Source organism: Bradyrhizobium sp. BWA-3-5, from assembly GCF_032917985.1.
Classification (GTDB): Bacteria; Pseudomonadota; Alphaproteobacteria; order Rhizobiales; family Xanthobacteraceae; genus Bradyrhizobium.
In genome coordinates this window covers 851939-963481 of sequence record NZ_CP136626.1, presented here as the reverse complement: position 1 = coordinate 963481, position 111543 = coordinate 851939, and the positions used below count along the sequence as shown (strand labels likewise).

Below are 111543 nucleotides of genomic sequence, written 5' to 3'. Positions count from 1 at the left end.
TGAACGGCTTGACCTGGACGATGCCGGGCTGCGTCCGCATCGCCTCCGCCGCCGCGTTCACGTCGCGGTCGAGATCGCGCCCGGCCGAGGGGCGCACCTGAACGGTGATTTCGCTCGCCACCTCCGACTGCCATTCCGCGGCCGATGCGCTGACCAGAAATACCGTGCCTGTCGTGATGGAGGCGAGAAACGTCATGATGGCGACGACGGCGACCAGCGCGCGGCCCGAGATCGAGGCGCGCGGCACGATCGGCGACATGTTGCGCGCGCGCGCCGGCACCTGCGGGCGTTCGTTGCCGAGGTCGACCAGCGGTCCGTGCTCGTCACCAACCCTACTCATAGATGTGCAACCGTCCCTGGTGCAGCACCATGCGCCGCGCCTCGTACTGGTCCATCAGCGTGATGTCGTGGGTCGCGATGATGACGGCAGTGCCGAGCCGGTTCAATTCGATGAACAGCCGCAACAGGCGGCGGCCGAGCGTCGGATCGACGCTGCCGGTCGGCTCGTCCGCCAGCAGCAATTGCGGCCGCGAGATCACCGCGCGCGCGATCGCCGCGCGCTGCTTCTCACCGCCCGACAGAATCGGCGGCAGCGCATCCATGCGCTCGCCGAGCCCGACCCATTTCAACAGGTCGATCACCTCGCGACGATAGCTGGATTCCTCGCGACCCATCACGCGGAACGGCAGCGCCACGTTCTCATAAGTCGTCATGTGATCGAGCAGGCGGAAATCCTGCAGCACGATGCCGATCTTCTGGCGCATGTCGGCGATCTGGTCCTTGCCGGCCAGCGAGACATCCTGGCCGAAAATATTGACGAGACCGCGGGTCGGCCGCAGCGACAGGAACAACAGCCGCAGCAGCGAGGTCTTGCCCGCGCCCGAGGGGCCGGTGAGGAACTGGAAGGAATGGGCCGGAATCATGAAGGAGAGGTCGCGCAAAATCTCCGGGCCAAGCCCGTACCGCAAACCGACATTTTCGAACCGAACCAAAGCTCAGCTCCGCTCGACATGAGCCGCGACCCGAAATCCCGGCCTTGAACCTGAACCGGGGGACGAGCCCGCACCAGGGGCCCTGGCCCCGCTGGTTTGGGTACGAACCGGACAAAACGGTTGTGCGACCGTTATGGTTTCCGATTCGTTAACGGTCGCTATGTAGCATCCGGACGACGACACTGGTGAGCTCGGCTCCATGCATATCATTTGCCCCCATTGTACAACATCTTACGCCATCAATCCGGGTACCTTGGGCACCACCGGACGCACCGTCCGCTGCTCCCGCTGCAAGGAAACCTGGTTGGCCCGGCCCGAGGATGCGATCGAACTGGCCGCCGCCGCGCCGGCAGCCATGCCGAGCCAGGCGCCATCGAGCCCGCCGGCCGCCAATGATGCCGCCGCCGAATGGGAGGCGATGGCGCACGCCGAAGAGGGGCAGGATACCCCGGTCGTCGACAGCCCCTCGATTTCGGCCGGCTGGCCGGCCGAGGGCGAGGCTTCGCAAGGCGGTGCCGATAGCGGCTGGCCGGCGGCCGCCCGGCAGGCGGCTGAGGATCATGAGGAGATCCCGATCACCACGCACCGCCAGCGGCTGGCTCGTCTGTTCCGGCTGCCTTCCCTGCCCCGCATTCCCTTCATGCCGTCCATTGGCCTGCCGACCGCCTGCGCCGCCATGGGCGCGCTGATCCTGGCGCTGACGATCTGGCGAGCCGACGTCGTGCGGCTGCTACCGCAGACCGCGACCTTCTACAAGATGGTCGGGCTGGAAGTGAATCTGCGCGGGCTGGCGTTCAAGGACATCAAGATCACCAACGAGACCGTGGACGGCAAGCCGGTGCTGGTCATCGAAGGCGTGATCGTCGGCGAGACCAAGAAACCGGTCGAATTGCCGCGCCTGCGCTTCTCCGTCCGCGACGCGCAGGGCGCGGAGATCTACGCCTGGAATGCGGTGCTCGAGCAGCCGGCGCTCAAGCCCGGCGAGCGCGTTTATTTCAAGTCACGCCTGGCCTCGCCGCCGCCCGAAGGCCGCAATATTGACGTACGTTTTTTTAACAAGCGGGACCTAGCCGGCCACGCTTGAGCCGGCCTGTCCCACCAGGGCTCACGAGATACGACTTCATGCCACGCGTGCTGATCGCCGACGACGAAGATTCCATGCGCACGCTGGTCGCACGCGCCATCGCGATGGACGGCCACGAGACCGTCACCGCCGAGGACGGTGCCGAAGCGCTCGATATCCTGACCCGCGACCAGGGCGCGTTCGATCTTCTGCTGACCGATATCCAGATGCCTGTGATGGACGGCATCGCGCTGGCGCTGACGGCGGCGCGCGATTTTCCCACCCTGAAGATTCTCTTGATGACCGGCTTTGCCGATCAGCGCGAACGCGCCTCGGGCCTCAACGCCATCGTGCACGACGTGGTGACGAAACCGTTTTCGGTGCACGACATCCGCACGGCCGTCGCGGACGCGCTGGCGGCAAGAAAGGCGGGGTAGCTGCGGCATCAATGGTTGTCGTCCCCCGCGAAGGCGGGGATCCAGTACGCCGCGGATTCTCGGTTCAAGCACTGACGTCGCTGGAATACTGGATCCGCCTTCGCGGATGATGACAGCGGAATGTAGAAGGCGACGGCCCTAATAATCCTTCAGCAGCCGCTCGATGTAGTCGAGCTCGATCTGCGGGCGGGATGGATCGGCGAGGCGGCGACGCAGTTCCTCGAGGATGCGACGCACCCGCTGGACGTCGATCTCGCCGGGGATCTTCACCGTGTAATCATCGGTGAATTCATTATGGCGCATCGGCCGTCCGAGCGGGTCGGTCGAGTTGGCCGCGCCCTGCTGACGGCCCCTCGGATTGCCGGGGCCGTCACCCGGCTGGTCGCCATCGCCCTGCTGCATCGCTTCGGCGAGGTTCTGAGCACCCTTGCGCAGCGCCTCCAGCGCCCGCCCCTGCGAATCGACGGCACCATCGGCATTGCCTTCGCCGAGCCGTCCGGTGGCGTCGCCCATCGCCGAATCGGCCTGATCGAGCCCATCCTCGCCATCGCCCTGCTCGCCGCCCTGGCCCTGTTGGCCCTGACCCTGCTGGCCTTGTTGTCCCTGCTGGTCGCCGCGCTGGCCCTGCTGGCCGCGCTGTCCCGGGCCCATGCCGCGCTTGGCGAGTTCTTCCTGCAATTTCTTCAGCCGGTCGCGCAGGCCCTGCTGGTCCTGCTGCAGGTCGCCCATGCTCTGATCACCCTGCTTGCCGCGCGAGCGGTCGCGGCGCTGGTCCTGACCCTGCTTGTAGGTCTTGTCGCGGAGCTGCTGCTGCTTGCGGATCATGTCGCCGAGCTCGTTGAGCGCCTGCTCCATGTCGTTGTCGCCCTGCCCAGGCTGCGCCATTTGCAGGTTTTCCAGCATCTGCTGCAGCTGTTCCAGGAGCTGCCTCGCAGCCTCCTTGTCGCCCGAGCGCGACATCCGCTCCAGCCGGTCGAGCATGCTCTTGAGATCCTGCTGGCTCAGCATCTTCGTATTGGGATCGAGCGGACGGTCGCGTTGCTGTGGATTGTTGCGGAACTGCTCGGCGAGTTGACGCAGGAAATTATCCAGCGCGGCGCGCAGATTGTCGGTGAGCTTCTTGATCTCCTCGTCGCTGGCGCCGCGCTCCAGCGCCTGCTTGAGCGCCTCCTGCGCCGCGCGCAACGCCTTGTCGACATCGGTGATGTTGCCGTCCTCGATGGTGACGGCGAGCGCCCACAGGCTGGCGACGACCTCGCGCAGCGCATCGTCGGTGCGCGCCGCTTCGAGCTGCCGCGATACGCTGTAGAGGCCGAGATAGTGGCCGGCCTCCGGCGTGAACAGCTCGGGTGCGATCATCAGCGCATCGAGCGCGGTATTGACCTGCGCATTCTGGTTGGCGTCGAGCGCCAGGATGCGGCGCTGCTCGATCAGCGCGCGGGCGAGCGGCTTGGTGAACAGCCGCTCCGGCAGCCGCATGTTGTGCGGCTCGCTCCTGCCCTCATTGCCGGCCTCGTCCTTGGCCGTCAGCGTCAGCGTGACGTCGGCGCCGGCATAGGGGTCCTCGCTGAGGTCCTTCACCGTCTGACCGACGCCATTGCGGGTGCGCGCATTGGGCAGCACCAGCGGAAACTGCGGCGGCTCGAACAGCGGCCGTGGCGCGGTCTTGTCGCCGTCCTTGCTGGCTTCCTTACTGACGTCCTTGTTGCCTTCCTTGGCCGCGTCCGGCGCGCGGGCGGCAAATTGCGCGCGTGCTTCGGTGACGCCGTAATCGTCCTCGAGCTTGTAGGACATCTGCAGCGAGCCACGGGCCTGCCGTTCCGGATCCTTCGCCAGCGAGATGGTGGGCGCCCGGTCGGGCGTCGCGGCGAAACGCCACAGCGGCTGGCCGGAGGGCGCGCGGACATGCGCGGTGCCGTCGGCTGTGATCTTGAAATGCCGCTCATTGGTGCCCTTCGGCGCCTGCTCGCTCGGCGCGATCTCGGTCACCCCGCCACCGACCACGACGTCGATGGTGCCGCCGCTGGAGCGCACCAGGAGCGTGCTGCCCGCGGGAACCGACAATGGCCCGCTCTCGGGCGAGGCCGCGTCCTTGTTGGCAGCGGAAAGAATGATCGGCGGCTTGCCGGTGTAGTTCGGCGGCGTCACCCACGCATCGACCCGGACATTGGCCGGCGCCAGCACGCCGTTCCAGTCGAACGCCGCGGCAATGCGCAGCGCGCGCTCATCGCCGGCGGCGACATAGGCGGCGACCAGCATCACCACGACCAGCGCGCGCAGCGCCCAGGGATCGTGGATCGCAAGCCGCGGCGACGGCAGGCCGGCGCGAATGCGCTTGATCGAGGCCAGCGTGCGCTCGCGCTGCTCGCGCCACAGCGCCTGCGCGATCGGGTCCTTGGATTGCAGCGTATCTGTTAGCGCGGTGGCCGGGCGATGGCGGATGCCGGTGCCGCGATCGAGCCGGCTCAAACTCTCTTCACGCGTCGGCCAGCGGAAACGCAAGAGCGGCAATGCGGCGGCAAGCGCCAGCACGACGAAGAGGCCGGTACCGGTGGCACGCGCAACGAATGGCAGCGCCAGCCACAGGCCGGCCCAGGACACCACCAGAAACAGTCCGACGACGCTCAAGAGCCGGGCGAACCCCGGCCAGGCGCGCTCCCACGCGATCGCATACTCGGCCCGTTGCAGGGCCTGCGTCAGCTGCAGCCGCGCGATCGTATCCGGCTCGCGCGCGGATTTGGCGGGATCATGGGAAGCGCCGTTCAACAATCTCTCCGGGTTGCCCACAAATCAGCCTAGCACAACGGCGGCAATGAGGCACCCGTTCCCGGAGTAACCCACACCCGGAAATACGCATAACACGAAGGCGTGACTATACTGCCTTGAGCCCGTAATTTCCGCGCGAAACCGTAAAAATACGAGGGGCGCGGACTGCTTCCGCCTTCGCCAAGGCCCTGGCGGACGAGTCGCTTCGCTCGCAATGGAAATTCGGGGAGACACCATGGAAATCGGATTCATCGGGCTGGGGAACATGGGCTTCCCGATGGCGCGCCGGCTGGTCGAGGCCGGGCATCAGCTCACCGTGTTCGACACGCGGAAGGAAGCCGTCGACAAGCTGATTGCGCTTGGTGCGCAGGGCGCATCCTCGCCAAAGGATGTCGCCGATCGCTGCGAGAGCGTGCTGGCGAGCCTGCCGTCGCTGCAGGCCTCGCTCGAGGTTGCGACCGGTTCAGGCGGCGTGATCGAGGGCAGGCGCGTCAAGCGGTTCATCGATCTCTCCACCGTCGGCTCGCAGATGGCCGCGAAGATTCACGGCCTGCTGGCCAAGAAAAACATCGTGCAGATCGACTGCCCGGTCAGCGGCGGCGTCGGCGGCGCGGAAAAGGGCACGCTCGCGGTGATGGTCTCCGGCCCGCGCGCCGATTACGAGACGGTCAAGCCGGCGCTCGGCGTGATCGGAAAACTGTTCTTCATCGGCGAAAAGCCCGGCGCGGCACAGACGATGAAGCTGGCCAACAATTTCCTCTCGGCGACCGCGATGGTCGCAACGTCGGAAGCCGTGGTGATGGGCGTCAAGGCCGGGCTGGATCCATCCGTGATGATCGACGTCATCAATGCCGGCTCTGGGCTCAATACCGCGAGCCGCGACAAGTTTCCGCGTTCGGTGCTGCCGCGCAGCTTCGATTACGGCTTCGCCACCGGATTGATGGTGAAGGACGTAAGACTGGCGCTGGAGGAGATGAAATCGCTGGGGCTGTCGATGGAGGTTGCCGAAGCGGTCGGCCGGCTCTGGGAGGTCATCATCCGCGACGAGGGCGCGGAGTCGGACTTTACGGCGGCGATCAAGCCGATCGAGAAGGCTGCAGGCGTCGTGGTCGGCGGCGCGAGGGCCGGCGTGACGGGGAAGTAGCGCAGTTCCAGGTTGGCAAGCGCGACCGAGTGGCGCTAGGTTTGCAACATATTTGAGTGCAAAGCTGGCCGTTGATTCGATTGATCAGTGGGACGCGCATGCCGTCTCGTTGCGTGAGTTCGAAGTTTTGGCGAAGGTGGCTGCGATCCGCCTGTGTTTCCGCTTACGTCGGCGTCACCGCTCTGGCGGCGCTGATCGCGGCGGGACACGATGCCGCCGCCAGAAGTGGCCGGAGCGAACGCCCGGTCGAGACCGTTCAGTCGCGCAGCGCCGGCGAGCCGGTCATGGCGATTGTCTCGCTCCACAACCAGCGAATCACCGTTTACGACGCCAAGGGGTGGATCCTGCGGGCGCCGGTATCGAGCGGCACCAAGGGACGCGAGACGCCCGCGGGCATCTTCAGCATCATCCAGAAGGTGGAGGAGCATTACTCCAATCTCTATGACGATGCCTTCATGCCGCACATGCAGCGGATCACCTGGTCGGGCATCGCCCTTCATGGCGGGGTCCTGCCAGGACATCCGGCGTCGCACGGCTGCGTGCGCCTGCCCTACGACTTCGCCGAGCGCCTGTTCGGCGAGACCAAGATCGGCATGCGGGTGATCGTGGCGCCCACCGACGTGGCGCCGGTCGAGATCGCTCATCCGCTTCTGTTCCAGCCAAAACCCGGCGCTGTTGCCCTCGTCGCGGCCCGCGCGGCCGAGGCGCAAGAGGCGGCGAAGAAAGCGGCCAATGTGAAGCTCGCCGTGGCGACGGCGTCGCGGGACGTCACGGCGGCCGCGGCGCCGGTGCGCACGGTAGAAAATCTGAAGATCAAGGCCGCGGCGCAATTGGCCGCCGCCGAGGCCGCGCTCGGCTCTGCCAAGTCCGCGGAGGAAAAGGAGCAGGCCGAAAGCGCCAAGGTGCAGGCCTCCGTGAAGCTCGCGGAGTTGCAGACGCAGTGGGAGGCCGCCAAAGCCGATCTGCAACAGAAGCAGGACGCTGTCGCGTCGGCACGTGAAGCCGCCGCAGCAGCGGAGGCTGCGCGATACCTGGCCGCCGAGGCCGCCCGCAAGATCGCGCGCGAACTGCAGCCGATGTCGGTGCTGATCAGCCGCAAGACTCAGAAGCTTTATGTCCGGCAAGCGTTCGAGGCGGTCTTTGAAAGTCCCGTCACGATCGCCGATCCCGATCGTCCCATCGGAACGCATGTCTTTACCGCCGCAGAGCGCACCTCCGACGACCACTTGCGCTGGAACGTGGTGTCGTTATTAGGCAGCAAGCATACGGAGACGGTCGCGGCGCACGAGCGGGCGCGGGCAAGCAGCCGCGACGTTGAGCCAACACTGACGGATTTGAACGCTGCAAAGAGCGCGCTCGATCGCATCACCATTCCGCAGGACGCACTGGATCGCATCACGGCCATCGCGCCGCGATCTTCCTTGATCGTCACAGACGAACCGTTGAGCGCTGAAACCGGCAAAGGGACCGAATTCGTGGTGCTGCTCAGCGGCGAGCCGCAGGGCGGCATCAAGAAGCGGCGACGCAGTACGGGGAACCAGTTCCGGTACAATTATCCCCACGGCGTTCCGTTCTGGCGTTCACCGTTCGGAAGCCCGTTCTCGAGCTGGTAACCGCGTTTGGCGCGGTTAGCTGTCATCATCCGCGAAAGCGGGTGATCCAATATTTCAGAGACAGCCGTGATTGAATCGAGATGCTGCGGCGTACTGGGTCCCCGCCTTCGCGGGGACGACCACCGTTGGTGCAGATGCGTGGCCTTGCAGAATCACAACCACGGCGCAAGCCGATCCATCGCGATCAGTTCGTCGACCTCGATGCGCGGGCGAACCACGGCGTACTGGTCGTCCTTGACGAGCACTTCCGGCACAAGCGGCCTCGTGTTGTAGAAGCCGGACTGCACCGCGCCGTAAGCGCCTGATGTCATGATGGCGAGGAGATCGCCGGACTTCGGCTCGGGAAAGTTACGGTCGAGCGCGAGATAGTCGCCGGTCTCGCAGACAGGACCGACCACGTCGGCGGTGATCGTTCGCGTCCCCTTGGCCGACTCGCGCACGGGCAGGATATCGTGGTGCGCCTCATAGAGCGTCGGGCGGATCAGATCGTTCATCGCGGCGTCGATGATGACGAAGTTCTTGGCCTCGCCCGGCTTCACATAGATGACGCGGGAAACCAGGATGCCGGCGTTGCCGACGATCATGCGGCCCGGCTCGAACATCAGCGTGCAGCCGAGATTGTGCGTCACGCGCTTGACCATCGCCGCATAGGCCGACGGCAGCGGCGGCGCTTCGCGGTCGGCGTGATAGGGAATGCCGAGCCCGCCGCCGAAATCGATATGTTCGATGGTGTGGCCGTCGGCGCGCAGCGTCTGCACGAAATCGGCCAGAATCCGGAATGCGGTCTCCATCTTAGAGAGATCGGTGATTTGGCTGCCGATATGCATGTCGGTGCCGGTCACCACGATGCCCGGCAGTTTTGCGGCGCGGGCATAGACCTCGCGAGCACGCGCGATCGGAATACCGAACTTGTTCTCGGTCTTGCCGGTGGCGATCTTGGCATGGGTGCCGGCGTCGACGTCCGGATTGACGCGCAGCGAAATCCGCGCGGTTCTGCCGGTCTCGACCGCGAGCCTCGACAGCAATTCCAGCTCGGGCTCGGATTCGACGTTGATGCAGAGAATGTCGGCGGCGAGCGCCGCGCGCAGCTCCGTCTCGGTCTTGCCGACGCCGGAAAACAGGATCTTGCTCGGCGGAATACCCGCCGCCAGCGCGCGCTTCAGCTCACCGCCGGACACCACGTCCGCCCCGGCGCCGAGCTTGGCCAGCGTGCGCAGCACCGACTGGTTGGAATTCGCCTTCATGGCGTAGCAGACCAGCGTCCTCTCGCCGGCAAAGGCTTCGGAGAAGACGCGGTAGTGACGCTCGAGCGTCGCGGTTGAATAGCAATAGAACGGCGTGCCGACGGCTTCGGCCAATTCGGACAAGTTGACGGCCTCGGCGTGCAGCACGCCGTTGCGATAGTCGAAGTGATTCATGGCGCGCTCATAGCGTTTTCAGGCGAAGCATGTCCTCGGACTTGATCCGGGGATGGATACCGGTTCGCGTCAAGAAAACGCGTCAAAACAAGACTCTAGTCCAGCAGCGGATCGAGCACGAATTTCTTCTTGTTGCCCTTGGGCGCGGACGGACCTGCGTCGGTGCCGTAGGTCGGATTGAAGACGCCGGGCTGCGCTGCGCGCTCACCCTCGGTATCCGACGTGACCCCGGCCTGCGGCGCCGCCGCGGTCGGCGGCAGATCGAGCCCGCCTTTGCGTCCGCAGCCGCCAAGCGCGAGCGCGGTGACGCTGAGCAGGATAATGGCCCATCCGGACGATGACGGGCGGAAGTTACTGATCACGACGAAATCCCCGCTAGAGCGTTATGACGCTTCTTCGAATCGTCATTCGCTCTATCTCCTTCGATTTGAGCATGATCTTTTCGGAAAACCGGTGCCCACTTTTCCGGATCATGCCCTGCGCGGCGCACCATACAAAGATTGCCAGGGTATGGCGAGTGCCGATGGGCCACGGACAACCATGAAATAGCAGCTAAATTTTTCTCTTCAGACCTATTTTTGCTCTTTTTCGAGCCGTTTCAGCCAGGCTTTGGCCTGCGACGCCACGTTCTTCGGGGCGGTGCCGCCATAGCTGGTCCGGCTTTTGACCGAGGCTTCCACCGACAGCACGCGCAGGGCGTCAGCCGTGATCTTTGGCTCGACCTCCTGCATCGCCTTGAGTGGCAGTTCGTGCAGGGCAAGGCCCTGCTTCGACGCGAGGCCGACGATGCGTCCGGTGACGTGGTGGGCGTCGCGGAACGGCATTTTCAGCGTCCGTACCAGCCAGTCGGCGAGGTCGGTGGCGGTCGCATAGCCCTCGCCGGCGGCGGCCTTCATCCTGTTCTCGTCGGGCACGAGATCGAGGACCATGCCGGTCATGGCGCGTATAGCCAGCGAGAGCGCGGTAAACGCCTCCATCGCCCCCTGCTTGTCCTCCTGCATGTCCTTTTGGTAGGCGAGCGGCAGCCCCTTCATCACGATCAAAAGACCGTTGAGCGCGCCGATCACCCGGCCGGTCTTGGCACGCACCAGCTCGGCGGCGTCAGGATTGCGCTTTTGCGGCATGATGGAGGAGCCGGTGGTGAACTTGTCGGAGAGCCGCACGAGGCCCACCAAGGGCGAGGTCCAGATCACGATTTCCTCGGCAAAGCGCGACATGTGCACGGCCGCGATCGACGCCGCCGACAAGGTCTCCAGCACGAAATCGCGATCCGAGACCGCATCCAGCGAATTGGCCATCGGGCGGTCGAAGCCGAGCGCCTTGGCGGTCGCATGTCGATCGATCGGAAACGAGGTTCCGGCCAGCGCCGCCGCACCCAGCGGCGATTCGTTCAGCCGCTTGCGCGCGTCGGCAAACCGGCCGCGGTCGCGCGCGGCCATCTCGACATAGGCGAGCAGGTGATGGCCGAAGGTGACGGGCTGCGCGGTCTGCAGATGGGTGAAGCCCGGCATCACGGTGGCGGCATGCTCCAGCGCGCGGGCCGCCAGCGCATGCTGGAAGGCGGCAAGCGCGGAATCCGTCTCGTCGATCGTGTCGCGCACGAAAAGCCGGAAATCGGTCGCCACCTGGTCGTTGCGCGAGCGCGCAGTATGCAGCCGGCCTGCGGCCGGCCCGATCAGCTCGGACAGCCGGCTCTCGACGTTCATATGGATGTCTTCGAGCGCGCGCTTGAAATCGAACGAGCCCTTGCCGATTTCTGACAAAATCGTGTCTAGACCCTTGCCGATATTTTTCGCATCACTCGCGGTGATAATGCCTTGCGCGGCCAGCATCGTCGCGTGGGCCTTGGACGCGGTGATGTCCTGGGCATAGAGGTGACGGTCGACGTCGATCGAGACGTTGATTTCCTCCATGATGGCATCGGGACGCTCGGTGAACCGGCCGCCCCACATCTTGTTGCTCATGACTTCCCAAGCCCTGTCATCTATCAAGTCCATCTCGTCGAGCCGGCGAAACACCGCGCCGGTTTCGACCGTAACTCCACGGTAATCTTGCGCCCTGCATAGCCATATCTGACCCAGGATGACAAACGATATGCCCGAAATGTCCCCGCCCCGCCCGGCCTCGCGCCGGCTCCCGATCGCCATCGGCGCTGTGATAGCCGCGGGCGTCGTCGGATTGGGCGCTTTTTACGGGCTTGGCGGCCTCAAGCGCGGTACGGGCGGCGACCCCTCCTGTGCCAGCGCGGTCGAACTGGCCCGCAAGATATCGCCACTGGCCCATGGCGAGGTGGCGGCGCTGACCATGGCGACAAGCCCGCTGAAGCTGCCCGACCTCGCCTTCGAGGACGCCGAGGGCAAGCCGCGGAAATTGTCGGAATGGCGCGGCAAGACTGTGCTGGTGAACCTTTGGGCCACTTGGTGCGTGCCCTGTCGCAAGGAGATGCCGGCGCTGGACAGCCTGCAGGCCAAGCTGGGGGCTAAGGACTTCGAGGTGGTCGCCATCAATATTGACACCCGCGACCCCGAGAAGCCGAAAAACTTCCTCAAAGAGGCCAATCTGACCCGGCTCGGCTACTTCGCCGACTCAAAAGCCAAGGTTTTTCAGGATCTTAAAAACATAGGCAAGGCGCTGGGGATGCCGACCTCGGTGCTGGTGGACGCCCAAGGCTGCGAGATCGCGAATCTGGCCGGTCCCGCCGAATGGGCCAGCGACGATGCGATCAAGCTGATCAAGGCCGCGATGCAGCCGATGAAGGCGGGGTCGTAGGAAGGCCAGCAATATTTCGCTGGTCAGGCCGTAACGTTCAGATTGCCGCCGACGCCGGGGGCGAGATTGGCGGTCGAGGGGATACCCAGCAGCGTCTGGACCGCCGCTTTCTCCGCATCCGCATTCTGCTTGATGATCGAGGTCTGGATCTGCTGCTGCATACCACCTGCCTGCATGGCGAGCATGCTTGAAACCATAGCCATCATATCCATACGCAGCACTCCCTAAACGCGAGTGCACCCTACCCCGCCACCAGTTAACGAAATCCAACCGCGTCCGTGTCCCGCACGCGGCGCAGCGTGCAACGCTGTTCCGCAGAGCCGGGACCCATGCGAACTGGAGCATGTGTGGATAGATGGACCCCGGCTTAGCCGCGCACCGCAAGGGCGCTGCGCAGCATCCGGGGAACGTGTCCCTCAGCGCGTCGGGACCGGCTTGTCGCCGCGATAGTCGTAGAAGCCGCGCTGCGTCTTGCGGCCGAGCCAGCCGGCCTCGACGTATTTCACTAGCAGGGGACACGGCCGGTATTTCGAATCGGCGAGCCCCTCATGCAGCACCTGCATGATGGAGAGACAGGTATCAAGGCCGATGAAATCGGCCAGTTCCAGCGGCCCCATCGGGTGATGCGCGCCGAGCTTCATCGCCGCATCGATCGCCTCGACGTTTCCGACGCCCTCATAGAGCGTGTAGATCGCCTCGTTGATCATTGGCAGCAGGATGCGGTTGACGATGAAGGCCGGGAAATCTTCGGAGACCGCGACCTGCTTGCCGAGCTTGCCGACGAACTCCTTTGATGTATCGAAGGTGGTGTCGTCGGTGGCGATGCCGCGGATCAGCTCGACCAGCTCCATGGCCGGCACCGGATTCATGAAATGAATGCCGATGAAGCGCTCCGGCCGGTCGGTCGAGGCGGCGAGCCGCGTGATCGAGATCGACGACGAGTTGGTGGCGACGATCGCCTCCGGCTTCAGTACCGCGCAAAGCTCGTGAAAAATCTTGCGCTTGACCTCTTCCTTCTCGACCGCGGTCTCGATCACGAGATCGCAGTCGGCGAGGCCATCCAGCGTCTCGGTGGAGGAGATCCGCGCCAGCGCCTGCTTGCGGGCGTCCTCGGTAATGGTCTGCTTGGCGACCTGGCGCGACAGATGGCCGTTGATCGTCGCCATCGCCGACTTCAGCCGTTCGTCGGAGACGTCGTTGAGCACCACGTCGAAGCCGGCAAGCGCCGCCACATGCGCAATCCCGTTGCCCATCTGGCCCGAGCCGATCACGCCGACCTTCTTGATTGTCACCGCCATTTTATCATCCACCGGAACGGCGCGCCATCGCGCCTGTTCATCTCCAAACCTCAGCTACGATATCATCGAACCCGAGGTTTCGGTCCCACCATTGGCACGTAATCTTCACGCGAAGCTTAATCCACTTCGCCCGCAACCGCTTAAGGTAAATAATCGGCCGGACGTTGCGCGCCCGGCCGATGTTTGGCCTTGTTACTTGCTCAGCGCCTCGGTCAGCTCAGGAACCGCCTGATAGAGGTCCGCGACCAGGCCGTAATCGGCAACCTGGAAGATCGGCGCGTCTTCATCCTTGTTGATCGCCACGATCACCTTGGAATCCTTCATGCCGGCGAGATGCTGGATTGCGCCTGATATGCCGATGGCGAGATAAAGTTCCGGAGCGACCACCTTGCCGGTCTGGCCGACCTGCCAGTCGTTCGGCGCGTAGCCGGCATCGACCGCGGCGCGCGAGGCGCCGACGCCGGCGCCGAGCTTGTCGGCGAGCGGCTCGATGTATTTGGCAAAATTCTCGCGGCTCTGCATGGCGCGTCCGCCGGAGACGATGATCTTCGCCGACGTCAGTTCAGGACGATCGCTCTTGGCGACCTCTTCACCGATGAAGCTGGAAAGGCCCGGATCGGCCGCAGCGGCGGCATTCTCCACCGCCGCGCTCCCGCCCTCGGCGGCCGCGGCGAAGGTCGAGGTGCGCACCGTGATGACCTTCTTGGCATCCTTGGACTTCACCGTCTGGATCGCGTTGCCGGCATAGATCGGCCGCTCGAACGTATCAGGCGAAACGACCTTGATGATCTCCGACACCTGCATCACGTCGAGCAGGGCGGCAACGCGCGGCATCACATTCTTGAAGCGCGAGGTCGCGGGCGCAACGAAGGCATCGTAGCCGGACGCCAGCGACACGATCAGCGCGGCCAGCGGCTCGGCGAGGTCATGCGCATAGGCGGCGTTGTCGGCGAGGAGCACCTTCTTCACGCCGGCCAGCTTGGCAGCGGCATCGGCCGCCGCCTTGGCGTTCTCGCCGGCGACCAGCACGTGCACGTCGGCGCCGAGGGCTGCGGCCGCCGTCAGTGCCTTGTTGGTGGCGTCCTTGATCGACGCATTGTCATGTTCGGCAATCAGCAGCGTCGTCATCAGAGCACCCCGGCTTCGGTCTTGAGTTTGGATACCAGCTCGGCGACGTCCTTGACCTTGACGCCCGCCTTGCGGCCTGCCGGTTCGGTGGTCTTGAGCACTTCGAGCCGCGGCGAGAGATCGACGCCATAGTCGGATGCGTTCTTGTCGTCGATCGGCTTCTTCTTGGCCTTCATGATGTTGGGCAGCGACGCGTAGCGCGGCTCGTTAAGGCGCAGGTCCGTGGTGACGATCGCCGGCCCCTTCAGCTTCACGGTCTGCAGGCCGCCGTCGACTTCGCGGGTGACCTTGAAGTCAGAACCTTCGACCTCGAGCTTGGAGGCAAATGTCGCCTGCGACCAGCCGAGCAGCGCGGCCAGCATCTGGCCGGTCTGGTTGGAATCGTCGTCGATCGCCTGCTTGCCGAGGATGATCAGGCCGGGCTTCTCCGCCTCGGCCACGCCCTTCAGAAGCTTGGCAACCGCTAGGGGTTCGACATTGCCTTCGGCCTTGACGAGGATGCCGCGGTCAGCGCCCATCGCAAGCCCGGTCCGGATCGTCTCGGAGGCCTGCGCCGGACCGATCGAAACCACCACGACCTCGGTCGCCTTGCCGGCTTCCTTCAGCCGCAGCGCTTCCTCGACCGCGATTTCGTCGAACGGATTCATCGACATCTTGACGTTGGCCAGTTCCACGCCCGTTCCGTCGCTCTTGACGCGGACCTTGACGTTGTAATCGACCACCCGCTTTACCGGCACAAGAACCTTCATCGATCCTCTTTCGCTTGAATTCTGGGGTTAATTGGCTTGGTATCAGCTTATATTGACTTTGGGCGCGGAACCTAAAGGCCCCGCTATCGCCGGTCAACGCGCGAAAGCCAAAAATCAGCCCCTTGATAAGGCCTTACTTTAGCGGTTCTGGCCCGGCACCCACAACACGTCTGCGGCCCCATTATCGTTCATGGCACGGCTGGCGACGAACAGAAAATCCGACAGGCGGTTCATATACTGGATGGCAGCCCCGCTGACCGGCTCCTCGGGACTGGCCGCCAGTTCCACCATAATCCGTTCCGCCCGGCGGCATATGGTGCGGGCGAGATGCAGGTATGCGGCGGCGGGGGTGCCGCCGGGCAGCACAAACGAGGTCAGCGGCGCGAGGTGCTCGTTGAGCGCGTCGATGTCGCGCTCCACGCGTTCGACCTGGCTCGACAGCATCCGCAAGCGTTCCGCCTTGCCGTCGCGCTGAGGCACCGCGAGGTCGGCCCCGAGGTCGAACAGGTCGTTCTGGATCCGGCCGAGCATCGCATCGAGGTCGCGCGCCTCGCCAAGATGCAGCCGCACCACGCCGATCGCGGCATTGGTCTCGTCCACGGTGCCGTAGGCGCTGACGCGCAGATCGTATTTCGGACGGCGCTCGCCGCTGCCGAGCGCAGTGGTGCCGTCATCGCCGGTCTTGGTATAGATGCGGTTCAGCACAACCATCGGCGCGTCCTTTTATCCGTCACCTGCCCATCGCCCAGACCACCACCATGGTGATCACGATGGCGATGAACTGCAGCAATACCCGCAGCCGCATCAGATTCTGCGAGCGGCTTGGCGAGCCACCCCGCATCATGTTGACGAGGCCAAGCAGCAGCACGATAGCCACGGCCGCTACCGCGATGGGAAGAACGATCGAACTCAGAAAAGACGTCATCGGCGCTACATAACACTAGGAAGCACCGACTTCCACACGTTCACAATCCCTCGCACATCCCTTGCGCAACGGCTCGACGATCTGGCTTTTAAGCCAATAATATCAGATGCTAGCCCATGTTTACAGACGGCTTCTCAAGGCCCTGATGTTTCGACCTGAACCACCGTCACCATTATCGAGGTGAGATGTGAGGCTCATTCGCTTTGTCTACCTCGTGGTGATGGAGGCGTTCTATACGTTCCTCGCCGACGACGGCTGGGCGATCGCGAGCCACATCGCGCTATCGAGCTTGATGGCGTTGTTTCCTTTCCTGATCGTGCTGACGTCACTGGCCGGCTTTTTCGGCTCCAAGGAACTCGCCGACGGCGCTGTCGCGCTGCTCTTGCAGACCTGGCCGCAGCAGGTCGCGGACGCACTGTCGGGTGAAATCCACGACGTGCTGACCACGACGCGCGGCGACATCCTGACGGTCGGCGCAGTGCTGGCGGTCTATTTCGCCTCCAACGGCGTCGAGGCGCTGCGGGTCGCGCTGAACCGCGCCTATTCGGTGGTCGAGCCGCGGGCCTGGTACTGGCTGCGGCTGGAATCGATCGGCTATACGCTGGTCGCCGCCATCACGTCGCTCTTGATGGCGTTCCTGATCGTGCTCGGCCCGCTGATCCTGGAAACCGCGCGCCGCCACATTCCGTTCTTCGTCGAGAGCAACGAACGGGTCCTGTTTTTCGCGCGCTACGGCATCACCATCACGGCGATGATCGTGGCGCTGTTCGTGCTGCACGCCTGGCTACCCTGCGGGCGGCGAAGCTTCCTGCAGATCCTGCCCGGTATCGTCTTCACGATGGTGGCGTCGCTCATCTCGGGCATCGTGTTCGGCCAGTATCTGGCGCGCTTCGCCAGCAATTACGTGACGATGTATGCGGGGCTCGCCTCGGTCATCATCGCGCTGGTGTTCCTGTATTTCATCTCCGCGATCTTCGTCTATGGCGGCGAACTCAACGCGGCCATCATGAAGTCGCAGTTGCCGAAGGGGCTGTCGCTTCATGCAGCGCAGTCGCTAAAGCGCGGGGCGACACAGGCTTGACGAGAAAAATATCGGCGCCGGCGGCGCGCGAGGCCACCTCGTCCTCGCTTCGGCCGGATATGCCGATGATCGGAATGCCGCCGAGCGGCGCGTCCAACGCGCGAATGCGCCTGATCGCCTCGACGCCGTCGATGCCCGGCAAGACCATGTCCATCAGCACGGCGTCGAAGGCGCCGCTCGCGAGCCGTTCCGGCGCCGCCTCGCCCTGGCCGATGAACTCGGTCTGGTGGCCGAGCTCGGTCAGGATCGTGTTGAGCACGACCCGGCCGAACGGATTGTCCTCGACGCTGAGCAGGCGTAAGGAGCGCGGCAAACCGGCCGAGACCTCGCCATCGGCGCCCAATTCCGGCGCGTCCGGGCCCTGCGCGGGACACAGCAGGACATTGAGGGTAAAGGTGGCGCCGCCGTTGGGCCGCGGCTTTACGGTGATGTCGCCGCCCATGGCGCGCGCCAACTGCCTGACCGACGACAGTCCAAGCCCGGCGCCGCCGAAGCGCGATGCGATGGAGACATTGGCCTGCGAGAACGGCCGGAACAGCCGCTTGATCTCGGTCAGCGTGAGGCCGATGCCGCTGTCGGAGACCGCAAACGCCACACCGACCTTGCCCTTCGCGCCGCGGGCCGGCGTAACCTGCAGTTCCACGCTGCCCTGATCGGTGAACTTTATGGCATTGTCGATCAGGTTTTCCACCGCCGCGCGCAGGCGGACCGGATCGCCGACCAAGAAGGCTGGAAGCTTTTCGGAAATCGTAACCGACGATTGCAGCCCCTTGGCCGCCGCGCGCCCGGTCAGCGAATCACCGGCATTGCGGGCGAGCGTGCGCAGGTCGAAAAAATCCTGCCGCACGTCGAGTCCCGGTCCGCTGCTGCGCGCCGCGTCGACAAACAGCGTCGCAAGGCTCGCCAGATGTTCCGCACCCGCCTTGATGGTATCGACCCAGCGCCGTTCGCGCTCGCCGAGTTCGGAGGTCGCCAAGAGATTGCTGATCGCCAGGATGCCTGTGAGCGGCGTGCGCACCTCATGCGCAAAGGTGGCCAGCGCGGCCTCGACCATGTCAGGCGCTGAAACGGCAGACTTGCGCGCGGCGCGCGCCGTCGCCGAAGCGCTGGATACGCGCCTCTTCGCTCGCCGCTTCTTTGTTGGGCGTGTGACGCGCCGTGAACGCTTCGCCGCCATTGATCCCCTTCCGCTGCCGCGCCAGCATGACATGCGATGGCGGCCGGTGTCACGGAGTCGTTTTCGACAACTCCCAGTAGAATTACGGGATTGGTCGATTAGTCGGACAGGCCGACGAGCCGGCGAATTTCCGTAGGCGTGACGTCTTGCTTGCGCAGTTCACGTAAGCCCGTGGCCTTTGTCGATTTCGACAGCTTCTGTCCCGATGCATCCTCGACGAGCCGGTGGTGACGATAGGCCGGTTGCGGGATACCGAGCAGGTGCTGCAACAAGACGTGCACGCTGGTCGACCAGAACAGGTCCCTGCCCCGCACCACGTCGGTGACGCCCTGCAGGGCGTCGTCGATCACGACCGACAGATGGTAGCTGGTCGGCGTCTCCTTGCGCGCCAGAATGACATCGCCCCAAGGCTCGGGCCGCGCGCTCACCACGCCGGTCTCGCGATCAGGACCTTCGCCCCGCTCGTTCCAGGTCAAGTGATTCGCGCGCGCCAGGGCCGCCGCCATATCAAGCCGCAGCGCGTAGGGGACGCCCTGCCCGATCAGCCGGCTGCGCTCCTGCGCGGATAGCGATTTTGCGGCGCCCGGATAGAGCGGCGCCCCGTCGGGATCGCGCGGCCAGGGCGCGCCGGTCTCGCGCTCGGCGACCAGGCGGGCGATTTCCGCGCGGCTCTCAAAGCTCGGATAGACGAGACCCATGGCGGACAATTGTTCGACGGCGTCGCGGTAGCGCGCAAAATGCTCCGATTGCCGCCGCACCGGCGTTTCCCAGGAGATTCCGAGCCAGGCGAGGTCCTCATAGATCGCCGCCTCGAATTCCGGCCGGCACCGTGTGCCGTCGATATCCTCGATCCGCAGCAGGAACCGGCCGCCCGTTTGATGCGCGAGGTCGAAGTTCAATAGCGCCGAATAGGCATGGCCGAGATGGAGGTAGCCGTTCGGACTCGGGGCAAATCGGAAAACGGGTGGCGGCATCACGCAGGTCTCACCATAATCGGACTGCCCTTGTCCTCCCGCTCCAGGCGTTCGACGACCGCTCGGTAGAATCGCTCGGCCTGCGCGACGACCTCTTCGGGTGCCCGCGCGCGACCGCCCTCAAATAGTGCCCGTGCCAATTGAAATTCCGAATCAATAAAGCTCGAAACGGCAGGAGCCAGCGGAGCTGCGCCCAGTTCGCGCGTGACAAGCTTGCGGCTCATGAGGTCGGTAACCTCTTTGCTCAACTCCGCCGGCGGATCGCATTCCTCCATCAGTGTGGGAAAGTGCATCGGTGCGATGGCCTCGCGCGGCCGCATGCGCAGCCAGCGCAGGGTCGCCGCCGGACGCAAGGCATAGAAGATCTTCTTCTGCGCCACGTCCGTCCCATCGCCGAAATAGACTCGCCGCTGGCGTTCGCCAAGATGGAGGTAGTGGCGACCCATGGCTTCGCGGGTCGCGGCGTGCCGCGCGAACTCAAGGAAGCCATCGCGGAACCAGCCTTGCCCGCGATAGATGACGGGCGAGCGCAGCCACTCCACGATCACCGCATTACCCTTGAGCAGCAGCCGTAACGCTTTGCCAAGATCCCATCCATTTGCGTCAAGGTCGTCTTCGGGCGGGAACTCGATCACGTCTCGCGCAGGCCAGGGAGTGATATGCGCCGCAACGCGCCGCACGAAGATGAAGCGACAATCATAGTCGCTATCCGGCGAGGAAAAGCCCCATGCGCGGCTTCCGCTCTCGATCGCCAGCGGCAGGAATACGCCATACTCGTCGGCGATGCGGTCGAGCAGCGCATCGATAAGCGCGACCTTCTCGCCATCCATCTCGGGTGGGATGCTTCTCAAACTCATCTTTCCAGCTCAAACGCGGGCCATGACCTGTCCGCCGAGGCAGAAAGATATCGACAGCCGGGGATCGCAGACGGGTATTCGCAGACTGCACCAGGCAGATTACCATGTCTGGCCATCACCAAGAAGATTCTGCAATGACCGTCCACCTCAACAGCCAGTCCGACCTCGACGACGCCATCCATGCGCTGGTCAGGCAGGATACGCGGCTGAAGCCGATCCTCGAAGTGACGGGCATGCCGGCGCTGCGGCAGCGCGAGCCGGGATTTGCCGGGTTGGCGGCGATCGTGTGCGGCCAGCAGCTATCGACCGCCAGCGCCGGCGCGATCTGGGCGCGGCTCGTGGCGGCATTCGATCCGTTCGATCACCACGCGGTCGGCAAGGCGCGGACCGATCGTCTCGGGCGGCTGGGGCTGTCCGCCGCCAAGATCAAGACGCTGAAGCATATCGCGCGCGAGCTTGCCGCCGAGCGGCTGAATCTGGAGGTGCTGGCGGAAGAAGACGCGGATGCCGCGCACCATACGCTGACCGCGCTCCCCGGCATCGGCCCATGGACCGCTGACGTCTATCTGCTGTTCTGCCTCGGCCATGGCGACGCCTGGCCGGCCGGCGATATCGCCATACAGGAAGCGATCAAGGTCGGGCTCGGCCTGAAGGAGCGGCCGACGCCGAAGCAGATGACACCATTGGCCGAGCCCTGGCGGCCCTATCGCGGCGCCGCCGCGCATTTGTGGTGGAGCTATTATCGCGTCTTGAAGAAGCGCGAAGGCGTGCTGGCGAGCGAGGCTTGATCTTGTCCCGGACGCGGTGCGACACGAAGTGACGCGCCGCTGAGCCGGGACCCATCTCACCTTCTGGTTCGACCGCCGCTGGACCCCAGCTCAGCAGCGCATCACTTCCGTGATGCGCTGCGTCCGGGGAACGGAGACTTGCAATCACCCCCGCAGCCGTACCCGGTCCTCCCGCGCGGAAGTCGTGACGAAATCGATCACCGCGCGCACCGCGGGCAGATCGACGAGATCTGGATGCGCGAGCAGCCAAAGGTCGGCCACGCTGACGAGCTTTTGCGGGGCAACGCGCACGAGATCGGGATAGGCGGCGGCGACAAAGCAGGACAGCGTCGATATTCCCAGCCCAGCGCGCGCCGCGGCGAGCATGTCGCCTTGCGAGGAGCAGCGCATCACCACCTGCCCCTGCCGCGTAATGAAGTCGCTCCAGCGCGCGAGGCGCTCGTTCGACAAGCGATCGGCAAAGCCGATGACGCTGTGGCCCTTCCATCCGTCGCGCCGCTCGGGAAGGCGACGCCGCGCCGCATAGTCGCGCGAGGCGTAGAAGCCGGTGCCGAGGCGGCCGATCCTGCGGCCGATCAGGTTCTCCTCGCCGCTGTCGACCGGGCGCAACACCACGTCGGCCTCGCGGCGGCGCACGCTCGCCGGATACGGATGGGTAATGATCTCGAGCTGAATTTGGTCGTGGCTCCGCAGGAACGGCCCGAGCCGCGGCATCAGCCAGTGCGAGGCGAGCGTCGCCCCGATCGACAATTTGACGACGCCCCGTGCCTGCGCGCCGGTAGCGGAGACCGCGGCTTCGGCGCGCAGGGCGGCGGCCGCCATCGCATCGACATGCTCGCGAAATTTCTGTCCGTGCGAAGTCAGGGAAAGACCTTCATTGGACCGGGCGAACAGGGGAATGCCGAGTTGGCCTTCGAGTTCGGCCATCTTGCGCCCGACCGTCGGATGGCTGGAGCGCAAGCGGCGCGCGGCCGCCGCGAAGCTGCGGGTTTCCGCGACCGCCACGAAGGTCTTGCACAGGTCCCAGTCCATCGCGTCCCCTCTCCGGCTCTGTTCATTCCTGATTGACCACCTGTTCAATATTGAACGGCCGGGGTGCGCCGTCCAGCCTATAATGCATCCAACAAGCAGCGTGCGGCCAGCGGCTCCGCCCCGGCCCGACGCTTTCAAATCAGCATCAACAGACGCGCCCGGCCGCGCCGGAGTTGCAAGGGAGAGACCGAATGCCGCTACCCGTTTCGCTTGCCGACAAGCTCGAGCTGCCCGTGGTCGGATCGCCTTTGTTCATCGTCTCCGGGCCTGAGCTCGTCATCGCCCAGTGCAAGGCCGGCATCGTCGGCTCATTCCCGGCGCTGAACGCCCGCCCGGTGGAAAAGCTCGACGAATGGCTGACGAGGATCGAGAACGAGCTCGGCGAATACCAGGCGCAGAATCCGAACAAGAAGGTCGCGCCCTACGCGGTCAACCAGATCTGCCATTCCTCCAACGATCGGCTGATGAAGGACATGGAGACCTGCGTGAAGCACAAGGTTCCCGTTATCATCACCTCGCTGCGGCCGCCGATCGAAGTCGTCGAAGCCGCGCATTCCTACGGCGGCGTGGTCTTCCATGACGTGATCAACGTCAAACATGCCCGCAAGGCCGCCGAGCACGGCGTCGACGGGCTGATCCTGGTCTGCGCCGGCGCCGGCGGCCATGCCGGCACGCTGTCGCCGTTCGCGCTGCTGCGCGAGGTCAAGCAATGGTTCAAGGGCACCGTGCTGCTGTCGGGCGCGATCTCCGACGGCTGGGGCATTGCGTCGGCGCTCGCGCTCGGCGCCGACATGGCCTACATGGGCACCCGCTTCATCGCGACCGCGGAGGCCAATGCCGACCCGGCCTACAAGGCCGCCCTGGTCGAACACGCCGCGCACGACATCGTCTATTCCAACCTGTTCACCGGCGTGCATGGCAATTACCTCGGCCCTTCGATCGTCGCCGCCGGCCTCGATCCCGCCAATCTGCCGCAAAGCGACAAGTCGAAGATGAATTTCGGCTCCGGCGGCAACACCAAGGCCAAGGCGTGGCGCGACATCTGGGGCTCGGGGCAAGGCATCGGCCAGATCGCCGATGCGCCTCCCGTCGCCGAACTGGTGGAACGCCTGAAGGCCGAGTTCGCGGAGGCCGGCAGAGACTTTCTCCGGCGGGCGAGCGCGTAACGTTTCGCGCATCGCCGGTGCCAACGACAAACAACAAAACAAGACAAAGGGACGAAACCAATGAGGCTGTCACGGGCCATCCTGGCCGTTGCGTTCGCTTTGCTCGGCAGCGCCACAGCGCTCGCCGAGGGCGAGAAGGACGAAATCCGGATCGGGCAGACGCTGCCCTATAGCGGCCCGGCTTCCGGCTTCGGCATCATCGGCCGGGCGCAAGAGGCCTATTTCGAGAAGATCAACGCGGAGGGCGGCATCAACGGCCGCAAGATCAAGTTCATCAGCCTCGACGACGCCTATTCGCCGCCGAAGACGGTAGAGCAGACGCGCAAGCTGGTCGAGCAGGAGGAAGTCCTCCTGATGTTCGGCTCGCTCGGCACCGCCACCAACAACGCCGTGCATCGCTACCTCAACAACAAGAAGGTGCCGCAGCTCTTCGTGCTGAGCGGCGCGACCAAATGGGCCGATCCGAAGAATTTCCCATGGACCATGCCCGGCATGGCCGCCTACCAGTCCGAAGGCGTGGTCTATGCCAAGCACATCCTGCGGACCAAGCCCGATGCCAGGATCGCCATTCTCTCGCAGAACGACGATTTCGGCCGCGACTATGTCGCCGGTTTCAAGCGCGCCCTCGGTGACAAGGCCGCCAGCATGATCGTATCAGAGGCGAGCTATGAGACCACGGCGCCGACCATCTCATCGCAGCTTGCGACGCTGAAAGCGTCGGGTGCCAACGTCCTGTTCGGCGTCGTGCTCGGCAAGTTCACCTCGCAGATGATCAAGGGTGTCGCCGAGATCAACTGGAAGCCGGACTTGCTGTTCGTGCCGACCTCGGCCTCCTCGATCTCGTTCCTGGAGCCAGCCGGCCTCGACAATGCCGTCGGACTGATCTCGTCCTCCAACCAGAAGGACACGCTGGATGCGCAATGGGCCAATGACGAGGGTGTGAAGGAATACTTCGCCTTCATGAAGCAGTATCTGCCCAATGCAGACCTCTCCAATTCGAACTACGCGGCCGGCTATCACTACGCCAACCTGATGGTGAAGGTGCTGACCGCCTGCAACGGCGACTTCAGCCGCGCTAACATCATGAAGCAGGCCGCGTCGCTGCGCGAGGTGCCGCTGCCGCTATTGCTGCCGGGCATCACGGTTACGACCGATTCGGAGGATTACCTGCCGTTCCAGCAATTGCGGCTGCGCCGCTTCGACGGCAGAAGCTGGGTCGGCTTCGGCGAGATTCTGGACGACCGCTAGTTGGCGGGCGCGACCAAGGAGGACGAATTGACATCGATCATCGGCAGCGACCGCCAGATCAGCTATCCCGAGATCCATGCCCGCATCGCGCGGGCGGCCGCCGGCTTCAAGGCGCTTGGCGTCAATGGCGGCATGCCCGTCGGCATGATGCTGCGCAACGATTTTGCGTTCTTCGAAGTATCGGCCGGCGCGGCAGCGCTGGGCAGTCCGGTGGTGCCGATAAACTGGCACCTGAAGGCCGAGGAGGTCGCCTATATCCTCGCCGACAGCGGCGCGAAGATTTTGGTGTGTCACGCCGACCTGCTGCCGCAGATCAACGACGGCCTGCCCGCCGATATCAGAGTTCTGGTGGTGGCAACGCCGCCAGAAATCGCCGCGGCGTTCAACGTGCCTGCGGCGCTGACGCAAGTGCCTGAGAACATGACCGATTGGGACCGCTGGCGCGACAGCCATGCGCCCCTGGCCGGGCCCCCGATCGGCAGCGCGCCGATGTTCTATACGTCGGGCACGACGGGCGCGCCTAAGGGCGTGCGCCGCAAGCCGATGACGCCGGATCAGCAGGCGGCCTCGGCCCGCGTCGGCGGCATCGCCTATGGCGTCAAGCCGAACGAGGACCAGGTCATCCTGATGAACGGGCCGATGTATCATTCGGCGCCGAATTCCTACGGCATGCTGGCGTTTCGCAGCGGCTGCACCATCGTGCTCGAGCCGCGCTTCGACCCCGAGGACATGCTGCAGCTGATCGAACGCCACCGCGTCACCCACATGCACATGGTGCCGACGATGTTCGTGCGTCTGCTGCGGCTCCCCGATGAAATCAAGCGGCGCTACGACCTTTCGTCGCTGCGCTTCATCGTACATGGCGCGGCGCCCTGCCCGCCCGAGGTCAAGCGCGCCATGATCGAGTGGTGGGGTCCGGTCATCAACGAATATTTCGGCTCGACCGAAACCGGCATTCCGATCTGGCATTCAGCCAAGGAGGCGCTGGCAAAACCCGGCACCGTCGGCCGCGCCATCGAAGGCGGCGTCGTGAAAATCTTCCGCCCCGACGGTACGCTGTGCGATGTCGGCGAGCCCGGCGAAATCTTCATGCGGCAAATGTCGGTGCCGGATTTTGACTATCACGGCAAGGCCGAGGCGCGCGCGGAGGCTGGCCGCGACGGCCTCGTCAGCGTCGGCGATGTCGGCTATCTCGACCAGGACGGCTATCTCTTCCTGTGCGATCGCAAGCGGGACATGGTGATCTCGGGCGGCGTCAACATCTATCCGGCGGAGATCGAGAACGCCTTGATCGGCATGGACGGCGTGCGCGACTGCGCGGTGTTCGGCGTGCCCGACGACGAGTTCGGTGAGCGGCTGTTCGCCTGCATCGAGCCGGAGGCGGATGCGGCGCTATCCCCAGCCGCCGTGCGGGAATTCTTGCGCGCCAAGCTGGCGAACTTCAAGGTGCCCAGGGACATCCAGTTCATGGACGCGATGCCGCGCGAAGCCACCGGCAAGATCTTCAAGCGCAAGCTGCGGGATCTGTATGCCGAGGGCGTGCTGCGGGCGATGGCGTGAAGGACCGGCCTCCCTCACCCCGTCATTGCGAGCGAAGCGAAGCAATCCATAGCACCACAAGCGGATAGATGGATTGCTTCGTCGCTGCGCTTCTCGCAATGACCGAGGAGGCATTTCGACAAGATTCCAAACACCGTTTTAAACATCATCGCTGTTGCAAAACGGTCATCGGTCGGCGCAAAGATTGCTGCGTGAAACGCGGGGATCAAAGTCATGCAAGCCACCGACTTCATCGTCGCCCGCAATGACTGCAGCAATGCAAGCTAATTGAAACGCCGCTCCCCGACGCCGCCGCGCTGCCCGATGATGCGCTGCTGGTGAAGGTCACGCGCTTCGCCTTCACCGCCAACAACATCAACTATGCGGTGCTCGGCGAGCATCTGAAATACTGGCAGCTCTTTCCGGCTCCCGAAGGCTTCGGCAACGTCCCGGTGCGGGGACTTGGCGAGGTGATCGCCTCGAAGCATCCGGGAATTGCCGCGGGCGAGACCCTGTTCGGCTACTTCCCGATGGCGACGCATCTCGTGATCGAGGCGACCCGCCACACCGCCAAGGCCTCGCGGCGGTTCAGCGCGACTATCTCGATACCCTGAATGGCCGCGTCCCGCCGGAAGGGGCTTATCCTGTCGTTATCGGAATGGGCGGCATCCCCTCACGCCCTTTCTGCGCCGCGACGAATGGGTATAGGCTCCGATCAAGGAAAACGCCGCGCAGACGGCCAGTGACGGGAAGCGCCCATGCTCGACAGGACGGACGACAGTTCGGTTGCCGCAGACACCTGGCTTGCGCAGTTCGAGGAAGCGCTGGCTAAGGCCGATGACGCGCTGCTGCATCAGCTGTTCCATCCCGATAGCTACTGGCGGGACGTGCTGGCGCTGAGCTGGAAGCTCCAGACGCTCAACGGCCGGGACGCCATTCTGAAGGCGCTGCCGCCGCTCGCCCTCGAGATGACGCCCAGCGGCTTTGCCATCGCGCCTGGCCGCGCCGCACCGCGCAAGGTGATGCGCGCCGGCACAAATGCGATCGAGGCCATCTTCAATTTCGAGACCAGGATCGGACGCGGCAACGGCATCCTCCGCCTCATCCCGGACGAAGACGACGGCAATCGTCTGAAGGCCTGGACGCTGCTGACCGAGCTCGTCGAACTCAAGGGTTTTGAGGAACAGCTCGGCGTCAACCGACCGCGCGGCAACGCTTATTCGCGCGATTTTCGCGGGCCGAACTGGCTCGACCTGCGCAAGGCTTCAGCCCAATATGCCGACCACGATCCGACCGTGCTCGTCATCGGCGGCGGACAGTCCGGGCTTTCGATCGCGGCGCGCCTGAAGCAGCTCAACGTCGACACCCTGATCGTCGACCGCGAAAAGCGCATCGGCGACAATTGGCGCAAGCGCTACCACGCGCTGACGCTGCACAATCAAGTGCAGGTCAACCATCTGCCCTACCTGCACTTCCCGCCGAACTGGCCGACCTATATTCCAAAGGACAAGCTCGCCAATTGGTTCGAGGCCTATGTCGAGGCGATGGAGCTGAATTTTTGGACCGAGACCGAGTTCGAGGGCGGCGCGTATGACGAGGAGGAAGGCCGCTGGACAGTGACGCTGCGCCGCGCCGGCGGCAACAAGCGCGTCATGCATCCACGCCACGTGGTGCTGGCGACCGGCGTCAGCGGCATTCCGAACGTGCCTGACATTCCCGGCCTGAAGGAATTTGCCGGCGAAGTGATGCACTCCAGCCAATATGACGACGGAGAGAATTGGAAAGGCAAGCGCGCCATCGTGATCGGCACCGGCAATAGCGGCCATGATATCGCGCAGGATCTGCACTCCAGCGGCGCTGAGGTCACGCTGTTCCAGCGCTCATCGACGCTGGTGGTCAGCATCGAGCCCTCGGCGCAACTGGTCTACGCGCCCTATAATGAGGGCACGCTGGAGGATAACGATCTGATCGCGGTCTCGATGCCGCTGAAGCTGGCGCGCAGGAGCCATGCGCTGACGGGAGAGAAATCAAAGGCGCTCGACAAGGAGCTGCTCGAGGGCCTGGAGCGCGTCGGCTTCAAGCTCGACTACGGCGAGGACAATACCGGCTGGCAGTTCAAATATCTCACCCGCGGCGGCGGCTATTATTTCAACGTCGGCTGCTCCGACCTGATCATCAAGGGCGCCATCGCGCTCAAGCAGTTTTCCGATCTCGACACGTTCACGGCCAATGGCGCCAGGATGAAGGACGGCAAGACCATCAAGGCCGACCTTGTGGTGCTGGCGACCGGCTACCGCCGCCAGGAGGAGCTGGTGCGAAAGCTGTTCGGTGACGCCGTGGAGAAACGCGTCGGCACGATCTGGGGCTTTGGCGAGGCGCAGGAGCTGCGCAACATGTATACCCGCACCGGCCAGGCGGGCCTCTGGCTGATCGCCGGTGGCCTCGCGCAATGCCGCATCGGCTCCAAGCACCTAGCGCTGCAGATCAAGGCGATCGAGGAAGGCCTGCTGCCGCGCTGACCCACTCATCGTGGTGTAGTCTGATCGGCTTTCCCATCGCATTGGTTGCTTCGGCGGTGCCCTTCATTGCCCGAGCAGGCGGCGTTCGATCAGCCAGCGCGCGCCCCGGCTCCAGGCCACGTTGGCGCCCATGCGCAGGTCGGTCTGCTTGACGTCGAGCAGCTTGCCGGAGTTGGCGTCGCGGATCTTGTACGTCACCGCGTATTCGGTCCTCGTGACGCGCGTGACTATTCCCAGCATCGATCGGTCGGCGCCGAGGTCGGCGGCAATTTTGGCGTCGCAGCCATCGCAATCGTGCAGCTTGCCCGCCTTCGCTGCCGGCTCGTTCGCGGCGCTGACATCGACGAGCTGGTAGCGTCCGGATTCCACGATCAGCCGTCGCGCCTCTTCCGTCGCAAGCCGCAATTGCTCACGATCGATCTCATCGGGCTGAACGTAGGCCGCTCCGGCGCTGAAATCCTCGAGCTCGAATGGAAAGACGGCGATCTTGACCGGAGGCGGCGCAGCCGTTTGGGCGGTTGCGGCCGCCAGCGACGCTGCAAACAAGAATCCCGGAACGTGAAGGAAGGCGGTGTAGCGCATGACAGCACCTTCGAACTGCTGATGTCGCATTTGCTGAGCCGCGCCGCCGATTCGCAGCGGCGCAACAGACCACGGCCGTGAAGCAGCAAGCTTGAGCAAGCTGCCGTCGCCACGTCGTCCCGGCAGGGGCCGGCGCGCCTATCAACCTTGACATTTTTTCTTTGCCATTGACAACTAAAAGTGACGTTCATGTTGATATGCGTCGAAAATCATGAGACGCGTCAGGATCTCGAGGTGGGTGGGGCTGCTGGCGGCCGTCCGCAGCCGGCCATGCATAAAAGCACCTCGTGCCCTAGCCTGACCTCTGCAACACTCGCCTGACAAGGTGACTGAACCAACCCAGTCATCGTATCGGGGAGGTTTCCATGGCGGTCATTCTCGGCTCGGGCGAGCACCGTTACCGTGTGGTCGAAAACTGGGCGAAGCTGCCGGACGGCTGGCGCCTGACCGACGTCGCCTCCGTCGCCGTCGACAGCAAGGACCGCATCTACGTCTTCAACCGCGGCGACCACCCGATGGTGGTGCTGGACCGCGGGGGCAATTTCATCAAGAGCTGGGGCGAAGGCCTGTTTAATCGCGCGCACGGCCTGCACATCGACGCCGATGACAATCTCTATTGCACCGACGACGGCGACCACACGGTTCGCAAGTGCACAACCGACGGCAAGGTGCTGCTGACCATCGGCATCCCGAACAAGCCGGCGCCGTTCATGAGCGGCGAGCCGTTTCACCGCTGCACCCACACCGCGCTGTCGCCGAAGGGCGAGATTTACGTCTCCGACGGCTACGGCAATGCCTGCGTCCATAAATTTTCGCCTGACGGAAAGCTGCTGAAGAGCTGGGGCGAGCCCGGCACCGATCCCGGCCAGTTCAACATCGTGCACAATATCGCGACCGATGCCGATGGCTGGGTCTATGTCGCTGACCGCGAGAACCACCGCGTGCAGGTATTCGACGGCAACGGCAAATACGAGACGCAATGGAATTTCCTGCACCGGCCCTGCGCGCTGTGTTGCTGCGGCGGCAAAGCGCCGACTTTCGTCGTCGGCGAACTCGGCCCCGGCATGGCCGTCAACCGCGAGGTGCCCAATCTCGGCCCGCGGCTTTCGATCGTCGATGCCAAGGGTAAGCGCATCGCGCGCCTCGGCGGCGAGAACGGCCCGGGGCTCGAAGCCGGCAAATTCCTCGCGCCCCACGGCATCGCACTGGATTCCAAAGGCGACATCTATATCGGCGAAGTCGGCGTCACCGACTGGAAGACCAGCTTTCCTGATACGCCGATGCCGCCGGGAGTCGCCGTCAACCGCTGCCTGCAGAAATTGGAGAAGATCTAGGTTCGCAACGTCAGCCGTACCCCGCTGAACAGACTGTGCTCGCGGGCAAGGCCCTCGCCGACGAGATCGAAGAACGCGCGGACCCGCGCGGTCCGTTTGAGGTCGGCGTGGGTGACGATCCACAATTCACCAGCGAGATCCGGCACCGGATCCGGCAGCGCACGGACGAGGCCGGGCTCTTCGTCGCCGAGATAGCAGGGCAGCAGCGCCAGGCCGATGCCGGCCCTGGCGGCAGTGAACTGGTTGACGAGGCTGTTGGTCCGGTAAACGAAGGCATCATCCGGCACGGTGCGATTGAGCCAGTTCGCGGCCATGATGCCGGCGGTGGTATCTTCCCATCCGATCACCCCATGGCGGCCGAGATGTTCGATTGACGGCACGGTTTCGCCTCGCTCGTCGAGATAGCCGACGGCGCCATAGACCGCCCACGCGACGTCGGCGAGCTTGCGGCCCCAGAGATCGCCCTCCTTCGGCCGCATCGGGCGCAGCGCGATATCCGCCTCGCGGCGCGACAGGCTGAGCACGCGATTGTCGATGACGAGCTCGACGATGATGCCGGAATGGGTCTGCCGGAATTTTGCGAGATGGCTGGTCAGCTTGCGATAGGCAAGCGTTTCCGAAGAGGTGACGCGCAAGCGCCCGGAGAGACGGTGGTCGCGTCCGGCAATGTCGCGGTCGATCGCGAGCGCCTCATCCTCCATGCGCTCCGCCGCAGCCGCCATCCGCTCGCCCGCCAGCGTCGCCTGATAGGCGCCGCCGGGCAGCCGTTCGAACAGGCGAACGCCGAGCCGCGCTTCCAACGCATTCAACCGCCGGAACGCCGTCGAATGGTCGATGTCGAGCGCCTTGGCGGCGCCGGTGAGGCTGCTTGCCCGATGCACCGCCAATACGAGTTGAGGCTCGTTCCAGTCTTCCATCGCCTCAGAACTATGGCGCCCTTGCAGTTTCGCAAGTGACGCTGGCGCAATTCCAACGTGCTTTCCGCATCGCCAAACATTATTTGCAGCCTCAGGCAGGCGATGAGGAACGTGGACGAGGCTTCAACCGAAGCACCAAGTCATCTTCTCATCGCCACGATTGATCCATCCTCAACATGGGAGTCCGAGACATGGGCGCACCATCTCCGGAACTTTGCAATCTTTGGCTGGCACGCGCCTTCAACGCGCAGGACGTCGACGCCGCGGCTGCGATGTACCACCCCGACGCCTCCATCGTTCAAGTCGACGAAGTCCATGGGGGCAGCACCGTGGCGCGCGGCGCCGACGGCATCCGCAAGACGATGGCGGCCTATGTCGGGTTGAAGCCGCATATGGATGTCGTGACCCATCACACGACCGTCTCCGGCGATTTCGCGATGACGCGATCGCAGTGGTTGATCAAGGGCACCGACGCGCAGGGCAAGCCGACCGAGGTGCATCACCACGGCATGGAGGTTCATCGCCGGCTGCCCGACGGCAGCTGGGTGTTTTTCATGGATCATCCCTTCGGTGCCGATCCGAGCTGGGCGGTCGACGCGCCGCCACACACCGAGTAACAGTTCGCGTACACGACCCGGAGAACCAATGCAGGAACTAGCATCGCTCGCCAGCATCGTCGCCGCACTCAGCATCGGGGTGATCAGCCCCGGCCCGAGCTTTGTGATGGTGGCCCGCGTGGCCGTCGCATCGAGCAGGGTCCGGGGGCTTGCCACGGCGCTAGGCATGGGCGCGCGCGGCGCCATCTTCGGCGCGGTGGCGTTGCTCGGGCTGCAGAGCATTCTTCTCGCTGTGCCGGCGCTCTATGCCGCCGTCAGGGTGCTTGGCGGCCTCTATCTTTGCTACCTGGGCTTTCTGATCTTCCGATCCGCACGGCAGCCGCTTGCGATGGCTGCGGCCGGCGGCGAGGCACGGCCCTCCCGTGCCTTCTGGCTTGGCCTCACCACGCAGCTGAGCAACCCCAAGGCGGCCATCATCAATGCCAGCGTATTCGCCGCCCTGCTCCCCGCTTCGTTTTCACCGGGATTCGCCGCCGCGTTGCTTACGGCGGTGTTTTGCGTGGAAACTGCCTGGTACGCGCTCGTCGCCTTTGTCTTCTCCTCGGCCGGGCCGCAACGGGCCTATCTGTCGTACAAGTCCTGGGGCGATCGAGCGGCCGGCATCGTGATGTTCGGCCTCGGCCTGAAGCTCGTAACGAGCGCCGCCAAACCGTAGACGCCGCCGCGCGACAATGCCGGCTCTGACGCCTGTGGCGCCCTATCACGAGGGATTGACCGCGAATGCCTATCTTGGCGAGCCGCGGAACCAGAGCGCATTTCAGGGCCATATCGGCCGTACGCGCGTTCCCACTGCTGGATAAGCCCCGGAACGCTCTTCACAATCCCGTCACGCTGCCTGTAGTATGCAGGGCGCATGCTGCTTCGCAGCTAACATGGGGGTCAGGAGCGTTACTTGAACGCACATGTCTCGCAGGGCGGTTGGCCGGTACTGGTGCTGAACGCGGACTTCCGGCCGCTGAGCTACTACCCGCTGTCTCTCTGGTCGTGGCAGGACGCGATCAAGGCGGTGTTTCTCGATCGCGTCAACATCGTCGAGCATTACGACCGGGCGGTGCACAGCCCGAGCTTCGAAATGCAGCTTCCGAGCGTGGTGTCGCTCAAATCCTTCGTCAAGCCGACCACGCACCCGGCCTTCACCCGCTTCAACGTCTTCCTGCGCGATCGCTTCGTCTGCCAGTATTGCCATGCGCATGACGACCTCACCTTCGACCACATCATCCCGCGCAGCAAGGGTGGCCAGACCACTTGGGAAAATGTCGTCGCCGCCTGCTCGCCGTGCAATCTGAAGAAGGGCAACCTGACGCCGCAGCAGGCGAAGATGTTTCCGCGGCAGGCGCCGTATGCGCCGACGGTGCATCAACTGCACCGCAATGGGCGGCTGTTTCCGCCGAACTATCTGCACGATAGCTGGCTCGATTATCTGTACTGGGACACCGAGCTCGATCCGTAAGCGCGTCTGCCCTACTTGACTCGCAATAGCCCCCGTTGATGAAGTGCCTGATGCGGCGGTGAACCGCCCCCCCCAAAAGCACAAGGGCGGTCTCAACACGCCGATCAACGGAACGCCCATGCTGATCCCCATCGCCGACGTGCCACGCTGGTATGCCGAACGGAAGCCGAAGGACGCCATCGCGGTCAGTCACGGGACAGATGCCATCACCTGGGAGCAGCTTGAGCGCAACGCCAACCGGCGCGCCCGCGCCTTCGCCGCCAAGGGCGTCAAGCCGGGCGATTTCGTCGCCATCGGGCTTCCCAACAGCAATGTTTTTTTCGAAAACACCTTTGCGGTATGGAAATGCGGCGCGACGCCGACCTCGCTGACCTGGCGGCTGCCGCGTGGCGAGGCAGCCGCCGTGCTCGATATTCTGAGGCCATCGCTGGTGGTCGGCGGCCAGGCGGACTGGAACGCGCCGAATTCGCTGCCGGCCGACTTCGTGCCCGAGGGCTTCTCGGATGAAGCCGTGACAAATCCGGTGCCCCGCTACTGGAAGGCCATGACCAGCGGCGGTTCGACCGGTCGGCCGAAGGTGATCCTCGATCATATGCCGGCGGTGATAGATACGGCGGCGCCATCTCCGCTCGGGATTCCGCAGAACGCCTCGCTGCTCAACCCGGGGCCGCTCTACCACAATGCGCCCTTCATCGTGTCGCATACCGCGCTCTTCAACGGCGGCCGCGTTACCGGCCTCGTCAAGTTCGACGCCGAGGAGACGCTGCGGTTGATCGAGAAGAACCGGGTGCAATGGGTCAACTTCGTGCCGACGATGATGCACCGCATCTGGGCGCTGCCCGACGAAGTGCGCAACGCCTACGACCTGTCGAGCCTGCAGATCGTGTTTCACATGGCTGCGCCCATGCCACCATGGCTGAAGGAGAAATGGATTGAGTGGCTGGGCCCGGAGCGGATCTACGAGCTCTATGGTGGCACCGAGCGGCAGGGCGCCACCATCATCTCCGGCACCGAATGGCTGACGCACAAGGGTTCGGTCGGCAAGATCGGCGAGACCTGCCGCTTGAGGATCATCGGCGAGGACGGCAACGAGGTCGCGCCCGGCGAGACCGGCGAGATCTATTTCCTGCCCAATGACGGCGCTGGCTCGACCTATCACTATCTCGGCGCCGAGCCGAAGCGCCGCGCCGATGGCTGGGAATCGCTCGGCGATATCGGCCGGCTCGATGCGGAAGGTTATCTCTATCTCGGCGACCGCCTCGCCGACATGATCCTGCGCGGCGGCGCCAACATTTACCCGGCCGAGGTCGAAGCCGCGGTGACAGAACATCCCGACGTGCGCTCCTGTGTCGTCGTCGGCCTGCCCGACGCCGAATTCGGCCAGCGCGTGCATGCCATCATCGAACTGGATGGGAACACCGATGCACAGGCCGTCGCCGACGGAATGGGAACGTTCCTGGCCGACCGGCTCAGCCGCTACAAGCACCCCGAGAGTTTCGAGGCCGTTCATGCCAGCCTGCGCGACGATTCCGGCAAGGTTCGCCGCACCCTGCTGCGCGACGAACGCGCAATCTGGCTGAAGGAGAACCGCAAATTCCGGATCATGCCGGCCCGCGCGCGGGCGGGCGTGGAATGATTCTCAATTACGGGGAACATTCGCAAATCCGTCCTCTTATGAGTCGCGCGCCGGCTCATTTTGCGCAACACTTTCAAGATGGCCGTTTGCAGCATAGATTGTCGTGAGTTCGCCGCGCTGTCCTTACCGGAAAGGCGCACCGGTTCGCCAGGAGACCTTCCATGGCCGCTTTGACCGAATGGAGAGTGCCGCCCGCCAACCAGCCGCGCCCGGGCGATTACGCGTTCGACCTCGACAAGACCCTGTCGTCGGTGGTCGGCCTGCACTCGATCATTCCGCCTGACGCCCACAGTGCGGAAACGCTCGGCACCGAACGCGCCGGCAACGGCGTCGTGATCGACAACGGACTGGTGCTGACCATCGGCTATCTGATCACCGAGGCCGAAGCCGTCTGGCTGCATCGCGGCGACGGCCGCGTCGTGGAAGGCCACGCGCTCGGCTTCGATTTCGAATCCGGCTTCGGCCTGGTGCAGGCGCTTGGCGACCTCGATCTCGATCCGCTGCCACTCGGCTCTTCGACCGCTGCCGCGGTCGGCGACCGCGTGGTGGTCGGCGGCGCCGGCGGCCGCACGCGCTCGGTCGCCAGCCAGATCGCGGCCAGGCAGGAATTCGCCGGCTATTGGGAATACCTCCTTGATGAAGCGATTTTCACCCATCCCGCGCATCCAAATTGGGGCGGCACCGGGCTGATCTCGAGCCGCGGCGAACTGATCGGCATCGGCTCGCTGCAGCTCGAACGCGAGCGCGACGGCAAGGCCGAGCACGTCAACATGATCGTACCGATCGACCTGTTGAAGCCCGTGCTCGACGACATCAGGAAATTCGGCCGCGTCAACAAACCGGCGCGGCCCTGGCTCGGCATGTACACCACCGAAATCGACAACCGCGTCGTGGTGGTCGGCATCGCCGGCAAGGGACCAGCCGCACGGGCCGAACTGAAGACCGGTGACGTCATACTCGCCGTCGACGGCGACAAGGTCACCAGCCAGACCGGCTTCTATCGCAAGCTCTGGTCGCTCGGGCATGCCGGCGTCGACGTGCCGCTCACGGTCTACCACGAAGGCCTCACCTTCGATGTCGTGCTGGCCTCGACCGACCGCGCCAAGCTCTTGAAGGCGCCAAGGTTGCACTGAACAAAGGCTGCACTGAGCCGAGACCGCACTGAATAGATTGCATTGAACGCAGAGAGTGCCCAATGAGCGAGGCCGTGGTGGACGACATCGTGGCCGTGCTGCCGCCGCTGCTGCAGTCGCTGGAGGCGCTCAGCTTCGTCGCGCGCTACCTCAACCCGCCGGATTTCGATCGTGTGATGCAGGCCGCCGGCCAGCCGGACGAAGCGCTGCGCGCGGTCCGGCCGAGGCTCGAGCAGTGGCCGGAGAAATTCACGGACATCAAAGCTGCACTGGAGACGGCGAGCGACGCGGCGCTGACCGCGTTCGCAGGATTACGCCTCGTGCAGAACGGCAATGGCGATTTCGTCAGCCTGTTTCGCGCATTGCGTTACGCGCCGCGTGCGCAGGAGGCGCTGTATCCGCTGGCAACCAGGCTGCCGCCGGTGAACGACTTCTTTGTCGATCCGGCGCTGCGCAAAGATACCGATCTCGCCGCGAAGCTCGCGGCGCCGGCAGGCGAAAACACCGGCATCTTTCATGAGCGCAACGAGCCCGGCAGCCGCGGCGGCTTTTCGCTCTATGTGCCGGAATATTATACGCGCGAGCGCGCATGGCCATTGGTGATGGCGCTGCACGGGGGCAGCGGCAACGGCCGCGGCTTCCTGTGGAGCTGGCTGCGCGACGCCCGCAGCCGCGGCGCAATCCTGGTCGCGCCGACCGCCACCGGCCCGACCTGGGCGTTGATGGGCGAGGATACCGATACGCCGAACCTGATGCGTATCCTGGAATCGGTGAGGGCGCGCTGGAACGTCGATTCCGGACGGATGCTGCTGACTGGGATGAGCGACGGCGGAACGTTCTGCTACGTCACCGGGCTCGATGGTGCCTCGCCCTTCACCCACCTTGCCCCGGTGGCCGCGACGTTTCATCCGCTGATGGCCGAGATGGCCGATGCCGACCGGCTGCGCGGCCTGCCCGTTCATATCGTGCATGGCCGGCTCGACTGGATGTTCCCGGTACAGGTGGCGCGGCAGACGGCCCAAGCGCTCACGGCGGCCGGCGCCAGCGTCATCTACCGCGAACTCGACGACCTCAGCCACACCTATCCGCGCGAGATGAACGCGGAAATGCTGGCGTGGCTGCGCGGCGGTTGACGCGGAACCATCCTCCAGGCACGACGTTATCAGGCGCAACGGAGGAACCGTCATGCAGACGTTTGTCGGGATGATTTTGGGTGCGCTGCTGTTGGTTTGCGGCGTCTATGTCTACGATTCCATGCAGACGTCGAGTGTGGCGAACGGCCAGGTCGCGCAAGCCAACCGTACCATCGTCAACTGGGACGTGGCGAAGGCCGATTGGGACAAGCTGAAGACGCGCGCCCATGAGGACTGGGTGAAGATTTCGTCGCGGTAATCTGCGAGCAATAACTGGAGAAGACGCCCGCCGGGCGTCTTCTTCTTTGGGTGTTGTAAGTCACGATCGGACGCCACGCGGATCGGTCGAGGGCAGCATGGGCCGTATTCACGGCGATCTCTCCTAAATGCATCTCCACCCGGCAAGGGTGCCCGGATGGAGGCCGGCGCGCTTGACATCCGGCTTACATTTTCCTTACCGGGGGCCTATTCTTTGAGGTGTTGCTCGCAGTGCCGGAGCCTTCGAAGGCCACAAGGGGAATGGCAACTTGCGGTACGTGTTCGAGGATTTTTCATTCGACACAGACCGGCGCGAGCTGTGTCGCGGGGCGGAAGTCGTAAGCGTTACGCCACAGGTTTTCGATCTGCTCGACTATCTGATCCGTCACAGGGAGCGCGTCGTCAGCAAGGACGACCTCATCAACGCCGTTTGGAATGGGCGCTCCGTGTCCGATGCGGCCATCACGACGCGCCTGAACGCCACGCGTGGCGTGATCGGCGATTCCGGCCAGGAACAACGCCTTATCAAGACGTTGCCGCGCAAGGGCTTCCGGTTTATCGGAGCGGTGCAGGAGCTGGATGGGCTGGAATCGCCAGCTACCGCCGACGCGGCCGCGGAAACGCCGCAAGCGGCCTTGCCCCTCCCCGACCGGCCCTCGATTGCAGTATTGCCGTTCCAGAACATGAGCGGCGATCTCGACCGAGACTATTTCGCTGATGGCGTCGTAGATGACATCATCACCGCGCTCTCCCGCTTCAAATTTCTGTTCGTCATCGCACGTAATTCGAGCTTTACGTACAAGTGCCGGGCCGTCGACATCAAGCAGGTCGGCCGCGAACTCGGTGTCCGCTACATTCTGGAAGGCAGTGTCCGGAAGGTCGCCGAACGGGTTCGCATCGCCGGTCAATTGATCGACGCAAGCACCGGTGCGCATGTATGGGCAGATCGTTTTGAGGGAGATCTCGGCGACGTTTTTGCGCTTCAGGACGAAATAACAACGAATGTCATCGCCGCCATTCGGCCGAAACTGCTGGAAGCCGAAATCGAACATGCGGTGCGCCGGCCGAATGATCTCAGCGCATACGACCTCTACTTGCGGGCAATGCCGCCCTATTACTCAATGACCGCCGAGGGGGCCGCGGAAGCCATCCGATTGCTCGAGCGCGCCTTGAAGATTGACCCGAGATACAGCGTTGCGGCCTCACTGGCCATCACCTGTCATATCTTGAAGCTCATCCACGGGTGGTCCGCTGATCCGCAAGCGGAGGTCGGCAAGGTGATGCGGCTTTCCCAATTGGTGCTCAGCATCGACGAAAACGACCCGGAGACCCTGTCTGCCGTCGGGTTTGCAAAGGCTTACGTCAGCGGCGATTTCGCCGCTGCAATAGAGATGGTCGATCGGGCGGTCGCGCTCAATCCCAGTTCATCGATCGCCTGGAGCTATCGCGGCATCACTTCCCTTGTGGTCGGGCGCAATGAAGACGCGGTACAGAGCCTGGAACGCGCCATACGGCTGAGCCCGCTGGATCCGATGCTCTACACGCTGCAGGCGTTCATGGCGGTTGCGTTCATTAACCTCCGCCGCTTCGATGATGCGGTGGCCGCGGCCGAGAAGGCGCTCCACCACAAGGAAAATTTCATGCTGATCCATCGCTGCCTTGTGGCCGCGCTCGCGCATCTGGGCCGAGATCCGGAAGCCAAGCAAGCAGCCGCGCGGCTGCTTGAGCACGAGCCGGATTTTCGTATTTCGGTTTGGGCCGGCCGCGTGCGTCGGTGGCCTGTCGAGCTGCTCGCCGACGGCCTGCGCAAGGCAGGCCTTCCCGCATAATCCTTTCTCTTCAGCAGAAGCCGAACTAGTTGGCCTTCTTCGCCTTGCGCGCGTCGGCGATCACCGTCTCGAATTCCGCCATCGTCAGGATGCCCGGCACGCGGAATTTGCCGACGATGAAGGACGGCGTTCCCTTGAATCCGAAAGCGATCGCCTGATCGTGGTTGCGGGCGAGGATTTTATCGATCGCATTGGCATTGGCCGCGGCATCGCGGTTCAGGCGGTCCATGTCGAGGCCGGCGCCTGCCAATAGTTCGCGAACGCGCGGCTCGGTCAGTTTCGAGCTGACGCCGATCAGGGCCTCATGCGCGGCCATGTACTTGTCCTGATACTTCGCCGCCAGCGCCATCCGCGCCGCGAATTTCGAGACCTCACCGAGGATCGGCCAGTCCTTCAGCACCAGGCGAACCTTGCCGTCGTCCTGCACCACTTGCTGGATCTCGGGCGCGACCTTGCGGCAATAGGGGCAGTTGTAATCGAACCATTCGACGATGTTGATGTCGCCGTCGAGATTGCCGGTCGCGGGCACGTCGGGATCGCGCAGCACCAGCGCCTCGGTCAGCACGTCGTCGACACGCTGCGCAAGGGCCGGTCGCGAGGTGAGCAAGGCCGCACCCGCGCCGAGCAGGCCAAGCGCCTGGCGCCGTGTATGCACCGGGCTGATTCCGGCCGGATGGTTCGTTCGCTTCATCTTTGTCTCGCGAAAGGCTGCATCCCCATTCTTACGGATGGGATGGGGATATGTTACGCGCCAGCATATAGAGCGCTACAGCAATAATAACCACGGCGAACACGATATTGAGCGCGCCGCGGCGTTCGGCCAGATGCCGCGCCGAACGCGTGCCGGCCAATCCGCCGGCGATGCCGCCCGCCACGAACAGTCCCGCCAGCGCCCAGGACACCAGCCCGGACCAGGCGTAGCTGGCGGCCGTAGTCAGGCCGAAGGCGGTGACGGCGACCAGCGAGGACGACACCGCGTTCAGGATCGGCATGCCGGTTGCCAGCATCAGGGCCGGCACGATCAGAAAGCCGCCGCCGATGCCGAAGAATCCCGACACCGTTCCGGTCACAAGCCCGAGGCCAACGATCGCCGGCATGTTCGACATCGAGGCTTTGACGTCAGTGAGTCCGATGCGCGAGCGCGTCTTCAGCATCAACAGCGCGATCACGATCATGACCAGCGCGAACAGCGCCAGCAGCCTCTGGCCGTCCATCATCTTGCCGAGGATCGAGCCACCGAAGGCCCCGAGCATGCCGGAGACGGCAAAGATCAGCGCACAGGACCAGATCACGGTGCCGCCGCGCGCATGGTTGGAGAGGTTGACCGCCGCGTTGGCGGCAACGGCGATCGCGCTGGTGCCGATCGCGACATGGGGCTCCGCCACGCCGACCACATAGACCATCAGCGGCACCGCCAGGATCGAGCCGCCGCCGCCGACGAGGCCAAGCGAGAACCCGACCAGCGCCCCCGACGCCAGTCCCAGCACGCCCTGCGCTGTCGTGATGATCAAGTTGAAAGACTCTGCTGCACGGCGCGACCATAGAATGATTTTTCACATCCTGCTATGCCAATAGCATGAATTTGCACTGCAACAGAATCAGACCTCCGCGAGCGCACGGCCCCAGGCGGTGGCCTCGCGCGGAGCCAGCGCCATCAGCGTGCCGCTCATGGTCGCGATCAGGATCTCCACGCCCTCATGCACTGCATAGGCACGCGCTTCGCAGACGGTGAGCGTGCGGCCCGGCTTGACCACGGTGGCGCTGAAGGCGAAGCGCTCGCCGCGCGCGGGCGCCAGCAGGTTGGTCTTGAATTCCACAGTGAGGATCCCCGATCCCGCCGGCATCAGCGTGAACGCGGCGATGCCGCACGCATTGTCGAGGCCTGCTGTGATCACTCCGGCGTGGACAAAGCCGTGCTGCTGGGTGAACTCGGCCGAATATTCCATCGCGAGATCGACCTCGCCGGGCTCTAGCCGGGCAATCGAAATGCCGAGCGTCTTCATCGCACGCTGCGCCTCGAACGTCTCGATCGAGATCGCGCGATAATCCGGATTTTTCGGCTCGAAGCGCGCCATGCCGTTCACGCCATCGCCGGCTCGAGATGGCGCATTGCGGCGTCGCGAATCGCTGGCGCGAAGGCGGTCGACTTGCGCGCCTGCCGGTCCATGTGAACGCCGACGAATTCGCAGGTTGCGGCAATCTCGCCGGTTTCGGCGTTGCGCATCTCGTGGATGAAGCGGATCGACTTGTCGCGGACATCCAGGACACGGCTTTTGACCTCGACGATGTCGCCGGCCAGGAGCTCGCGCTTGTAGGTGACGTTCTGCTGTACGGCGGCCATGCCGCGGCCGGACTCGCGCAAATAGGACGGCGTCAGGCCGAGCCGTGCAAACAGATTCCAGTTCGCCTCATCGAACTTGCCGACATACCACATGATGTTCATGTGCCCGACATGGTCGCACTGCCAGGGATAGACCGTGCCGCGATAGGTCGCGTCCGTCTCCATCGTTCGCTCCGCCCTTTTTCGCTTCTGATACGGTAGCGTATCAGCCCGCCGCCGGGTTAGCAATACGGCGCCGTATCAAGAATCGGTGAGACCGCAGCCATGAGCGACCTTAAGAGCGAGGCCAAGGTAGATACCAAGGCAGACCCGCGAACCGGCGAGGTGCACAGCGAGCGCTGGATCGAGGCCGGGCTTGAGGAAATCGCCCGCACCGGCGTCGAGGGGGTCCGGGTCGAGGTGCTGGCCAAGAAGCTCGGCGTCACCAAGGGCGGCTTCTATCGTCGCTTCCGTGATCGCGCGGCCCTGCTCGAGGCCATGCTTCAGCACTGGAGTGCGGGCCGGATCGCCGCGATCGAAAAACACACCAGCCTCGGCGGCGCCACCGCGCGCGAACGGCTGAAGGCGCTGATACCGCAATATTCCGAACGCGTGAATACCGAAGGCATGGCGGTCGAGCTGGCGATCCGGCAATGGGCTCGCTCCGATGAGCTTGCCGCCGGCGCGGCAGCCCATGTCGATGCCGTGCGCTTGAGGAATGTCGGAAATCTCTTTCGCGCAACGGGCCTGGCGGCGGAGGAAGCCGACGCGCAGGCGTTCCTGTTCTACTGCTTCGTGTTCGGCCAGGGCCTGCTGTTTCTCGAACGGGGCCCGCGCAAGCGCGCGCAACTGGTGGCGAAATCAGCCGAAACATTGCTCCGCCATTTGTAGGCGCGGCCGGAGCCTCCGGCCGCGCCCGGCAGAGCGTCAGGCCGAGCCCTTCAGCTTCTTGTTGCATTCGCTGTAGTAGCCGCCGCCCTTCTGGATCCACTTCAGGCCGCCATTGCCGTTGGTGGCCTTGTTGGCATTGTATTGATCGAGGCAGGTCTGCATGCGCTGCTTCGCGGCCTTTTCCTTCGCATATTTCGCATCAACGGCGTTCGGAAAGACCGCAGGACCGGACGGCGCGGCAGACGCCGCCGCTTCCTTGGCCGTTTCCTTCGATTCCTTTTTGGCGGCTTCCTTTGGTGCTGCAGCGGCCGGCGCAGCCGTTGCATCGGCGCCGCACTGCGCCTTGCGGAAGTCGTTCCACTTCTGGTCGCCGAGCGTGCCGGCGGCTTTCGCGGCCTGATATTTGGCGCTGCATTCCTGCGCCGTCAGGGCGCTCGCCTGCGTCGCCATCGCAAACGCAGCCAAACCCGACACCGCAATCGCACCCAGTATTTTTGCTTGAATAGTCATCCCTGGTCTCCTTGGGGATAGTCATCTGCGGGCGGCATCCTAGCGCAACTACAACTTGCGACAACGCGAAGACGGCACGTCCAGAAAAAATTTTTGTGACATGCGATTCCGCTTCGTTCACCCGTGGTTCAGCATGGGAGCACGACGCTTGCGCCCTTGCTTTCAAGCCGAGGTGCCTCATGACGAAGTTATTCTCCCTTGCCACCGCGACCGCCGTGGCCTCCCTTCTGTTGATCGGTGCCGCATCCGCGCAAACCACGGCGCCGGCCAAGACCGAGGCGACCAAGACCGAAACCAAGGCGCCGACCGCGGAGAAGGCCGAGAAGCCGCGGACCGCCGCGTCGCTGGAATGTTCGAAGGAAGCCGACGCCAAGGGACTGCATGGCAAGGAGCGCCGGAAATTCCGCTCCGAATGCAAGAAGAAGGCCGCGGCTGCAAAGGCGAAGTAATCGCCTTTGCTCTCCTGTCCGGGAAGATCGTCCACGACGCGGCCCGCGCATTGCTGCAATCGCGAGACGCATTTGTCGGGCGGTGACGGATTTGCCATAAGGCGGCGTGACCATGATCCCCGCCTCGATATCCTCTGTTATCGCCGACCGCGCCAAAATTTTGGGCATGCTGGAGACGCTCGCGATCGGCGCCGCCGGCGGCCTGCTGTTTCTGTGGCTCAACCTGCCCGGCGGGCTGATTTCCGGCGCGATGGCCGCCGTCGGGATTGCCGCGCTCTCCGGCCGTCCCGTTACCATGCCGGCGATCCTGACGCAGACTGTGCTGGTGCTGCTCGGCATCACGCTGGGCTCGCTGGTGTCGCGGCAACTGATCCAGCACATGAGCGCCTATCCGCTCACCATCGGGCTGCTGGCGCTCGCGACCTTCTGCTCGACCTTCGGCTCGAGCATCTACCTGCAGCGCGTGCACGGCTGGGACCAGACCTCGGCGCTGCTGGCGGGGAGCCCCGGCGCGCTGTCGCAGATCACCATGCTCGCCGCCGAGAAGGGCGCCGATGTCGCGGCGATCGCTGTCGTGCAGACCATGCGCGTGATCATCCTGACGGCGGCGCTGCCGCTCTTGCTGGCCGTGACCGGCGTGGCGCCGAGCGCGCCGGTTGACCTGCTGAATGTCGTCGTCGCCTCGCCGCTCGAAGTCGCCGTGCTGGCGGCAGCGGCCGTCGCCGTCGCGCTGGCCCTGCGGCTCGCCAAATTTCCGGCGAGCTGGATGTTCGGCGCGATGATCGCCTCCGCCATGCTGCACGGCACCGGCCTGATCGAGGGCGGCCTGCCGCCCTGGATGCGCAACATCGCATTGGTCGGCATCGGCGCCGTGATCGGCACGCGCTTTGCGCGGATCAGCAAGAAGACCCTGGTCAGCCACATCAATGCCGGGCTCGGTTCGTTCGCGGTGGCGATCATCATCTCCGGCATTTTCGTTACGGTGATCGTGCTGGCAACGCATGTGCGCTTCGCCGACGTGGTGGTCGCCTTTGCGCCAGGCGCGATGGACGCCATGCTGGCGCTGGCGCTCACGCTGCATATCGACCCGATCTTCGTCGGCGCCCATCACCTGTCACGTTTCGTGTTCGTCTCGATCACGACGCCCGGGATCGTGCATCTGTTCGGCCGTCCGCAGGAGGATGTGGACGATTAGGGGTGGGCGAATTTCACACGGACCGCGGCCTACGCCGCCCGCTTCGCCGCCACGATGCCCCATACAGCCATCAACGCCATCGCCAGCGAGATCAGCACGTTGTAGCCGGCGAGCGAAAGGCCGAGGAAGCGCCACTGCACCTCGTCGCAGCGGATCACCTTGACCGTGTCGAGGCGCTGCAAAAGCGTGCCGGCGCTGCCGAGATCGGCGACCGGGCCGGAGCAATCGTTCGGCCCCGGCCAGAACTTCCATTCGACGCCGGCGTGATAGCCCCCAAGCCAGGCATTGGCGAGCGCGGCGAGCAAGAGCACCGCAAACCCGGCGAGCAGCACGGGCCGCGGCGCCCCGCGGACGGCGGCGAACGCAATCACGAGAGCCAGCGGCAGGGCCAGATAATAGGCATAGCGCTGCTCGAGACAGAGCGGACAGGGCCGGATGTCCAGCACGAGCTGGAAGAACCAGGCGCCCGCCAGTGTCACGGCGGCCGTCGCCGCAATCGCCAGCGCCGCGACAGCGGCCGGATCGGCCGCAACGCGGGTCGGCGAGGAATGGGCAGCGGTCGATGTCACGGACGCTCTCCGGCGCATGGGCTGATGCCCGAACAAATAGCAGCCGCCCCATCCTGCCGCCACCGGCGTCGCGCGGTGCCAAATCACTTCCGCGCGGGTTGACCCGGGCAAGCCGCCCGCTATATTCCGCCCCGCTTCGCCGCACCGGGCATCCGCCCCGCGACCGAAGGCCCCTGTGGCGGAACTGGTAGACGCGCTCGACTCAAAATCGAGTTCCGCAAGGAGTGCTGGTTCGATTCCGGCCAGGGGCACCAATATGAAAACTCAGATACAATCAATAGCTTAAGACATTGGTCCGCTTCCGTATTTTTGGGAGAATTTTCGAGATGCGTTGAAGGCCGACGGCGCGTGAGCCTTGAAACTTTATCCGATCAACGTGCGCCCCGCCGGCGCACTGTCAGGTTCGCGCGCACGAACCTCGTCGGGAAGATAGGCAATAGCAGAGTTCTGGCGGACGCCATTGATGACGTTCATTGGATCGATACCGACACCATGCTGCTCCCAGCCATTGCAGTCATCGATGAACGGAAAGCCGGTCGCCATCGCAGCCTTAACAAAACCACGAAGCGTGTGCGTGGTTTCCTCAAACGCAGGCTGACGGACCGGAAACGGCCCCGTTCGACCATGCCATTCATCCGCGCCTGCCGGCGTATCCTCCAGCGTTTTGTACCACTCAAGCACGTGCGCAAAGTCCCAGTCTCGCAGATCATGCGCCAGCCATCTTGCGAAGTCAGAGGGCAGGGCTCTCTTTGCCACGGCCCCATTAATTGCAGATCCGCCGCCCAGAATCTTACCGGCTTGGGCAGCAATTGCGTGACCGAGACGGCCAGGCTCGCTGCGATAGCCCCATGCCGAAGATCGTGTCGACGCCGCAGTCGAGCAGCGTCTCGACCAGAATGTCCGATGCGGTGGGGGATGCCATGGTAGTGCGTCCGATACTGTTCGTCGTCGCCCCAATGAAAAACAGGCGGTACCCATAGCGGTTCCTAGGTTTTCCAGGAACTTTTTGATGAAATCCGCGATTGGTTCGAACAAACGCGAGAGCAAGATGCAACACAAGCTTCTGCATCAGGCCAATGGCCAACGGACCTACGCGCTCATCCTCGACGCCGGCGATGAAGTGATGGATTGCCTCCGGCGTTTCATCAATGATGAAGGAGTCCGAGCCGCCCAACTGACCGCGATCGGTGCATTCAGCGATGCGGTCCTCATGTACTTCGACTGGGACAAGAAGGATTATCTGCGCATCCCTGTAACGGAGCAGGTCGAAGTAGCATCCATGATCGGCGACGTGGCGGAGAGCCCGTCCGGTCAGGGCAGTCTGCATGTCCACATCGTCCTCGGCAGGCGCGACGGAACCGCAATGGCGGGCCATTTGGGCGAAGCTCACGTACGGCCGACGCTTGAGATCATTCTCAACGAAAGTCCCGCGCACCTGCGAAAGAAGAAGGACCCCGAGACGGGTCTTGCACTGATTGACCCTGAGGTATGACCTGAATGGAGATTGGACACAGGATCTGGGCTATTCCGGAAGGCTACATCCCCAGCAGGTAGCATGACCGCTTCGACACAGGGTAGACTTGCCCCATCTGCATTGAGTTTCCTCTCTAGATACTCCCAAGTCCGAATGGCAATTTCGGGCGCTTGGCCAATCGTGCCCATCGCATTGACGCTGTCTTGGCGCTTTGGTTCCACGGTGACAACTTGCGCTACTGAGCGAGCGCCGGCGCCGCATAACGCGGCGATCTGGTCTTTCCGGTCCCATAGATCCAACGGCGAGATCGTCACGACTGGATGGCGTCCGCCTGGCTGATGGATTTTCTTACTCGAGAACGCCAGGCAATCTGGCCAGTTTCTAATCCTTGCGGGGTCGGCTTTGCCGTTCGGACTGAGGCGGACCGCGGTTCCAGCGTGACTCGCAACGCCGGTTACCGTCTGCAGGCCTTGGCCTACTCTCGGCGAAACACCTGCATTGCAACTGCGGCCAGCGCAAACACCACGATCACTGCGGCAAAAACAGCGTCCGCGATCAAGCCTCCAGCAAGCGTCGAGATGACTCCGATCCCTATCACTGGCAACGCGTTGCCCGAAAAGCCGCAGATGAAGTAGCTCGACACGACTGCGGCACGATTGTCCGCCGGCGCAATCTGATTCACGACTTGCAGGCTGCCACGGTAACCGAGACCCGAAGCAATGCCACAAGTGGCTGTTGCCACGAGCAGCAGCCACATGGAAGCAAAGACCTCCGCCAACACAACGAGGACGACACTGGGAATCATAAGTCCGAGGCCCGTGAGCATTGCCACTTGGCTCGATAAGTTCCGAGTCACGACGATGGTGGCTGCCACCACGATGGCAAGTTCGAAGAACAATGCCCCGGCGACCGCATGATTGGTTACATGCAAGTCCTGCGCGAGCACGCTTGGTCCTATCGCGGCAAAGAATCCGACCAGCGCCATTGCGCCAAATCCGGTCACTGCCGGCGCAACAAATTTCGTCCGTATCTGGGAAGGTACCGAAACATTCGGGCGGAATGAGACATTCGAAAGACCGCCCGGGTGCGCAACTGTCTCCTCGGTCATCGAGATCAAGGCGATCACCAACAACAACGCGATCGCGTAAATGACGAAGGGCAATTGCAATGGCGACATCAGATATTGCGCAATTATGCCGGCCATCAATGCGCTGACGGCAAGACCCAAGAAATTGACGCTTGTCGCGATCGTCGTTGCACGCGACTTGTCCTGCTCCTGGATCAGCTCTGCAAGCCAGGCCGTGCCTGCCCCGGTCGCAATGCCGATACTTATCCCGCTCAGTATTCGGGCGACGTAGAGCCAAACCACGTTTTCAGCAAACAGAAACACCAAGGCACTCAACATGGCGATTGCCATTGCCGGAAGTGCCGTGCGACGACGGCCGATTACATCGGAAACGCGGCCAAAGAACAGCAGTGCAACCAGATTCCCTAAAATGTAGGCGCCATACACCAGGGTAAGCGTGATCTGGGAGAAGCCGAATTGCTCCTTGTATATGATGTAAAGCGGCGTGACGATCGTGCTGCCGGCAAACGCACCGCCAATCATGGCTGCAACAGCGGAGACCGCCACGGAACCGGTCAGAAATGCTTCTCGGGAATTGGCAACGGTCAGGTGCTTCATGATATTCAGCTCTTATGAGGTGACGCGTTCACTCCGCTTCGCGCAGACGCAAGTTTGCTCGGATACAAGCTGAACACGTCGGCACTTGCGATGTTCCGAGCCCCTGCAGCGGATCAGCATGGCAAGACGCGCAAATTGCGGAACCGAACCGCGGAGCCTTCGTGATGGTTCTGCAAGCCGACATACCCGCGCCTCTCGCGGCATTCGTCGACAAGATAGGAAACCTGTTAACCGTTCAGTTGTTTGCCCTTGGTGCGGGAATTTCCGTCTACGAAGGTATCTCCCATATCGCAGATCCTTCCCCCATCGAGAACATCACGGTGAACTACCTCGTCCTCGCATTGTCGGCCCTGTTCGAAGGCGCCTCATGGTGGCTGGCGCTCGCCACGTTTCGGACGGTCAAGGGCGATCTCAGCTACTGGGACGCCATCAGGCGCAGCAAGGACCCGCCCTCCTTCATTGTGCTTCTGGAAGATAGCGCCGCCCTGATCGGCATTTCGATCGCAGCCCTTGGCATCTACCTTACGGACCGGCTGGCTGCCTCACGTCGCGAAACAGCTTGATGTCGAGCGCCGACATGGCGTCACCGAGCCAGCTGCGCCGCCTCGCAGCGCGCTTCGTTTCGCTGGCTCCGCGAGATCCGTCCGTCAGCGAAGAACAGGACCCGGTCCGCGACCTGCTGGATGCTTGCATTGTGGGTGATGATCAGCGTCGTGGTGCCGAGCTGGCGATTGACGCCGAGTAGCGCTTCGATGACCTTGATCCCGGTTTTGGAATCGAGCGCGCCGGTCGGCTCGTCGAACAACAGCACCGCGGGACGCTTGGCGATGGCGCGGGCGATCGCAACGCGCTGCTGTTCGCCGCCGGAAAGCTGCGCCGGAAAGTGATGCATACGCCCTTCAAGCCCGACCAGTTCGAGCGCCTCGTCCGGGCGCATCGGACGCTCGGAAATTCCGTCACCAGGGCCACGTTCTCATAAGCGGTCAGACTGGGAACGAGATTATAGAACTGGAACGCGAAGCCGACGTGCCGGCGCCGATAATCGGTCAACTCCCGGTCACTCAGGCCGGTAAGCTCGAAGTCCTTGAAGAACAGCTTGCCGCTGATTGGATGATCGAGCCCGCCCGTGATGTTGAGCAGCGTGGTTTTGCCGCTGCCGGACGGGCCAAGCAGCACCACCACCTCCCGCTCCGTGATCCGGAGATCGACATTGTTCAGGGCGTGGACCTGCACTTCGCCGGAGACGTAGGTCTTGGTCAGCGCCGCGGCTATGAAAATCGCGTCCGTCATGACGCAAGCTTGGAGCAAACTTCGGTGACCGATTTGATTTATATCAGCAAGGGTCCGCGAAGGCTCCGTTTTCGGGGACGTCAGCGTAGTGCCGTGCGGGGAACTGATTTGACGCAAGTCAAATCCTTCAAGCCATCGCCGGCGAGGCCGCAAATTGCCAAACCCTCTCCGTGATCTGATGCAGCGGGTCCACCAACCGGCGCAGCAGACATGATCATTCGCACACTTCTCATCACCGCTACGGCGCTCTCGCTCGCCGCCATGCCGGCGATGGCGCAGACCAAGAGAGCCGATACCGAATCAACCGGCCACCATTACAGTGGCGGCCCGAGGAACGAGCCGCATCACATGGGTAAGAAGGATACCGGCGTAACCACGGGCAAAGCTGGCCCCCGCGGCAGCCATCATTACAGCGGTGGGCCGAGAGCTGATCCCCACCACATGGGACCGAAGTAAGACTTGGGATCAAAGCAAGACTTGGGATCAAAGCAAGACTTGGGATGAACTAACACTTGGGACCGCAATAGGAGCCGCTGGCGAGACTAGAGAAAATCTTGGGCTCCCGGCTCCCAAGGATATCCTCGTCGTAGAGGCTGCCGACGCACGCGCTTGGCTACGCCACGTTTGCCAAACCGAACGGCCCGCGTCCTGCGGGCCTTTTGTCTTTAGGCGATAGTTCTGGCACCGAGTCCGGCCCCGGCACCGCGATCGCCTCACCCCTCCTTGTACCAGTTCGCCAACTGCCACAAATCCGCGTCCCACCCCGAAATATGTGCGGTCAGCTTGCCGCCGAGCGCGGCCACCCGGGTGCGTGAAACAATCGGCTGAATGTAATTGTCCATTACAACGAGGTCGTTGAGCTTGATGAACAACGCCGCGCGCTTTACCGCATCGAGCTCCTGTTCGACCTGCTTGTAGATCTCGTCATATTCCTTGTTCTGCCAACGCGAGACGTTGCGGCCCTGCCACTTGTTGTCCTTGTTGGCAACTTGCCACGACACATACTGGTTCATGAAGAACTGCGGATCGGCTTGCGGCATGGTGGTGTTGTACATCTGCATGTCGCAGTAGAAATGCGTGTAGGTGTCGGGGTTGGCGATGTCGGATGAGAAGAACACCGAGCCCAGCACCGCCTTCAACTCGACCTCGATGCCGGCCTTCTGGCACGCCTGCTTGATGATGGACTGGGTCTTCTGCCGCGGCGCATTGATCGAGGTCTGGTACACGAACTTCAACTGCTTGCCGTCCTTGGCGCGGATGCCGTCCGCGCCCTTCTTCCAGCCGGCGGCCTCGAGAATCTGGTTGGCCTTGTCGACATTGAATTCGAACTTGGTGTTCTTCGAGCGGAAGCGTTCCGGGTTGTTGAGGAAGTTCGCAGTGGCCACTGCGGTGCGGCCATAGATGTGCTTCTCGATCGAGGCGCGATCGATCAGGAGATTCATCGCCTGGCGCACCGCCGGATCGGAGAACAGCGGATGCTTGGTCTTGATGCTGGCGCGCTCGCCGTCGATCTCAACGGCAGGATCGGTCGAGTTGAGCTGCATGAATTCGACATTGCCTGAAGTCACGATGTTGATCTTGCCCTTGCCGACGGCTTCCATCTTGAGCAGGATCTGGTCTTCCACCTGCATGTTCCAGGCATAGTCATACTCGCCGGTCTGCAGCACCGCGCGCGCCGCCGACACCGCGTCGCCGCCGCCCTTGACCTCGAGCTCGTCGAACTGCGGCCGGTTGGCGACGTGGTAGTTGTGATTGATCTTGGCGCGCAGCATGTCGCCGGGCGTGAAATCGACGAACAGGTAAGCGCCGGTGCCGACCGGCTTCAGATTGTTCGGCGCCTCGCGCGACTTGCTGCCGACATAGTCCTTGAACAGATGTTTCGGGATGATCATGCCGTAATTGCCGACGAAGGCATCGGCCCAGAACGGCGTCGGCTTGGCAAAGACGACGCGGACGGCGAAGTCGTCGATCTTCTCGACCTTGATGTCCCGGTAGCTTGCGATCGAGACCGCCGCGGTATCCGGGTTCTTGGCATATTCCCAGTTGAAGACGACGTCGTCGGCCGTGAACGGCATGCCGTCATGCCATTTGACGCCGCGCTTCAGCTTCCAGATCACCGAGCGGCCGTCCTCGGCCAATCCATCGTTCTCCTTGCTCGGAATTTCTGCCGCGAGGACCGGCACCAGATTGCCGTCATTGTCCCATCCCGCCAGCGGCTCATAAAAAATCCGGGAGCCTTCCTGGTCCTTGGTGCCGACGGCGAAATGCGGATTGAGCAGGGTGATGGCCTGCCAGTACATCAGCTTCAGCACGCCGCCGCCGCCGGCCTTTGTCGGCTTGTAGGGATATGTCGTCGCGGCCATCGCGACCCCGGACTGGCTCAGCATCATCCCGGCCATCGGCGCGGTCAGGCCGACCGCGATCATGCGCTGGACAAAGGCCCGCCGCGACAGTTGGCCGTTCTTGACGTCTGCAATCAGGTCTCGAATTTCCCGTTCTTCCATGGGCCCGGCTCCTTGAACTGCTGCTGCGCCTCGTCAGGCTGGTCGCAACCTGTCAAAGCAGGATCCGGGCCATCCCATCATGCCAGATGCAACCGACGCAAGGTGACATCGTGTCAGCCGGCAATGAGAATTGTGGCGGTCGGGCACGCAACAGGCGGGCATCGGCGATGCCGTCTACCTCGCGAGCCGCGCCGTGACGGCCGGGTCGGTCCAGTCGTCGGTGCACGAGGCGTTTACGCTGGTGGGTTGATCCAGACATCAGCGAGCCGCGGCCGTCCGATCCAGGCGCGATTGGAGCACCGTGTCGCCAGATCGGGCTGCAACTTTCCCTGCAGCCGCTCCTGCGCCTCGTGATAGGGACCGGCATAACGAAGGCGCGTCGGCAGGTGCGGGTAAACGCGGCGCAGCCATACCAGCGCGCGATCGGCGGCTTTTCTATCGCGCTCATTGACGTCGAAGCCGAAACCCGCGCGCAGCCGCTCCGGCAACATGCCGACGCTCAGCGCCAGATACCATCGCGGCGGCCGCAGCCATCTCCGCGCGCCGGCGAAGATCTGTCCGGCCACCTCGCGCGCGGCGTCGCTGACGGTCAAGATATCGGATTGGGCCATGGCGGCGTTGTAGTCCGCGAACGCTGTCCAGTCCGCCGGCAGATCAGATCGCTTCAGCCCGAACAATCCGGCGAACAGCCGGCTCTCGGTCCAATAGCGCTCGCGCTCCTCGACCGAGAGGGGCGGCAGGACGAGGCCGTACGCCATCGCTGATGTCTCGACCAGGGTAGCGTGAACCCAGCGCAGGGCGGCGACATCATTGGCACGATAGGACGAACCACCGGCGAAGGGACCCACCGTTTCAGGCAGCACGCCCGATATCATGGTGTGCCGGCGATACAGGCGTTGCGCCGCGGTGAGCGCGCCGTCGCGCGAGCCGAACACCATCGTGAACATCAGTTCGAAGGTCCGGTGAAAACGGCCGACCGGGTCCAGCAAGGTGCGCGAGTGTTCGGCGATGGCGGCGGCGACCCAGGGGTGCGCGAGCTGAAGCAGCAGCGCGCGCCCGGCGCCGAGAAAGAGGACGGCCTCCCGGTCGATCCGCCACGTCACCGACGCCGGACCGAAGATGCCCTCCACCGGCCCGGCCGCTTCGGCCCGGACGATTTCCAGAGCGGAGCTGAGGTCGCCCTCCGAGACCAATCTGCAAAATCCTCCGCGGGGCAAGGAAGCCAGACCCGCAGGCCCAGCCGCACCAACGTCAGCAGACTAATCCCGCGCGTCGGTAAAGCCAAACCAGGCCAGCGGCAGCGCGATGCCGCAGAGGACCGCCATCCCGACGAATGCGCCTCCACCATAACGGGCGTAGAAGAAGCCCGAAAACAGCGTCAGCGCAGCCGTCACGGCGCCTGAACCGAACGCGTAAAGCGACTGCGCGGTTGCAGCCAGGTGGGTGGGAACGAGACTTCCCATCATGCGCATGCAGGCGAGATGGACCAGCGCGAACGTCAAGCCGTGCAACGGTTGCACAAGCGCGAGCACCGCCACGGAATTCGTTACCCCGACGATCGACCAACGCAGGATTCCGGCGGCCGCCGCAATCGCCGCCGCAACGCGCGGACCGAAACGATCGAGCAACGCCGGACCAATCAGAAGGAACACGATGACTTCCGCTGCGACGGCTTCCGACCACAAGATGCTAATGACGGAGGTATCTATTCCAGCATGGCTCCACCGGATCACGGCAAAGGCGTCATGCATGGCGTGGCTGCCATAGATCAATGCCGAGACGACAATCAGATTTCGAAACCGCGCTTGCCGAAGCAGCTTGCGAACTTCGCCCGCGACCTGCGATGTACCGACGTGGTGCGCCAAGGGCGCGGCTACGGCCGGCACCAACGCGGTCGCGCCGGCAGCGACGATCAGCAATACCGCGTTCAACCAGACCACGCGCGTGAGATCATCAGGGCTTATCAATTGCCCGATAACGAGTGTGCCGCAAACGAAGGCCGCCGATGCGGAGCCTCGTATCCATCCATATTCGAACGGCCTTCCCTTCATCTGCGGCTTCGCGGCATTGACCGACAATGCATCCGCAATCGACGTCGTGGGCGCCAGCGCCGCCGCTTGAACGAGCGCCACCACAAGCAACAACCAGAAGCCGTTCGCCCACAGCAAAGCGACAGCCGCCGCGCCAGCGAGTGCCGCGCAGGATGCGAGCACAAGGCGCAGCGACTGCAGGAAATCAGCGAGCGTCCCGATAAGTGGACCAGCGATCAGCCGCACCAACAATGCCGCTGCCAGTATGAAGCCGATCTGTTCTGGAGTGAGTGTTCTGGTCTCGAAATATTTGGGCCAGAAAGGTGACGCCACGCCGAATGCACCGTACAGCGCGGCATATAGCGCGATGTAAGCAAACGCTCCGCTCACTCGCATTTGGTTCCCATCGGTAGAACTACGGTTGCGAAAATCATCTCTCTGCCGCAGTTAATCCGCGAAATGTCCACATCCCACTTCTATCCGGCCGGCCATCACACACCACGAATGGAACGTTGATGCGATATCTTTTCGCCGTTGCGCTTGCTGTGTTTGTAGTCGCCGCGGATTTTGAAAGTTCCAGCATCCAGTCGTCATGGACGGAACCGTCTTTCATTATCGCCGAAGCTGAAGCCCAATCGGAACTCACACCGCACTCAACTTCCGGAACTGCGAGCGCGTCGCTCGAGTATTCGCAGCCCTTGGACGCAACAGATGGTGCTGCGCCGATTGCGACGACAGCGAGCGCCGATGCTGATGCTCACGCGGCCGTGGCGGTGAACGAGGAGCGCGCATTACCAGACGTGATCTGCGAAGCGGTGAAGGCGGCAGCCGAGGAACACGATATTCCGATCGGATTCCTGGTGCGCCTGCTCTGGCAGGAGAGCAGGTTTCGCTCGGCGGAGGTCAGCTCGGCCGGCGCGCAGGGTATCGCGCAATTCATGCCGCAAACCGCTGTCGAGATGGGTTTGAAGAATCCATTCGATCCGCTGCAGGCCATTCCGGCGTCGGCACGGTTCCTACGCAAGCTTCATGATCAATTCGGAAATTTCGGCCTCGCGGCGGCAGCCTATAATGCGGGCGGCGGCCGGATCGAGAAATGGCTGTCGCGGCGCAGCTCCCTGCCGAAGGAAACGCGCGCATACGTCAAGATCATCACGGGCCACAAGGCTGAAGCCTGGATCGACGAGGAAAGCACCGTCTTCATGCCGGTCGATCTGCCACACAAGGCGCCATGCGAGGGCGTCGGCGGCCTGTCGCGGAGCGAGCAGATGCGTGCCGTGGACGTCGATCTGACGCCTTCCGCCAGTGCGCTAGTACGCAAGGCCGAAACCGAGACTGCCGAAGCCGGCAAGAATGCCGTCGTCAGAAAACTGCGCGTTGCGGCAAATACGGTGGCGAAGCGCGCGAGTGCGGCGGCACGTAAGGCAAACGGCCGCATCCAAATCGCAGTGAAGGCCGCGCGCAAGGGCGGGAAGCAATCCGTGATGCGGCTCGCATCGGAATCCGGGCGAACGCGGTCGAAGGCGCGCGAATTGTAGTTGCGTCATCCTACGAAAAGAAGCCCGCGAAGCTCGCGGGCTTTTTGTTCCGTCAGCTTGCGTTACCAGCCGCTGCCGAAGCTGAAGGTTACGCCGGGGCCGCCGCCGTAATAACGGTGCCCGTAATAGCGCGGTCCATAATAGCCGTACCGACGCGGCGCATAGTAGTTGTAGCTCCTGTAGTAGGGCCGGTAATGATGGTGGTGCCAGTGATGACGCCAGTGGCGGCGATGGGCGCTGAAATCGGTCGCGGTCTGCGTAGCGTCAGTTGAACCCTTCGACCTCATCCCGCCGTCTGCGGCGTTGGCTGCGGAACCACCGATCAAGGCTGCGGCACCCACGGCGAACACGATAGCTAACTTCTTCATCATCGAACTCCAGTGAACGTGTCGGGGCTAACCAGCGGGCGCGCCCACCGTTCCGGCATGCGACATAACGACCATGCCTCGCCGCGTGAACAAATATTCACCTACCTGAAAGCCAAACGTTCCTGCGACAAGAGTAGCAATCCCCGAATGCCAAGTCCGACTCCGACGATACGCTCATATTGAACGCGGCCGGCAAACCTACTCAACCGCCCCAATCGTAACGGCGATCGTATCAGGCGCGACGCCGCTGAGCTGCAGCACGAACGGGCTTGCGTCCAGATCAAGCCGCACGCTCTTGCGCACGCCGGGGCAATCGCCGCGGCCAGTGCTGCCGACCGAACGGGTGTAGCGGCCGTTCTGGATCACGTCGATCCAGGCATCGTCCGACAGGGTGATCTGGTAGATGCCGGCCTTTGGCGGCGCGGGAAGGCGCACTATCCCGCCATGCCACTGCTCTATTCGCGGCTTGCGCTCCGGCGGCATCGCAAAGGAAGCTTGTACCCCCGGCTGCAGGCGAATGACCAGCGCGCCTGTCGGCAGCGCATGCAGCGTCTCGCCTGCCGCGATCGTCGTTTTGTCCGGTGCGGCGAACGCCTCGCGCTGGCGCGCGAGCGACCACGCGAATTTTTCACAGCCGTCGTCGGCCGCCACGGCCGGCCCGAGCGAGGCGATCAGTGCGATGGCGATGAGGCCCGGGCGAAGCATCGAAATCTCCTATTGGGGCAAGGCCGGGGACGTCGTGATCGCCAGAGCCCAACAAACGCAGAGATCTGCACGACTGTCACGCGCCGGAATCGCTGGCGTTGGGATGGAACAACTGCTCGCCGTTGATCTTGTAGTCGGCGATCGCCTTCTGGCCTTCTGCGGAGACCAGCCAGTCGATGAGCTGCTGGCCGAGGTCCTTCTTCACGCTGGGATGCTTCTCCGGGCTGACCAGCATGACGCCGTACTGGTTGAACAGGCGCTTGTCGCCTTCGACTGAAATGACGAGGTCACCACGGTTCTTGAACGACAGCCAGGTGCCGCGGTCGGCGAGCACATAGGCGTTGGAGGCTGACGCGGTGTTCAGCGCCGCACCCATGCCCTGCCCGATCTCCTTGTACCAGGGGCCCTTGTCCTTGGCGATGTCGATGCCGGCGACCTTCCAGAGGTTGAGCTCGGCCTGATGGGTGCCGGACTTGTCGCCGCGCGAGATGAAGTCGGCGCCCTTGGCCTTGATCGCGCCGAGCGCGGCGACGATGTCCTTCGAACCCTTGATGCCGGCCGGGTCGCTCTTCGGTCCGATCAGGACGAAATCGTTGTACATGACGGGGTAGCGCTTGACGCCAAAACCTTCGGCAACGAATTTTTCTTCCGCTGGCCTAGCGTGGACGAACACGACATCGGCATCGCCGCGGCGCGCGGTGTCGAGCGCCTGCCCGGTGCCCTGCGCCACCACCTTGACGTCGATGCCGGTCTTGGCCTTGAACATCGGCAGGATGTGGCCGAACAGGCCCGAATCCTGCGTCGAGGTGGTCGAGGCCACGACGATGGATTTATCCTGTGCGACGGCGTGACCAGCAAGGGCGAAACTGGCGGCTGCCGCGATGATCAGGCGGCGCGTGAGCATGTTCATTTCTCTTCTCCATTTGGTTTGAGCATGATCTTTTCGGAAAACCGGTACCCACTTTTCCGGATCATGCACTAAAGCAAAAGTTCTCCGGCGAGGAACGCCCTCGCCTCCAAGGTCTGCGGCGCGTCGAAGAACGATGCCGCGGCACCGCGCTCCACGATGCGGCCGCGGTGAAGCATGACGATTTCGCCGGCGAGCCGTCGCGCCTCGCCAAGATCATGGGTCGCCATCACGACCTTGATGTTGCGCTCGCTCACCGCGCGGATGATGTCTTCCACCGCCTTGGTGGCGACGGGATCGAGGCTGGCCGTTGGCTCGTCCAGGAACAGCACGGCGGGATCGCGCGCGAGCGCGCGGGCCAGCGCCAGCCGCTGCTGCTCGCCGCCGGAGAGCCGGCGCGCGGCGCGCTCGGCGACTTGGGCAAGGCCGACGAGGTCGAGCAGTTCGCCGGTGCGGCGCGCGTGTTCGGCACGGGGGACGCCGGCCGCGCGCAGCGCGAAGCGGATATTGGCGCTGGCGCTGCGGCGAAGCATCGCCGGGCGCTGAAACACGATGGCGCGTCTCAGCGGCGGGACATCTTCCACGCCGCCCCAAGTGATGCGCCCGCGCGACGGCGCAAGCAGCCCCATCGCCAGACGCAGCAGCGTGGACTTGCCGGAGCCGTTGGTGCCGATCAGCACGGTCGGTGCGCCCTGTGCCAGCGTAAGGCTGATTTGGTGGAGGATCATGACGTCGCCGGCGGCGACCGTCACCTTATCGAACTCAATCGGCAGTTCGCTTGAAGGCGCGCGCATGGTCATCCCGCCAGTCGTTCGCCGGCACGGCGGGCGGTCCAGGCCAGTGCGTTGACGGTGATCACGATCGCGATGAGCACCAGGCCAAGGCCGACGGCGAGCGGCAGGTCGCCCTTGGACGTCTCGAGCGCAATCGCCGTCGTCATCGTGCGGGTAAAGCCCTCGATGTTGCCACCGACAATGATGATGGCACCGACCTCCGCCGCCGCGCGGCCGAAGCCGGCGAGCAGCGCGGTGACGAGGCTGAAGCGTGCGTCCCAGATCAGCGCTGAGACGCGGCCAAGCGGGCCGAGATTCATCGCGGTGAGCTCGTCGCGATATTCGATCCAGAGATCCTCGATGGTCTGGCGCGTCAGCGCGGCGATAATCGGCGCGACCAGCACGGTCTGCGCGACGATCATTGCGCCGGGGGTAAACAACAGGCCGAACGAGCCGAGCGGGCCGGAGCGCGACAGCATCAGATAGACAGCAAGTCCGACGACCACCGGTGGCAGCCCCATCAGTGCGTTGAGCAGGACGATGACGCCCTGGCGTCCCGGGAATTTCGTCAGCGCGATCCAGGCGCCCAGGGGGATGCCAATCAGCGCCGCCAATACGACTGCAGACAGACTCACATAGAGCGACAGCCGCACGATGGCGAACAGCGCGGGATCCCCGCTGAGCACGAGTTGGAGGGCGGTTGCGTCCTGGGACATGGGATTTCCGTTTGGCAGACATCTTGCGCAGATGGCGCCGATGTGGTCAATTTCTGGAACATCTGCACTTATATGCATATTGGTGCCTATGCCCGAACTTCTGACCACCGACGAGGCGGCTGAATATCTGCGGCTCTCCGAACGCAAGCTCTATGAGCTGGTGGCGAACCGTGAAGTACCCTGCAGCAAGGTGACGGGTCGCTGGCTGTTTCCGCGCACCGCGCTCGACCGCTGGGTCGCCGCCGGGCTGATCGCGCCCGCCGCGCTGGCGCAAGTGGCGGCGCCGCCGATCGTCGGCGGCAGCCACGATCCGCTGCTGGAATGGGCCCTGCGCGAAAGCCATTGTGGCCTCGCAAATCTGCCCGAGGGCAGCGAGGAAGGACTGCGGCGGCTCGTCCGCGGCGAGGTGATGGTCGCGGCGATCCATCTGCACCGGCTCGACGGCGATGACGAAACCGCCAATATCGATGCGGTCGCGGATGTGAGCGGATTGCACGATGCGGTCGTGCTCGGCTTCATCAGGCGTGAGCAGGGTATCCTGGTTGCACCTCGCAATCCGCTGTCCCTGAGCGACATGGCCTCGATCGCCACCTCGCGCGCCCGCATGGCGCAGCGTCCTGCGGGCGCCGGCGCGCAATTGCTGCTGCTGGCGCTGGTTGCCCGCGCCGGCATCGCACTTGAGGATCTGAAACTCACAAAACCTGCCTTCCCGACCGGCCCCGACATCGCGCAAGCCATCCGCGCCGGCCGCATCGATTGCGGGATCGCGACGCGCAGCGTGGCCAAGGCGGCGGGCCTCGATTTCCTGCCGCTCACCTGGGAGCGCTTCGATCTCGTGATGCGCCAGCGCGACTACTTCATGAAGGGGCCGCAGGCGTTATTCGATTTCATGCGGCAGCCAGGCTTTCGCGAGCGTGCGGGCGAGCTCGGCGGTTGTGATGTCAGCGAAGCTGGCGCGGTGCGGCTGGTGAATTAGGGATACCGATCTTTCGGCGTTTAGCTGGCTAAGCTGCGTCCACGGCTGATGCCGCCTGCTGACCCCCACGGACCTCAAACCGTCACCCTTGTTCTTCCAGGCCCGCTCTGGACTATTTGTCCCACCAGGACGCACTCATTTTTTGGTGTCGGTCTGCTTCACGGGCGCGGGCGCGCCATCCTTCTCCCTTTTGATATTGCCCTTGGTGCCGCTCATGCCGGTCGTGTCCATCGCACCATCCGGCTTGGCACCGTCAGTCACTCCGGGTTTCTCCATTCCGGCCTGCGGCGCAGGGCCGGTATTCTGTGCGAAGACGGCCCCGCTTATGAACGCGAGCGCTATGACTGCGATCAGCTTCTTCATCGGTTCCTCCGTGCTGCCCAAGAATAACTCCTCATGCAAAACGGCGTTCCCATCGGCGGGAACCGGGCGGCCAGCAGAGCCCGTCGCATAGGCGCAGGTTCGTCACCGCCACGCCACCAAATCGCCTAACGACTCAACGACGGCTATCACTGCGGGCTGCGGCACCGAGGGAGAAGCTGATGGATACCCCAAAGTCTGCCGACGAGAAAACGTCTGCACCGGAAGAGGCCCTGGCGACACAAGCCGGCAAGGAAAAATCGGATGCTTCCAGCCCGCTGGAGATCAATACCGAACGCTTCAACTCGTCCGTCGCCCGGCTGACCTCGAATTCGATAGACGACCTTCACAAGCTGGCGTCCGAACTGCAGAAGATGCAGGAATTTCTTAAAGCCGAGGTCGACAGCGTGCAGCGCCAGATCGAGAGCGCGGTCGCCGGAATCAATATCATCGTCGATACGATTGGTCCGTGGAAGAACTTCGCGGGCGCGCAGGCACATCCACCAGGTGCACGTAATGCGCGCGCGGGGGGACCGGCGGCCAATCTTGAGCAACGCATTCGCGGGTAGTCGTCTCTATCTCTTTAAGCGAACCGATATCGGTGCGTCGGCCGAGTCGAGAGAACATGCTCGCTCGAAAACTCACCTCCGCCCCGGCAGCCACGCGACGAACCCGGCCTCTTCGAGCCGCTTCATCACCTCATTGAGATGCGCGCGGTCGCGGGTTTCGATCACGACTTCGAGCAGGGTGCCCTTGGCGGGCAGGTCGGAGAACGTGCGCTGGTGCGAGACCTCGATGATGTTGGCGCCGGCGTCAGCGAGTAGTGCCGAGACGGCGGCGAGCTGGCCGGGGCGGTCGACGATGTCGAGCGCGATCTGCGTCAGGCGGCCCTCGCGTGCGAGCTCGCGCGTCAGCACGGAGGCGATCAGCCGCGTATCGATGTTGCCGCCGGTCAAGACGAGACCAACCTTGCGTCCGGCAAAGCGCTCCGGCGCGGCCAGCACCGCGGCCAGGCCCGCCGCGCCGGCGCCCTCGACCACGGTCTTCTCGATCGCGATCAGCATCGTCACGGCACGCTCGATCTGGTCTTCGCTGACGAGAACGATGTCGTCGACGAGGCTTCGGATGATGTCGGTGGTGATCCGCCCCGGCGCCTTCACCGCGATGCCTTCCGCCAGCGTGTCGCCGCGCATCGGCAGATGCTCACCCTTGATGGCGTTGTACATCGAGGGATAGAGCTGCGCCTGCACGCCGATCACCAGCAGCTCCGGCTTCAGCGATTTGGCCGCGATCGCCATGCCGGAAATCAGCCCGCCGCCGCCGATCGGGATCACCAGCGTCTCGAGCTGCGGCACCGCCTTTAGCATTTCGAACGCGATGGTGCCTTGTCCAGCGATGACATGCGGATCGTCATAGGGATGGATCATGGTCAGGTTCTTGGCCTTGCCATGCTCGCGCGCGAAATCGGCGGCAATCTCCAGCGTCGCGCCGGCAATGATGATTTCCGCGCCGTGCCGCCGCGTGTTCTCGATCTTCACCATCGGCGTGCCGACCGGCATCACGATGGTCGCGGGAATGCCGAGGCGGCTGGCGTGGTAGGCGACGCCCTGCGCGTGGTTGCCGGCCGACATCGCGATCACGCCCCGCCGTCGCTCCTCCGGCGACAGCGCCAGCAAACGGTTGAGCGCGCCGCGCTCCTTGAAGGTCGCGGTGAACTGCAGATTCTCGAACTTGAGCCAGAGCTCGCAGCCGCAGATCGCGCTCAGCGTCCGGCTCTGGTCGCATTCGGTCACCATCACCGAGCCGGAAATGGCCGCAGCCGCGGCCCTGACGTCGTCAGGCGTCACAGCGAGGTCTGCTTGCGCAATGGACTGGCTCGGCGGGGCGTTCTTCGGAGCTTTCGGCATTCTGGCAGCCTCAAAGGGAGGCCATCGTATAAGCCTTTTTCGACCACTCTGCTTGCCTCAAATGGTGGCCTTGCCCTTTCGAACATTCTTGTTCAGAAATTCGTGACCGCAGGCGATGAAGCCTTGCTGCGTCACGACTGAGGGAGGTGGGGACATGAAGGATGCTTTGCACGAGTTTGACGCCCCGATCAAAGGCGTGACGGCGCGTCCGACGGCCGGCTGATGTCTCCGCGGAAATCCCGTCCCATGAACATGGGTGTCGCCAAAAGCCGACGCGGGGGTACAGTCGGCGGGGCTGCAGGGACAGGCAGCCGGAGTTTTCAGATGAATTCATTGGGCGAGGCGCCGCAGGTGGAGGCCATCACGGTCGTGCTGGTCGAGGACGACGCGCCGACCCTCTGGCGGCTGCAGGATGCGCTCGTCAAGGCCGGCTATCAGGTCAAGGCCGCAGGCACGCTCCTCGAGGCCCGCGCCTGCCTCGCCGAGGGCGCGCCGCGCGTGCTCCTGACCGACCTTCAACTGCCCGACGGCCACGGCATCGACCTGATCCGCGAAACCCGCCAGCGCTATCCCGATACCGAGATCATGGTGATCTCGATCCTCGGCGATGAAGAGAGCGTGATCTCGGCGATCACCGTCGGCGCCACCGGCTATCTGCTCAAGGACGCCTTCCCGACCGACATCGCCGCCACCGTGCGCGATCTCGTCGCCGGGCATTCGCCGATCTCGGCCTCGATCGCGCGCTTCATCGTGCGGCGGACCCAGAACACGCCGGAGCCGCCGCCTGGCCCCGCGCTCAACACCACCAGGCTGACACCGCGCGAGATCGACATCCTCTGGGGCATCGCCAAGGGTTTCAGCTATGCCGAGATCGCCAGTCATCTCGGCCTGTCGCGCCAGACCGTGCCCGGGCATATCAAGAACATCTATCGCAAGCTCGAGGTCCACACCCGGGGCGAGGCGGTGTTCGAGGCGGTCCAGCAGGGCTTGATCAAGCTGTGAACGATCGCGGCGACGACGCGCAACCGGACCTGCCGGCCCATGAACGCCGGCGGCTGCAGACGTCGCGGCTGATCCAGTATCTGCTGTTGCAGGCCGTGATTTCCGCCGCCTGCGTGCTCGCGCTGTTGCAATCGCTCCCCTCGCCTCCCGCCGAGTATCAGGTCACGGCATTCATTCTCACCGAGGGGGGCGCTGGGCGCGCGGTGATGCTGCCGTATTTCTCGTCGCTGCGGAATGCAACGAACGATCCGCCGCGCTTTGACGGACATTTTGTTCGTCCGGCCGGCGAAGCCGCAGAGGCCTGGTCGGTATATCTGCCGCGCTTCACCAACGGCGTCGAGGTCACCGTCAACGGCGTCGTGGTCCTCGACAGCCGGCGCGATCCCGCCGCCAACCGCCCCGATCGCAATACGCCGGCCATCGCGGTGATTCCGGCATCGCTGCTGCGCGACGGCGAGAACGCGATCACGATCCGCCTGTTCATCTGGGGACCGATCACGGGTTTCCTCGATCGCCTCTATGTCGGCCCGGATCAGCTGCTGCGCCCGAGCTATGACCTTAGAACGCTGATCTTCGTTACGCTGCCGGTGGTGTTCTCGTCCTGGCAAGCGATCCTGGCGGTCATTCTCGGCATCATGTGGGTGATGCGGCGACATGAGCCGGCTTATGGCGTGCTCGCAGCGGCGATGGCGGTCGGCGTCGGACAGGCGTTCCTGCAGACGCCAATGGGCGGCGAGACGCCGCTCTCCAAGCTCAACGTGATCGTGATTTCCTCCGCGCCGATCGAAAGCGCGCTGGTGCTGACTTTCGCATTGCTGCTGTCGGGCTGGAAATGGCAGCGCTATGGCTGGCTCATGTTCCTTCCCGGCATATTGCTGGCGCTGGCCGGCGTGTTCGGAAATCAAGCGCTGGTCCGGGCGCTGTTTCTGATTCTCGCTGTTCCGATGGTCGGCCTATCGCTAGTCATCATGGCCATCGTCATCGCCCGTTCGGCGCTGAAGCGGCCGAACATGGCGAGCTTTTTGCTCGGCTGCGCGGTCACGATCATGCTGACCTGCTGGATCTCCGACCTGCTCGCGGTATTCCAGCTGGTGCCGAACCGCATCTTCGTCTCGCGGCTGTCCTATTCGGTGATGCTGGTGGCGATCGGCGCCGGACTGACCTGGCGGTTCGCCCGGGCGCTGAATCAGGTCGACGGCTTTGCCGGCCGCCTCGTCACCCAGGTGCGCGAAGCCGAAGAGAAGCTGAAGGCCAGTTTCGCCCGCGAGGAGGAGCGCGCCCGCGCCGCGGCGCTGGCGCGGGAACGTACCCGGCTGATGCGCGACCTGCATGATGGGCTCGGCGGGCAGCTCGTCAGCATCGTGGCGCTCAGCGAACGCGGCAATGGCAGCGAAGGAATTGGCGAAGCAGCGCGCGCGGCGCTGAAGGACCTGCGCCTCGTCATCGACTCCATGGACGATATCGGCGGCGACCTGATGCTGGCGCTGGGCTCGTGGCGGGAGCGCGCGATGGCGCAACTGCGCCCGCACGACATCGCGCTCGACTGGCGCGCGGTGACGCCGCAGGGCGTGCCGGTTCATCCCGAGCTGCGGCCATGGCACGTCATCCAGATCGTGCGGCTGCTGGACGAGGCCGTGACCAATGCGGTGAAGCATGCCGCGGCAAAACGTGTGACGGTGAGAATAGAAACGCTGACCGACGAGGATGGCCTTGACCGCGGCTGCATCACCGTCGAGGACGACGGCAAGGGATTTGAGATCGCGCCCGACGGCGGGGCCACTGGTGCCGCGAAAGCCGCGCGCGGCCTGCGCAATATGCGAAGCCGCGCCGCGCGTTGTGGCGCGGAGCTCGACTTAAGCTCCTGCGCCCATGGACCCGATCGAGGTACGCATCTGAGGCTGATATTGCCTCACCGCTTCCCGGACAGCGACGCCGCCACCGGCTAGTTGCAGTACATCGCAGCCCAGACACAAAATCGCGAAAACAACCCCATGCACAGTAGACGGGGCTGATCTCGTCCCGCCCCAGCTTTCGCCTCAGCGGCGGCCGACGCGGTTGACCGGGCCGCCGCGGTTCATCGGGGTGCCGGGACGAACGCCGACGCCGGGAGCACCGACGCCGACCGCGCCGACGCCAACGACTGGGGTCGCGACCACGGCCCCTGCAACCGGCGTCGGCCGCGCCACGCAGCCCTTCGGCACGCCCACCGTCTTGCAGTACACCACCGCCGCCTGGGCCGAGCCCACACCGCCCAGCGCGAACGATGCAAGCACCGAAACCGCCGCCACCGTCAGACCAGCATTCAGCCAACCTGTCTTCCTCAACATGTGTCATCTCTCCCGAATTGGGCGTGCAGCCTTGCGATGTACCGATCGGTCACCGCAGCCGACGCGAGATGTACATGGGCCAACGCAGGGCGCGGCAACATCCCATGAAAATGGTGTGAACGCGCGGGAGGCCGCGGCAACGCGCTTTCCGACGCCCATGAACATGGCATGGACCGGACGCGCAACCTCGACGAGCTTCCGCGCGCTTTCAACCCTCACATTCCCGTCGAAAGGCTAATCATGATGAAATCGCTCGCGGCCACGGCCGCCGTACTGATCCTCACGCTCGCCGCCTGCTCGCTGGCGCAGGCGCAATCCGGTCCCTCGCGCCAGGAGCAGATGGCCTGCCGTTCCGATGCCGGAAAATTCTGCGCCGAGCATATCGGCAAGCCGCCGCAGATGAATGCCTGCCTGCGCGCCAACAAGGCGCAGTTGTCGGACGGCTGCCGCAAGGTGGTTGAGTCACACGGCGGGTAAGCGCTGATCCTCATTCGCCGCCGTTTTCTCTCTAAACGGGGGCGAAGCGCTTACCAGGCAATCACGCCCAAACAGAAGGAGCGCGATGAAGATCGAATTTCATCGCGCCCCGGCAATTGCGACCATAGCCAACCGATCAATCATCCTGATCGAACAGCCTGATCCGCGGCGCCTCACTCCTTGCTGGCTCGGCGAAGATGTCCCTTCGCCCGACCTCGCCAAAGAAGCCCCTCGGCTCGCCTTCTTCGCGGATCCTGATCCGCCGCGGCTCGGTCGCTTCGCGGACCCTGTCCTCGACCACATCGAGTTCCTGCTCGCGCGGCGACTGTTCACGCACTTGCTGTTCCCGCGGCTGCTTCCAGCGGCGCTTGTCAGTCCATTGCTGCCGCCGTTCGGCGCGGCGCTTGTCGACTGCCGCACGCTTGACGTCGGCGCCGCTGGCTCTCGCATAGGATTCCCGAGGCGTGGCGCTCCTGTCGTCGGCCTGTTCAACGGCGTTCGAGGGCTGCGCCGGCGCGGGAGGCGCGGCCGCTACGTTGTCGTTGGCGGTTACGTTGACGGTCTTCTTTTCTTCGGCGGGCGACGCTTCGGCCGCAGGAGCTGCCACTTGTGTGGGCTGCGTGGGTTGTGGCTGAGCCTGTTGCGGTTGAGCCTGCTGCTCCTGTGCCTGCGCGGGATTTGAATTCGTCGTTGCCGGCGCGGCAGCATAAGGCACTGGCTCCGCCGGCGCGGTCGCGACCGGGATAGGTTCCGCGGACATCCTGCGTTCCAGCTTGGAAACCGTCTGCACCGGCGGGTTGGCGATATTCGCCGCCAAGTAGCCACCGCCAAGACCGGCGCCGACCGCGAAGATCACGGTTCCCACACCCGCAAAATAAGCCGTTGATGTCCGCATGTTTCGGCTCCCTCATCCTCGCGGGCAAACGCGTGGACGGAGCCGATGTTCCGGCACATCAAGCTGTGGAGACTGGAACTGGCGGCGCTGTCATTGCAGCGCGCGCTCAGATCATCGCGGCGACCTTTTCCAGGCCGATAATGCGGGCGAGCGAGCGCACTTCGCTCTTCTGATCCTCACGCAACTGGAACAGCAGCGGCATCGCCGCTGATTTCAACTGCTGGACTTCGGCGGATTCGGGATCGATCGGCACGCCCTGCGCATTCGGGTTGGCCTGACGGCCGGCGTGGATCTTGCGGGCGACAGCACGCAGCGCGGTCTCCACCGGCGGCCAGTAATATTCCTGCGACGAGGACAGTTTCAGGCGATCCTTGATCCCGGCGATCTGGGCGTCGCTGAGCAGCGCATAGTTCTTCTGCGGCTGCGGTTGCGGCTTGGCGACGGTCTTGGGCTTCGGCGGCGGCGCGACCGGCGTCACGCTCGGCGCGACCTCCTTCGGCAGGCCGAGATCGGCAGGGGCAGTCGACGCATAGGCCTGGCGCAACGGCTCGCTCAGCGTCGCGGTGGTCTGCGGCGGCTCAAAAGCGGCGGCCGCGTAGCTCACGACGGCGAGCCGGTCCTTCTTGCCTTCCTTGTTCGACACTGGCGCCTGAACGGCAACGGCAGAAGCCGCCGCCAGCTCGGGCTGCGCCATGGGTACACTGTCGCGGCCGATGATCGCCGTGACGGCAGCGCCGACCACGAGAAAACAGATCAGCGCGACGATCGTCATCGTTTTGGTCAAAAAGGTCTCCATTCCCGCCGATGTGTGGCCCTTTTGCCGAAAAACTGCACGACAATTGAGGCTTTACGATGCCGATGGAAGCCTTGTTGCCATCGAAAAGATGGGGAAATCACCCCGAAAAACCACAGAATCAGGCCGCCACGGCGAGTTCGTAGGCGTCCTGGATATCGGCCACAATCTCCGAGGCCTCCCACAGGGCGGTGGGGGCGACCTGCTGCAGGGTGACGGTCCAGTTGCTTTTGCGGCTGCGGGGTGTCTTGACGATCTCGAATTCAATGCCGCGGCAGAGCGGGTGGCGATCGAGCGCATGGGCGACCCGCAGCGTGATCTCCGCAAGTGTCGCCTGGGTCTTGGCAGCAAGATACCGGTCGAAATCCATTTTCAGCCCCCTGTTGCCGTCCGGCCGGCCGTGGCGGCGGACCGTCCTCTGGGGCTATTGTTGGGGCGGATATGGTTAACGGCGCGTTAAGCATTGGACCGGGACGATCCCGGACCGCGCCGAACGACGGAAAGCGGAACGGCCCGGCATGGCTGAAGCGATCTCCCGGACGACATCAGCCGCGCCGTCGGTGCGCGCCGCGCTAACGGCAACATCAGCGATTTCGGTCTTCACGCTGTCGATCGCGACCTTCGAATTGGCGATGGCGGACTGGCCGTCCGGCTTCGTCCTGCTCGTCATCGTGCCGCTGGTGGCGCTGTTGTTCTTCGGCTGCATCATGTGGTCGGCGACGCTGCTGGTGCAGATACGAACCGGCGGTGCGAAGTTCGCCCTGCCCTTCCTGATCTGCGCGCTGACGCTCGCCATCCTCGCCTACGCGCCGCTGCACCGGATCGCCCTGCAGCAGAATTTCACCTGGCACCGGCAAAGCCGCGAGCGGATCGTGGCCCGCATCGAGGCCGGCGAACTCAAGCCCAATGTCAGCTACGACAAGAGCCTGATCGCGCTCGGCGACCGTGGGCCCAACGTTTCCGTGGGCAACGACATCGTCGTCGACGAGGCCAACGAAGGCACCTACGTGCTGTTCCTGACCACGCGCGGCCTGAAACACTATTTCACCGGCTTCCTGCGCGTGCCGCCGGGCGGCGATCCCAACAAGTTCTTCGAGTTCAAACACAAGCCGCCGACCCAGCTCGTCCGCTACGACAAGGATTGGTATTTCGTGGCGAACTAGGACGTAGACCCATGCAGCAAACAGCGTCCCGTTCGATCACCTCTTCGGCGCGGGCGGGAGTTTTGCCGGATCGTATGCCGACGCCCCGGCGACCCGATGCCGGCGTTCCTCAGCGGCTCAGGCCCGCACCGATGCCCACGCCAGCCTGTTGAAACCGCCCCCCCCTCAAATTTTTTTTGTGCCGCGACCCCGGCGCCGGGTTTGCGCCCTCTTGTCTGGGTGAATGCGCCATAGCGGCGTGCGAACCGGAGCACAGAACCATGTGGTATACGAAGAACATTGGCGGGTGGGAGCGCGCGGCCAGGCTGATCGGCGGGGGCTTGATGCTCATCTGCGGCGTGGTTGCGCTGCACGCTTCGCCGCTCGGGCTACTGCTCAGCGGTGCGGGTGTGGTGACGCTGGTCGCTGGCGTGTTCGGCTATTGTCCTGCTTGCGCCGTCGCCGGGCGCGAGCCACTGAAGAGGTGACCGCCTTGGCGCGCGCATCAGGCGATCTCTTGCTCGCGGCACAGTCGGGCGACCGGCACGCGCTCACACAGCTCTTGGTGGCGCTGCAGCCGGACATTCGACGCTACGCCCGGCGCCTTTGCTACCGCACCTCGGTCATCGAAGATGTGGTGCAAGAAGCACTCATCGTGGTGTACCGGCGCGTGGGCACGATCCGCAGTCCAGCCGCACTCGCTGGCTGGCTGCTAACCGTCATCGCGCGCCTTTGCATGCTGCCGGCGCTGATGCTGATGCGCGGAGTCGAGGAGCTCGCCAGCCTGGAAGAGTCACGCGAGCTGGCAAAGGTCCCGCCGGACGAGTTACGCATAGACTTGGTCAATGCGATCGAGTCACTTTCGCCGTCCCATCGCGAAGTGCTGCTGCTGCGAGATCTCGAAGATCTGACGATTGGGGAAATCGCCGGACGGCTCGGCGTGACACGCGAAGCGGCCAAAAGCCGCCTGCGCCGCGCCCGCACATTGGTGCGCGAATACCTGCTCGGCACAAAGGACAGCGGACGAGAGAGCACATGAATTACTTTCGTGGACTCGGCATGTTCGGGAGCGCCTTCCTAGCCGCACACCTGATGCGCGGCGCAGCTGCGGCGGCGCTACTCGCTTGGGCCATCGTCCACCAGACCGCGCACCCTTGGCTATCCCTGGGCGCGGGCGTTGCCGCCCTCGTCGCGCTACGCGGATGCCCGATGTGCTGGACTGTGGGCTTGGTCGAGACGCTTTCGCGGGGCCGTCGCGATTCAAAGATAAGATAGTTGTTTGCGTGCGTGAGCCGGCGCCTCGATGTCGGGGCTGCGCGCCGTGGCCGATGATGATGGGCACTCCATGTTCTGCCGTGATGACGCTATGCTGCAACGGTTCAATTTTGCTGACCGTCTTGCGACAGGACGGGGAAGGAGATGCCATGCCGAAAGCGATCGCGGTATTGGGCTCTGCTCTATTCTTCGTCGTCGCGCCCTTGGTGCTGGCGGGGTTCGTCCCATGGTGGATCACACATTGGGAGTTCCGGCCGGCTTTTTTTGGCTTTGAACTGACCCGCGCCATCGGACTTATGCTGATCATTGCCGGAGCGCCCGGGGTCGTCGATTCGTTCGCGCGGTTTGCACTGCAGGGGCTGGGAACGCCAGCCCCGATCGCGCCGACACAGAAACTGGTGGTCACCGGTCTCTATCGCTACGTGCGAAATCCGATTTACGTCGGGGTCACTGCTGTCATTTTTGGTCAAGCACTTTTATTCGGCGATTGGCGCCTCCTCTGGTATGCCGCGCTGCTCTGGCTCTTTTTCCACGTCTTCGTCCTGGTGTACGAAGAACCAGCGCTCAAGCAGACGTTTGGCGCGCAGTACGAGGACTTTCGGGCCAACGTCCCCCGCTGGGTCCCGCGGCTGACCCCATGGCGCGCCCGCGTAACGCGAGCATCATGACAGCAATTCATCAGACCTGCCGCTCCACGCTTGACATCGGACATTCACGGGCGTGAAGCGATCTCCTTGGCGGGAGCCAGGCGGTGCGGCCACCCGCCCGCGACGGTGCCTAGCGCGATCCCGCCGATGATCAGCGTCATCGCCAGAAACAACGACGGCTCGAGCGGCTCGCCCAACATCAGGGTCGCGCTGATGATTCCGAGCAGCGGCGTCGCCAGCAGGCAGAGCGACGTGGTGACGGCGGGCAGGCTCCGGTTCACCATCGTCATCGCCCAATTGGCGAACGCCGTGCAGACGATCCCACTGTAGAGCATCAGGCTCACGAGACGGCCGCTCCACACGATGCGCGGCGGGCCCTCCGTTATCAGCGCGATGGCCGAGAGCACCGCGGCCGCCAGCAGGACCTGCCAGAACACCAGCTGGAAAGGTGTCGAGATCCATTTGTGGGCCCGGACGTAAACGATGTTGCCGGCCCAGCAGAACGCCGCAAGCAGGATCAGGCCGCTGCCGAACAGGGCATTGCGGTCGCTCCAGTTCAATGTCTGCGGATTGAAGATGACGGCAAGGCCGGCCAGGCCGAAGCCGATCCCGATCGCGCGGTAGCGCGTGATCTGTTCGGACAGAAACATAGCGGCTCCGATCCCGACCCATAATGGCGTCGTATAACCGAGCACGATCGCCCTGCCCGCCGGCACGAATTGCAGCCCGCTCGCGACCAGCGCCGAAAAAGCCACCAGATGCAGCAGCGAGGTGCAGAACACGACCGGCAGGTCGCCGCGCCTCGGAACGATGAACTGCCCCTGCGCCCACAACATCGGCGCCAGCGTCGCGGCGGCGATCATACAGCGCAGCGCGGTCGCCCATAGCGGCGGCACGTCCTGCACGACCATCTTGGTCGCCGGCCAGCTGGTCCCCCACGCCAGCACGACGCCGGCGAGCAGCACCGCCGCGTTGCGGGTTGAAAGTCCACCGGCCATGCCGACTGCGTCCTGTCCTGATGCGTTTCCATTGCCTAGCTCCTGAACTGGCCCTAATGAAAGGACCAGTCTTGGTGATTTATTAGAGCCAGTTATGGATGACCTGCTGCCCGGCATGCTGCATCTGGCGCGCGACGGCGAGGAGACGCTGACGCGCCAGCTCACCGACCAGCTGCGCGGCCTCATCACCAAAGGCCGCCTCGCACCGGGCCAGCGCCTGCCGTCGAGCCGTCAGCTGGCGCAATCGCTCGGCCTGTCGCGGAACACCGTCTCGTTTGCGATCGAGCAATTGTCGGCGGAAGGCTACCTCACCCTTTCCGCCGGGCGCCGCCCGGTCGTGGCCGAAGGCCTGTCGCTCGATCGGCGTAAGAGCTCGCCGCGAAATAGTCGCGCCGGAAGCGAACGGATAAACCTGTCGGCCTGGGCGAGCAGCCTGCAGCGGTCGGTCTGGCCACCGATTCACAAGGAGCGGCCCCGGCCGTTTCAGCCGGGCTTGGCGGATGAGCGTGAGTTTCCGCACGATGAGTGGAGCCGCTGCCTGCGGCGCGCGGCGCGGAATGCGCCGTTACGCCGCGGTCGCCCCATCAACCACCCGCCGCTGCAGGAAGCCTTGCTCCGGCATCTCGCGGTTCACCGCGGGATCAAGGCCAAAGCTCGCCAGATCCTATTCGTGCCCACGGCGCAAGCCGGACTGGCACTGGTCGCCAATGCGCTGCTCGAGCCTGATGATCACGCCTGGGTCGAAAGCCCGGGCTATGCCGGCGCCAACGTCGCCTTTGAGGCCGCCGGGGCCATTATCTCGGCCATCCCGCTCGACGCGCATGGCATGACTATCGCCGCCCGCAAGGAAACGCCCCGGCTGATCTTCGTCACCCCGTCGCACCAGTACCCGACCGGGCGGCTGATGCCGATCGGCCGCCGCCTCGAACTGCTTCGTTTTGCCGAAGCCGCGGGCGCCTGCATCATCGAAGACGACTATGACGGCGAATTCCATTACGAGGCCCGCCCGGTGGCCGCGCTGCAGGGGCTCGCGGCATCACCGCGCGTGTTCTATCTCGGCACCTTCTCGAAGGCGACCTATGCGGACATTCGCATCGGCTACATCGTCGTGCCGGAAGCGCTGATCGACATCTTCGAACTCGCGCAACGCCACATGGGAAGCTTGACGCCGATCACGATGCAGGATGCGCTGGCCGAATTCATCAGCGCCGGCGCCTATCTCGGACACATCAGAAAGATGACGCGCCTCTACAAGGGACGGCGCGACCGCATGCTGCAAGCGCTCGCCGCCGAGGCCGGCGACCGCCTCACCGTCGAAACCCCGGCCGGCGGCATGCAGCTATTGGCAAGGTGCCGCCCCCAATCCAACGATCAGCAATTATCGGCGCGGCTGCTCGAGGCGGGTGTCGTCAGCCGGGCGCTGACGAGCATGCTCTACCACAGAAGCGGTGAGCGGGGCCTGTTTCTGGGCTTCGCTGCGTGGAACGACAAGGAGATCGACCAGGCCGCGCGCATTCTCGGACAGATCCTGCGATGAGACGCGGTTAGCCGAACTGGGGCGTGCTCACAAAACTCGCGCCGATCCACGAGCGGTAATGCTCTAACTGATCCTAAGATTTGCGTTTGGCCGTCGGAAGCGGACATCTACGCCTTTATCGTACCTCGCCTACCCTAGCCGGCCGCCCGCCTCGGCATGGCGTCCGGAGCGATGTCGGCCGGCGCCGGCACCTGCATCAGAATGGTTTGACTGGTGGGCGCGATCTCGACGCCGCACTCCTGGAATCGCCGCTTCATGCGGCGGTTGAATTCGCGCTGCACCGGCCAGCGGCCGGCATCGGTGCAGCGGATCTGGCCGACGATCGAGGCCATCGAGCCGTCGACCTTGTCGACGCCCCACAATTCGAGATCGCCGCGGATCAGGTACTGGAACTCCGCCTCGCGGCGCATCTCGGCGACGATGTCCTTGAGGATCTGGCCGGCGCGGTCGGTATCCTCCTTGTAGGAGACGTTGACGCTGACGGCCGCATTGCCGGCGCCGCGGCTTGAATTGGTGATCGTCGTGACCGCGCTGAACGGCACGACATGCACCGAACCGTCGCCGGCGCGCAGGCGAAGGGTGCGGATCGAGACGTTCTCCACCACACCCGACAGGCCCGACAGCGTGACGGCATCGCCGACCTGCACGGTGTTCTCCAGCAACAGAAACAGCCCGGTGATGAGGTCCTGCACCAGCTTCTGCGAGCCGAAGCCGATGGCAATGCCGACGATGCCGGCACCGGCGAGCAATGGCGCGACGTTGACGCCGATTTCGCTGAGCGCGGTCAGGCCGACGACGGTGACGATCACGCCAAGCAGCGCCGTGCGCAGCATCGGCTGGAAGGTGCGCAGCCGCGCCGCGCGCGCGTATTGACCTTCGCGCGACAGCGCGTTGATCTTGCGGTCCAGCATCGCGTTGCTGATCTCCCAGACCGCGGCCGCCGCCAGCGCCGCGGTACCGACGGTCGCCACCGCCGAGAGCAAGCGGCTGCCGATCTGCCCGCCATAGAACCAGACGATGGCGTCAACGCCCCACACCTCGAGCAATGCGACCAGGCCGATGAAGGCAATCACGGCGGAGACGATGTTGCGCAGCAGCGGCAGATAGCGGTTGGCGCGGGCCTCAAGGCCCGGGAAGCGGCGCGAGAGATCCGGGCTGATGCGGAAGCCGCGGTCGATCAGGCTCAATACCAGAATAGTAGCGAGGCGTGCGATCAGCACGACCGCAACGGTGCCGACGAAATATTGCAGCAGCAGCGAATAGCCGTTGCGGATGTTCAGCGCCCACACCGCCCACAATGCAAGATCGAGCGCGATCGCAAGCAAATGCCAGAGGCCGGCGACGCGGTTGCGTATTCTTGCTGCAAGGCCGTCGCGGCCGACCGGCGCGCGGATGGCGTCGGCGACCGGCCGTCGGCACTGCAGGATGACGACGACCACAAAGAGATGCACGACCAGCATCACCAGGCGGAGCAAGGCGGCATAGCCGGCGCGATGCAGGCCCAGCAGCAGCGCCACATTGGCGAAAGCGATGCCGGAGACGGCAACCGTCACGATGCGCCGCGCCCAGATCTCGATATAGGCGGCGGTCTCGGCGCGAATGCGAAACAGGCCGAAGGGTGAAGCCAGCGCCCGCACCACGCAGATCAGCGCGCGCGACAGCGCGTAGGCATTGACGACGGCAAGGATCACGAGGCGGGTGGTGGCGAGATCGCCGATCCCGGTGCCTAGCAACAGCGTAGCCATCCCGATGAAGACCAGCACCGGGAGCAATTCGAGCAGGAGACGTACGAGTACGAAAGGCAGCCGCACCAGCGACTGCCAGGTGCGCGCCAGGCTGAGCCGCCGCTGATGCTGCGCGGGTGCCGTGGCGACGTCAGCCAGGGACGACGGCGGATCGGCCAAGGGAAGCGTCTGCACCGGCGCCTGCGCCGCCTGCGGAAGTCGCGCTTCCAATAGCGCCACCGGCCGTTTGATGAGGTGGAAAACCAGCCACTCCGCAGCGAAGGCGCAGAGAAACACCAGTGCCAGTTTCCAGGCGATATCGAGCAGCTGCTGATAGGCGGAGGGATCGTTGGCGGTTCGCCAGAACCAGTAATAGAACGCCCGATAATGCGTCAGCGTCCGCGCCACGTCGGCGACCTCACGCGAAATCTCGCCGACCTGCTCGGACACCATGAGCAGGAGCTGTGCGCCAAGACTGTCGGCCGTCAGCGGCATTGCGGATTTCGGATCGGCTTGCGCTTGCGGCGAGGCATTGGCGACGACACGCAGCGTCTCGATCACCTGCGCGCGCTTCTTGTCGTCGGATAGCGTGTCGAGTGCCCGCTTCGCCTGATCGGCAGTCAGCGCCTCCGCGTTGTTAGCCGCAGGCGTTGGCGGCGCCGCGCCTTGCTGCGCGAAAGCCGGGAAAGCGTACAGAGCAAGCGCCAGCAGGATCGAGGAGAGCAATTTGTGCGACACGAGGGCCTCGTCGAATAAAACGCGCCCGCCGGCAAAACTGGAACAGTTTCACCTTCGAGCGTGCGTCATGTCGGAAGGCCTGTTTTCGTCGCCATCATGTGTCGGAAGTTTGCCACTCGGACGGTATTCTCTTGGCATTTGCGCTGGATCGCGGGAACCTACGAAATCGCAGCGAAATGATGGAACGCGGCGCGCTCAGCCCAACCTTATGCGCGCATCGGCGGCCTGATATTCTGCACGCGTGCGCGCGATCATTTCGTCGGCGGCCAGCACTTCCGTCACGCCGGAGACGGAATGGCCCGCGCTCCAGATATCCTTCCAGCGCTTGGGACGGCTCTCGCGTGTACCGATGTCGATGTCCTGGCCGATATCGATCGCGCCGCGCGCCGGCAGATCATCCGGGTCGAGCCCGGCTTGCTCGATCGAGGGGCGCAGCATGTTGGTCTGCAACCCCGTAAACGCCGACGTCAGCAGGACATCGTCGGCGCTGCTGGCGGCCAGCATCTCCTTGTATCTGGCATCTGCCATGCTCTCGCGCGTCGCGATGAATTTTGTGCCCATATAGGCAAGGTCGCAGCCGAGCGCCTCGGCGGCGCGAAGGGCATGGCCGTCGATGATGCCGCCTGCCAGCACCAGCGGTCCATCGAAGATGGCACGCACCGCCCGCACGAACGCAAAGGGATTGAGCCAGCCGGTCTGGCCGCCCGCGCCGGCCGTCAACAGCACGAGCCCGTCCGCGCCGGCGGCAATGGCGCGTTCGGCATGGCGGATCGAGGCGATGTCGGCAAACACCAGCGCGCCGGCATCGTGCAGCGGCCCTATGACGGGCGCCGGCGAGCCGACCGAGGTGATGACCATTTCGGGGCGATGCCGCAGCAGCACCGCTAGATCCTTCGACAGCCGCGCATTGGAGCGATGCACGATCAGGTTGGCGCAGACCGGAGCGGCTTGCTTGCCGCTGGCATCGGCGTGCTGCTGCAAGCGAGCTTCGATTTCGCTGAGCCATGCATAGAGTTGTTCCGTCGTACGGCAGTTCACCGTCGGAAACGAGCCGATCACACCGTTGCGGCAGGCGGCCACCACGAGCTCTGTGCCGGAGACGAGAAACATCGGCGCCGCGATCAGCGGCAGGCTGAGGCGGTGGCGAAAGCGCGCGAGAACATCGACGGATGGCAAAGCGTTTATTCCCGGCTTGAGCAGCGTGATCGTTGTGATAGCGTTGGTTGTTAAGATTGGCACGACCGAAGGCCAATTACAAAACAGGCGGGAGAGAACAATGAGCAGTGCGCTGTACGCGTTTCCGGCGGTGGGTGAGCAAACCTTGCGGGCGCTGGCGCGTTACCCCGAGCGAACGGCGTTCGCCTGGGCGGGTGGATCGCTCACCTATCGCGGCGCGACCGACATGATCGGCCGCATCCAAAGCATCTTCATGCAGCTCGGCTTTGCGCCGGGCACCCGCGTCGCCTTTCTCACGGCCAACCGTGCCGACACCTGGTGCGCCGGGGTCGCCGCGCAATTATCGCGGTTTGCCATCACCTGGCTGCATCCGCTGGGGTCGCTGGATGACCAGCTGTTTCAGCTCGAGGATTCCGAAGCGCAGATGCTGATCGTCGACGGCGTGACGTTCCGCGATCGCGGCGGCGAGCTCGCCGCGCGTGCCACGGGGCTCAGAACCGTCTTCACCCTCGGCCCCGCCGGCTACGGCGCCGATCTATTGCAGGCGATCGAGACCGCCGGCACCGCCACCGCGCGCAACTTCGCCCTATCGGACGATGTCGCTACCCTCAATTACACCGGCGGCACGACCGGCAAATCCAAGGGCGCGCTGCGCCATCACCGCAACATTGGCGGCTTCGCCAATGCGATCCTCGCCGATTTCGAAATTCCCGATACGCCACGCTATCTGGCGGTGGCGCCGATCAGCCACGTCGCAGGAACCAAGGTGCTGCCGACGCTGATGCGCGGCGGCACCGTGCACATGCTGAAAGGCTTCGATCCCGAGGCGGTGTTCAAGACCATCGCGCGCGAGAAGATCAACTTCACCCTGTTCGTGCCGACCATGATCTACGTCATGCTCGATCATCCCGCGCTCGACGGGACTGACCTCTCCTCGCTCGAACTGCTATTGTATGGCGCTTCCGCGATGTCGCCGAGCCGGCTGGTCGAGGGCATCGAGCGGATCGGCCCGGTGTTCTCGCAGCTCTACGGCCAGACCGAATGCTATCCAGTCTCCGTGCTGCGCAAGGCGGACCATGATCCCAAGATGCCGGAGCTGTTCCTGTCCTGCGGATTCCCGATCGCCGCCTGTCAGGTAAAGATCATGGACAATGACGACCAGGAGGTCCCGACCGGCGAAGCCGGCGAGATCTGCGTGCGCGCCACCCATGTGATGACCGAATATTGGAGGCGGCCGGACATCACCGCGGAGACGCTGAAGAGCGGCTGGCTGCACACCGGTGACATCGCCCGCGTCGACGAGCGCGGCTACATGTTCATCCTCGATCGCAAGAAGGATATGATCGTCTCCGGCGGCTTCAACATCTTTCCGCGCGAGGTCGAGGATGTGCTGTCGCAGCACGCCGATGTCGCGATGGTCGCCGTGGTCGGCGTTCCCGACGACAAATGGGGCGAGGCCGTCACCGCCGTCGTGGTGCCGCGCGACGGCGCCAGGCCGAACGCAGATGAACTGATCAATCTGGTGAAGGCGAAGAAGGGCTCGGCGCATGCGCCGAAGCAGATCCAGTTCGTCAGCGAGCTGCCGATGACCGGCGTTGGCAAGGTCGACAAGAAGGTGCTGAAGGCCGGCTTCTGGACCGGCCGCGAGCGGATGGTGGGATAGGCTACCGGGTCAAGCCAGCAGCTGTTCGACCCGGTCACGCAACTGGTCCTGATGGTACGGCTTTGCAAGGCGCGGCAGATCGAGCTGCGTCCCTTCGGGCAGGTCCGCATAGCCGGTCGCCAGCAGGACCGGCAACGAGGGTCGCACCTGGCGGGTGGCGGCCGCAAGCTCAATGCCGGTCATGCCGGGCATGACGTGGTCCGTCATCAGGAGGTCGATAGGCTGCTCGCTCTTCAGGATATCGAGGGCATGCACCGCCGAGTTGGCCTCGATCACGCGGTGGCCGAGGTCCTCCAGCATTTCCACCGTCGACATCGCGATCAGCGGATCGTCATCGACAAACAAGATCACCGCCGAGCGCTTGACCTGTTGCGGCGCTGCTGCCGTGCTCTCGATTTCGGGCTCCGACGTCGCAACCGGCAACACCATCGTGGCCGCGGTGCCCTTGCCGACTTGACTGGCGAGCTCCAGCGTGCCGCCGAGCTGAACGACAAGTCCATGCACCATGGATAGGCCCAAGCCGGTGCCCTTGCCGAGCGGCTTGGACGAAAAAAACGGTTCGATGGCCTTCTCCAGGATTTCCGGGGGCATCCCGCTTCCACTGTCGACCACGGAAACCTTCAGATAGGTACCAGGCTTGAGCACCGGGTCGTTCTGCACCTCATGCTGGGCAACCCTGATCTCGATCGACCCGCCGTCGGGCATCGCGTCACGCGCGTTGATCGCAAGATTGAGGATTGCCAGTTCGAGCTGGTTGGCATCGATCCGGGCCGGCGGCAATCCTTCGGGTAGATCAAGCCGCAAGTCGATGCGCGGCCCCAGCGAGCGCTCAAGCAGATTTCCCATGCCCTGGATCAGCGCACGGAGATCGACCGGCACGGCGCGCAGATCCTGCTGCCGCGCGAAGGCCAGCAGCCGCTGGGTGAGCGAAGCGCCGCGCTCGGCGCCCTGCAGCGCACCGTCAACCAGCCGCTGCAGGCGCGGATCGTCGGGGAGGCGTTTGCGCAAGAGGTCGAGATTGCCCATCACGGCCATCAGCAGATTGTTGAAATCATGCGCGATGCCGCCGGTAAGCTGCCCGATGGTTTCCATCTTCTGGGCTTGGCGCAATTGCTCCTGCGCCTTTTCGCGCGCGGCGACCTCCTTCATCAGATCGGCAGTGCGCTCCTCGACGCGCTGCTCGAGCGTCGCCGTCAGTTCCGCAAGCGCGCTGCGCTCGGCGGCCAATTGCTCCAGCAAATTCTCGCGATCGATCTCCGCGGTCTTGCGCGGGGTGATGTCGGAGCAGACCCCGACGAGGGAGGCGACCTCACCATCCGGGCGCCGCACCGCGCAGGCCCGCACATCGACCCAGTGCTCGGAGCCGTCAGGCCAGATGACGCGATATTCCAGGCTGTAGTTGCTGCCCGCCTCAAGCGCCTGGTCCAGCGCCTGTTGGCGGCGCGCCCGATCATCCGGATGCACGGCGTCGAGCAGATCGCGGTAGGTGAAGGTCTCGCCCGGACCGCGGCCGAAATAGGACTTGCAGGTATCAGAAGCCTCCAGCTCAAAATCCGGCAGGTGCAGTTCCAGCGCGCCGAGATGCCCGGCGCTCATCGCGGTCTGCAGCAGGTTTTCGCTTTCGGTCAGCTCATCCAGGATCGCACGGGTCTGGTACTGGCGGCGCCTGCCTCTGACCGCGGAGCCGACGATGCTGACCAGCGTAGTCGGATGAAACGGACGTTCGAGGAAGGTGACGTTGCCGAGCAACTTGGCGAGCCGCGCCGCATCCGGATTACGCTCCGGCCCTCCGCCCTGGCGCGTCAACAGCACGACGGGAAAATCGGACCAGGATGGTTGACCATTCAGCCAACTGACCAGCGCACGCAAATCCGCCGTCTTGATTGCCTCGTCCGCAATCACGGCCAGACCTGCCCCCTTTACGATATCCTCCACAAGGGCCGCCAGATCGGGGCAGATGCTTGCATAGTACCCGGCTTCGCCGATCAACGCCGCCGCAACGGACGCATCGCGCCCGTTGGGCGCGAGGATGAGCGTCCGTTCTGACGACGGGCCGGGCTTCACGGCTGCGGCTCTTGCAGCAGCGGCTTGTCTTCCCCGACATAGACAGGAACGCCGCGCAACACGCCCTGGAAGCTCACCAGCGGCGCACCGATCGTCAGTCCGCCATGACCGATGCGGTATTCTCGTATCGTGCCCTCGTGTGCGCCGGTGCGCTTCTTGATAATCGATATCGCCCGCCGTACGGCGCCAAGCGCCTCGAAGTAGCGCAGCAGGATCACGGTATCGGCCAGATACGTCACATCCACTGGCGCCCGCATGTCGCCGACCAGGCCATGCTGCGCCACCGTCATGAACGTCGCAGCGCCGCGGCGGTTGAGATATTGCAGCAATTCATGCATGTGCAGGATCAGCGAGTTCTCCGCCGGCATCGCCGCCTGGTAGCCGTTGAGGCTATCGATGATCACCGTCTTGATCTTTCTCTGATCGACGCGCTCTCGAACGCGGTGGGCGAATTCACCGGGGGACAGTTCGGCGGCGTCGACCTGTTCGATCAAGAGACTGCCCTGGCGCTGCATGGCTTCGAGATCGATGCCGACGCCTTTGAGGCGGCCGAACAGCAATCCCAGCTCTTCGTCGAATATAAAGAGCGCCGCTCTTTCGCCTCGCGCGACTGCGGCACAGGCGAACATCAACGCCACCATCGATTTTCCGGTACCGGAAGGGCCTAGGATGAGCGTACTCGATCCCGCCTCGATGCCGCCGCCGAGCAGCCTGTCGAGTTCGGCAATTCCGCTGGATATCTGGTCACGCAAGGTATTTGTGCGGAATTCCGAGGCGACCAGTCGCGGAAACACGTTCATTCCGCCCGTGGTGATGGTGGAATCGTGATACCCGCCACGGAATTTGATGCCGCGATACTTGATGATGCGGACACGCCGCCGCTCGGCTCCATAGTCCGGAGCAAGTTCCTCCAGGCGGATGACGCCGTGCGCGACGCTGTGCACGGTCTTGTCGACCGATTCAGCCGTGAGATCGTCCAGCAGCATGACGGTGGCGCCGAATTTCGCAAAGTAATGCTTGATGGCCAGGATCTGCCGCCGGTATCGCAGCGAGCTCTGCGCCAGCAGCCTGATCTCGGAAAGGCTGTCGAGCACGACGCGGCTGGGCTGCGTCCGTTCCACGGCCGCAAAAATCTGCTTGGTGGCCTCGCCGAGTTCAAGGTCCGACGAGTACAGCAGGCTTTGCTGCTGCTCGGAATCGAGCAGGCTCTCGGGCGGCAGCAGCTCGAATACCTCGATACCACCGAGGTCCCAGCCATGGGAGGTCGCGCCTTGCCGCAGCTCGCGCTCGGTTTCCGACAGGGTGATGTAGAGGCCTTTTTCGCCGGCCTTCGCCCCTGCCAACAGGAATTGAAGTGCGAGGGTGGTTTTGCCGGTCCCGGGCGCCCCTTCGATGAGGAAGACGTGCTCCCGGGAAAACCCGCCTGAAAGAATATCGTCAAGTCCAGAAATTCCGCTGCTCGCCTTGCCGGCAGCTGCTTCGGCCATAGTCATGGGGACCCCCTTCCGGGGGTATTAATTCGTGACGTTCCCCACGGTTCCACTGCGGATGGAACCCAGTTGGCGCCGGACCCGGTCCAGCACCACGAGCTGAAATTCAGCCCGCCATGCGACGCTCGGCGGCCATCTTCGCTTTCTCGAAATCATTGGGGACTTCGATGTCGACCTCGAGCGTAGAGACGGTCTTGCCCCGATCGAGCTTGACCATGACCTTGTCGGGATCGAGCGCCACGTGCTTGGACACCACGGCGAGAATTTCTTCCCGCAGTGTGACCAGGAGATCGGACTGGCCGAGCAGCCCGCGCTCATGCGCCAGCAGGATTTGCAACCGCTCCCGGGCAACCGGGGCTGTCGCATCGCGGCCGCCGAACAGCCGCAACAGCCTCAAGGTCATGCAGCCCTCCGTCCCAGCAGCCGATCCATGAAGCCCTTGCGCTCGGCCGGCACCACCATGGGAATCTGCTCGCCCATGAGGCGGCGCGAAGCAGCGATATAGGCGCGGGCCGGCGCGCTTTCGGCATTGTTAAGCGTGACCGGCGTGCCGACGTTGGAGGCCTTCAACACGTCCTGGCTCTCGGGAATGATGCCGAGCAGGGGTGTCGCGAGGATCTCCAGGATATCGTCGATGTTGAGCATCTCGCCGCGCGCGGCGCGCGCCGGGTCATAGCGGGTGATCAGCACGTGCTTTTCCACCCGCTCGCCGCGCTCGGCCTTCACTGTCTTGGAATCGAGCATGCCGATGATGCGGTCGGAATCGCGCACCGATGACACTTCGGGATTGGTGATGATGACGGCCTCGTCGGCATAGCGCATGGCAAGCGTCGCGCCGCGCTCGATGCCGGCCGGGCTGTCGCACAAGACCCAGTCGAAGCGCGACCTGAGCTCCTCGACGACGCGGCCGACGCCCTCTTCGGTCAGCGCGTCCTTGTCGCGGGTCTGCGAGGCCGGCAGCAGCCAGAGATTATCCAGCCGCTTGTCGCGGATCAGCGCCTGCGGCAGCTTGGCCACGCCCTGCACCACGTTGATCAGGTCGAACACCACGCGGCGTTCAGCGCCCATCACAAGGTCGAGGTTGCGCAAGCCGACGTCGAAATCCACCACCACGACGCTTTGCCCGCTTTGCGCAAGCGCCGCGCCGAGCGCGGCCGTCGAAGTGGTCTTTCCAACGCCTCCCTTGCCAGAGGTAACGACCAGGACCTTGGCCATACGTGATCTCCTTAGCCGGTTAATTCAGCGGGGTAATTTTCATGGTGTCGCCCTGCAGCCAGGCTTGCGCCGGGCGGTTGCGGAGCGAGATGTCGATTTCTTCAGCGGTCTGGTAGTAGCCGTCGATGGCGAGAAGTTCGGCCTCAATCTTCTGGCAGTAGATCCGTGCCGACGAATTGCCGTTGACGCCCGCCATCGCGCGGCCGCGCAGCGTTCCGTAGATATGGATCGACCCGCCGGCGACGATTTCCGCGCCCGAGCCGACCGAACCCAGCACCGTCACATCGCCTTCCATGAAGACGATGGACTGACCCGAACGCACCGGGCATTCGAGCAGCAGCGAGGTCGGCTTCGGTTTGGCCTCCGGTTCGGCCTTCTGCGTCGGCTCGCTGCGCGTGATCACGCAGGCGCGGCCGCCGGTCAGCAGCGGCGGCATGTTCTCGGCGAGGCGCTCCTCATCGACGCCCTCGATGCCGAGCACGCGAATGTTGCGCTCGCCGAGGCTGCCGAGGAGATGGGCGATGGCGGAGGAGGAAAGGTCGACGGCGGAAAGGTCGAGCACGATCGGCTTGCCGACGAAGTAGCCCGGCGAGCGAGCCAGCGTCGCGTCGATCTCGGCGAGCCAATCCACGATCGGTACGACGGGGCTGAACACGAACGCGACGTAGGAGCGGCCGCGCAGCCGAACCAGTTGACGCGTGGGATCCGCTCGGACGTCCATGATGTTCGACTCGCCTTTCCTTATTGAAAGGTTAAGAATCGACCAACTTGGTTAACGAGTAATTAACGGGAATTTCTCGCGGAAACCCGCATTGCGCGCAGAAAACGCGCGAAACGGATGGCAAATCCGGCGTATTTGCGGCCAATTCCAGCTACGAATCGAGGCGAACGGGCATTAAAGCCTTTTAAAACAGAGGTCCGCGCGGTTGTAGTTAACAAGACCTCAACTTACTTTCGTCACGTTTCCGACCTAAATTTGTCCCTGCGGGCCTCCAACAAACTTATGTGTGCTGGCCGGATGTGCGGTCCGGACAGCTCATTCCGTCGGGCAGACGGACTTGCCGGCAGGGGAAAATAGGCAGTGGAAGCCGTGGGGATGGAGTCGTCGCGAGATCATGTCTCGCAGACAGGTGTCGTCGAAAACAAGGATGACGCCCCACAGACCGATTCAAATCTTCCAACCAAGCTAGGCGATGGGTGGGCGGAGGCGGATTCCTCCGAACACTTGCTCCATGAGCTTGAGCTCCTGTCCGATACGTCCGCAGCCGTTTCGCCGCAAACCAATCCGCCGGATCATCCGACGAGCGACACGAGGAGTAAGGGTATGAGTAGTGTGAGTGAGCAAGACCACATCAATCCCCGCGATCCGCTGTACTACGCGCCGCGCTGGCTACGTGAGCGCTCGGCCTCCCAGCGCAACGGCAGCCCCGCAGAGACGTCATTCTCTCCGACCTCGTTCGATACCCAGCTCGAGAGCGCCGTCTCCAACGCGCTGCGCCATCCGCTCGATCCCGAGGTGATGGACGAGCCCGACCTGGAATCGAAGAAGGCATTGTGGAGCGTTGCGGCGCGCTTCGCCGCCGCAATCGGCGTCGCGGCGCTGGTGGCGCTGTTCTTCGTGGCGGCAGTGCCCGGATCGCGGCAAAACAACGATGGCGAGCAGGCCCAGGCGCAGCCGTCGGCGCTCTCCGGCGTCGCGCAGTCGATCAAGAGCGCGCTGGCCACCGAAACATCGCAGAAGCCGGCGATCAACGAATTCCAGTCCCTTCTCGCCTCCACGCCGCCGAGCGCTCCGGCCCAGTCCGAGCAATCCAACCAATTGCTCCAGCAATTCATGCAGTGGCGCGAGAAGCCGGATCAGGCCGCGCCGCAACGCGCCAACCCATGATCCTGATGGAGGAATGACTATGTCCGGGGACCGACTTTCCGCCATCTTGCGTTCAAGGAGCCTGCCATGACCTCGCACCGCATCACCTTGCTGGTCGGGGCCGTGCTTTTCGGCCTCGCAGGCACCGCCCAGGCTGCCAGCGACATTGGGATCGTGCGCGACCTCGCCAGTCGCGTCGGACCCGTGATCGGCTCGGCACAGGCGTGCCGCGACATCGCGCGCCCACGCATCCAGACCATCGTCGACAAGTTCACGCAGGTGATCCGGGAGGCCTCGTCGAACGAGGCGGAGCGTTCCGACCTCACCCAGACGTTCGATCGCAGCGTCGCGGACGGGCGCGCTGCCATCACCTCTGGCCGGATCGACTGCATCCGTGCCGACCGTCAGCTCGCCGATCTCGAACGCTCGATCGCAGGGCCGAGCCTCTCCAGCGTCATCGGCCCCTCGCCCGCCGCCGCGGCGACCGCCGCACAGGCCGCGACCGCACCCACGGCCCCGGTGCCGGCCGGTCCGCTGCCGCGCGGCATCAGCGAAAAGGAAATCCGCTTCGGCATCGCCGCGCCCTTTTCCGGCTCGTCCCGCGAGCTCGGCCGGCAGATGAAGCTCGGGATCGAGACCGCTTTCAACCGCATCAACGATGCCGGCGGCATCGACGGGCGAATGCTCAAACTGTTCGCCGCCGACGACGGCTACGAGCCCTCGCGCACGCTGGACGCCATGAAGCAGCTCTACGAAAAGGATCAGGTGTTCGGCATCGTCGGCAATGTCGGCACGCCGACCTCGGCGGTTGCGATCCCCTATGCGCTCGAACGCCGGATGCTGTTCTTCGGGGCGTTCACCGGTTCCAACATCCTGCGCAATGATCCGCCGGATCGCTACGTATTCAACTATCGCGCCAGCTATGTTCAGGAAACCGACGCGGTCGTTCGCTACCTCGTCAAGATACGCCGGCTGCAGCCGCGCCAGATCGCGGTCTTTGCGCAGCAGGATTCGTATGGCGATTCCGGATTTGCGGGGGTCGCGAAGGCGTTTCGTTCCATGGGCGCGAACGACAGCGCCATTCTCAGGCTCAACTACGCGCGAAACACCGTCGACGTGGACGATGCGATCAACCAGTTGAAGCTGGCGAAGCCACCGATCAAGGCCGTGGTAATGGTGGCAACCTACCGGGCCGCGGCGCGCTTCATCGAGAAGACGCGCGACGCCTATCCCGGCTTGATCTACTCGAACGTCTCGTTCGTCGGCTCCACGGCGCTTGCCGAAGAACTGAAGCTGCTGGGGCCGCGCTACACCAACGGCGTGATCGTGACGCAAGTGGTGCCGGCGGTGTCGGGCTATTCTTCAGCCGTGCTCGAATACAAGAATGCACTCGCCAAGTATTTCCCGGGCGAAGCGGCCGACTACGTTTCGTTCGAAGGCTATGTCGCCGCCAACGTGCTGATCGCCGGCATCAAGCGGGCCGGACCTCAACTCGACACCGAAAGGCTGATCGACACGCTCGAGACGATGCGCAATCTCGACCTCGGTCTGGGCACCCAGCTGAGCTTCGGCCGCTCCGAGCATCAGGCCTCGAACAAGGTGTGGGGCACGGCGCTCGACGAAAGCGGGCGTTACCAGGCGCTCGAACTCGAATGATCGAAGAGCCGCGATCCCTGTGATCGCGGCTCTTGACGTCCGATTTCTGCAGATCAGCGCTTCTCGATGACGAGGCTCTGAACGGCGCGGCCGAAATAGCCGCTGGCGTCGGCGAGCCGCGCCATCGCGAGGCCTGCGCTGTCGGGACCGATCCAGGTCTCGGCGTCGACCAGGATCCAGTCGCCGGCCGGCTCACGTGAAAAATTCACGGTCAGGTCGGCGTTGAGAAAGGTCCATTCGCGGAAATCCAGCACCGGCGAGGTGCCGTTGCAGAAATCCGCCGCTGCCATCGCCCGCATCGCCTGCGACAGTACGGCACCCTCGACGATCGGCCGGTCGACGCGATACCAGATCGCACCAGGACCGGGCGAGCCGAACCGGCCGCGCGCAGCGCGCAGCGACATGCCGGTGACGAATGGCGAGGAGGAAAAATCGACAGCCTCGACGCGCGATTGATCCGGCGAGGGGAGATCGGCCGGCGGGATGATCGCATCGGGCGGCAATTCCTGGCTCTGCATTTTGATCTTGAGCACGGTGGCGGCGACCACCACGACGCCGTTGGCGAGCAGCCTGACCGCGCAAAGCTGGATCTTGCGTCCCTCGCGCAAGACTTGGCTCTCGATTCTGAGCGGCGCCACCGGCACGGGACGCATCAGATCGACGGTCACGCGGGCGATGCGCATCGGGACCGGCGGCCGAATTCGCTCCGCGGCCCACACCACCAGCGCCGCCGGCGGCGAGCCGTGCTGCATGCTCGGATGCCATGGTCCCGCGGCAAAGGGGCTGGTGACGACGTCGTTGCCGTCAACGCGAAAGATAGCTTCCATCGGCTGGGAGATCCTGTCGATCAAACTACACGCTTCTTGCCTGCTCGGAGCGGCTGAGTCGAGCCTGCCGCAGGCAGGACGCCGTGCGCCATCCGCAGGGTCGGGCCAATGCGCGAGATTGCTTTGTCACATTCAGCCGTCATCCCGCGAAAGCGGGGATGACGACTGAATGTTGTGGTCTCGAGAGCAGAACGGCGCGTCAAATGAACGCCATGCCGCCATTGAGCACGATGGTCTGCCCGGTCATGTAGTCGTTGCCGAGCACCATCATGACCGCCTGCGCCACCTCGCTGGCCTGCCCCATGCGGCCGAGCGGGATGTTGCGAGCGAGATCCGTCCGGCCGCCCATCATGTCGGTTGCGATCAGCGATGGCGCCACGGCGTTCACCGTGATGCCTTCCTTGACGAGGCGCGCCGCATAGCCGCGCGTCAATCCCTCCATGCCGGCCTTGGAGGCATTGTAGTGCGGGCCGATGGCGCCGGCGCCGCGCGCGGCGCCCGAGGAGATGTTGACGATGCGGCCCCATTTGCGCGCCCGCATCGCCGGCAGCACCGCCTGCGTGCACAAAAACGCCGATTTGAGGTTGACCGTGATGGTGCGGTCGAAATCGTCCTCGGTGAGATCGTCGACGCCGCGCACGATGGCGACGCCGGCATTGTTGACGAGAATGTCGATCGGCCCGAGCGCGGCGGCGACCTGTTCGACATGCCGGCCACCGCCACGCCCTGCGACACGTCGGCTGCGACCGCGATGGCGCGGCCGCCGCCCGCCTTGATCCCGGCGACGATCGCATCCGCATCGGCAGCGCGCTCGCGGTAATTGACCGCGACCGCCGCGCCGGCCTCCGCCAGCATCCGCGCAACCGCTGCGCCGATGCCGCGAGATCCACCCGTCACCAGCGCGACATGCGTGCTCAGATCCTGTCCGGCCATGTCAGATCCTCCGTCGCCTTCACGACGGGGCGTATCCCGCAAGAAGCATCACAATGCGGGATCGACCGCCTCGTCATATTCCTTCTTGAACCGCGCGATCAGTTCGGCTGCCGGCACCACCTTGCCGATGCCGCCGATGCCCTGGCCGGAGCCCCAGATCTCCTTCCATGCCTTCGGCTTGCTGCGCTCGCCGGAGGCGTCGGTGCCAAAGCTCATCTTGGAGGGATCGGAGGTCGGCAGATCGTCGGGATTGAGACCGGCATTGACGATCGACGGCTTGAGGTAGTTGCCATGCACGCCGGTGAACAGGTTCGAATAGACGATGTCTTCGGCCGACGACGCGGTGATCATCTGCTTGTAGCCCTCGACCGCGTTGGCTTCCTGGGTCGCGATGAAAGCGGAGCCGATATAGGCGAAGTCGGCGCCGAGGATGCGCGCGGCGCGGATCGCGCGGCCGTTGGCAATCGCCCCCGACAGCGCGATCGGTCCGTCGAACCAGGCGCGCGTCTCCTCGACGAAAGCGAGCGGCGAGATCGTGCCGGCATGACCGCCCGCGCCAGCCGCGACGAGAATGAGGCCGTCGGCGCCCTTCTCGATCGCCTTGTGCGCGAATTTCTGGTTGATGACGTCGTGGAAAACGATGCCGCCCCAGTTGTGGCAGGCCTGGTTGAGATCCTCGCGCGCGCCGAGCGATGTGATCAGCATCGGCACCTTGTGTTTCTCACAGACCGCGAGGTCGTGGTCGAGCCGGTTGTTGGACTTGTGCACGATCTGGTTCACCGCAAACGGCGCCGACAGGCGATCCGGATTGACCTTGTCCCAGGCCGCGAGTTCTTCCTTGATCCGCGCGATCCATTCGTCGAGCAGCGAGGCGGGGCGCGCATTCAGCGCCGGAAACGATCCGACCACGCCGGCCTTGCACTGGGCGATCACCAGATCGGGCACGGAGATGATGAACAGCGGCGATCCGATCACGGGTATCGATAGGCGGCCCTTGAACAGCGCGGGCATGGACATAGAGGGGCGATCCTTTGGTTATTCAGCCAAGCGGCACGGCTTAAAGATATGCCAGACGTCATACCAACCAACAAGGCAATCTTTCCAGTGTCAAGTATTGCGTTTTGACGCTGGCGGCGATGCGTTTGCGCATGATCTCCGCGGCCGTTCGGGCATGCGCTACTGGCAGAGCGCCCGCGTCACGTAATTTTCCGTCTTGCAGTCACCGGGCTGCCGCTTGTAGCCGGGCAAGTATACTTTCGGCGAGCACTTCTCGGCCGCATCGCTATCGAGGCTCTTGCCTTCCTTGTAGCCCTTGCTCTGGCACAGCCGGTCGGCGCCGGCCTTGCAGTCCGGCGCGCCATTGGCTGCCACCAGACACGCCGCCCGTCCGCTCACCATGATCGAAGGCCTTGCGAGGTTCGACAGGCCGCCGCTGTTGTCCTTGGCGCCCGGATTGAGTTCCTCGAGAGCCTCGCTCGGGCTCTTCAGTGGTGGCAGCAGCGATTTGGATTTCTCGAACAGCTTTCCGATTTCGTTGATCAGGCCCGGATTCTCCTCGCGCGGCGGCGGCTCGATCTGTTGCGGGGCCGACTGGGGCGGCAGCGGTTGCTGGACTGGCGACTGCACGCCGAGCGACGGCGCCGGCGCGGCCTGGGGCCATGCGACTCCTGTCGTTGCCCCGAATACCCAGAGGCCAGTAAGGCCCGTCGTGAGGTGTGTCCTCAAATACATTTCAAAGGCTGAGTGGCTCCCAAGCACAGCAATCCCGAATTCAGACCATCCGATCGATCAGAAACGCGGATACTCGACTTTCCACCCTGTCGCGGCATAGAGACGGTCAAAGTTATCATCCAGACCTGCCGTCATTCCATACGAAGTCTGCTCGATCCAGCGAACGGGCTGTTCTGCCACGAAGTAGAACTCAACTGTACCGCCGCCTGCGCGCTGGAAGTACCCATAACGGCGCGGAAAAGGAACATCCTCACCGAACACGAACAGCCAGACTCGCAACCAGATCGACATCTGCTTACGCGACCAAGCTATACCGGGAGGCTCTTCCGCCTCGTATTGAAACTGGACGCCCGGAAACGCCACAGATAAGCGAACCATTACCTCTTCTTCAGAGCCCAGAGGCCCCCTGTCGGGGCGTCGAATGATCCCGCGCAGAGACATGTCGATCTAAGCGTAACCTCATACTTGGGGCTTCGCCAAGCCGCTTTAGTACTAGACCAACTTGAACGCGATGTAGAAGCCGAGCACCAGAACGACCGCCCCGATCGCGACCCACAGGCCGAGGCGTTTTTCCAGTTCGCTCCGGACCAGGTCGCCATAGCGGTTGAGCAGGACCGCGACCACGAAGAAACGGCCGCCGCGCGCCAGGATCGAGCACAGGATGAACAGCCAGATATTGTAGCCGGCAAAGCCCGAGGTGATGGTCACGAGCTTGTAGGGGATCGGCGTCAGCCCTTTCAGCAGGATGATCACCGCGCCCCATTCGGCATAGGAAGCGCGGAAGGTCTCGACCTTGTCACTGAGGCCGTAGACGGTGATCAGCCAATGCCCGACCGAATCGTACAGCAGCGCGCCGATCCCGTATCCCACCACGCCGCCGGCGACGGATGCGATGGTGCAGACGGTGGCAAACCACCATGCCTTCTTCGGCCGCGCCAGCGACATCGGCAGCAGCATGATGTCGGGCGGAATCGGGAAGAACGAGCTTTCTGCAAAAGCGACCGCCGCCATGATCCAGAGCGCATAGGGCTTGTCGGCGGCGTCGATGCACCAGTCGTAGATCCGTTTGAGCATGCGCGCATGAACCATCATGGAGCGGATTTGTCCATGCCGTAAAATCAAGGATTTTGATGGGATTTAGTGCCGCTTGCGCGAGGAGCGGCCTTCCAGCGCGACAATTCGCCGCCGAACCGCAGGCGCCGCCGTCCCCTTGGGCAGCGACTTGTTGGGCAGCGCTTTAGGCAGTCCCTTGGCAGGCGCAGGCTTGCTGGCGAGGGCCTTCGGCATTTTGGCCTTCGGCAGCTTCTCGGCGATGCCGAGCATATCCTCGCGCCGCTCCATTTCGCGCCAGACGTCCTCCGGCTTCACGCCGGCCGATGCCCACAGAACCGTCAGGTTGTAGAGCAGGTCGGCGCTTTCGCGGACCACCGCGTCGGCCTTGCCGTTGACAGCATCGATCACGACTTCGATGGCTTCCTCGGCCAGCTTCTTGGCCATCTTGGAGGGGCCTCGCTGAAACAGCCGGGCCGTACGCGACGTTGCCGGATCGAGGTCCCGGGCCGCGAGGACAGCCTGATAAAGCCGTTCGAGCGAATCACTCATCCTGCCAACCTAATGCAAAGCCATGCCGAGCGTGTTAACGATCGAGCCTGCAACCATAAAAAATCCACCGGCCGGACGGCCGGTGGATTCATCTTTAATGGTCTCGATTTTAGCGGGCGCGTTTACCAGCCGCCGTAATACGGGCTGCCATAGTAACGGGGCCCGTAATAGTACGGCGCCGGGCGATGATAATAGGCCGGTCCGCCATAGTAGCCGTAGCCGTTGTCATAGTAGTAGTCGCGGCGGTTCTGGGCGGCCGCGATCGCAATCCCGGTGCCGACGATGCCGGCAAAGGCCGCCGCTGCCGCCGCGCCACCACCGCGATAGTGCCGACGGCGGGCGCTGATATCGGTGGCGTCGCTGGTCCCGGTCGAGACCATAACTCCCTTGCCCGACGTCGACGTTGCGGAGCCGGCAAAAGCCATCGACGGCTGCACGGCCGTCAGCGCCACCGCGACAACCGTCGCCACCGCGCCGGCCCGGCCAATCGATGAAAAGACACCTGTTCGCGCAAACATCCTGCACATCCTCCGTGGAAGCTGGCCCCGATAGGCCTCAGATAGCTAACCACGCAGCGGATACTAGGTTCCCGAATCCGAACGGCAGCTGAACGATCCCAGGCAAAATCGTGGCAGTCATCGACCGTTCAGGTTAGATGCTGCAGAATACCTCTGCCCACGGGCAAGAAATGCCGTCGTTGATGTCATCAAGCTGACGTGACCGGCGCGTCAACTTGTCCCACCTCATGCTGATGTAGCCTCATGCGTGCGATCAGGACCAACGCCATCCGCTCTCGTTTGAGCGTTCTTCTGGCTTTCATGGCGAGCCTGTGCGTGGTTGCGGGTCTTACGGCAAGCAGCGTCCTGGCCGCGGACGAACCCCGCCCACCGCTTGCGATCCAGTTTTCGCTCGATCGCCCGATCGACGCCGCGGCGGCGCCGTTCGTGATGGCCACCACGGGCGGGCTGTTCAGCGCCGAAGCGCTCGCCGTCACGACCAACATTGCGAGCGGATCGTCGGACGCCATTGCGCGCGTCGCGGCCGGCAGCAGCGACTTCGCCGTGGTCGACATCAACGCTTTGATGCGCTTTCGCGACAAGGACAAGCAGGGCGGGCCTAAGATCAAGGCCGTGTTCGTGCTGTTCAACCAGGCGCCCTATGCCATCATCGCCCGCAAAAGCCGTGGTGTCCGCGCGTTGACGGATATCGAGGGCAAGACGCTCGGCGTCGCCGAGGGCGACCTCTCCGTCCGGCTGTGGCCGGCGGTGGCCAAACAGAACGGCATCAACATCAAGAGCGTGAAGCAGAGCAGCATCAGCGCCGCGGTGCGCGAGCCGATGCTGTCAGCCGGCCAGGTCGACGCCGTGACCGGCTTCTCCTATCTCTCGGCAATCAACCTGCGGGACCGCGGCGTGCCGGCCGACGATCTGGCGGTGCTGAGGTTCGCCGACTATGGCTGCGAGGCCTACGGTTTCGCTGTCATCGTCAATCCGGCGGTGGCGGCCAGCAAGCCCGAGGCGGTGAAAGGGTTCGTGCGCGCCGTGATCGGCGGGTTGAACCTGACGATCAAGGACCCGGCCCGCGCCGCAGCCGAAGTCGCAAGCCGCATGGACGGCGGCTCCAAGGATCTCGAACTGGAACGCCTGCAAGCCATCCTGCGCGACAACATCCTGACCAGCGAAGTCAGGCGGAACGGCATCGGCGCGATCGATCCGGCGCGTTTCGAACGCTCGATCGATCAGGTCTCCGAGGACTTCAAGTTTCAGAAGCGGCCACAGATGTCGGACATTTTCGACGATCAGTTTTTGCCGCCACTCAACGGTCGCTTGATCAACTAGGCGAACGCCTCCCGGGAGAGGCGCCCTCCGGCATGACCGCATCAAAAATCATCCCGCTCTGGTTCTCCACCGCCATCCCTGATTAATATGGTGGTCGCCGATCGCTTCCATTTGAGTCCTTGCCCGCATGTCCATGCTTCGCCTTTACACCCGCGTCCTCGAACTGCTCGGCAAGGAGGCGAGGCTGGGCTGGATTCTCGCCGTCGCCAATTTGCTGCTCGCCGGCGCGCAATTCGCCGAGCCGGTGCTGTTCGGCAAGATCGTCGACGTGCTCTCCGGTAAGCCGCAGACCGGGCCGCTGGCCACGAACTCGGCCTGGCCGCTGCTGGCGGCCTGGGTGGCGTTCGGCCTGTTCACCATCGCATGCAGCGCCCTTGTCGCGCTCCATGCCGACAAACTGGCGCACCGCCAGCGCCAGGCGGTGCTGACCGACTATTTCGAGCACATCATGCAGCTGCCGCTGACCTTCCACACCGGCACCCATTCGGGACGGCTGATGAAGGTAATGCTGAACGGCACCGATGCGCTGTGGCGGCTCTGGCTTGCCTTCTTCCGTGAGCATTTTGCAGCAATTCTCTCGCTGGTCGTGCTGCTGCCGCTGGCGCTCTACATCAACTGGCGGCTGGCGATCCTGCTGTTCGTGCTGTGCGTGGTGTTCACCGTTCTGACCACGTTTGTCGTGCGCAAGACCTACGGCATGCAGAGCGACGTCGAGGCGCAGTACAGCGACCTCTCCGCGCGCGCGTCCGACGCGCTCGGTAACGTCGCGCTGGTGCAGAGCTTCGTTCGGATCGATGCCGAAGTGCAGGGCCTGCGCTTTGTCGCCGACAAGCTGCTCGCCGCGCAGATGCCGGTGCTCGGCTGGTGGGCGCTGGTCACGGTGATTACGCGCGCCTCTACCACCATCACCGTACTCGCGATCTTTACCGTCGGCATCTACCTGCATCAGCGGGGAGAGACCACGGTCGGTGAGATCGTGATGTTCGTGAGCTTTGCGACCATGCTGATCCAGAAGCTCGAACAGGTGGTGAGCTTCATCAACAGCGTATTCATGGAAGCGCCGCGCCTGCAGGAGTTCTTCGACGTGCTGGATGCCGTGCCGGCCGTACGCGACCGCCCCGGCGCCGTCGACACCGGGCGGCTTTCCGGCCTGGTCGAATTCCACGACGTCTCGTTCTCCTATGACGGCAAGCGGCCGGCGGTCGAGGACGTTTCGTTTACCGCCCTGCCCGGCCAGACCGTCGCCTTGGTCGGCCCGACCGGCGCCGGCAAATCGACCGCGATCGCGCTGCTCCACCGCGCCTTCGATCCGCAATCCGGCATCATCAAGATCGACGGCATGGATATCCGCGCGCTGAAGCTGACGGCGCTGCGGCGGAACATCGGCGTGGTGTTCCAGGAAGCGCTGCTGTTCAACCGCTCGATTGCGGACAACCTTCTGGTCGGCAAGCCCGATGCGACCGAGGAGGAAATGCGTGTCGCCGCCAGCCGCGCCCAGGCGCTCGACTTCATCGAGCGCAGCGAGAAGAAGTTCGACACCCATGCCGGCGAACGCGGCCGCATGCTGTCCGGCGGCGAGCGGCAGCGGCTGTCGATCGCCCGCGCGCTGCTCAAGGACCCGCCGATCCTGATCCTCGACGAGGCGACCAGCGCGCTTGACGCCGTCACCGAGGCCAAGGTCAATGCCGCGCTCGACGAGGTGATGAAGGGCCGCACCACCTTCGTGATCGCACACCGGCTTTCGACCATTCGCAACGCCACCCGCATCCTGATGTTCGACGACGGCCGGGTGATCGAAAGTGGAACTTTTGATGAACTGGTGGCCAAGGGCGGTCGCTTCGCGGAACTCGCGAAAGCCCAGTTCATGGTGCAGGAGAGCGCACGCGCCGGGGTAGAGGTCAAATAGCGCAGGGCTGCCGCCCGGTTTCAGATACCGCCGAACTTGCGCCTTTTTCGTCCACCATTTAGTTGACAGGCCTCTGTTCTGGATCGGCAAGCCGGTATAGGTTTGCGCCCAGCCGCAACGCGACGGCGCCGGACACGCTTGAAACCCGAACGCTAGATCTAGAGGACCTCCTTTGCGAAGGCGGGTCTCAGAGGACCGGAACGGAAAAGTGCATTTTCTTCGCCCGCTGTTTCGCCATTCGTCGATAGGCTGGATCTTCGTCGTGGCGGCGCTCGCCGTCGTGACGCCGCGCGCGGCGCAGGCCGAGGCGCTGCTGCTCGTCGAGGCCGATACCGGCAAGGTGCTGCAGGCCGACAATGCGACCATGCCCTGGTATCCCGCCTCGGTGACCAAGATCATGACCGCCTATGTCACGCTGAAGGCGGTGAAGGACGGGCGTCTCACGCTCGATACCCTGCTCACGGTGTCGCCGGTCGCGGCCGCGGAATCGCCGTCCAAGATGGGTTTTCCTCCGGGCACCCAGGTCACCGTCGACAACGCGCTGAAGATGATGATGGTGAAGTCGGCCAACGACATGGCGGTCGTGCTTGCCGAAGGCGTCGGCGGATCGATCGACGGTTTCTCCGCGATGATGAACCAGGCCGCGCAAAGGCTCGGCATGACGCAGACGAGCTACGTCAATCCGAACGGCTTGCCGGCGGACGGCCAGATCACCTCGGCGCGCGATCTCGCGATTCTGGCGCGTGCCGTCATTCGCGACCTGCCGGAATATGAATACTTCATGCACATCCCCTCGATCCGCTACGGGCGCAGGGTGACGCAGAATTTCAACAAGCTGATCGGGCGCTATCCCGGCGCCGACGGCTTCAAGACCGGCTTCATCTGCGCGTCCGGCTACAATCTCGTTGCCTCGGCGACGCGCAACGGCAAGCGGCTGATCGCGGTGGTGCTCGGCGCCTCCTCCGGGCAGGCCCGCGCGGTGCGCGCGGTGCAGATGATGGAGCGCGGCTTCGGCGGGGGTGGGCTCGGCTGGCTGAAGCCGGCGCTCGGCACCGTCGACAATCTGGTTCCGATCGATGCAACGCCGCCGAACCTGCGCGATGAGATGTGCAACGGCAAGCGCAAGCGGCCGGCCACCGACGAGGATGCGGATGTCATCGCTAGCAACGGCAACGCTTCGACCGGAGAGAGCGCGGTGACCTTCTTCACGGCGGGGCTGCAGCCGCCGGTCAAGCCGGCGGACATGCTGGCTGCCGCGCCGGAGCCCTCCGAGCCCGTTCCGGTCTATACCGGTCCGACCAAGACCGGCGCCGCATTGATCGCGGCCGTCGCAGCCGAGGCCGACAAGCAGGCGTCGGCCAGACGCGGCAAGAAGTCGAAGATTGCCGCGAAGAAGCCTGGCGCGGCGGCGCCCAAGACGGAGGCCAGCGCGACGCCGGGCGCCAAGCCTGCGACCGTCCGGCACGCCAACGCCAAGCCCGAGGCGGCTGCCAAGCCGGCCACTGCTGCCGAGAAAAAGCCTGCCGCCAAGCCCGCGGCCGTCGGCGACAAGCCCGTGCCAAAGCCGGCCAAGCCGAATGCCGCCGCTAAACCCAAAGGCGAAAACAAGCCGGCTGGTTAACGGGCCACGAAGCCCCGTAAACAGGCAGTTTTCCTGCCATTCGTCCGAACTATTCCAGATCAGCGCAATGCGTCGATAGCGCACAGCCGCTTGCCTTCGGCGGCGGCATTCACAATACTGCCGAAAACAAGGCGTGCCCGGCCCGGAGCCAGCAGCAACCATCGCGTTTTCAAGCGAAGTGAGTGCCGGTTCGCGCGAAGAAAACGCGTCAAAACAAAAATCAGCACACGGATCTGATGCAGTCAGGGCCGTGCTCGGAACCAGAGGGGAGAGACCATGGAGCGGATCTGGCTCAAGCAATATCCGGCCGGCGTGCCAGCCGATATCGATGTCACGCAGTACTCGTCGCTGGTCGAGCTATTGGAAGAAAGCTTCAAGAAGTACGCCGATCGCAAGGCGTTCATCTGCATGGACAAGTCGATCAGCTACCGCGACCTCGACGAGATGTCGGCCGCACTGGGTGCCTATCTGCAGAGCAAGGGCCTGCAAAAGGGCGCCCGCGTTGCGTTGATGATGCCGAACGTGCTGCAGTACCCGGTCTCGACCGCGGCGGTGCTGCGCGCCGGCTATGCGGTGGTGAACGTCAACCCGCTCTACACCCCGCGCGAACTCGAACATCAGCTCAAGGATTCCGGCGCGGAAGCCATCGTTGTTTTGGAGAATTTTGCCACCACCGTGCAGCAGGTGATCGCGAAAACCGCGGTCAAGCACGTGATCGTCGGCAGCATGGGCGACCTGCTCGGCTTCAAGGGCGTGATCGTCAACCTCGTCGTCCGCAAGGTCAAGAAGATGGTGCCGGCCTGGTCGATCCCGGGCGCGGTCTCGTTCAACGATGCGCTTGCGGCCGGCCGCGGCATGAAGCTCAACAAGCCGCAGCTCACGCGCGATGACGTCGCCTTCCTGCAATATACCGGCGGCACGACAGGCGTCTCCAAGGGCGCGACGCTCTTGCACAAGAACATTCTCGCCAACGTGCTGCAGAACGACGCCTGGCTGCAGCCGGCGTTGAAGAAGCCGCCGCAGGTCGATCAGCTCTTCATCGTCTGCGCGCTGCCGCTCTATCACATCTTCGCGCTGACGGCGTGCTTCCTGCTCGCGATGCGGGCCGGCGGCGTCAATCTGTTGATCCCGAACCCGCGCGACATGCCGGGCTTCATCAAGGAGTTGATGAAGTACCAGGTCAATAGCTTCCCGGCGGTCAACACGCTCTACAATGGCCTGCTCAACACGCCCGGCTTCGACAAGGTCGACTTCTCCAAGCTGAAGACCTCGTTCGGCGGCGGCATGGCAACCCAGAAGCCGGTCGCCGAGAAATGGCTGAAAGTCACCGGCTGTGCGCTGTCGGAGGGCTACGGCCTCTCCGAGACCTCGCCGACGCTGACCTGCAACCCGGCCGACACCGACCAGTTCTCCGGCTCGATCGGCATTCCCGTGCCCTCGACCTATATCTCGATCCGCGACGACGATGGCAAGGAAGTGCCGCTCGGCCAGGCGGGCGAAATCTGCGCGAAGGGCCCGCAGGTAATGGCCGGCTACTGGAATCGGCCGGAAGAGACCGCGAACGTCATGACCGCGGACGGCTTCTTCCGCACCGGCGACATCGGCGTGATGGACGAGCGCGGCTATACCAAAATCGTCGACCGCAAGAAGGACATGATCCTGGTTTCGGGCTTCAACGTCTATCCGAACGAGATCGAGGAAGTGATCGCGAGCCATCCGGGCGTGCTGGAATGCGCCGTGATCGGCGTTTCCGACGCCAAGTCAGGCGAAGCGGTGAAGGCGTTCGTGGTCAAGAAGGATCCGAACCTCACTGCCGATGACGTCATCAAATATTGCAGCACGCAGCTCACCGCCTACAAGGTCCCGAAGCAGATCGAATTCAGAACCGACCTGCCCAAGACCAATGTCGGCAAGATCCTGCGCCGCGAACTGCGCGACGAGAAAAAGGCCGCGGCCTGAGCGGGCCCTGCGGACTTTACGACATGACCGAGACGAACGTCGCGCCATCAGACATCCTGGCCTTCTGGCGCGAGGCCGGCCCCGCTCGCTGGTACGAGCGCGACGACGCATTCGATGCCGAACTGCGTCGCCGCTTTCTTGCCCTGTGGCAGAAAGCGTCGGCCGGCGAGTTATCGTCATGGGAAGCCAGCGATGAAGGCGCGCTGGCGCTCGTCATCGTGCTCGACCAGTTTCCCCGCAACATGTTCCGCGGCGATGCCAGGACTTATGCGAGCGATGCTCCCGCGCGCGAGGTGGCGCACCGCGCGATCGAACGCGGCGTGGACGCGCGGATCGATCCTGAGTTGCGCCAATTCCTCTATCTGCCCTTCAACCACTCAGAGCACCTCGCCGACCAGCTTCGCTGCATCGAGCTGACGCGCGCGGCGGGGAATGCCGAAAACCTGAAATGGGCCGAGCACCATGCCGATATCATCCGGCGCTTCGGCCGCTTTCCCCACCGCAATCGCCTGCTCGGCCGCACGACCACCCCCGAGGAGCAGGCTTTCCTGGACCAAGGCGGATTTGCGCCCTGATGACGCAAGCGTGAACGGCCTTCCAACCGTGAAGGATCTTGGCCGTTGCCGTTTCAACCGCGGCGAATATTGTGCCGCCGGGCCGCAGGGGCTACAAAAGCGCGCTCATTGAGGGAGAATTGACGATGACGATCCAAGTTGGCGACAAGCTGCCGGAAGCCAAGTTTCGCGTGATGACCGCGGAGGGTCCGCAGGTCAAAACCACCGACGACATTTTCAAGGGCAAGAAGGTGGCGCTGTTCGCCGTGCCCGGCGCCTATACCGGCACCTGCCACAAGATGCACCTGCCAAGCATCTTCCTCAACGCCTATGCCATCAAGGACAAGGGCGTGAACACCATCGCCATCGTCTCCGTCAACGACGCTTTTGTGATGAACGCCTGGAAGCGCGACACCGACCAGCGGGACGAAGCCGTGTTCCTCGCCGACGGCAATGCCGACTTCACCAAGGCCATCGGCATGGAGCTCGACGCCTCCGGCAACGGCCTCGGCATCCGCTCCAAGCGCTATTCGATGCTGGTGGACGACGGTGTGGTGAAGAAGCTCAACCTCGAGCCCGCACCGGGCAAGGTCGAAGTCTCCGGCGGCGATACGCTGCTCGGGCAGCTTTAAGCCGAGCCGTCATCGCGCGACGCAGCCGCCACAATAATACTGTCATCGCCCGGCCTTGTGCGCAATTGCGCACTGGGGCCGGGCGACCCAGTACGCCGCGGCTTCTCCGTATTTCACAAACGTCTCTGGGATACTGGATCCCCCGCTTTCGCGGGGATGACGACCGTTGGTGTCGCGACGCGACTGCGCTACTTCGCCACCCGCTCCTGCAATCTCGCCATCGCCACGCCCTCGCGGGCCAATTGATCGGCGCGCTCGTTTTCGGCGTGGCCGGCGTGGCCCTTGATCCAGTGCCAGCGCACCTGGTGCGGCTTCAGCGCGGCGTCGAGGCGCTGCCAGAGTTCGACATTCTTGACCGGCTTCTTGTCCGCGGTGCGCCAGCCGTTGCGCTTCCAGCCGTGGATCCACCCCGTGATGCCCTGGCGGACATACTGGCTGTCGGTGGTGAGATCGACCACGCAGGGCTTCTTCAGGGCTTCGAGCGCAGAGATCGCGGCCATCAGCTCCATGCGATTGTTGGTGGTGTGCGCCTCGCCGCCCTTCAATTCCTTTTCCTTGTCGCCGAAGCGCAGGATGGCGCCCCAGCCGCCCGGGCCAGGATTGCCCGAGCAGGCACCGTCGGTGAACACCGTGACATGGGGAAGTTCGCTCAAGCGGCAAATCCGGGCTGGGTCAGGCCGTAATCGCGCACGCTGGCGACATTCTGGTGGAAGCGCAGCTTGCGGACATATTCGAGTGGGTCCTTCGGCTTGACCAGCGCGCCCGGCGGCACGTTGAGGAAATCGACCAGCCGCGTCAGAAGGAAGCGCAACGCCGAGCCGCGCGCCAATAGCGGCAGCGCCTCCTGCTCGGCTTCCGACAAAGGCCGCTCGCGGCCATAGGCATTGAGCAGCGCGCGCGCCTTGGTGACGTTGAAGGCATGATCGACCTCGAAGCACCAGGCGTTCAGGCAGATCGCGACGTCATAGGCCAGGATGTCGTTGCAGGAGAACGGGAAGTCGATCAGGCCCGACAGCTTGTCGCCGAGGAAGAAGACGTTGTCGGGAAACAGGTCGGCATGGATGACGCCGAGCGGCAGATCCTTCGGCCAGCTCGCCTCAAGATGATCGAGCTCGCGCGCGATGAAATCCTTCAGGCCGGGCGCGACGCTGTCGGCGCGCGGCGCTGCAGCATCGAACAGCGGCCGCCAGCCCGCAACCGACAGCGGGTTCTTACGGAACATCGGGAAGTCGTGCCCCGCCAGATGCATCCTGGCGAGCGCCTCACCGACACCGCTGCAATGCGTGACGTTGGGCCGCCGCGGCCACATGCCCTCGAGGAAATTGATGATCGCTGCCGGCCGGCCGGCAAGTTCGCCATAGACCTCGCCGTTGCGGTTTCGGGCGGGCTGGGGGCAGCGCACGCCGCGCTCGGCCAGATGCGCCATCAGCGACAGGAAATACGGCAGATCGTCCACCGCCACGCGCTTCTCATAGAGCGTGAGGATGAACGCGCCCTTGCTGGTGTGCACCAGGAAGTTGGAATTCTCGACGCCCTCGGCGATGCCCTTGTAGGAGAGCAGCTCGCCGATGTCGTAGCTCTTGATGAACTCCGCGAGGTCTTCGGCGGCGACGTCGGTGTAAACCGCCATGAAGGACCTCAGGCAGCGTCTGGCCGCACCGAACGCGGCAGCGGAAAGAATTCGTTCTCTTCCGCGGCCGACACCGTCTCCACATGCAGCTCATAGCGCTCGGCGAAGGCGCCCATGATCTCCTCGACGATCACTTCCGGCGCGGAGGCGCCGGCGGTGATGCCGAGGCTCTTGATGCCCTCGAAGCGAGACCAGTCGAGATCGCTGGCGCGCTGCGCCAGCACCGAAATCTTGCAGCCCTCGCGCTCGGCGACTTCGCGCAGCCGCTGCGAGTTCGACGAGTTCGGCGCGCCGACCACGATCAGCGCGTCGACCACCGGCGCCACCTTCTTGACCGCGAGCTGGCGGTTGGTGGTGGCGTAGCAGATGTCTTCCTTGTGCGGCCCGTTGATATTCGGGAAGCGCTCCTTGAGCAGCGCCACGATCTCGGCGGTGTCGTCGATCGACAGCGTCGTCTGCGTGACGAAGGCGAGGTTGTCCGGGTCCTTCGGCGTAAACGTCTTGGCGTCGTCGGCGGTCTCGATCAGCGTTACCGCGCCCTGCGGCAATTGGCCGAGCGTGCCGACCACCTCGGGATGGTGCGAATGCCCGATCAGCAGGATTTCCCGGCCGCGCTTGAAGTGGATGGCGGCCTCGCGGTGCACCTTGGTGACCAGCGGACAGGTCGCGTCCAGCGAGAAGAAATTTCGCGATTTGGCCTCGGCCGGAACCGACTTCGGAACCCCGTGGGCTGAAAACACCACCGGTGCATTGGTATTGTCGGGAATCTCGGCGAGTTCTTCGACGAAGATCGCGCCCTTGGTCTTCAGGCTGTCGACCACGTAGCGGTTATGCACGATCTCGTGCCGGACATAGACGGGGGCGCCATAGATGGCGAGCGCCCGCTCGACGGTATCAATGGCCCGTACCACCCCGGCGCAGAAGCCGCGGGGAGAACAAAGCACGATTCTGAGGTCTGGTTTGGTTGACGTTGACACAGAAGGCCTCGGGGCTATCTCGGGACCGAATCACCCCTAGCCGGCGGGCTGGGAACGGCCAATTCGAATAAGGACTTGGGACTGCTTTGGGCCGGTGTCAAGGCACTTTAGCAGACCATTGCGCCGATGGGGCCGGAAGGCTTATATAAGCGTTGAATTCCCGTCATCACCGATGACCATAGGCTTCGCCTCCGAAAGAGGTGGGCGAGGCACAAAGGAGATTTGCCATGAGCAATGCACCGCTGATGCCCAAGGCGACGGCCGTGTGGCTGGTTGATAATACCGCTCTGACCTTCGACCAGGTGGCCGATTTTACTAAAATGCACCCCCTCGAGGTTCGTGCCATCGCCGATGGCGACGCCGCGCAGGGCATCAAGGGCATGGACCCGATTTCGACCGGACAATTGACCCGCGACGAGATCGAAAAGGGTGAAAAGGACCCGAATTACCGCCTCAGGCTCGGCGAGAGCAAGGTCGTGCTGCCGCCGGCCGCCAAGAAGAAGGGCCCGCGCTACACCCCGGTGTCGCGCCGCCACGAGCGTCCCAGCGCGATCCTCTGGCTGGTCCGTAACCACCCGGAGCTGAAGGACGCGCAGATCATGCGCCTGGTCGGCACCACCAAGACGACCATTGCCAGCGTCCGCGACCGCACTCACTGGAACGCCTCGACGCTAACCCCGATGGACCCGGTGACGCTCGGCCTCTGCTCGCAGATCGAGCTCGATTTCGAGGTGCAGCGCGCGGCCAAGGAAAAGCCGGTGCCGGCGGCCTATGGCGGCGCCACCCTGCTGCCGGCCTCCGAGACCACGAAGAAGGAGCCGGAATTCGAGGCGAGCGAGAAGAGCGAAGACGACCTCAACGTCGACGCCGTGTTCGCCAAGCTCAAGACGATCGGCGGCAAGAAGCAGGACGACGACGAGGAGTGAGATTTTCGGCTGCGGCCGACAAGAAGCGCGGCGGGGCAACCTGCCGCGCTTTTCGTTTGAAACTTCGCACAGCTCAGCCGTATTTCAGCTTCATGAACAGGATGCCGCCGGCCAGAACGATCGTGATGGCATTCGCGACGATCAGCGGGACATCGCCGGAAAGCAGGCCGTAGACCAGCCAGAGCACGAGGCCGAGCAGCATGACGAGGAACATGCCGAGCGAAATGTCCTCGGTCGAGCGGGTTCGCCACACCTTGATGAACTGCGGGGCGTAGGCAAGGGTCGTGCACGTTGCGGCGGCAAACCCGAGTAGCTTGATTGCAAGTTGTTCCATGCCGGAATTATAGCATCGATTCGAAACGTAGGCCGCAATGGCTGAGGGCCGTGCCCGCAAGGTATTTTCTCGCGCACGACGCCACGGCTCAATCATCGCCCCCCTGCGGCGGGCAGGATCAGGTCAGCGCGATGTCGTCGTCGATCTCATGCACCAGACTGATGCTGTCGATCGTGAGAACCATCTTTGCCGACAGTTTCTCGTTTCCCTTGAGCTTGCCGGACTCAAGCGCATCGCGGACGGCCTTTTCGATCTCACGCTGCGAGGTGACGCCGACCTGCTTCAAGAACTTGCGCAGGCTGGCATTGAACACGTCTTCATTCATGAGAGCCTCCTGATCACGGCCTGACGGGGTTGTTCAGCATCTGCTCGGCCATATTGCGCTGGGCGCGATCAGCGCGGGCATTGGCATTGCCGCGCTGCACGTCGCGGTTCTTGCGGCAATTGACGTATTCGTTCGAGCCCACCGCGACGTTGTTGGCGCGGCAGAACGCGTCGTCATCGGCGCTGGAATCTACCATGGTCGGCTGGCCGCGTTCGAGGCAGCCGGTGAGTAGCGGGGCGGCCAAGAGGAGCGCGATGAGGTGCTTTGCAGGTCCAAATTGCATTCGCAGGCTCCGTTTCTTTCATCTCGTCATTGCCGGGCTCCTGTCCCCGACTTGATCGGGGATGACCCGCCAATCCATCGAAATAATGGCAGCTTGCTTTGAAGAGGATGGATGCCCGGGTCAAGCCCGGACATGACGAGGAACCTTTCATTCCGGCAAGGTCCGAAGGACCCAGACGCGACAGTTGCTTACACCCTCCCCTTCAGCGCATCGCCGATCTCATCGAGCACCTTGGGGTCCTCGATCGTGGCCGGCATGGCCCAGCTTTCGCCGTCGGCGATCTTCTTGATGGTGCCGCGCAGGATTTTTCCCGAGCGTGTCTTCGGCAGCCGCCCTACCGTGATCGCGAGCTTGAAGGCCGCGACCGGGCCGAGCTTGTCGCGCACCAGCGCCACGATCTCGTTCTCGATCTCGGCCGGCTTGCGCGTCACACCGGCTTTCAGCACCAGGAATCCGCACGGCACCTCGCCCTTGATCGCGTCCTTGATGCCGAGCACCGCGCATTCGGCAACCTCGGGATGCGAGGCCAGGATTTCCTCCATGCCGCCGGTCGAGAGACGGTGGCCGGCGACATTGATGATGTCGTCGGTGCGGCCCATCACCCAGACGTAGCCGTCCTCGTCCTTGTAGCCGGCATCCGAGGTCTTGTAGTAGCCGGGGAATTCGGAGAGGTAGGCTTCCTTGAAGCGCGCCTCCTGCTGCCACAGCGTCGGCAGGCAGCCGGGCGGCATCGGCAGCTTGATCACGATCGAGCCCATGGTGCCGGCGGCGACCGGCTTGGAAGCCTCATCGACGACGTCGACCTGATAGCCGGGCATTGGCACCGTCGGCGAGCCATGCTTGACCGGCAGCATGCCGAGCCCAACCGGATTGCCGGCGATGCACCAGCCGGTTTCGGTCTGCCACCAGTGATCGATGACCGGCACCTTCAGCTGCGCTTCCGCCCATTCCACCGTCGGCGGGTCGGCGCGCTCGCCGGCCAGGAACAGCGTGCGGAATTTCGACAGGTCGTATTTGCGGATGAACGCGCCGTCCGGATCTTCCTTGCGAATGGCGCGAAAAGCCGTCGGCGCGGTGAACAGCGCCACCGCCTCGTGCTCGGAGACGACGCGCCAGAACGCGCCGGCATCGGGCGTGCCGACCGGCTTGCCTTCATACATGATCGAGGTGGCGCCATGAATCAGGGGGCCATAGACGATGTAGCTGTGGCCGACCACCCAGCCGATGTCGGAGCCGCACCACCAGACCTCACCGGGCTTGACGCCGTAGAGATTGAACATCGACCATTTCAGCGCGACCAGGTGCCCGCCATTGTCGCGCACGACGCCCTTCGGGATTCCCGTGGTGCCTGAGGTGTAGAGAATATAGAGCGGATCGGTCGCCAGCACCGGCGTGCATGGCGCGGTCTTGCCCGCATCGAGCGCGGCGCGGCGCAGCGTTACCCAGTCATGATCGCGGCCGGCAGTGAGTTCACAAGTTTGCTGCGGCCGCTGCAGAATCACGCATGCTTGCGGCTTCGCACTCGACAGTTCGATCGCGGCGTCGAGCAGCGGCTTGTATTGCACGATGCGGCCGGGCTCGATGCCACAGCTTGCCGAGAAGATCAGCTTCGGCTTGGCGTCATCGATGCGCGTCGCAAGCTCTTTCGCGGCGAAGCCGCCGAACACCACGCTGTGCACCGCGCCGATCCGCGCGCAGGCCAGCATCGCAAACACCGCCTCCGGCACCAGCGGCATATAGAGGATGACCCGGTCGCCCTTGGCCACGCCGAAATCAGCCATCACGGCGGCGAGCGTCTGCACCTCCTTGAGCATCTCGGCATAGGTGAATTTCGAGATTGAATTAGTGAGCGGCGAATCGTGGATCAGCGCCACCTGCCCGGCGCGGCCGCCGGCGACATGGCGGTCGAGCGCGTTGTAGCAGGTATTGACCACGGCGCCGGCGAACCAGCTTCCATAGGCGCCGATCGAGGGATCGAAGATCTTTTTCGCCGGCTCGATCCAGTCGATCTCGCGCGCGGCCTCGGCCCAGAACCCCTCGGGGTCGGCCAGCGAGCGGGCATGGACCTCGTGGTAACGGCTGTTGCTCTGGATGTTCATGGCGCACTCCCGGTCGATCGCCTAATGTCGTCATGCCCAGGTTTGTCCTGGGCATCCACGCACTCGGTTCAGTTCGAACACGGCAAGACGTGGATGGCCGGGACAAGCCCGGCCATGACGGCTGGGCAAGTATTTATTGCAGGCATTGTCACGGGAAGTTGCGCCAGATCAAGCCGGAATAGCTTGATCCTTCGGCTAAATCTCACTGACGAGGCCGAGATCATAGCCCGTTTGCCGAACGAGGCATTGCGTGTCTCGATGAAGTTGCGCTGTTGCTAAGGTTCGAGATGCGGGGGGCATCCACCTAATATCCATCGATGCCGTTAATCTTCTGCAGGCGTTGCAGCATCGCCTTTTTCAGGTCGTAGCCGGGCCGGCCGTATTCCCTGTTGCGGCGGGCGATGTACTCCTCCTGCTCGCGCCGCAACTTGCGCGCCTGCTGCGCGGTCATCTTCCCAGCCGCCGCCCTCTGATAGGAGCCTTGCACCTCCCGATCGAGATCGGCGAGCTCGGGATTGGCGCAGATCGCCTTCTCCACCTTGCGGCGGGCGGTGGCGCAATCAAAGCTCGGCTTGCCGGCGACCGCCTTCAAGACGCCCTGCCGCTCCACCTCCTGCGCCAACGCGCGATGGTTGGCCCGCGCGATCGCATGATCGGGGTTCAGCTTGATCGCCGCGGCAAAATCCGCCACCGCCTTGGGCAGATCGCCCTTCCGGCGCAACAGCTCGCCGCGCGCGTTGTGAACGTCGGCCTGCGCGGAATCGAGCCGCAGCGCACCGTCATAATCTGATATCGCGCGATCGATCATGTTCTTGCGCTCATAAGCGGTGGCGCGCGCGATCAGCGCCTTGACGCGATCGGCCTTCTCGGTCTTGGCGTTGTCGATAAGCGCGCTGCAGAGATTCACGGTCTTGTCGTGGTCCGGCCCCAGCGAGGCGGCAAGACAGGGCGCGGGATCGATGCGCAGATCCTTGACCGGCTCGGCGCCGGTCGCAAACGCACCTTGGGTGAACATCATCGACAGCAGGGATGCTGCCAGCAGGCTCTGAATGTCGGAACGACCTCGCATCGATGGACCCGGGATACGCCTTCAACTGGCGTCCGTTCTAGCAAGGCGCGCGCTTCTCCGACAACGGCCGGCTGCGCGTTTCTTTCTTCATCCCCAGGGACAGATTTTGGCCGAACGGTGGCACGCGAGAGCAGTGAACTCCTTCACACGCGAATGGACGCTCTTCGTCATAAAATTTGCCCTGAACCTTATGCTGATTCCCCGGACTCAATAACCATGACCACATTGACCGACCTCAATCCGCCGCGCGCTATCGCGCAATCCGAAACCCGCTACTTCTATTTCTACATGGCGCTGGCCTGCATGGCCGTCGCCTTTATCGGCTTTGCGCCAACCTATTGGCTGCCGCTGGCGCAACGATCGTTCTCGGCATCATCAGTCGTGCATTTTCATGGCCTGTTGTTTTTCGCCTGGTCGCTTTACTTCGCATTCCAGAGCTGGCTGGCCGCATCCGGCAAGATCACCCGGCACCGCTCGATCGGCATGATCGGTGTCTCGCTGGCGACCGCGATGACGATCTTTGGCTTTCTGGTCACCGTCAACGCGATGAAGCGCTCGGCGGCGGCTGGGCTCGCTGATGATGGAATCGCCTTTGCGATTGTTCCGCTAAGCGGAATTCTGTTCTTCGCCGTGGTGTTCGCGCTGGCCATTGCATCGATTCGTCAGCCGGAAACCCATAAGCGGCTGATGCTGCTGGCCGGCATTTCGCTGCTGGATGCCGCAGTTGCGCGCTGGTTTCTCACCTTCCTCGCGCCTCCCGGCCCGCTCGGCCCGCCGCCGGTGCCGGTGACCATTCCGCCCGCCATCGTCGCCTATCTCCTGCTCGTCGTTGCCATCGTGTTCGACTGGCGCACCCGCGGCCGCCCGCACCCGGTCTATGTCTATGGCGGCCTCGCGCTGATCGCGATCAAGTTCCTGAACTGGCCGATCAGCCTTTCACCGCTGTGGCACTCCATCGCCGGCGGCATCCTGGCGATGGCGCAGTAGCGAACGGGCAACATACCTTCCTGCCGGTTGGTGCTAGATTGGTGGCGACATCGATCTCGACCGGCAGGGAATCTCACATTTGCTAGCATTCGAATGGATCATCGGGCTGCTGCTCGGCGCGGTGCTGCTCTCGGCGCTGGCACGGCGGCTCAACGTGCCCTATCCGACCTTTCTGGCGCTCGGCGGCATGCTGCTGGCCTTCGTGCCGTCAGGGCCGCGCTGGATGCTGGAGCCGGAGCTGGCGCTGGCGCTGTTCGTCGCGCCGGTGCTGCTGGATGCGGCTTTCGACACCTCGCTGCGCGATCTCCGGAACAACTGGCTGCCGGTCGCCACGCTCGTCCTCGTCGCCGTCGGCCTCACCACCACCTCGGTCGCGGTGCTGGCACACTGGCTGATGCCTGACATGCCCTGGGCCGCCGCGATCGCGCTCGGCGCCATTGTCGCCCCGCCCGATGCCGCGGCAGCAACGGCGATCCTGCGCCAGGTCAACCTGCCCTACCGCCTGCTCAAAATCCTCGAAGGCGAGAGCCTGCTCAACGACGCCAGCGCGCTGTTGATCTACCGCGTCGCCGTCGGCATCGCGACGGCGCATCATCTCAGATTGAGCGAGTTTGCCCCTTCGCTCGGCCTGGCGCTGGTCGGAAGCCTGGCGGCCGGCTATCTCTGCGCCAGGCTCTGGCTGCCGTTGACGCAGCGGATCACGGAAGCGCCGAGCGCGATCATCGTGCAATTCGCCGGTACCTTCACGATGTGGATCGTGGCCGAGCATCTCGGGCTGTCAGGCATCCTCACCATCGTCGCCTATGCGATCACGCTCGCGCGCACTGCGCCGGCGCAAATGCCGGCGCGGCTGCGCGTGCCGACCTATGCGGTGTGGGAAACCGTGGTCTTTGTCCTCAACGTGCTGGCGTTCGTGCTGATCGGGCTGCAGTTGCGCCCGATCTGGGAGCGGCTCGATGATCCCGTGCGCTGGAAGTATTGCCTGGTCGCCGCCGCCGTGCTCGGCATTGTCATCGCAACGCGCATCGTCTGGGTGATGTTCTATGGCGTGGTGCTGCGGTTTGTGATCGCGCGCGGCCTCCTCCGCACGAAGACCGCTCCCACCGTCAGAGGCGGCATCGTGGTCTCCTGGTGCGGCATGCGCGGCATCGTCACGCTGGCAGCGGCGTTCGCGCTACCTGAAAACTTTCCCTATCGCGATCTGATGCTGCTGACGGCGTTCACGGTGGTGCTGGGCTCGCTGGTGATCCAGGGCCTCACGCTGCGACCGCTTATCATGGCGCTGCGGCTGAAGGACGAAGATCCGGTGAGATCCGAGGTGGCGCGCGGCCGCGCGGTGGCGTACCGGGCGGCGCTGGATGAAATCGACGGCGATCCATCCGAGGAAGCCGAGCTTCTCCGGCTCGAATACCGCGCGCTGCTGCTGCGCGCCGGCGACGATGGCGGCGTAGCCAGTGGCGAATTGCCGGCCGACCCGCTACGCCGCCGCGCCATTCGCGCTGCCCGGCAATCGATCCTCACCTTGCGGGAATCCGAGGCCATCGGCGACGATGCATTCCACCAGCTCGAGGAAGAACTGGACTGGGCGGAAATGAGTGCGCGGGGGTGACCGATGTCGTCCCGGCGAAGGCCGGAACCCGTACGCCGCGGCGCGTGTGGTTACGGCGGCGTCTACCGGCTTTTTTCAAAGCTGCGGGACACGGAGTATGGGTCCCGGCCTTCGCCGGGACGAGTGAATGCGGTAGCGGCTAGGCCGATTTCGCGGTGATCCCACCATCGACCACCAGTTCGACGCCGGTGACGTAGCGGGATTCGTCCGAGGCCAGGAACAGCGCGGCATTGGCGACGTCCCAGGCGTCGCCCATATGCCCCATCGGCACCTGCGC

General features: G+C 64.0%; 117 protein-coding genes, 1 tRNA gene and 3 pseudogenes (2 of these 121 only partly in view). 51 read left to right on the top strand and 70 right to left on the bottom strand.

Features of this window, described 5'->3' with window-relative positions; all coding sequences use genetic code 11:
• Together RX331_RS04635 and ftsE are read right to left on the bottom strand one after the other, a co-directional pair.
• Positions 1–340 carry the beginning of an ABC transporter permease gene (locus tag RX331_RS04635; RefSeq protein WP_317255462.1) on the bottom strand. 632 nt of this gene lie to the left of the window's left edge, so the window shows 340 of its 972 coding nt (coding positions 1–340); it begins with the start codon at positions 338–340; the stop codon falls past the left edge of the window.
• The gene (ftsE, locus tag RX331_RS04630) at positions 333–992 is read right to left on the bottom strand and encodes a cell division ATP-binding protein FtsE (RefSeq protein WP_283032040.1); all 660 of its coding nucleotides are present in this window, start codon (positions 990–992) and stop codon (positions 333–335) included. The genes RX331_RS04635 and ftsE overlap by 8 nt, the downstream gene beginning before the upstream one ends.
• 199 nt (positions 993–1191) lie before the next feature.
• Here ftsE and RX331_RS04625 point away from each other — a divergent pair, with 199 nt between their 5' ends.
• Both RX331_RS04625 and RX331_RS04620 read left to right on the top strand, forming a co-directional pair.
• Entirely contained in the window at positions 1192–2076 is an 885-nt protein-coding gene (locus tag RX331_RS04625; protein WP_317255461.1) for an MJ0042-type zinc finger domain-containing protein, read from the top strand.
• Positions 2077–2114: 38 nt separating this feature from the next.
• Positions 2115–2492 (top strand): response regulator, encoded by a 378-nt coding sequence (locus RX331_RS04620; protein WP_317255460.1) that lies wholly within the window; start codon positions 2115–2117, stop codon positions 2490–2492.
• Between the two features lie 138 nt (positions 2493–2630).
• Here the strand turns inward: RX331_RS04620 and RX331_RS04615 are convergent, their stop codons facing one another.
• Complete coding sequence (locus RX331_RS04615) at positions 2631–5258, bottom strand: TIGR02302 family protein (protein ID WP_317255459.1); 2628 nt, start codon at positions 5256–5258, stop codon at positions 2631–2633.
• A gap of 235 nt (positions 5259–5493) precedes the next feature.
• On the opposite strand from RX331_RS04615, the gene RX331_RS04610 reads away from it, so the two are divergent.
• Positions 5494–6402 (top strand): NAD(P)-dependent oxidoreductase, encoded by a 909-nt coding sequence (locus RX331_RS04610; protein WP_317255458.1) that lies wholly within the window; start codon positions 5494–5496, stop codon positions 6400–6402.
• A gap of 98 nt (positions 6403–6500) precedes the next feature.
• Positions 6501–8015 (top strand): L,D-transpeptidase family protein, encoded by a 1515-nt coding sequence (locus RX331_RS04605; RefSeq protein WP_317255457.1) that lies wholly within the window; start codon positions 6501–6503, stop codon positions 8013–8015.
• 152 nt (positions 8016–8167) lie between these two features.
• Here the strand turns inward: RX331_RS04605 and lysA are convergent, their stop codons facing one another.
• The 3 genes from lysA to argH all read right to left on the bottom strand — a co-directional run bounded on the left by lysA (position 8168) and on the right by argH (position 11397).
• Positions 8168–9433: a diaminopimelate decarboxylase gene (gene lysA / locus RX331_RS04600; protein ID WP_317255456.1), complete on the bottom strand. Its 1266-nt coding sequence runs from the start codon at positions 9431–9433 to the stop codon at positions 8168–8170.
• A gap of 95 nt (positions 9434–9528) precedes the next feature.
• Positions 9529–9795, bottom strand: a complete 267-nt coding sequence (gene lptM, locus RX331_RS04595; protein ID WP_317255455.1) for an LPS translocon maturation chaperone LptM — start codon at positions 9793–9795, stop codon at positions 9529–9531.
• A gap of 210 nt (positions 9796–10005) precedes the next feature.
• Entirely contained in the window at positions 10006–11397 is a 1392-nt protein-coding gene (gene argH, locus RX331_RS04590; protein WP_317255454.1) for an argininosuccinate lyase, read from the bottom strand.
• 118 nt (positions 11398–11515) lie between these two features.
• Here argH and tlpA point away from each other — a divergent pair, with 118 nt between their 5' ends.
• Positions 11516–12202, top strand: coding sequence for a thiol:disulfide interchange protein TlpA (gene tlpA / locus RX331_RS04585; RefSeq protein WP_410708122.1), 687 nt, complete (start codon positions 11516–11518; stop codon positions 12200–12202).
• A gap of 23 nt (positions 12203–12225) precedes the next feature.
• Here tlpA and RX331_RS04580 read toward each other — a convergent pair whose 3' ends face one another.
• The 6 genes from RX331_RS04580 to RX331_RS04555 all read right to left on the bottom strand — a co-directional run bounded on the left by RX331_RS04580 (position 12226) and on the right by RX331_RS04555 (position 16302).
• Entirely contained in the window at positions 12226–12414 is a 189-nt protein-coding gene (locus RX331_RS04580) for a putative motility protein (RefSeq protein WP_317255452.1), read from the bottom strand.
• Positions 12415–12618: 204 nt separating this feature from the next.
• Complete coding sequence (locus tag RX331_RS04575; RefSeq protein ID WP_317255451.1) at positions 12619–13500, bottom strand: 3-hydroxybutyryl-CoA dehydrogenase; 882 nt, start codon at positions 13498–13500, stop codon at positions 12619–12621.
• Between the two features lie 192 nt (positions 13501–13692).
• Positions 13693–14628 (bottom strand): electron transfer flavoprotein subunit alpha/FixB family protein, encoded by a 936-nt coding sequence (locus tag RX331_RS04570; protein ID WP_317255450.1) that lies wholly within the window; start codon positions 14626–14628, stop codon positions 13693–13695.
• Complete coding sequence (locus RX331_RS04565) at positions 14628–15377, bottom strand: electron transfer flavoprotein subunit beta/FixA family protein (RefSeq protein WP_317255449.1); 750 nt, start codon at positions 15375–15377, stop codon at positions 14628–14630. Before RX331_RS04565 ends, RX331_RS04570 begins: the two co-directional genes overlap by 1 nt.
• A 138-nt stretch (positions 15378–15515) precedes the next feature.
• Positions 15516–16088 carry a cob(I)yrinic acid a,c-diamide adenosyltransferase gene (locus RX331_RS04560; protein WP_317255448.1) on the bottom strand — a complete coding sequence of 191 codons (573 nt, stop codon included), beginning with the start codon at positions 16086–16088 and terminating at the stop codon, positions 15516–15518.
• A 19-nt stretch (positions 16089–16107) separates the two neighbouring features.
• Positions 16108–16302: a twin transmembrane helix small protein gene (locus tag RX331_RS04555; protein ID WP_317255447.1), complete on the bottom strand. Its 195-nt coding sequence runs from the start codon at positions 16300–16302 to the stop codon at positions 16108–16110.
• Between the two features lie 220 nt (positions 16303–16522).
• Here RX331_RS04555 and RX331_RS04550 point away from each other — a divergent pair, with 220 nt between their 5' ends.
• Complete coding sequence (locus tag RX331_RS04550; protein ID WP_410708248.1) at positions 16523–17383, top strand: YihY/virulence factor BrkB family protein; 861 nt, start codon at positions 16523–16525, stop codon at positions 17381–17383.
• On the opposite strand, the gene RX331_RS04545 is transcribed toward RX331_RS04550, so the two are convergent.
• From RX331_RS04545 to RX331_RS04535, 4 genes are all read right to left on the bottom strand, one after another.
• Positions 17307–18437: an ATP-binding protein gene (locus RX331_RS04545; RefSeq protein ID WP_410708121.1), complete on the bottom strand. Its 1131-nt coding sequence runs from the start codon at positions 18435–18437 to the stop codon at positions 17307–17309. The two genes, RX331_RS04550 and RX331_RS04545, sit on opposite strands and share 77 nt — an antisense overlap.
• Before the next feature lies 1 nt (position 18438).
• Positions 18439–18588, bottom strand: coding sequence for a hypothetical protein (locus RX331_RS38670; RefSeq protein ID WP_410708120.1), 150 nt, complete (start codon positions 18586–18588; stop codon positions 18439–18441).
• Positions 18589–18658: 70 nt separating this feature from the next.
• Positions 18659–19534 (bottom strand): tRNA glutamyl-Q(34) synthetase GluQRS, encoded by an 876-nt coding sequence (gluQRS, locus tag RX331_RS04540; RefSeq protein WP_317255444.1) that lies wholly within the window; start codon positions 19532–19534, stop codon positions 18659–18661.
• Positions 19534–20391 carry a nucleotidyltransferase domain-containing protein gene (locus tag RX331_RS04535; RefSeq protein WP_317255443.1) on the bottom strand — a complete coding sequence of 286 codons (858 nt, stop codon included), beginning with the start codon at positions 20389–20391 and terminating at the stop codon, positions 19534–19536. The genes gluQRS and RX331_RS04535 overlap by 1 nt, the downstream gene beginning before the upstream one ends.
• Before the next feature lie 134 nt (positions 20392–20525).
• Between RX331_RS04535 and RX331_RS04530 the strand changes: the two genes are divergently transcribed.
• Complete coding sequence (locus RX331_RS04530) at positions 20526–21179, top strand: DNA-3-methyladenine glycosylase 2 family protein (RefSeq protein ID WP_317255442.1); 654 nt, start codon at positions 20526–20528, stop codon at positions 21177–21179.
• Between the two features lie 144 nt (positions 21180–21323).
• On the opposite strand, the gene RX331_RS04525 is transcribed toward RX331_RS04530, so the two are convergent.
• Entirely contained in the window at positions 21324–22211 is an 888-nt protein-coding gene (locus RX331_RS04525; RefSeq protein WP_317255441.1) for a LysR family transcriptional regulator, read from the bottom strand.
• A 191-nt stretch (positions 22212–22402) separates the two neighbouring features.
• On the opposite strand from RX331_RS04525, the gene RX331_RS04520 reads away from it, so the two are divergent.
• Genes RX331_RS04520 through RX331_RS04510 form a run of 3 tightly spaced genes read left to right on the top strand, consistent with a single transcriptional unit; the run spans position 22403 to position 26185 of the window.
• Positions 22403–23377 carry a nitronate monooxygenase family protein gene (locus RX331_RS04520; RefSeq protein ID WP_317255440.1) on the top strand — a complete coding sequence of 325 codons (975 nt, stop codon included), beginning with the start codon at positions 22403–22405 and terminating at the stop codon, positions 23375–23377.
• A gap of 60 nt (positions 23378–23437) precedes the next feature.
• Positions 23438–24625 carry an ABC transporter substrate-binding protein gene (locus RX331_RS04515; protein WP_317255439.1) on the top strand — a complete coding sequence of 396 codons (1188 nt, stop codon included), beginning with the start codon at positions 23438–23440 and terminating at the stop codon, positions 24623–24625.
• A 27-nt stretch (positions 24626–24652) separates the two neighbouring features.
• Positions 24653–26185: an acyl-CoA synthetase gene (locus RX331_RS04510; protein WP_317255438.1), complete on the top strand. Its 1533-nt coding sequence runs from the start codon at positions 24653–24655 to the stop codon at positions 26183–26185.
• A gap of 14 nt (positions 26186–26199) precedes the next feature.
• On the opposite strand, the gene RX331_RS04505 is transcribed toward RX331_RS04510, so the two are convergent.
• Positions 26200–26400, bottom strand: a complete 201-nt coding sequence (locus RX331_RS04505) for a hypothetical protein (protein WP_317255437.1) — start codon at positions 26398–26400, stop codon at positions 26200–26202.
• Here RX331_RS04505 and RX331_RS04500 point away from each other — a divergent pair.
• A pseudogene (locus RX331_RS04500) lies at positions 26399–26721 on the top strand (DUF2855 family protein); the annotation flags it as partial. The gene RX331_RS04505 and the pseudogene RX331_RS04500 overlap by 2 nt on opposite strands.
• A gap of 201 nt (positions 26722–26922) precedes the next feature.
• Entirely contained in the window at positions 26923–28683 is a 1761-nt protein-coding gene (locus RX331_RS04495) for an NAD(P)/FAD-dependent oxidoreductase (RefSeq protein WP_317255436.1), read from the top strand.
• A 63-nt stretch (positions 28684–28746) separates the two neighbouring features.
• Here the strand turns inward: RX331_RS04495 and RX331_RS04490 are convergent, their stop codons facing one another.
• Entirely contained in the window at positions 28747–29265 is a 519-nt protein-coding gene (locus tag RX331_RS04490; protein WP_317255435.1) for a DUF3280 domain-containing protein, read from the bottom strand.
• 365 nt (positions 29266–29630) lie between these two features.
• Between RX331_RS04490 and RX331_RS04485 the strand changes: the two genes are divergently transcribed.
• Complete coding sequence (locus tag RX331_RS04485) at positions 29631–30599, top strand: peptidyl-alpha-hydroxyglycine alpha-amidating lyase family protein (RefSeq protein ID WP_317255434.1); 969 nt, start codon at positions 29631–29633, stop codon at positions 30597–30599.
• On the opposite strand, the gene RX331_RS04480 is transcribed toward RX331_RS04485, so the two are convergent.
• Positions 30596–31516: a LysR family transcriptional regulator gene (locus RX331_RS04480; RefSeq protein ID WP_317255433.1), complete on the bottom strand. Its 921-nt coding sequence runs from the start codon at positions 31514–31516 to the stop codon at positions 30596–30598. The genes RX331_RS04485 and RX331_RS04480 overlap by 4 nt on opposite strands.
• A gap of 191 nt (positions 31517–31707) precedes the next feature.
• On the opposite strand from RX331_RS04480, the gene RX331_RS04475 reads away from it, so the two are divergent.
• The 8 genes from RX331_RS04475 (at position 31708) to RX331_RS04440 (ending at position 39572) form a co-directional block, all read left to right on the top strand.
• Positions 31708–32133: a YybH family protein gene (locus RX331_RS04475; RefSeq protein ID WP_317255432.1), complete on the top strand. Its 426-nt coding sequence runs from the start codon at positions 31708–31710 to the stop codon at positions 32131–32133.
• Positions 32134–32161: 28 nt separating this feature from the next.
• Positions 32162–32788, top strand: coding sequence for a LysE family translocator (locus RX331_RS04470; RefSeq protein WP_317255431.1), 627 nt, complete (start codon positions 32162–32164; stop codon positions 32786–32788).
• A 237-nt stretch (positions 32789–33025) separates the two neighbouring features.
• The gene (locus RX331_RS04465) at positions 33026–33583 is read left to right on the top strand and encodes an HNH endonuclease (RefSeq protein WP_317255430.1); all 558 of its coding nucleotides are present in this window, start codon (positions 33026–33028) and stop codon (positions 33581–33583) included.
• Positions 33584–33701: 118 nt separating this feature from the next.
• Positions 33702–35219: an AMP-binding protein gene (locus tag RX331_RS04460; protein WP_317258015.1), complete on the top strand. Its 1518-nt coding sequence runs from the start codon at positions 33702–33704 to the stop codon at positions 35217–35219.
• A gap of 161 nt (positions 35220–35380) precedes the next feature.
• Positions 35381–36352 (top strand): S1C family serine protease, encoded by a 972-nt coding sequence (locus RX331_RS04455; protein WP_317255429.1) that lies wholly within the window; start codon positions 35381–35383, stop codon positions 36350–36352.
• Positions 36353–36414: 62 nt separating this feature from the next.
• Positions 36415–37485, top strand: coding sequence for a phospholipase (locus tag RX331_RS04450; RefSeq protein WP_317255428.1), 1071 nt, complete (start codon positions 36415–36417; stop codon positions 37483–37485).
• A 52-nt stretch (positions 37486–37537) separates the two neighbouring features.
• On the top strand, positions 37538–37744 hold the full coding sequence (locus tag RX331_RS04445; RefSeq protein ID WP_317255427.1) for a hypothetical protein: 207 nt from the start codon (positions 37538–37540) through the stop codon (positions 37742–37744).
• Between the two features lie 277 nt (positions 37745–38021).
• Positions 38022–39572 (top strand): winged helix-turn-helix domain-containing protein, encoded by a 1551-nt coding sequence (locus RX331_RS04440; protein WP_317258013.1) that lies wholly within the window; start codon positions 38022–38024, stop codon positions 39570–39572.
• Between the two features lie 25 nt (positions 39573–39597).
• On the opposite strand, the gene RX331_RS04435 is transcribed toward RX331_RS04440, so the two are convergent.
• The 4 genes from RX331_RS04435 to RX331_RS04420 form a co-directional block, all read right to left on the bottom strand.
• Positions 39598–40263, bottom strand: a complete 666-nt coding sequence (locus RX331_RS04435; RefSeq protein WP_317255426.1) for a DsbA family protein — start codon at positions 40261–40263, stop codon at positions 39598–39600.
• Between the two features lie 31 nt (positions 40264–40294).
• Complete coding sequence (locus RX331_RS04430) at positions 40295–41080, bottom strand: sulfite exporter TauE/SafE family protein (RefSeq protein WP_317258011.1); 786 nt, start codon at positions 41078–41080, stop codon at positions 40295–40297.
• Positions 41081–41170: 90 nt separating this feature from the next.
• Positions 41171–41647 (bottom strand): PaaI family thioesterase, encoded by a 477-nt coding sequence (locus RX331_RS04425; protein WP_317255425.1) that lies wholly within the window; start codon positions 41645–41647, stop codon positions 41171–41173.
• 5 nt (positions 41648–41652) lie between these two features.
• Entirely contained in the window at positions 41653–42078 is a 426-nt protein-coding gene (locus tag RX331_RS04420; RefSeq protein ID WP_317255424.1) for an acyl-CoA thioesterase, read from the bottom strand.
• A 99-nt stretch (positions 42079–42177) separates the two neighbouring features.
• On the opposite strand from RX331_RS04420, the gene RX331_RS04415 reads away from it, so the two are divergent.
• Entirely contained in the window at positions 42178–42783 is a 606-nt protein-coding gene (locus RX331_RS04415; RefSeq protein ID WP_317255423.1) for a TetR/AcrR family transcriptional regulator, read from the top strand.
• A 36-nt stretch (positions 42784–42819) separates the two neighbouring features.
• Here the strand turns inward: RX331_RS04415 and RX331_RS04410 are convergent, their stop codons facing one another.
• Positions 42820–43293: a hypothetical protein gene (locus RX331_RS04410; protein ID WP_317255422.1), complete on the bottom strand. Its 474-nt coding sequence runs from the start codon at positions 43291–43293 to the stop codon at positions 42820–42822.
• Between the two features lie 179 nt (positions 43294–43472).
• Here RX331_RS04410 and RX331_RS04405 point away from each other — a divergent pair, with 179 nt between their 5' ends.
• Together RX331_RS04405 and RX331_RS04400 are read left to right on the top strand one after the other, a co-directional pair.
• Positions 43473–43742 (top strand): PsiF family protein, encoded by a 270-nt coding sequence (locus RX331_RS04405; protein ID WP_317255421.1) that lies wholly within the window; start codon positions 43473–43475, stop codon positions 43740–43742.
• Between the two features lie 106 nt (positions 43743–43848).
• Entirely contained in the window at positions 43849–44937 is a 1089-nt protein-coding gene (locus RX331_RS04400) for an AbrB family transcriptional regulator (protein ID WP_410708118.1), read from the top strand.
• 29 nt (positions 44938–44966) lie between these two features.
• On the opposite strand, the gene RX331_RS04395 is transcribed toward RX331_RS04400, so the two are convergent.
• Positions 44967–45524: a disulfide bond formation protein B gene (locus tag RX331_RS04395; protein WP_410708117.1), complete on the bottom strand. Its 558-nt coding sequence runs from the start codon at positions 45522–45524 to the stop codon at positions 44967–44969.
• A 151-nt stretch (positions 45525–45675) separates the two neighbouring features.
• Between RX331_RS04395 and RX331_RS04390 the strand changes: the two genes are divergently transcribed.
• A tRNA-Leu gene (locus tag RX331_RS04390) sits at positions 45676–45760 on the top strand.
• Between the two features lie 109 nt (positions 45761–45869).
• On the opposite strand, the gene RX331_RS04385 is transcribed toward RX331_RS04390, so the two are convergent.
• Both RX331_RS04385 and RX331_RS04380 read right to left on the bottom strand, forming a co-directional pair.
• Positions 45870–46262: a GMC family oxidoreductase N-terminal domain-containing protein gene (locus tag RX331_RS04385; RefSeq protein ID WP_410708116.1), complete on the bottom strand. Its 393-nt coding sequence runs from the start codon at positions 46260–46262 to the stop codon at positions 45870–45872.
• Between the two features lie 34 nt (positions 46263–46296).
• Positions 46297–46428, bottom strand: a complete 132-nt coding sequence (locus RX331_RS04380) for a hypothetical protein (RefSeq protein ID WP_317258386.1) — start codon at positions 46426–46428, stop codon at positions 46297–46299.
• An 87-nt stretch (positions 46429–46515) separates the two neighbouring features.
• Here RX331_RS04380 and RX331_RS04375 point away from each other — a divergent pair, with 87 nt between their 5' ends.
• Complete coding sequence (locus tag RX331_RS04375; protein ID WP_317255419.1) at positions 46516–46998, top strand: PPC domain-containing DNA-binding protein; 483 nt, start codon at positions 46516–46518, stop codon at positions 46996–46998.
• Positions 46999–47455: 457 nt separating this feature from the next.
• On the opposite strand, the gene RX331_RS04370 is transcribed toward RX331_RS04375, so the two are convergent.
• Entirely contained in the window at positions 47456–48664 is a 1209-nt protein-coding gene (locus tag RX331_RS04370; RefSeq protein ID WP_317255418.1) for an MFS transporter, read from the bottom strand.
• Between the two features lie 164 nt (positions 48665–48828).
• Between RX331_RS04370 and RX331_RS04365 the strand changes: the two genes are divergently transcribed.
• Positions 48829–49227, top strand: coding sequence for a hypothetical protein (locus RX331_RS04365; RefSeq protein ID WP_317255417.1), 399 nt, complete (start codon positions 48829–48831; stop codon positions 49225–49227).
• A 20-nt stretch (positions 49228–49247) separates the two neighbouring features.
• Here RX331_RS04365 and RX331_RS04360 read toward each other — a convergent pair.
• Positions 49248–49954, bottom strand: a pseudogene (locus RX331_RS04360) (ABC transporter ATP-binding protein).
• Between the two features lie 210 nt (positions 49955–50164).
• Between RX331_RS04360 and RX331_RS04355 the strand changes: the two are divergent.
• Positions 50165–50410: a hypothetical protein gene (locus RX331_RS04355; protein WP_317255416.1), complete on the top strand. Its 246-nt coding sequence runs from the start codon at positions 50165–50167 to the stop codon at positions 50408–50410.
• Between the two features lie 257 nt (positions 50411–50667).
• Here RX331_RS04355 and RX331_RS04350 read toward each other — a convergent pair whose 3' ends face one another.
• The 3 genes from RX331_RS04350 to RX331_RS04340 all read right to left on the bottom strand — a co-directional run bounded on the left by RX331_RS04350 (position 50668) and on the right by RX331_RS04340 (position 54884).
• The gene (locus tag RX331_RS04350) at positions 50668–52458 is read right to left on the bottom strand and encodes a peptide ABC transporter substrate-binding protein (protein ID WP_317255415.1); all 1791 of its coding nucleotides are present in this window, start codon (positions 52456–52458) and stop codon (positions 50668–50670) included.
• Positions 52459–52691: 233 nt separating this feature from the next.
• Entirely contained in the window at positions 52692–53651 is a 960-nt protein-coding gene (locus tag RX331_RS04345) for an oxygenase MpaB family protein (protein ID WP_317255414.1), read from the bottom strand.
• A gap of 66 nt (positions 53652–53717) precedes the next feature.
• Positions 53718–54884, bottom strand: coding sequence for an MFS transporter (locus RX331_RS04340; RefSeq protein ID WP_317255413.1), 1167 nt, complete (start codon positions 54882–54884; stop codon positions 53718–53720).
• Positions 54885–55186: 302 nt separating this feature from the next.
• Between RX331_RS04340 and RX331_RS04335 the strand changes: the two genes are divergently transcribed.
• Positions 55187–56026: a lytic transglycosylase domain-containing protein gene (locus RX331_RS04335; RefSeq protein WP_317255412.1), complete on the top strand. Its 840-nt coding sequence runs from the start codon at positions 55187–55189 to the stop codon at positions 56024–56026.
• A 62-nt stretch (positions 56027–56088) separates the two neighbouring features.
• On the opposite strand, the gene RX331_RS04330 is transcribed toward RX331_RS04335, so the two are convergent.
• From RX331_RS04330 to RX331_RS04310, 5 genes are all read right to left on the bottom strand, one after another.
• Complete coding sequence (locus RX331_RS04330) at positions 56089–56394, bottom strand: hypothetical protein (RefSeq protein ID WP_317255411.1); 306 nt, start codon at positions 56392–56394, stop codon at positions 56089–56091.
• Positions 56395–56592: 198 nt separating this feature from the next.
• Positions 56593–57099, bottom strand: a complete 507-nt coding sequence (locus tag RX331_RS04325) for a hypothetical protein (protein ID WP_317255410.1) — start codon at positions 57097–57099, stop codon at positions 56593–56595.
• A 76-nt stretch (positions 57100–57175) separates the two neighbouring features.
• Positions 57176–58003, bottom strand: coding sequence for a substrate-binding domain-containing protein (locus RX331_RS04320; protein WP_317258008.1), 828 nt, complete (start codon positions 58001–58003; stop codon positions 57176–57178).
• A gap of 74 nt (positions 58004–58077) precedes the next feature.
• Entirely contained in the window at positions 58078–58800 is a 723-nt protein-coding gene (locus tag RX331_RS04315) for an energy-coupling factor ABC transporter ATP-binding protein (RefSeq protein WP_317255409.1), read from the bottom strand.
• A gap of 2 nt (positions 58801–58802) precedes the next feature.
• Positions 58803–59495 (bottom strand): ABC transporter permease, encoded by a 693-nt coding sequence (locus RX331_RS04310; protein ID WP_317255408.1) that lies wholly within the window; start codon positions 59493–59495, stop codon positions 58803–58805.
• Positions 59496–59583: 88 nt separating this feature from the next.
• Between RX331_RS04310 and RX331_RS04305 the strand changes: the two genes are divergently transcribed.
• Entirely contained in the window at positions 59584–60471 is an 888-nt protein-coding gene (locus RX331_RS04305; protein ID WP_317255407.1) for a helix-turn-helix transcriptional regulator, read from the top strand.
• A gap of 135 nt (positions 60472–60606) precedes the next feature.
• On the opposite strand, the gene RX331_RS04300 is transcribed toward RX331_RS04305, so the two are convergent.
• A complete protein-coding gene (locus tag RX331_RS04300; RefSeq protein ID WP_317255406.1) occupies positions 60607–60834 on the bottom strand; it encodes a hypothetical protein in 228 nt (75 codons plus the stop codon).
• Between the two features lie 179 nt (positions 60835–61013).
• Here RX331_RS04300 and RX331_RS04295 point away from each other — a divergent pair, with 179 nt between their 5' ends.
• Positions 61014–61400, top strand: coding sequence for a hypothetical protein (locus RX331_RS04295; protein ID WP_317255405.1), 387 nt, complete (start codon positions 61014–61016; stop codon positions 61398–61400).
• A 72-nt stretch (positions 61401–61472) separates the two neighbouring features.
• Here the strand turns inward: RX331_RS04295 and RX331_RS04290 are convergent, their stop codons facing one another.
• A complete protein-coding gene (locus RX331_RS04290) occupies positions 61473–62738 on the bottom strand; it encodes a threonine ammonia-lyase (RefSeq protein ID WP_317255404.1) in 1266 nt (421 codons plus the stop codon).
• A gap of 324 nt (positions 62739–63062) precedes the next feature.
• Between RX331_RS04290 and RX331_RS04285 the strand changes: the two genes are divergently transcribed.
• Positions 63063–63740: a response regulator transcription factor gene (locus tag RX331_RS04285; RefSeq protein ID WP_317255403.1), complete on the top strand. Its 678-nt coding sequence runs from the start codon at positions 63063–63065 to the stop codon at positions 63738–63740.
• Positions 63737–65686: a sensor histidine kinase gene (locus RX331_RS04280; protein ID WP_317255402.1), complete on the top strand. Its 1950-nt coding sequence runs from the start codon at positions 63737–63739 to the stop codon at positions 65684–65686. Before RX331_RS04285 ends, RX331_RS04280 begins: the two co-directional genes overlap by 4 nt.
• 90 nt (positions 65687–65776) lie before the next feature.
• On the opposite strand, the gene RX331_RS04275 is transcribed toward RX331_RS04280, so the two are convergent.
• Positions 65777–66067 carry a hypothetical protein gene (locus RX331_RS04275; RefSeq protein ID WP_317255401.1) on the bottom strand — a complete coding sequence of 97 codons (291 nt, stop codon included), beginning with the start codon at positions 66065–66067 and terminating at the stop codon, positions 65777–65779.
• A 168-nt stretch (positions 66068–66235) separates the two neighbouring features.
• Here RX331_RS04275 and RX331_RS04270 point away from each other — a divergent pair, with 168 nt between their 5' ends.
• A complete protein-coding gene (locus RX331_RS04270) occupies positions 66236–66544 on the top strand; it encodes a hypothetical protein (protein ID WP_317255400.1) in 309 nt (102 codons plus the stop codon).
• A 136-nt stretch (positions 66545–66680) separates the two neighbouring features.
• Here RX331_RS04270 and RX331_RS04265 read toward each other — a convergent pair whose 3' ends face one another.
• From RX331_RS04265 to RX331_RS04255, 3 genes are all read right to left on the bottom strand, one after another.
• The gene (locus RX331_RS04265; protein ID WP_317255399.1) at positions 66681–67439 is read right to left on the bottom strand and encodes a hypothetical protein; all 759 of its coding nucleotides are present in this window, start codon (positions 67437–67439) and stop codon (positions 66681–66683) included.
• Positions 67440–67545: 106 nt separating this feature from the next.
• A complete protein-coding gene (locus RX331_RS04260; RefSeq protein ID WP_317255398.1) occupies positions 67546–68223 on the bottom strand; it encodes a hypothetical protein in 678 nt (225 codons plus the stop codon).
• A gap of 130 nt (positions 68224–68353) precedes the next feature.
• Positions 68354–68602, bottom strand: coding sequence for a hypothetical protein (locus tag RX331_RS04255; RefSeq protein WP_317255397.1), 249 nt, complete (start codon positions 68600–68602; stop codon positions 68354–68356).
• 148 nt (positions 68603–68750) lie between these two features.
• Here RX331_RS04255 and RX331_RS04250 point away from each other — a divergent pair, with 148 nt between their 5' ends.
• The 4 genes from RX331_RS04250 (at position 68751) to RX331_RS04235 (ending at position 71317) form a co-directional block, all read left to right on the top strand.
• Positions 68751–69395 carry a hypothetical protein gene (locus RX331_RS04250; protein ID WP_317255396.1) on the top strand — a complete coding sequence of 215 codons (645 nt, stop codon included), beginning with the start codon at positions 68751–68753 and terminating at the stop codon, positions 69393–69395.
• A 260-nt stretch (positions 69396–69655) separates the two neighbouring features.
• On the top strand, positions 69656–69862 hold the full coding sequence (locus tag RX331_RS04245) for a DUF2892 domain-containing protein (RefSeq protein ID WP_317255395.1): 207 nt from the start codon (positions 69656–69658) through the stop codon (positions 69860–69862).
• 5 nt (positions 69863–69867) lie between these two features.
• Positions 69868–70413, top strand: coding sequence for an RNA polymerase sigma factor (locus RX331_RS04240; protein WP_317255394.1), 546 nt, complete (start codon positions 69868–69870; stop codon positions 70411–70413).
• 385 nt (positions 70414–70798) lie between these two features.
• Positions 70799–71317 carry an isoprenylcysteine carboxylmethyltransferase family protein gene (locus RX331_RS04235; protein WP_317255393.1) on the top strand — a complete coding sequence of 173 codons (519 nt, stop codon included), beginning with the start codon at positions 70799–70801 and terminating at the stop codon, positions 71315–71317.
• Positions 71318–71361: 44 nt separating this feature from the next.
• On the opposite strand, the gene RX331_RS04230 is transcribed toward RX331_RS04235, so the two are convergent.
• Complete coding sequence (locus RX331_RS04230) at positions 71362–72294, bottom strand: DMT family transporter (RefSeq protein WP_317255392.1); 933 nt, start codon at positions 72292–72294, stop codon at positions 71362–71364.
• Positions 72295–72388: 94 nt separating this feature from the next.
• On the opposite strand from RX331_RS04230, the gene RX331_RS04225 reads away from it, so the two are divergent.
• A complete protein-coding gene (locus tag RX331_RS04225) occupies positions 72389–73831 on the top strand; it encodes a PLP-dependent aminotransferase family protein (protein ID WP_317255391.1) in 1443 nt (480 codons plus the stop codon).
• 134 nt (positions 73832–73965) lie between these two features.
• On the opposite strand, the gene RX331_RS04220 is transcribed toward RX331_RS04225, so the two are convergent.
• On the bottom strand, positions 73966–76293 hold the full coding sequence (locus RX331_RS04220; protein ID WP_317255390.1) for a mechanosensitive ion channel family protein: 2328 nt from the start codon (positions 76291–76293) through the stop codon (positions 73966–73968).
• Between the two features lie 195 nt (positions 76294–76488).
• Positions 76489–77469 carry a nitronate monooxygenase gene (locus tag RX331_RS04215; protein ID WP_317255389.1) on the bottom strand — a complete coding sequence of 327 codons (981 nt, stop codon included), beginning with the start codon at positions 77467–77469 and terminating at the stop codon, positions 76489–76491.
• Positions 77470–77569: 100 nt separating this feature from the next.
• Here RX331_RS04215 and RX331_RS04210 point away from each other — a divergent pair, with 100 nt between their 5' ends.
• The gene (locus RX331_RS04210) at positions 77570–79132 is read left to right on the top strand and encodes an AMP-binding protein (RefSeq protein ID WP_317255388.1); all 1563 of its coding nucleotides are present in this window, start codon (positions 77570–77572) and stop codon (positions 79130–79132) included.
• A gap of 9 nt (positions 79133–79141) precedes the next feature.
• Here the strand turns inward: RX331_RS04210 and RX331_RS04205 are convergent, their stop codons facing one another.
• The 5 genes from RX331_RS04205 to minC form a co-directional block, all read right to left on the bottom strand.
• Positions 79142–81196, bottom strand: coding sequence for an ATP-binding protein (locus RX331_RS04205; RefSeq protein ID WP_317255387.1), 2055 nt, complete (start codon positions 81194–81196; stop codon positions 79142–79144).
• Entirely contained in the window at positions 81193–82683 is a 1491-nt protein-coding gene (locus RX331_RS04200) for an ATPase domain-containing protein (RefSeq protein WP_410708247.1), read from the bottom strand. The genes RX331_RS04205 and RX331_RS04200 overlap by 4 nt, the downstream gene beginning before the upstream one ends.
• 109 nt (positions 82684–82792) lie before the next feature.
• Positions 82793–83089, bottom strand: a complete 297-nt coding sequence (gene minE / locus RX331_RS04195) for a cell division topological specificity factor MinE (protein ID WP_317255385.1) — start codon at positions 83087–83089, stop codon at positions 82793–82795.
• Positions 83086–83901: a septum site-determining protein MinD gene (gene minD / locus RX331_RS04190; protein ID WP_317255384.1), complete on the bottom strand. Its 816-nt coding sequence runs from the start codon at positions 83899–83901 to the stop codon at positions 83086–83088. Before minD ends, minE begins: the two co-directional genes overlap by 4 nt.
• A gap of 19 nt (positions 83902–83920) precedes the next feature.
• Complete coding sequence (minC, locus tag RX331_RS04185; RefSeq protein ID WP_317255383.1) at positions 83921–84622, bottom strand: septum site-determining protein MinC; 702 nt, start codon at positions 84620–84622, stop codon at positions 83921–83923.
• Between the two features lie 603 nt (positions 84623–85225).
• Between minC and RX331_RS04180 the strand changes: the two genes are divergently transcribed.
• Together RX331_RS04180 and RX331_RS04175 are read left to right on the top strand one after the other, a co-directional pair.
• Complete coding sequence (locus RX331_RS04180) at positions 85226–85789, top strand: hypothetical protein (RefSeq protein ID WP_317255382.1); 564 nt, start codon at positions 85226–85228, stop codon at positions 85787–85789.
• A gap of 66 nt (positions 85790–85855) precedes the next feature.
• Entirely contained in the window at positions 85856–87424 is a 1569-nt protein-coding gene (locus RX331_RS04175) for an ABC transporter substrate-binding protein (protein WP_317255381.1), read from the top strand.
• Between the two features lie 53 nt (positions 87425–87477).
• Here RX331_RS04175 and RX331_RS04170 read toward each other — a convergent pair whose 3' ends face one another.
• The 8 genes and pseudogenes from RX331_RS04170 to RX331_RS04135 form a co-directional block, all read right to left on the bottom strand.
• On the bottom strand, positions 87478–88251 hold the full coding sequence (locus tag RX331_RS04170) for a thioesterase family protein (RefSeq protein WP_317255380.1): 774 nt from the start codon (positions 88249–88251) through the stop codon (positions 87478–87480).
• 199 nt (positions 88252–88450) lie between these two features.
• A pseudogene (locus RX331_RS04165) lies at positions 88451–89106 on the bottom strand (SDR family NAD(P)-dependent oxidoreductase).
• 126 nt (positions 89107–89232) lie between these two features.
• Entirely contained in the window at positions 89233–90201 is a 969-nt protein-coding gene (locus RX331_RS04160) for a nitronate monooxygenase family protein (RefSeq protein ID WP_317255379.1), read from the bottom strand.
• Positions 90202–90360: 159 nt separating this feature from the next.
• Complete coding sequence (locus RX331_RS04155) at positions 90361–90909, bottom strand: hypothetical protein (protein WP_317255378.1); 549 nt, start codon at positions 90907–90909, stop codon at positions 90361–90363.
• 63 nt (positions 90910–90972) lie between these two features.
• Positions 90973–91293: a hypothetical protein gene (locus RX331_RS04150; protein ID WP_317255377.1), complete on the bottom strand. Its 321-nt coding sequence runs from the start codon at positions 91291–91293 to the stop codon at positions 90973–90975.
• 114 nt (positions 91294–91407) lie between these two features.
• Positions 91408–91989 (bottom strand): YqaA family protein, encoded by a 582-nt coding sequence (locus RX331_RS04145; protein WP_317258007.1) that lies wholly within the window; start codon positions 91987–91989, stop codon positions 91408–91410.
• 63 nt (positions 91990–92052) lie between these two features.
• Positions 92053–92517 (bottom strand): phosphoribosyl-ATP diphosphatase, encoded by a 465-nt coding sequence (gene hisE / locus RX331_RS04140; RefSeq protein WP_317255376.1) that lies wholly within the window; start codon positions 92515–92517, stop codon positions 92053–92055.
• A gap of 122 nt (positions 92518–92639) precedes the next feature.
• The gene (locus RX331_RS04135; RefSeq protein ID WP_317255375.1) at positions 92640–93035 is read right to left on the bottom strand and encodes a hypothetical protein; all 396 of its coding nucleotides are present in this window, start codon (positions 93033–93035) and stop codon (positions 92640–92642) included.
• A gap of 243 nt (positions 93036–93278) precedes the next feature.
• On the opposite strand from RX331_RS04135, the gene RX331_RS04130 reads away from it, so the two are divergent.
• The 3 genes from RX331_RS04130 to RX331_RS04120 all read left to right on the top strand — a co-directional run bounded on the left by RX331_RS04130 (position 93279) and on the right by RX331_RS04120 (position 97882).
• Positions 93279–94355 (top strand): ABC transporter substrate-binding protein, encoded by a 1077-nt coding sequence (locus RX331_RS04130; RefSeq protein ID WP_317255374.1) that lies wholly within the window; start codon positions 93279–93281, stop codon positions 94353–94355.
• A 127-nt stretch (positions 94356–94482) separates the two neighbouring features.
• The gene (locus RX331_RS04125) at positions 94483–96261 is read left to right on the top strand and encodes a glucan ABC transporter ATP-binding protein/ permease (protein WP_317255373.1); all 1779 of its coding nucleotides are present in this window, start codon (positions 94483–94485) and stop codon (positions 96259–96261) included.
• Positions 96262–96469: 208 nt separating this feature from the next.
• Positions 96470–97882, top strand: coding sequence for a D-alanyl-D-alanine carboxypeptidase family protein (locus RX331_RS04120; RefSeq protein ID WP_410708113.1), 1413 nt, complete (start codon positions 96470–96472; stop codon positions 97880–97882).
• Positions 97883–97941: 59 nt separating this feature from the next.
• On the opposite strand, the gene RX331_RS04115 is transcribed toward RX331_RS04120, so the two are convergent.
• The gene (locus RX331_RS04115) at positions 97942–98109 is read right to left on the bottom strand and encodes a hypothetical protein (RefSeq protein ID WP_317255372.1); all 168 of its coding nucleotides are present in this window, start codon (positions 98107–98109) and stop codon (positions 97942–97944) included.
• Between the two features lie 49 nt (positions 98110–98158).
• On the opposite strand from RX331_RS04115, the gene RX331_RS04110 reads away from it, so the two are divergent.
• The 3 genes from RX331_RS04110 (at position 98159) to RX331_RS04100 (ending at position 101027) form a co-directional block, all read left to right on the top strand.
• The gene (locus RX331_RS04110) at positions 98159–99841 is read left to right on the top strand and encodes a long-chain fatty acid--CoA ligase (RefSeq protein WP_317255371.1); all 1683 of its coding nucleotides are present in this window, start codon (positions 98159–98161) and stop codon (positions 99839–99841) included.
• A 23-nt stretch (positions 99842–99864) separates the two neighbouring features.
• On the top strand, positions 99865–100416 hold the full coding sequence (locus tag RX331_RS04105; protein WP_317255370.1) for a DUF924 family protein: 552 nt from the start codon (positions 99865–99867) through the stop codon (positions 100414–100416).
• Between the two features lie 125 nt (positions 100417–100541).
• Positions 100542–101027: a peroxiredoxin gene (locus tag RX331_RS04100; protein WP_057854710.1), complete on the top strand. Its 486-nt coding sequence runs from the start codon at positions 100542–100544 to the stop codon at positions 101025–101027.
• 188 nt (positions 101028–101215) lie between these two features.
• On the opposite strand, the gene rnhA is transcribed toward RX331_RS04100, so the two are convergent.
• The 3 genes from rnhA to ispH are packed head-to-tail and all read right to left on the bottom strand — an operon-like array spanning position 101216 to position 103634.
• Positions 101216–101680 (bottom strand): ribonuclease HI, encoded by a 465-nt coding sequence (gene rnhA / locus RX331_RS04095; protein WP_317255369.1) that lies wholly within the window; start codon positions 101678–101680, stop codon positions 101216–101218.
• Positions 101677–102657 carry a homoserine kinase gene (locus tag RX331_RS04090; RefSeq protein WP_317255368.1) on the bottom strand — a complete coding sequence of 327 codons (981 nt, stop codon included), beginning with the start codon at positions 102655–102657 and terminating at the stop codon, positions 101677–101679. The genes rnhA and RX331_RS04090 overlap by 4 nt, the downstream gene beginning before the upstream one ends.
• A gap of 8 nt (positions 102658–102665) precedes the next feature.
• Positions 102666–103634 (bottom strand): 4-hydroxy-3-methylbut-2-enyl diphosphate reductase, encoded by a 969-nt coding sequence (ispH, locus tag RX331_RS04085; protein ID WP_317255367.1) that lies wholly within the window; start codon positions 103632–103634, stop codon positions 102666–102668.
• 227 nt (positions 103635–103861) lie between these two features.
• Here ispH and RX331_RS04080 point away from each other — a divergent pair, with 227 nt between their 5' ends.
• Positions 103862–104560: a DUF1013 domain-containing protein gene (locus RX331_RS04080; RefSeq protein WP_317255366.1), complete on the top strand. Its 699-nt coding sequence runs from the start codon at positions 103862–103864 to the stop codon at positions 104558–104560.
• A gap of 73 nt (positions 104561–104633) precedes the next feature.
• On the opposite strand, the gene RX331_RS04075 is transcribed toward RX331_RS04080, so the two are convergent.
• From RX331_RS04075 to RX331_RS04055, 5 genes are all read right to left on the bottom strand, one after another.
• Positions 104634–104894 carry a SemiSWEET transporter gene (locus RX331_RS04075; RefSeq protein ID WP_317255365.1) on the bottom strand — a complete coding sequence of 87 codons (261 nt, stop codon included), beginning with the start codon at positions 104892–104894 and terminating at the stop codon, positions 104634–104636.
• A 118-nt stretch (positions 104895–105012) separates the two neighbouring features.
• Positions 105013–105219, bottom strand: a complete 207-nt coding sequence (locus RX331_RS04070; RefSeq protein WP_283031941.1) for a DUF6494 family protein — start codon at positions 105217–105219, stop codon at positions 105013–105015.
• 13 nt (positions 105220–105232) lie between these two features.
• A complete protein-coding gene (locus tag RX331_RS04065) occupies positions 105233–105502 on the bottom strand; it encodes a hypothetical protein (RefSeq protein ID WP_283031940.1) in 270 nt (89 codons plus the stop codon).
• A 188-nt stretch (positions 105503–105690) separates the two neighbouring features.
• Positions 105691–107601 carry a propionyl-CoA synthetase gene (locus RX331_RS04060; protein ID WP_317255364.1) on the bottom strand — a complete coding sequence of 637 codons (1911 nt, stop codon included), beginning with the start codon at positions 107599–107601 and terminating at the stop codon, positions 105691–105693.
• Between the two features lie 304 nt (positions 107602–107905).
• Positions 107906–108670 carry a tetratricopeptide repeat protein gene (locus RX331_RS04055; RefSeq protein ID WP_317255363.1) on the bottom strand — a complete coding sequence of 255 codons (765 nt, stop codon included), beginning with the start codon at positions 108668–108670 and terminating at the stop codon, positions 107906–107908.
• Positions 108671–108886: 216 nt separating this feature from the next.
• Here RX331_RS04055 and RX331_RS04050 point away from each other — a divergent pair, with 216 nt between their 5' ends.
• Positions 108887–109657 carry a hypothetical protein gene (locus RX331_RS04050; protein ID WP_317255362.1) on the top strand — a complete coding sequence of 257 codons (771 nt, stop codon included), beginning with the start codon at positions 108887–108889 and terminating at the stop codon, positions 109655–109657.
• A gap of 79 nt (positions 109658–109736) precedes the next feature.
• Entirely contained in the window at positions 109737–111266 is a 1530-nt protein-coding gene (locus RX331_RS04045) for a sodium:proton antiporter (RefSeq protein WP_317255361.1), read from the top strand.
• A 139-nt stretch (positions 111267–111405) separates the two neighbouring features.
• Here RX331_RS04045 and RX331_RS04040 read toward each other — a convergent pair whose 3' ends face one another.
• Positions 111406–111543, bottom strand: the 3' end of a protein-coding gene (locus RX331_RS04040; protein ID WP_317255360.1) for a glucose 1-dehydrogenase. It continues 666 nt past the right edge of the window; only the last 138 of its 804 coding nucleotides appear in the window; its start codon lies off the right edge, out of view; its stop codon occupies positions 111406–111408.

Bases quoted from the DNA above. Each gene is read 5' to 3' on its own strand.
- RX331_RS04530 (WP_317255442.1), top strand. From the start codon at position 20,526: ATGACCGTCCACCTCAACAGCCAGTCCGACCTCGACGACGCCATCCAT.
- RX331_RS04075 (WP_317255365.1), bottom strand. From the start codon at position 104,894: ATGGAACAACTTGCAATCAAGCTACTCGGGTTTGCCGCCGCAACGTGC.
- RX331_RS04325 (WP_317255410.1), bottom strand. From the start codon at position 57,099: ATGCTTCGCCCGGGCCTCATCGCCATCGCACTGATCGCCTCGCTCGGG.
- RX331_RS04060 (WP_317255364.1), bottom strand. From the start codon at position 107,601: ATGAACATCCAGAGCAACAGCCGTTACCACGAGGTCCATGCCCGCTCG.
- RX331_RS04250 (WP_317255396.1), top strand. From the start codon at position 68,751: ATGGCTGAAGCGATCTCCCGGACGACATCAGCCGCGCCGTCGGTGCGC.
- RX331_RS04340 (WP_317255413.1), bottom strand. From the start codon at position 54,884: ATGCGAGTGAGCGGAGCGTTTGCTTACATCGCGCTATATGCCGCGCTG.
- RX331_RS04105 (WP_317255370.1), top strand. From the start codon at position 99,865: ATGACCGAGACGAACGTCGCGCCATCAGACATCCTGGCCTTCTGGCGC.
- RX331_RS04420 (WP_317255424.1), bottom strand. From the start codon at position 42,078: ATGGAGACGGACGCGACCTATCGCGGCACGGTCTATCCCTGGCAGTGC.
- RX331_RS04490 (WP_317255435.1), bottom strand. From the start codon at position 29,265: ATGCGCTACACCGCCTTCCTTCACGTTCCGGGATTCTTGTTTGCAGCG.
- RX331_RS04470 (WP_317255431.1), top strand. From the start codon at position 32,162: ATGCAGGAACTAGCATCGCTCGCCAGCATCGTCGCCGCACTCAGCATC.
- RX331_RS04535 (WP_317255443.1), bottom strand. From the start codon at position 20,391: ATGAGTTTGAGAAGCATCCCACCCGAGATGGATGGCGAGAAGGTCGCG.
- RX331_RS04395 (WP_410708117.1), bottom strand. From the start codon at position 45,524: ATGCGCCGGAGAGCGTCCGTGACATCGACCGCTGCCCATTCCTCGCCG.
- RX331_RS04425 (WP_317255425.1), bottom strand. From the start codon at position 41,647: ATGGCGCGCTTCGAGCCGAAAAATCCGGATTATCGCGCGATCTCGATC.
- RX331_RS04270 (WP_317255400.1), top strand. From the start codon at position 66,236: ATGGACCGGACGCGCAACCTCGACGAGCTTCCGCGCGCTTTCAACCCT.
- RX331_RS04200 (WP_410708247.1), bottom strand. From the start codon at position 82,683: ATGGCCGAAGCAGCTGCCGGCAAGGCGAGCAGCGGAATTTCTGGACTT.
- RX331_RS04380 (WP_317258386.1), bottom strand. From the start codon at position 46,428: ATGGCATCCCCCACCGCATCGGACATTCTGGTCGAGACGCTGCTCGAC.
- RX331_RS04555 (WP_317255447.1), bottom strand. From the start codon at position 16,302: ATGACGTCTTTTCTGAGTTCGATCGTTCTTCCCATCGCGGTAGCGGCC.
- RX331_RS04520 (WP_317255440.1), top strand. From the start codon at position 22,403: ATGCCGCTACCCGTTTCGCTTGCCGACAAGCTCGAGCTGCCCGTGGTC.
- RX331_RS04435 (WP_317255426.1), bottom strand. From the start codon at position 40,263: ATGAAGCGAACGAACCATCCGGCCGGAATCAGCCCGGTGCATACACGG.
- gluQRS (WP_317255444.1), bottom strand. From the start codon at position 19,534: ATGCCGCCACCCGTTTTCCGATTTGCCCCGAGTCCGAACGGCTACCTC.
- RX331_RS04475 (WP_317255432.1), top strand. From the start codon at position 31,708: ATGGGCGCACCATCTCCGGAACTTTGCAATCTTTGGCTGGCACGCGCC.
- RX331_RS04415 (WP_317255423.1), top strand. From the start codon at position 42,178: ATGAGCGACCTTAAGAGCGAGGCCAAGGTAGATACCAAGGCAGACCCG.
- tlpA (WP_410708122.1), top strand. From the start codon at position 11,516: ATGACAAACGATATGCCCGAAATGTCCCCGCCCCGCCCGGCCTCGCGC.
- RX331_RS04275 (WP_317255401.1), bottom strand. From the start codon at position 66,067: ATGTTGAGGAAGACAGGTTGGCTGAATGCTGGTCTGACGGTGGCGGCG.
- RX331_RS04355 (WP_317255416.1), top strand. From the start codon at position 50,165: ATGATCATTCGCACACTTCTCATCACCGCTACGGCGCTCTCGCTCGCC.
- lysA (WP_317255456.1), bottom strand. From the start codon at position 9,433: ATGAATCACTTCGACTATCGCAACGGCGTGCTGCACGCCGAGGCCGTC.
- RX331_RS04450 (WP_317255428.1), top strand. From the start codon at position 36,415: ATGAGCGAGGCCGTGGTGGACGACATCGTGGCCGTGCTGCCGCCGCTG.
- RX331_RS04445 (WP_317255427.1), top strand. From the start codon at position 37,538: ATGCAGACGTTTGTCGGGATGATTTTGGGTGCGCTGCTGTTGGTTTGC.
- RX331_RS38670 (WP_410708120.1), bottom strand. From the start codon at position 18,588: ATGCTGGCGCGGCAGCGGAAGGGGATCAATGGCGGCGAAGCGTTCACG.
- minC (WP_317255383.1), bottom strand. From the start codon at position 84,622: ATGGACGTCCGAGCGGATCCCACGCGTCAACTGGTTCGGCTGCGCGGC.
- RX331_RS04330 (WP_317255411.1), bottom strand. From the start codon at position 56,394: ATGAAGAAGTTAGCTATCGTGTTCGCCGTGGGTGCCGCAGCCTTGATC.
- RX331_RS04545 (WP_410708121.1), bottom strand. From the start codon at position 18,437: ATGGTCGAGGCCGCGCTGGCCACCTTTGCGCATGAGGTGCGCACGCCG.
- RX331_RS04225 (WP_317255391.1), top strand. From the start codon at position 72,389: ATGGATGACCTGCTGCCCGGCATGCTGCATCTGGCGCGCGACGGCGAG.
- RX331_RS04170 (WP_317255380.1), bottom strand. From the start codon at position 88,251: ATGGAAGCTATCTTTCGCGTTGACGGCAACGACGTCGTCACCAGCCCC.
- RX331_RS04370 (WP_317255418.1), bottom strand. From the start codon at position 48,664: ATGAAGCACCTGACCGTTGCCAATTCCCGAGAAGCATTTCTGACCGGT.
- RX331_RS04565 (WP_317255449.1), bottom strand. From the start codon at position 15,377: ATGAAGGTTCTTGTGCCGGTAAAGCGGGTGGTCGATTACAACGTCAAG.
- RX331_RS04485 (WP_317255434.1), top strand. From the start codon at position 29,631: ATGGCGGTCATTCTCGGCTCGGGCGAGCACCGTTACCGTGTGGTCGAA.
- RX331_RS04410 (WP_317255422.1), bottom strand. From the start codon at position 43,293: ATGACTATTCAAGCAAAAATACTGGGTGCGATTGCGGTGTCGGGTTTG.
- RX331_RS04625 (WP_317255461.1), top strand. From the start codon at position 1,192: ATGCATATCATTTGCCCCCATTGTACAACATCTTACGCCATCAATCCG.
- RX331_RS04350 (WP_317255415.1), bottom strand. From the start codon at position 52,458: ATGGAAGAACGGGAAATTCGAGACCTGATTGCAGACGTCAAGAACGGC.
- RX331_RS04050 (WP_317255362.1), top strand. From the start codon at position 108,887: ATGACCACATTGACCGACCTCAATCCGCCGCGCGCTATCGCGCAATCC.
- RX331_RS04290 (WP_317255404.1), bottom strand. From the start codon at position 62,738: ATGCCGAAAGCTCCGAAGAACGCCCCGCCGAGCCAGTCCATTGCGCAA.
- RX331_RS04135 (WP_317255375.1), bottom strand. From the start codon at position 93,035: ATGTTTGCGCGAACAGGTGTCTTTTCATCGATTGGCCGGGCCGGCGCG.
- RX331_RS04110 (WP_317255371.1), top strand. From the start codon at position 98,159: ATGGAGCGGATCTGGCTCAAGCAATATCCGGCCGGCGTGCCAGCCGAT.
- RX331_RS04365 (WP_317255417.1), top strand. From the start codon at position 48,829: ATGGTTCTGCAAGCCGACATACCCGCGCCTCTCGCGGCATTCGTCGAC.
- RX331_RS04230 (WP_317255392.1), bottom strand. From the start codon at position 72,294: ATGGCCGGTGGACTTTCAACCCGCAACGCGGCGGTGCTGCTCGCCGGC.
- RX331_RS04560 (WP_317255448.1), bottom strand. From the start codon at position 16,088: ATGGTTGTGCTGAACCGCATCTATACCAAGACCGGCGATGACGGCACC.
- RX331_RS04070 (WP_283031941.1), bottom strand. From the start codon at position 105,219: ATGAATGAAGACGTGTTCAATGCCAGCCTGCGCAAGTTCTTGAAGCAG.
- RX331_RS04160 (WP_317255379.1), bottom strand. From the start codon at position 90,201: ATGTCCATGCCCGCGCTGTTCAAGGGCCGCCTATCGATACCCGTGATC.
- RX331_RS04295 (WP_317255405.1), top strand. From the start codon at position 61,014: ATGGATACCCCAAAGTCTGCCGACGAGAAAACGTCTGCACCGGAAGAG.
- RX331_RS04405 (WP_317255421.1), top strand. From the start codon at position 43,473: ATGACGAAGTTATTCTCCCTTGCCACCGCGACCGCCGTGGCCTCCCTT.
- RX331_RS04620 (WP_317255460.1), top strand. From the start codon at position 2,115: ATGCCACGCGTGCTGATCGCCGACGACGAAGATTCCATGCGCACGCTG.
- minD (WP_317255384.1), bottom strand. From the start codon at position 83,901: ATGGCCAAGGTCCTGGTCGTTACCTCTGGCAAGGGAGGCGTTGGAAAG.
- argH (WP_317255454.1), bottom strand. From the start codon at position 11,397: ATGAGCAACAAGATGTGGGGCGGCCGGTTCACCGAGCGTCCCGATGCC.
- RX331_RS04455 (WP_317255429.1), top strand. From the start codon at position 35,381: ATGGCCGCTTTGACCGAATGGAGAGTGCCGCCCGCCAACCAGCCGCGC.
- RX331_RS04175 (WP_317255381.1), top strand. From the start codon at position 85,856: ATGACCTCGCACCGCATCACCTTGCTGGTCGGGGCCGTGCTTTTCGGC.
- RX331_RS04580 (WP_317255452.1), bottom strand. From the start codon at position 12,414: ATGGATATGATGGCTATGGTTTCAAGCATGCTCGCCATGCAGGCAGGT.
- RX331_RS04525 (WP_317255441.1), bottom strand. From the start codon at position 22,211: ATGGACTGGGACCTGTGCAAGACCTTCGTGGCGGTCGCGGAAACCCGC.
- RX331_RS04285 (WP_317255403.1), top strand. From the start codon at position 63,063: ATGAATTCATTGGGCGAGGCGCCGCAGGTGGAGGCCATCACGGTCGTG.
- RX331_RS04065 (WP_283031940.1), bottom strand. From the start codon at position 105,502: ATGCAATTTGGACCTGCAAAGCACCTCATCGCGCTCCTCTTGGCCGCC.
- RX331_RS04235 (WP_317255393.1), top strand. From the start codon at position 70,799: ATGCCGAAAGCGATCGCGGTATTGGGCTCTGCTCTATTCTTCGTCGTC.
- RX331_RS04090 (WP_317255368.1), bottom strand. From the start codon at position 102,657: ATGGCGGTTTACACCGACGTCGCCGCCGAAGACCTCGCGGAGTTCATC.
- RX331_RS04550 (WP_410708248.1), top strand. From the start codon at position 16,523: ATGGAGGCGTTCTATACGTTCCTCGCCGACGACGGCTGGGCGATCGCG.
- hisE (WP_317255376.1), bottom strand. From the start codon at position 92,517: ATGAGTGATTCGCTCGAACGGCTTTATCAGGCTGTCCTCGCGGCCCGG.
- RX331_RS04605 (WP_317255457.1), top strand. From the start codon at position 6,501: ATGCCGTCTCGTTGCGTGAGTTCGAAGTTTTGGCGAAGGTGGCTGCGA.
- RX331_RS04125 (WP_317255373.1), top strand. From the start codon at position 94,483: ATGTCCATGCTTCGCCTTTACACCCGCGTCCTCGAACTGCTCGGCAAG.
- RX331_RS04080 (WP_317255366.1), top strand. From the start codon at position 103,862: ATGAGCAATGCACCGCTGATGCCCAAGGCGACGGCCGTGTGGCTGGTT.
- RX331_RS04150 (WP_317255377.1), bottom strand. From the start codon at position 91,293: ATGGTTCGCTTATCTGTGGCGTTTCCGGGCGTCCAGTTTCAATACGAG.
- RX331_RS04310 (WP_317255408.1), bottom strand. From the start codon at position 59,495: ATGTCCCAGGACGCAACCGCCCTCCAACTCGTGCTCAGCGGGGATCCC.
- RX331_RS04495 (WP_317255436.1), top strand. From the start codon at position 26,923: ATGCTCGACAGGACGGACGACAGTTCGGTTGCCGCAGACACCTGGCTT.
- RX331_RS04515 (WP_317255439.1), top strand. From the start codon at position 23,438: ATGAGGCTGTCACGGGCCATCCTGGCCGTTGCGTTCGCTTTGCTCGGC.
- RX331_RS04375 (WP_317255419.1), top strand. From the start codon at position 46,516: ATGAAATCCGCGATTGGTTCGAACAAACGCGAGAGCAAGATGCAACAC.
- RX331_RS04570 (WP_317255450.1), bottom strand. From the start codon at position 14,628: ATGACGACGCTGCTGATTGCCGAACATGACAATGCGTCGATCAAGGAC.
- RX331_RS04055 (WP_317255363.1), bottom strand. From the start codon at position 108,670: ATGCGAGGTCGTTCCGACATTCAGAGCCTGCTGGCAGCATCCCTGCTG.
- RX331_RS04480 (WP_317255433.1), bottom strand. From the start codon at position 31,516: ATGGAAGACTGGAACGAGCCTCAACTCGTATTGGCGGTGCATCGGGCA.
- RX331_RS04130 (WP_317255374.1), top strand. From the start codon at position 93,279: ATGCGTGCGATCAGGACCAACGCCATCCGCTCTCGTTTGAGCGTTCTT.
- RX331_RS04180 (WP_317255382.1), top strand. From the start codon at position 85,226: ATGAGTAGTGTGAGTGAGCAAGACCACATCAATCCCCGCGATCCGCTG.
- RX331_RS04245 (WP_317255395.1), top strand. From the start codon at position 69,656: ATGTGGTATACGAAGAACATTGGCGGGTGGGAGCGCGCGGCCAGGCTG.
- RX331_RS04265 (WP_317255399.1), bottom strand. From the start codon at position 67,439: ATGCGGACATCAACGGCTTATTTTGCGGGTGTGGGAACCGTGATCTTC.
- RX331_RS04255 (WP_317255397.1), bottom strand. From the start codon at position 68,602: ATGGATTTCGACCGGTATCTTGCTGCCAAGACCCAGGCGACACTTGCG.
- RX331_RS04305 (WP_317255407.1), top strand. From the start codon at position 59,584: ATGCCCGAACTTCTGACCACCGACGAGGCGGCTGAATATCTGCGGCTC.
- RX331_RS04300 (WP_317255406.1), bottom strand. From the start codon at position 60,834: ATGAAGAAGCTGATCGCAGTCATAGCGCTCGCGTTCATAAGCGGGGCC.
- RX331_RS04505 (WP_317255437.1), bottom strand. From the start codon at position 26,400: ATGACTTTGATCCCCGCGTTTCACGCAGCAATCTTTGCGCCGACCGAT.
- RX331_RS04610 (WP_317255458.1), top strand. From the start codon at position 5,494: ATGGAAATCGGATTCATCGGGCTGGGGAACATGGGCTTCCCGATGGCG.
- RX331_RS04210 (WP_317255388.1), top strand. From the start codon at position 77,570: ATGAGCAGTGCGCTGTACGCGTTTCCGGCGGTGGGTGAGCAAACCTTG.
- RX331_RS04320 (WP_317258008.1), bottom strand. From the start codon at position 58,003: ATGCTCACGCGCCGCCTGATCATCGCGGCAGCCGCCAGTTTCGCCCTT.
- minE (WP_317255385.1), bottom strand. From the start codon at position 83,089: ATGACCTTGAGGCTGTTGCGGCTGTTCGGCGGCCGCGATGCGACAGCC.
- RX331_RS04575 (WP_317255451.1), bottom strand. From the start codon at position 13,500: ATGGCGGTGACAATCAAGAAGGTCGGCGTGATCGGCTCGGGCCAGATG.
- RX331_RS04100 (WP_057854710.1), top strand. From the start codon at position 100,542: ATGACGATCCAAGTTGGCGACAAGCTGCCGGAAGCCAAGTTTCGCGTG.
- RX331_RS04460 (WP_317258015.1), top strand. From the start codon at position 33,702: ATGCTGATCCCCATCGCCGACGTGCCACGCTGGTATGCCGAACGGAAG.
- RX331_RS04315 (WP_317255409.1), bottom strand. From the start codon at position 58,800: ATGCGCGCGCCTTCAAGCGAACTGCCGATTGAGTTCGATAAGGTGACG.
- RX331_RS04145 (WP_317258007.1), bottom strand. From the start codon at position 91,989: ATGCTCAAACGGATCTACGACTGGTGCATCGACGCCGCCGACAAGCCC.